This is a genomic window from Pseudomonas sp. LRP2-20 (assembly GCF_024349685.1).
Lineage (GTDB): Bacteria > Pseudomonadota > Gammaproteobacteria > Pseudomonadales > Pseudomonadaceae > Aquipseudomonas.
This window is the reverse complement of sequence record NZ_AP025944.1, coordinates 1-112,037: the sequence shown is the minus strand read 5'-3', so window position 1 is coordinate 112,037 and position 112,037 is coordinate 1. Positions and strand designations below refer to the sequence as shown.

The window sequence follows — 112,037 nt, the reverse complement described above, 5'->3', positions numbered from 1 at the left end:
TTCATGTACCGGCTTTCATCACACAAACATTTCAAATGCTTGCAGAGCGTGCCAAGCTGGCGCGAGCTTCGCAAAACAACTAAAGCTTGAGTAGGCACTGGATCAAAACACCCACCCCCGGGCCAGGCTTACGGCTTCATCCATTTTGGCTCCGCCACTGGAGCCCGATAACAAAGGGGGGCTCGACCATGCTGACCCTGCTCAACCTGCTCTCCGCCGTGGCCTTGCTGGTGTGGGGCACGCATATCGTCCGTACCGGCATCCTCAGGGTGTTCGGCTCCAACCTGCGCCGCGTGCTCAGCCAGAACATGAACCGCCGACCGCTGGCGTTCATTGCCGGTATCGTGGTCACTGCCGTGGTGCAGAGCAGCAACGCCACTGCCATGCTGGTCACGTCCTTCGTCGGCCAGGGCCTGATGGCCATGACCCCGGCGCTGGCGATCATGCTCGGCGCCGATGTCGGGACCGCGCTGATGGCCCGGGTACTGACCTTCGACCTGTCGTGGCTGTCGCCGCTGCTGGTGTTCCTCGGGGTGATCTTCTTCCTCTCGCGCAAGCAGACCCGTGTGGGCCAGCTGGGCCGCGTGGCAATCGGCCTGGGCTTGATCATCCTGGCCCTGCAGCTGATCGTGCAGGCCGCGGCGCCGATTACCCATGCGCAAGGGGTGAAGGTGCTGTTCGCCTCGCTGACTGGCGATATCCTGCTCGACGCTCTGGTTGGCGCACTGTTCGCCATGGTCTCGTATTCCAGCCTGGCTGCCGTGCTACTCACCGCCACCCTGGCCGGCGCTGAGGTGATCAGCCTGCCGGTGGCCATCGGCCTGGTCGTCGGTGCCAACATCGGCAGCGGCCTGCTGGCCTTCATCAGCACCAGCATGCAGAACGCCGCCGGCCGCCGCGTGGCCCTGGGTAGCCTGCTGTACAAGCTGATCGGCCTGCTGCTGATCATCCCTGTGCTGCACCCACTGGTGGAGTGGATGGACAGCCTGAGCTTCAGCCCGCAGGAGCTGGTGATCGGTTTCCACCTGCTCTACAACACGCTGCGCTGCCTGATCATGCTGCCGACGGTCAAACCCATGGGCCGCCTGTGCAACACGCTGTTGCCCGAACGCGAAACCACCAATGGCCAGATCCGCCCGCGCCATCTCGATGCCTCGGCGTTGACCACGCCCAGCCTGGCCCTGGCCAATGCCGCCCGGGAAACCCTGCGCCTGGGCGACATCGTCGACAGCCTGCTGGAAGCCATGCTTGGCGCCCTGCGCGGCACCCACACTGCCATGCCCCAGCAGGTACGGGCCTTGGGCGAAGATGCCGAAGCACTCTATAGCGCGATCAAGCTGTACCTGGCGCAGATGCCACGGGAAGACCTCAGCGATCAGGACAACCGGCGCTGGGCAGAAGTCATCGAGCTGGCGATCAACCTGAAGTTGGCTTGCGACCTGATCGAACGCATGCTGCGCAAGGTGCAGCAGCAGAAAACCAGCCAGCGCCGGGAGTTTTCCCAGGTCGGCCTGGAAGAACTCACCGGGCTGCAGGAGCAGTTGCTGGCCAACCTGCGCCTGGGCCTGTCGGTATTCCTCAGCGCCGATCCGGAGAGCGCACGCCTGCTGCTGCGCGAAAAACGCCGTTTCCGCGCCCAGGAACGGCGCCTGGCGCATGCCCACGTCAGCCGTTTGCAGCGCAAGGTCGTGCAAAGTATCGAGACCAGTTCGCTACACTTGGAGCTGATTGCCGATATGAAGCGGTTGAACTCTTTGTTCTGCAGCAGTGCCTATGTGGTACTGGGTGGCTCGGACACCGGCGGGCTGCTGCTCGACAGCGTCCCGGAAGATGCCCACCTGTCCTGATCTCGCACACCTGGAGACCGTCGCTCGCCCATGCGTTGCCTGATGTTCGTTTGCCTGCTGATCTGCAGCCTGCCTTCATTTGCCCTCGACCGCTCGCGGGTCGAGGGTTACCTGTTGCCCAATGGCCTGCAGGTGATCCTGAAATCCGGTTACGAACGCGACCATGTGGCGATCCGCCTGGTGGTGGGGGTTGGCCTGGATGACTTTGGCTGCGAGCAGAAAGAATTGCCGCACCTGCTCGAACACCTGCTGTTCACCGGCATCGACGAGACCGGTGAAGGCGGCCTGGAGGAGCGCCTGCAGAGCCTGGGCGGCGAATGGAATGCCTATACCAGCAGCGCCGACACCACCTTCGTCATCGAGGCACCGGCACGCAACCAGCGCAAGGTCCTCGACCTGTTGCTGGCAATCGTCCGCGACACCCGCATCGACGCCAAGGCCCTGGCCACGGCCAAGCACATCATCGAACGCGAGGATGGCGGCCACTATGGCCACCTGCAGCGCTGGCTCGACCGCCAGGACATCGGCCACCCGGCCAGCGACCAGCTGGCCACCGAGCTGGGCCTGAAATGCCCTGAACGCTCCAACGTCGCGGACATGACCCTGGAGCAGGTGAAAACCCTGCGTGAGCACTGGTACGCCGCCAACAACATGACCCTGATCGTGGTGGGCGGCCTGGATCGCCTGTTGCCAGCCTATCTGGAACGCACCTTTGGTGAGCTGCCGGCCACCGAGCCAGAAGAGCGGCGCACCCTCGAAAGCATCAGCCAACAGGCCGAACAGCGCCGCGACCTGACCCGGGGCCTGCTGGGCGACAGCGTCAAGTTGCACTGGCTGTTCATCGAGCCGGTCCTGGACAGTGACCATCAGCAAACCCTCGACCTGCTGTCGCGCTACCTCGACTGGGCGATGTACGACCAGCTGCGCCTGCGCAATGGCCTGTCGTACGGGCCGTCCGTACAACGCGAGAGCTTTGGCGACAGCGGCATGCTCAGCCTCAATGCCGACCTTGAGCGCGAAGATGTCGACCAGGCTGTGAAGGTGATGCAGCAGCTGTTCGACCACCTGCGCAAGGAAGGCCTCGACCCGGATACCTTCGCCCGCATCAAGGATGCCGCCGTGGCCAAGGAAAGCTGGAGCACCCAGGGCAACAGTGCGCTGGCCGATTACTACTGGGGTGCGCTGAACGATTACAACAACGGTCGCTTTGCCGACCCGGCGCGCAAGTTGCGCCAGGTGACGCTGGAAGAGGCCAATGCGGCCTTGAAGGAATTGCTCAAGGATGAAGGTTACCTGCGGATCGAGAAGCCGTTCCTGGGGTATGACGAGCTTTATGGGCTGGTGGCCTTGCTGCTGGGGCTGATATTGGCGCTTGGGCTGTTGCGCTGGCGGCGACAGAAGCCGGAACGACCCAGTGGTGCTACACGGCAGTAGTGAATCGGCGGTATCCTTTTGCCAGTACCGGCCCTTTCGCGGCTAAACCCGCTCCCACAGGAACCGCACAGGTTTCATGATCAGTGCACGACCTGTGGGAGCGGGTTTACCCGCGAAGAGGCCGGCACAGCCACCTCAAACTCCTGTTGTAGACCCATGCCCCCAATACCCCATTTCGTCCAGCGCGTCATCGAGCTGCTCAAACGCTACCCCGGCGTCATTGCGCTCGGTGGTTTCCTCTCCGGCATCGGCAGCTTCATCCTGGTCGACCGCCAGGCCAGCCTGGCCAGCTGGATCGCCATCCTGATGCTGGTCAGCTGGGTCTGGCTGATGCTGGAAAACACCCTCACCGGCCTGTTCGCGCGCACCTTCAACCGCGAGATCCCCCAGCCGTTGCTGCGCTATGCGACACAGATGATCCACCAGGAAAGCCTGTTCTTCGTCTTGCCGTTCTTCTTCATCACCACCACCTGGAACAGCGGCCAGCTGGTGTTCACCGGCCTGCTTGGCGCCGCCGGGCTGATCTCGATCATCGATCCGCTCTACTACAAGTGGCTGGCGCCCCGGCGCTGGCTGTTCCTCGCGCTGCACACCCTGACGCTGTTCGCCGCGCTGCTCACCGCGCTGCCGATCATCCTGCACCTGACTACCGCACAGAGCTTCAAGCTGGCGTTGATCGCTGCCATGGCACTGTCGTTCCCAAGCCTGGTCAGCAGCTTCCCGGTCAATACCTGGCGCCGCGGCGTGGCACTGGTGGTGGTTACGCTGGCCGTGGGCGCTGGCGGCTGGCTGCTGCGCTCGTGGGTGCCACCGGCAACGCTGTGGATGACGGACGTGGCGGTGAGCACCGAAGTACTCAATCGCCAGCCCGGCGAATCCCTCGAAGAGATTGCCGCCAGCCGCATTCGCAGCAATGGCCTGTACGCCTATACCGCGATCAACGCACCGCGAGGCCTGGACGAGCGCATCTACCACGTGTGGCAGAAGGACGGCCAGGAGGTCGATCGCATTGCCCTGGACATCCACGGCGGGCGCAAGGAAGGCTACCGCGCCTGGACCCACAAGCAGAACTTCCCGCCCAACCCGGTGGGCAAGTGGCAGGTGCGGGTGCTGACCGAAGATGGCCAGGTGATCGGCGTGCTGCGCTTCAAGGTAGTGGACGACGCGCCTGCGCCGTGACGCCAGCGCAGGACAGCACATATTCAACAAACTGCTCCATGCCCGCTGCGCTATGATCAGCCTCTAGCCCAGTCGGATGCATGGAGCCTATGACCACCCCCAGCGCCACCCTGGACACCAGCTGCCAGCCGGCCTGCCTGCGGATCGCCGGTGACTGGACCCTGGCCCACTACGCCAGCCTCAAGCGCGACAGCGAGCGCCTGCGCACGCAGTATGGCGCCGACACCATTGCCGACCTCAGCCAGCTGGGCCGCCTGGACACTGCCGGTGCCTCGCTGCTGGCCGAGTTGCTCGGCTCCGAGCGCCTGTCGTACTGCACCAACGACCTGCCCGAAGCCAGCCGCGCCCTGCTCAAGAATGTCTACTGTTCGGTGCAGGACTACTGCATCCCGGTCAAGGAGCCGGAGCGCAACGTGCTGCTGGTGCTGCTGGAGCGCATCGGGCGCGCAGTCGGCACACTGTGGCAAGACACCATGCAGCTGCTCGGATTCCTCGGCCTGATCATCGAGACCCTGCTGCGCCGCCTGCTGCAGCCACACCGCTGGCGCGTCACCCCGGTCATCGCGCACATCGAGCAGACCGGGCTGGACGCGGCCCCCATCGTCGCCTTGCTGACTTTCCTGGTGGGCGCCGTGGTGGCCTTCCTCGGGGCCACGGTACTGGCCGATTTTGGCGCCACGGTCTTCACCGTCGACCTGGTGGCCTTCTCGTTCCTGCGCGAATTCGCCGTGCTGCTGACCGCCATCCTGATGGCCGGGCGCACCGCCAGCGCCTTCACCGCGCAGATCGGCTCGATGAAGGCCAATGAAGAGGTCGACGCCATCCGCACCCTGGGCCTCAACCCGATCGAGCTGCTGGTGGTGCCACGGGTACTGGCGCTGCTGATCTCACTGCCACTGCTGACCTTCGTCGCGATGATCTGCGGCATCGTCGGTGGTGCGGTGGTCTGCGCCCTGTCACTGGGCATTTCGCCGGCGATGTTCCTGTCGCTGCTGCAAACCGACATCGGCGTGCAGCACTTCCTCGTCGGCCTGGCCAAGGCGCCGATCTTTGCCTTCCTGATCGCCGCCATCGGCTGCCTCGAAGGCTTCAAGGTCAGTGGCAGCGCCGAATCGGTCGGCGCCCACACCACCTCCAGCGTGGTGCAATCGATTTTCGTGGTCATCGTGCTGGATGCGGTGGCGGCACTGTTCTGCATGGAGATGGGCTGGTGAATGGCCGGGAAGCGGTGATCGAAGCGCGGGGCATCTGCAATCGCTTCGGCAGCCAGGTGGTGCACAAGGACCTCGACCTGGACCTGTACCGCGGCGAAATCCTCGCGGTGGTCGGCGGTTCGGGTAGCGGCAAGTCGGTGTTGCTGCGCAGCATCATCGGCCTGCGGCGCCCCAACGAGGGGCAGGTCAAGGTATTCGGCGAAGACCTGGCCGGTTTGCGCGAGGAACAACGTTCGCTGGTCGAACGCCGTTTCGGCGTGCTGTTTCAGAAGGGCGCACTGTTTTCATCCCTGACCGTCACCGAAAACGTCGCCCTGCCGTTGATCGAGCATGCCGGCCTGTCGCGCGCCGATGCCGAGCACCTGGCCGGGGTCAAGCTGGCGCTGGCCGGCCTGCCGATTTCCGCCGCCGACAAATACCCCTCGTCGCTCTCCGGCGGCATGATCAAGCGCGCGGCCCTGGCTCGCGCCCTGGCGCTGGACCCGGACATCCTGTTCCTCGACGAGCCCACCGCCGGCCTCGACCCGATCGGCGCCGCTGCCTTCGACCAGTTGATCCTGACCTTGCGCGATGCCCTGGGCCTGAGCGTGTTCCTGATCACCCACGATCTCGACACCCTCTACACCATCACCGATCGCATCGCCGTGTTGTCACAGAAGAAGGTGCTGGTCGCCGGCCCCCTGGCCGAGGTCGAACAGACCAACGACCCCTGGATCCACGAATACTTTCACGGCCCACGCGGGCGCGCGGCCGAACACGCCGCCGCCAACGCCGGGCAGGAGCGCTGAACAATGGAAACCCGAGCTCATCACGTCCTGATTGGCCTGGTCACCGTCCTGGTGGTGGCTGGCGCCATGCTGTTCGGCCTGTGGCTGACCAAGTCCAGCGTCGACGACGCCTTCAAGGATTACGAAGTCATCTTCAACGAAGCCGTCTCGGGCCTGTCCCGTGGCAGCCCGGTGCAGTACAACGGCATCAAGGTCGGCGATGTCACCAGCCTGCGCCTGGACCCGAAAGACCCGCGCCGGGTGCTGGCCCGGGTGCGCCTGAGCGGCGACACCCCGGTCAAGGAAGACACCCAGGCCAAACTGACCCTGGCCGGGGTCACCGGCAACTCGTTCATCCAGCTAAGCGGCGGCACGCCGCACAGCCCGGAACTCAGGGGCAAGGACGGCAAGCTGCCGGTGATCGTCGCCTCACCCTCGCCGATCTCCCGCCTGCTCAACGACAGCAGCGACCTGGTAACCAACATCAACCTGTTGCTGCACAACGCCAACCAGATGTTCTCGGAAAGCAACATCGACCGCCTGAGTAACACCTTGGCCAACCTGGAGCAGACCACTGGCGCCTTCGCCAACCAGAAGGGCGGTATCAGCGACGCCATCGAGCAACTGGCCCAGGTCGGCAAGCAGGCCAACGCCACCCTGGCCGAAACCCAGGCGCTGATGCGCAACGCCAACGGCCTGCTTGGCACCCAGGGTAAACAGGCCATCGGCAATGCCGAGCAGGCCATGCAGTCGCTGGCGCAAAGCGCTGCGACCATCAACAACCTGCTGCAGGACAACCGCCAGTCCATCGATGACGGCGCCCAGGGGCTCAACCAGCTGACCCCGGCCATCCGCGAACTGCGCGAAACCCTCAACTCGCTCAAGGGCATATCCCGGCGCCTGGAGGCCGACCCGAGCGGCTACCTGCTGGGCCGCGACAACAACAAGGAGTTCCAGCCATGATCCCTTCGCTGCGCCTGCTGGCCCTGGCGGCCGCCCTGAGCCTGGCCGGCGCCTGCTCGATCCTGCCGCAGAGCGAACCTGTGGATATCTACCGCCTGCCGGTCAACCAGGCCAGCCACAGCAATACCCCGGTGGACTGGTCACTGCGCCTGAACAAGCCGCTGGCCAGCGAAGCACTGGCCGGGCCACGCATCGCCGTGATCCCCCAAGGGGATGTGATCAGCAGCTACAAGGGCGCCCGCTGGAGCGACCCAGTGCCTTTGCTGGTGCGCAACCGCCTGCTCGATGGCTTCCAGCGCGATGGCCAGGTGCAGCGGCTGAGCGCAGACGACAGCAACCTGCAAGCCGACTACGAGCTGAGTGGCGAGCTGCTGGCGTTCCAGAGCGAGTATCAGCCGGATGGCAAGGTGGAGGTGGTGATCCGCTTCGTCGCGCGCCTGGTGCAAGGCCGCAGCCAACGCATCCTAACCAGCACGCGCTTCGAAGTGCGCCAGCCGCTTGCCGACACCCGGGTGTCAACTGTGGTCGCCGGCTTCGGCGAGGCCAGCGATCTGCTGGCCGGGTTGGTGGTGGGCTGGACCGTGGCGCAAAGCGGCCAGGCTCAGGCTAAGGCTCAGGCAAAGAACCAGTAGCAGACGCAGATGGCCGCGATCACACCGGACAGCTCGGCCAGCAGGGCGCAGCCGACGGCGTGGCGCACCCGCTGGATGCCCACGGCGCCGAAATACACCGCCAGCACGTAGAAGGTGGTTTCGGTGCTGCCCTGGATGGTTGCCGCCACCAGGGCCGGGAAGCTGTCGACACCGTGGGTCTGCATGGTCTCGATCAGCATGGCCCGCGCGGCACTGCCAGAGAACGGCTTCACCAGCGCGGTGGGCAGGCCCTCGACGAAGCGGGTATCCAGGCCCATCCAGTTGACCGCGTGGCGAATGCCGTCCAGCGCCAGTTCCAGCGCCCCAGAGGCGCGCAGTACACCGACCGCCACCAGCATCGCCACCAGATACGGCAGCAGGCTCTTGGCCACGTCGAAGCCTTCCTTGGCGCCCTCCACAAAGGCTTCATACACCTGCACCCGCTTCAACGCACCGATCACCAGGAACAGGATGATCACCCCGAACAGCGTCAGGTTGCCGAGGATCGACGACAGGCTGGCGAGCGCAGCAGCCGACAAGGTGCCCAGGAAGGCCATGAAGCCGCCCAGCAGCAGCGCGCCGGGGATCAGGTAGGCGAGCACCACCGGGTCCCACAGGCGCAGGCGCTGCATCACTGCCACCGACAACAGGCCGACCAGGGTCGAGGCACTGGTGGCCAGCAGGATTGGCAGGAACACCAGGGTGGGGTCGGTGGCGCCTTGCTGAGCGCGGTACATGAAGATGGTCACCGGCAGCAGGGTCAGCGACGAGGCGTTCAGCACCAGGAACAGGATCTGCGCATTGCTGGCCGTGGTGCTGCTGGGGTTGAGCTCCTGCAGCGCGCGCATGGCCTTGAGGCCGATCGGCGTTGCAGCGTTATCCAGGCCCAGGCCATTGGCGGCGAAGTTCATGGTGATCAGGCCCAGGGCCGGGTGGCCAGGCGGCACCTCCGGCATCAGGCGGGCGAACAGCGGCCCCAGCACCTTGGCCAGCCATTCGACGATGCCCGCCTTTTCGGCGATCTTGAGGAAACCCAGCCACAGGGTGAGGGTACCGAACAGCAGGACCATGACCTCCACCGACAGCTTGGCCATGGCGAAGATGCTCTCGACCATCGCGGCGAAAATGCCAGCGTTGCCACCGACCAGCCATTGGGCCAGGGCAGAGACGGCCGCCACCAGGAAAAAGCCGAGCCAAAGGCCGTTGAGCATCCGTATGTTCTCCCTGAAAAATGCTCGAATGATAGCGTATCGGGCCTGTGACTGGAGAACTCTCGGCTGACGCTGAACCCTGTGGGAGCGGGCTTGCCCGCGAAGCAGACAACGCGGTGGATGGCACGGGCTTCGCCCGTGTTCGCGGGCAAGCCCGCTCCCACAGAGATCGCCGAACTGCCAGCAGACCGGATAAAACCACAGACAACAAAAAGCCCCGACGAGTCGGGGCTTTCAGGTTCAGCACATCAGGCTCAGCGCTTGGCAGCTTCGCCAATGACTGCTGCCTGCTGCTTGTCAGCCATCAGCGAGGCGTAGTACTGCTCGCCCTTGGCGGCGTCGTACATGCCTTCCCAACGCGCAATGACCAGGGCTGCGAGGGCGTTGCCGATCACGTTCAGGGCGGTACGCGCCATGTCCATGATGCGGTCGACACCGGCGATGAAGGCCAGGCCTTCCAGCGGGATGCCCACGCTGCCCAGGGTCGCCAGCAGTACCACGAAGGATACGCCCGGTACCCCGGCGATACCTTTGGAGGTGACCATCAGGGTCAGCACCAGCAGCAACTGCTGGCTCCAGGACAGGTCGATGCCGTACAGCTGGGCGATGAAGATGGCCGCGATGCTCTGGTACAGGGTCGAACCGTCGAGGTTGAACGAGTAGCCGGTCGGTACCACGAACGAGCAGATCGACTTCGGCGCACCGTACTTCTCCATCTTCTCGATCACGCGCGGCAGCACGGTTTCGGAGCTGGAAGTGGAGTAGGCGAGGATCAGCTCATCTTTCATGATGCGCATGATCTTGATCACCGAGAAGCCGAACAGGCGCGCGACCAGGCCCAGCACCATGAAGGCGAAGAAGGCGATGGCGAAGTACACCAGCAGCACCAGCTTGGCCAGCGGCAGCAGCGAGCTGAAACCGAAGTTGGCAACAGTCACGGCGATCAGCGCGAACACACCGATCGGGGCGTAGTTCATGATCATGTGGGTGACCTTGAACATGGTCTCCGACACGGCCTGGAAGGTACGCACCAGCGGCTCGCGCAGGTCGGCCTGCAGGCTCGACAGGCCAAGGCCGAACATGACCGAGAAGAAGATGATCGGCAGCATTTCACCACGCATCAGCGCCGCGAAGATGTTCGACGGGATCAGGTTGAGCAGGGTCTCGATGAACGCATGCTCATGCTGCACTTCAGCCGCGGTGGCCTGGTACTTGGAGATGTCGACGGTACCCAGGGTGCTCATGTCGATGCCGGCGCCCGGGTGGAACAGGTTGGCCAACACCAGGCCGACAACGATGGCGATGGTGGTCACCACCTCGAAGTAGAGGATGGTCTTCAGACCGATGCTGCCGAGTTTCTTCGCATCGCCAACCCCGGCGATACCCACGATCAGCGACGAAATCACGATCGGGACAACGATCATCTTGATCAGGCGAATGAAGATGTCACCGGCGGGCTGGAGGACGTTGCTGATCCACCAGGCCTTTTCCGCGCTGAAGTGGTTCAGCAGCGCGCCGACTGCAACGCCCAGGACCAGACCGATGACGATCTGCCAGGCGAGGCTCAGTTTTGCCTTCTTCATGTCTTTACCCTTTGTTGTAGTGGTCACGGGCACCGACCGGAAAAGCGCGTAACAAAGCCGTTGGCAACGTCACGGGGAGCTTTTGGCTTCCGTCCGGAGACCTCATGTAAGGACACCGCGAGCGAGCGACAGGGCGCTCGGGCCAGCGAAAAAGGCGGCAACTATTGCGACGGGGAAGGCTGAAATCTAATGCCGGAAACGCATACCCCATGCCGATACGGCATAGACATCGAAGTCAAAATACGCCGCACGTAAGTCATTGATTTATAACGTTCGGAAATCCGAACAAGACCAAACCGCCATATTTAGGCAGTTTTGGCGGTGTATTGGCAGGGATAAAAACGGCTTGTTCGACAATCCGAATGGCCGAAATGACACTTGCGCGGCACCCGTATTGAGCGAAAAAAATTTGATGTACGGTCAAGACAAAATGTGTCTCAAGAGAGAAATCCTGAAAGGATTTAGCAAAACGGCGGGATGGCGCCTCGGAAGCCAGGCCGGGTGCACGTGTTTTTCGACACGCCTGACCTGAAGCTTCCGATTCTGCCTTTGCCTGACCCGGCCCAGTGCTGGAGGTACTCCCTGTACCCCTAGGCCACTCCGATCCTGCAACAATCAGAACAGCCCGGCCCCCTGGTCATGCGCTACCCCTCCTCGGGGCGGCGCATCATAGAAGCGAGAAAGATAAAAAGGTTCCGCTTCCATCAGATGACAGCGCGCGACCGCTGGTCAGTACCACTTCGGATCGCGCTTGAGTTGCTCCTGCAACATCGCCTTCATGCCGTCGTCCGGATCACCCAGCCAGCGGTACTGCGCATGGCGGGTTGGCGACTTGTCACTCGGCAAGCCCTCGGGCACTTCCACCAGCATCCCGTAGGCGTCGTCCTTGTCCCAGCTGAACGCCACGATCAGGCGCTTGTAGGTGCAGTTCTGCGGCGACTCGCACAGCGGGCCGACCAGATATTTGTCGCCGTCTTCAGTCACGGCAGACATCTGCTCCTGGCCGCTGCCGCTCAGGTTGATCACCCAATCGGGCAAGCGTTCCTCGCCTTTGATCGTGTCTTGCCAGGTTTCCCGGTATTCAGGGTCCGAGCCGAGCAACTGCTCGACCCGGACCTGGCCATCATTGGCCGCCAGCACCGCTGCACTGCTGCCCAACATCAGGGCAGCAGCAGCCAGGGCTGTGGATAGCTTCCTGCTCATCGTCAACCTCGGCCACGTCCAAAGAAGAAGGAGGCTACGAACAGGACCAGGAAGACAATGAACAGGATCTTCGCGATACCCGTAGCGGCGCCAGCGATACCACCGAAGCCAAGCACAGCAGCGACAATGGCGATGATGAGGAAAGTGATAGCCCAACTCAGCATGATGCTTCTCCTTTCTTTTTTGAAATGGGTCCAGCCAGCGCCTCAGAACACCCAGCGCTGCTGGGGCACGACGTTGTCTACAGTGGCCGGCGAGGTATTGGCGGCAGGCTGCTGCCCGGCGGGTTCGGCCGCCTTGACCAAGGTATTGGCACGGGTCGCCTGGATCTGCGATATCAGCGCGGTTTGCGCCGCGACCTGATCAGCCAGTCGCGCGGTCTGCCAGCTGTAGTAGAAGAGGCCAGCGGCCAAGCTCAGCAGCACAGCCATCCCAAAGAACAGGAACTGGCGCACGGGGAGTGCGGCATTCAGCGAGCGGTGGACGGATTGGCGGTTCATGCCGGCTTCTCCTGCTGTAATTTTTTTGTTCAAACCTGAACAGGTAATTGCAGCCTGCATGCCAGCCCGGCAAATCAATAAAAATCTTTATAAATCAATAAGATACAATCAATGCGCATTGTCACTGAGGACGTATCCTGCACGATGCCCCTTCAGGCGTCGTGCGAATTGCACGATTCAGCCCTCGACCTTGGTTGCCACTTTGAGCAGATCGGCATCGACCCCCCGTACGCCGATGATCTGACGAGCGATATCCACGGCAATGGTCTTCTGCTCGCTGCTGACCACCTCGCCGGTCAGCCTGACCATGCCATGTTCACTGGCCACCTTGATATTCAGGCCGTCCAGATTGCGGCTGAAGCGGTAACTGGTCTGAATCTTGTCGACTACCCAGCTGTCGCTCGGCTGCGGCCCGCTCGCCGCGCCTGCAGGGTTCTCCCTTGCCTTGGCCATGGCTGCGCTATCCAGGCTGACCAGGTTGTTGACCAGGTGCACGCCGTCGGTGGTGCGTGCCACCACGCCCGCCAGCTCCTTGGCCTCGGCACTGTCGACCTTGCCACGCAGGGTGACCACGCCATCGCTGCTCTGCACTTCGATGGGCGCCTTTTCCGTGGCCCGGCTCCACAGCAGGCGCGCCCGGATCACGGCCGCCAAGGTCGCATCTTCCAGGCGCTGGGCGTAAGCACGCAGCTCCAGTGGGCGCTCGACCAGTTCGGCGTTGACCCGCAACTGGTTGTCGACCTGCTCGATGCCCCGTGTGGCCAGGGCTACATGTTCGGCCAGCTGCCGCTCGACATCGTTCTCGACCTCCCCGGAAAGGTGAGCCCGCTGGCCATCGACCTCGACTTTGATGCTGAATGGGTTAAGCATCGGGTTGAGGGCCAACGCGGTTTGCAGCGAACCCTCCAGGCGAGCTTCCTGAACAGGGTCTGCCGACGCTGGTGTGCAAACGGACAGCAGGGTGGCCGCCAACACGGCCATTCGGATGGCATGGGACACGGCTGTACCTCCTTTTAGTTGGCAAAAGCAGAAAATCATCGCAACCAATGTGCCAGCGCGCTGCTCTAAGGAAATCATCGAGATATCCGGCGTCACGGTAAGGCTTGGCCATTGGCTAGCATGCAAAGGACCGTTTCCTTCACAATTGACCGTGCAACTTGCCCGATTTTCCCCACACTAATTGAAGACCTACCCGAAGGAGCGCAGGAAATGGAATCAGCCCAGGACAACCAAGGCCGCATTCTGCTGGTGGATGACGAGTCCGCGATCCTGCGCACCTTCCGCTACTGCCTGGAAGACGAAGGCTACAGCGTGGCCACCGCCAACAGCGCCGCGCAGGCTGAGGCCTTGCTCCAGCGCCAGGTGTTCGACCTGTGTTTCCTCGACCTGCGCCTGGGCGAGGACAATGGCCTCGACGTACTGGCGCAAATGCGTATTCAGGCACCCTGGATGCGGGTGGTGATCGTCACCGCACATTCGGCGATCGACACCGCAGTCGATGCCATCCAGGCCGGTGCCGCCGATTACCTGGTCAAACCCTGCAGCCCCGACCAACTGCGCCTGGCCACCGCCAAGCAGCTGGAAGTCCGCCAGCTTTCGGCGCGCCTGGAAGCCCTCGAAGGCGAAGTGCGCAAGCCCAAGGACGGCCTCGACTCGCACAGCCCGGCGATGATGGCGGTGCTGGAAACCGCCCGCCAAGTGGCCACCACCGATGCCAACATCCTCATCCTCGGCGAATCGGGTACCGGCAAGGGCGAACTGGCCCGCGCCATCCACGGCTGGAGCAAGCGGGCGCGCAAGGCCTGCGTGACCATCAACTGCCCGTCGCTGAATGCCGAACTGATGGAGAGCGAACTGTTCGGCCATACCCGCGGGGCCTTTACCGGCGCCAGCGAAAGCACGCTGGGCCGGGTCAGCCAGGCGGACGGCGGTACGCTGTTTCTCGATGAAATCGGCGATTTCCCCCTGACCTTGCAGCCCAAGCTGCTGCGTTTCATCCAGGACAAGGAGTACGAGCGGGTCGGCGACCCGGTCACCCGACGCGCCGACGTGCGCATTCTCGCGGCGACCAACCTCAACCTGGACGACATGGTGCGCGAGAACCGCTTCCGTGAAGACCTGCTGTACCGCCTCAACGTCATTACCTTGCATCTGCCGCCGCTGCGCGAGCGCAGCGAGGACATCCTGACCCTGGCCGACCGCTTCCTGGCCCGCTTCGTCAAGGAATACTCCCGCCCGGCCCGTGGCTTCAGCGACGAAGCGCGCAGTGCGCTGCTCAACTACCGCTGGCCGGGTAACATCCGCGAACTGCGCAACGTCATCGAACGTGCCAGCATCATCTGCCCGCAGGAGCGCGTCGAAATCGTCCACCTCGGCATGGGCGAACAGCCCGCAGGCAATGCGCCCCGGGTAGGCGCGGCCATGAGCCTGGATGAACTGGAACGGGCGCACATCGGCGCGGTACTTGCCGCCAGCGACACCCTCGACCAGGCTGCCAAGACCCTCGGCATCGACGCCTCCACGCTCTACCGCAAACGCAAGCAGTACAACCTATGAGGCTGCCGATGAAGCTGCGCACGCGGCTCTTTCTCAGCATCTCTGCCCTGGTGACCGTGGCCCTGCTGGGCCTGTTGCTGGGCTTGGTGAGCGTGCTGCAGATGGCCACGGTGCAGCAGCAGTCGGTGCGCGAAACCACCCATGCGCTGGAAGTGGGCTTGAAACTGCGGCAGAACCTCGGCGAGCAACTGATATTGCTGCTGGACGAGGACACTGCCCCGGAAAACCTGCGAACCTTGCAGGACGACTTTCAGCAACTGCTCAACCAGGGCCTGACGCAAGGCGGCGAACGCACCGGTTTCAGCAAGGCCAGCAGCAACTACCAGGCCTTTCTGCAGGCTTACCGCGAAAGCTCGGCACCGGCCCGCAGCATGGGCATTGATCAACCACTGGGGGCAGCATTCAACCAGGTGCGCAGCGACCTGGTCGATTCGCACAAACAGGCCCTCGATTACATCACCCGCAGCGAAGAGCACACCCGTGACCGCGCCTTGCTGGTCAGCGGTGTGCTGGGCCTGATGGGGCTGGTGGTGCTGGTGCTCGGTTTCGTCACCGCGCACAATATCGCCCGCCGCTTCGGCCAGCCGATCGAAGCCCTGGCCAAGGCTGCCGACCAGCTCGGCCAGGGGGATTTCGAAATCACCCTGCCGGTCACCCAAGCCATCGAACTCAACCAGCTGACCCGCCGTTTCGGGCTGATGGCCGAGGCCCTGCGCAAGCACCAGGAAACCAATGTCGACGAACTGCTGGCTGGCCAGCAGCGCCTGCAGGCCGTACTCGACAGTATCGACGACGGCTTGCTGATCATCGACCGCCAAGGTCACCTGGAGCACCTCAACCCGGTTGCACAGCGGCAGCTGGGCTGGAACAACAGCCGCGTCGGCAGTGGCCTGGCCGAAGCCCTGCAGCGCCCGGAGCTGGAGCAACAGCTGCGCCAGGTGCTGCGGGGCGGCAGCCTGGATCGCCCACCGGACGACCTGAGCATCGAGGTCGATGAAGAATCCCGACTGCTGACCTACAGCCTGACCCCGGTCAGCCATCCGCAAGGGCCGATCCTGGGCGCGGTCATGGTGTTGCACGATGTCACCGAGCAACGCGCCTTCGAGCGCGTACGCAGCGAGTTCGTACTGCGTGCTTCCCATGAGCTGCGCACTCCGGTGACGGGCATGCACATGGCATTCGGCCTGTTGCGTGAACGGTTGAAGTTCCCGCCCGAGGCACGCGAGAACGATCTGCTGGAGACTATCAGCGAGGAAATGCAGCGCCTGACCCAACTGATCAACGACCTGCTCAATTTCTCGCGCTACCAGAGCGGCTTGCAGAAGCTTGAGCTTGCCCCATGCGCCATCGACGAACTGCTCGACAGGGCGCAAGCACGCTTCGGCGAGCAGGCTGCCAACAAGCAGATCGAGCTGATCAAAGCCCTGGAGCCACCGCTGCCACGTATCCAGGCCGACGTGGCGCAACTCGACCGGGTGCTGGACAACCTGCTGCACAACGCCATTCGCCATACCGCCAGCGGCGGGCGCATCCGCCTGCATGCACGGCGGCATGCGGAGCGGGTGATCATCAGTGTCGAGGATAATGGTGAAGGCATCGCCTACGGGCAGCAGGGGCGGATCTTCGAGCCGTTCGTACAGGTGGGGCGCAAGAAAGGTGGCGCCGGGTTGGGGCTGGCACTGTGCAAGGAGATCGTGCAGTTGCATGGCGGGCGCATGGGGGTGTTTTCCCGGCCAGGGCAGGGCACACAGTTCTACATGGCCTTGCCAGTCTGACCTTGTTCGCGCTCAAGGCTCATCATCAATCCTTGCCCGCCGCGGCTGCCGGCCGCGGGTCACGAGTTCGGCAAACTGCCGGGCATTGAGCGGGTGGGCGAACAACCAGCCCTGGCCATAATTCACCCCCTCGCTGTTGAGCAGCACCGCCTGCGCCTCGCACTCGATACCCTCGGCAATCACCCGCAAATGCAGGTCATGGGCCATGCGGATGATGTGCGGCGCCACGCCGCTGCTGGCGGCATCGTGCCCCAGTGCATCGATGAACGCCTTGTCGATCTTCAGGCAGTCCACCGGCAAGGTCTGCAGGTAGGCCAGGCTGCAATAGCCCGTGCCGAAATCGTCGATCAGCACCTGGTGCCCGACCGCACGCAGGGCTTGCAGGTTATCCCGCGCCACCACCACATCGATCAGGCCACGCTCGGTGACTTCAAAGGCAATCTGGCTGGCTGCCACACGGTGCAGCGCCAGCAGCCGCGCCGCCACCCGACCAATGCGCGGCACCATCACATCGCAGGCCGCCAGGTTGACCGATATATAAAGGTTGCGATGCGAGCGCAGCAGCTGGCCCAACTGCTCCAGCACGCGTTGCAGTACAAAATCGGTGATCTGCCGGATCTGCCCGGTGTTTTCCGCCAGGGGTATGAACAGGTCCGGGCTGGTCAGCGAACCGTCCGGGCGGCGCCAACGCACCAGGGCCTCGGCACCGACACAGCGGCGGCTGTCGAGTTCGATGATCGGCTGATACAACACCTGCAGCTCGCCCCGGCGCAGGGCATTCTGCAGTTCGGAACTCATCGAACGCCGCTGCAGGATCAACTGCAGCACCAGCCAGCCAATGCAGCAGGCTGCCAGCACACTGCCCGGGAACAATAGCCAGAGCATGCCGTTCATGCGCAACGGCAGACTGGCCCGCGGCGCGATCAGCACCAACTGATAGTCCGGCGACTTGGTCGGCATGCGATAGACCAACCGATCGCGGAGCTCGAACAGGGACTTCTGGCTGGGCGGTGGCCAGCCACTGGTCGGCGGCCAGGCCTGGGGCGGCCCCAGCACAGGGATTGCGCGGGTGCCGTTATCCAGCACCACCAGCAAGCTGCCGCCCGGTGGCAGGTCGACTACATCGGTCAGGTGCCCACGTGAAGTGGAGACCAGAAAATTACCCCGAGCGAGCATAAGGGCGGCGAGGTTTTCGTTGGGTTCAGTGGTGGTATTGAGCCAGTAGCTGTAGGTCGGGCCCTGGATATCCGGTGCTCGCGTTGGCACGAAGGCCCTTGCCCCACCCCGGTTGGAGCAAGCGACATTGGCATCGACATAGGCCGCTTCATAAATGAAGCGCGAACCCAGGCCGACCTGCTGCAACACCGAGATCATTGCCGGGCTGCAGCCGCGCAGCGACTGCGCCTGCAGTTCGTCGACGCCCTCGCGCAGTTGGCCGAACACCTGCTCCAGGCGGTCGAGAAAGCGCTCGCCCTGGGCGTTCATCTGTGCGCTCTCGCTTTCCTTCATCTGCTGCAGCGCGATACCGATGCTGGCGGTCAGCAATACTGCGGCGCTGGCCAATGCTGCCATGGAGGCCAGCATCCAGGGGCGGTAAAAAAATTGGCGCAACGCAGAAATCAGGGCAGACATGGGCAGCATCCAGTTGATTAACAAGGTATAGCAACTGGAATGAGAATCGGCTCTGCCGTTTGGCGCCCGAATGCAATTCGCCTTAGCGCATACGGTTGAGCACCGACAGCATGGCTGCGGTCTGCGCGTCCGGCATGCCATCGAAACGCTGCGGGCGGAAGTGCATCTGGAAGGCGGCGATGACGTGCCGCGTGTTCACATCGAGCTGCCCGGTCTGCTCGATGGCATAGCCAAAGCGCGCCAGCTCCTGCTGGTACCAGCCGATGGTCGGTGGGTTGACGTTGAAGTAAGCCTGCTGGCGGGCCACGGCATTGGGCTCGGGCCACACGCCGAGGCCTGCATCTGCAAGGCGCTTCCAGGGGAACAACGGGCCTGGGTCAAGCTTGCGCGATGGGGCAATGTCGCTGTGGCCGATGATGTGCCGCGGCTCGATGTTGTTGCGCTTGACGATGTCCTTGAGCAAAGCGATCAAGGACTGGATCTGCGCCTCGCTGTACGGGTACCAGACGCGGCCATTGGCCGTTTCGTCGAACCCGGGGTTGACGATTTCGATGCCGATAGAGCTGGAATTGAGCCAGGTGCGCCCCTGCCATTGGCTGTCACCGGCATGCCAGGCGCGGCGGTTCTCGTCGACCAGCTGGTAGACCGTGCCGGGGCCGTCGCCAATCAGGTAGTGGGCACTGACTTCGCCATGGGTGAGCAAGGCCAGCGAACGCTCCAGCGAGGCGTTGGTGTAGTGCAGGACAACGAACTGGATACGGTTGTCCTGGTTGGCAGAAGGGTGGCTGCGGTCGATGCGCAGGCCGGTCGAGCAACCGGCAAGAATGAGAAGCAAAAGCCCGGCAAAAAGCGTTTTCATGGCAGAGGAACACATTGGTAGGGTCAATGACGACAGCGCTACAGTATAACGTGCTCCTCCGGTTTCGGTGCTTCGACCACCGTTATGTCAACGGCTGCACATCACCAGGAACTCCAGCGAGTTGTCACCGCTCGCCCCCTGCTTGTCGACCAATTGGGTCATCACATCGACCTTCTCGGCCAATGGCTTGCCAATCACCTTCGCCTGCCCGTGCAATTGCCGCGCGTAAGTGCTGGCGTCTATCGGCGAAACACTGCAAAAGCCCGGGTCCTTATGCACGATTCGCGAGTTCAGCTTAAGCGCGTACCGGCTGAAGTAATTTTCCTTCGGCTGGTAATCGACTTCGGTTATCCACTGCGGCCACTGCCTGAGCACCTTGCCCTCTGCCGACACATGAGCCGTCAACAGCTCATCATTGGCAAAGGCGGCGCCCTGGAAAGTCACGCCCAAGGCGAGCATCACCAGCCCATTACTCATCTTCATCGTTCTACTCCGGTCTGATCGACTTCGCCGGCCTGACTATCAGGTAGGCGGGGCATCATTGTCAGAACCAGCCAGAGGTTGGATGGGGTATCTATTTACGCTGACAGCACGCGATTTCGGCCTTGGTCCTTGGCGCGGTACAACGCAGCATCGGCGCGCTTGAGCACCTGGTCGCCACGCTCGCCGGAACGGAAGGTACTCAAACCGATCGAGGTGGTGATGACCACACGTTCGCCCTTGAAATGGAACGGGCAGGCCTCGATCGCTGCACGCAGTACTTCGGCAACCTGGGCAGCGGCTGCCGGAGACGTCTGCGGTAGCAAGAGCACGAATTCTTCGCCGCCGAACCGGGCGATGAAATCACGCGGGCGCAGGCGTTTGCGCAACTGGTCGGCAACGATCTTCAGCACTTTGTCGCCGGCCAGGTGGCCATAGCTGTCGTTGATCCGCTTGAAGTGGTCCAGGTCAAGGATGGCCATGGCCAGGTGGCCGCCGTTTTCCTGCCAGTCGAGCATTTCGCGCTCCACCTGCTCGGTCCAGGCCGCGCGATTGGGCAACCCCGTCAGCGGGTCGATCAGCGCCTTCTGCCGCTGCTCTTCCAGGTGTTCGCGATAGCCAAGCGCTTCCTGCTCCATGCTGGCGACGCGCTCGGCCAGGCCCTGCAGGCGCCCGGCAAGCTCCTGCTCGCGGCGATCACGCTCGAGCTGGTGCTCGTCCATGGTGCCAAGCAGCCCTTCCAGACGGCTTTCCAGGATGTGCTTGAGGCTGTCCACATCCACTGCGCCCTGCACACTGCTTTGCAGGCCATCGACCTGTTCGCGCAGCTGGCTGTCCAGTTCACGCGCGGCGGAACTGTTGTCGGCATGGCCGGCACTGGCTTCGTGAAGATGGCTCTGGAAGCTGTCGAGGCGTTCGTTGAGTTGCTGCAGGTATGTCTCGAATTCGTGCTGCCCGCTGTCGGTGATCGCCAGCATGAGCACGGCCAGGTCATCGAGGACCGGGATCAGTTCATACCAGTTCAGCCCGCGTGCCACCCGCTCACGCATCTCAAGGGCCTGAGCCTTGTGGCGTTCCGGTAGGCTGAGGTCGTCCAGCAGGCCGATCAGCGTCTGTTCTATATGCGCAGCGACCTGGCTGTAGGGCGGCTCAACCGCATCGGGAAGGGAGTAGGGGCCGTCCTCACCGAACATTTCTTCGAGTGTCGCCAGCACCGGGGCCGCCAGTTGCTCTGGCTGCGCTTGCACGTCGCCAGGCTCGTCTGCCTGGATCTCGGGTTCGGCTGGGGCCACGACCTCTTGTTCAATCGCATGCGACTCTGCGAGCGCTTGCGCCTCGGCTGCATCAGGCGCCTCCTCAGGCAGCGGAGCAGGGGCTGCCGCCTCTAACGGTTGCAGCTCGTCCGCATCACGCGGCGGCAAGTCAACCAGCACAGGCCCATCCGGCTGCAGCTGAGCGGCGGCCGGGGCGATTTCCGACTGAGGCTGCGCTGCCTGTGCGCTCTCTGCCTGCGGCTCATTATCGCGGTTGCCGAACAGGCGCTGCAGGAAGCCCGGCCTGGCCTCGTCATCCGCCTTGCTCAAGGAGGAAAGGGCGCGGCCTTGCAGGCCACTGAGCTCACCCAGCAGGGGTGGCAGTTCACGTGACTGGGCGACACCACCATCGAGCTTCTTTGCCAGTTTTTTCAGCGGCCGGGCAACCTCACCGGGCAACGGCAAGCCCTGAAGCTGGGTAACCAACGCGTTCAGGGCATCACTGACCTGATTCATGCGGGTTTCCCGGCGCTGCTCGGAGTCCAGCACGGCCTTTTCCAGGCGCGGGATCAGCCCGGCGAGGCCGGCGTCCATGTTGTCGCTGCGGATGACCTCGCGCATTTCCTTCATGCACTGGTCGACGACCTTGTCGCTGCCTTCGGCCGCCAGGGTACTGCGCACCAGGCCACGGCGTAGCAGGTCGAGGCGCGCATTCCAGCGGCGCTCGAGCTTTTCCTGCTGTTCGATGCTTTTTAGGTATTTTTCTTTCCAGCGCTCGGCTTCTTCGGTCATGCCTGGATCCGCGACGGGTAATGCATCTGTGGGCTGTAATGACACGCTGTCGGCGCGCCCCGCGAACACTTGAGGGCTTGCCGCGCTTTAGCTGATTTAGCTCAAGACCGGCAGCGTATCCACAGTCAGTGCATCAGGCAATCGGATCTCTACCGCAACGGGAAGGTGGTCTGATATTGGCTGTGCCAGCACTTCGACCCGCTCCAGGGTCAGGCTCGGGCTGAGCAGGATGTGATCCAGACAGCGCTGCGGGCGCCAGCTGGGGAAGGTGGCTTCGACCTGGGGGGCGATCAGGCCCAGATCACGCAGGGGCGAGTGTTCAAGCAGGTCGCTGGCGTGGGTGTTCATGTCACCCATCAACACCTGATGGCGGTAACCACCAATCAGCTCTCGGATGTAGGCCAGTTGCAGAGCACGCGTCTTGGCCCCCAGGGCCAGGTGCATCATGACCACGATCAGCGCGTCTTCCCCCTCACCGAAACGCACCAGGATCGCACCACGGCCGGCGGGTCCAGGCAGCGGGTGATCTTCGAGCAGTTGCGGCTTGAGGCGGCTGAGCACGCCATTGCTGTGCTGAGCGAAACGCCCGAGGTTGCGATTGAGCTGCTGGTACCAGTAAGGGAAGGCTCCCAGCTGAGCCAGGTGCTCCACCTGGTTGACGTAGCCTGAGCGCAGGCTGCCGCCATCGGCCTCCTGCAGGGCCACCAGGTCGAAATCACTGAGCAGTTGCCCGATTTTCTGCAGGTTACCGGCCCGACCCGTGTGCGGCAGCAGGTGCTGCCAGCTGCGCGTCAGGTAATGCCGGTAGCGCTCGGTACTGATACCCACCTGGATGTTGAAGCTGAGCAGCCGCAGACGACCATCCTCGGGCAGGCCTGGGGCCTGCAAGTGATGCTCGTTGACCTGCGGCTGGTGCAGGCCAATGCCACGCGCGGTTCTGAAGCGGCGCATGGGGTACGCCGCTTACTTAGCGGCGCGCTCCTTGGCAATCAGCTGGTCGGCGACGTTCAGCACGCCTTCCGGCCCGCCAGCGGTACCCAGGTCGAAGCGGTACTTGCCGTTGACCACCATGCTCGGTACGCCGGTGATTTCGTACTTCTTCGCCAGTTCCTTGGCCTGGTTGACCTGGCCCTTGATGGCGAACGAGTTGAAGGTGGCGAGGAACTTGTCTTTGTCGACGCCCTGGGTGGCGAGGAAGTCGGCCATGTCTTGCGGGTCGGTCAGGCGCTTGCGCTGGTTCTGGATGGCGTCGAAGACAGCAGCATGAACCTTGTGCTCGACGCCCATGGCTTCGAGGGTCAGGAACATCTGGCCGTGAGCGTCCCACGGGCCACCGAACATGGCCGGTACGCGCTTGAAGTTGACGTCCTTGGGCAGCTTGTCGATCCACGGGTTGATGGTCGGCTCGAAGTGGTAGCAGTGGGGGCAGCCGTACCAGAACAGCTCGACCACTTCGATCTTGCCTGGCTGGGACACCGGAACAGGGTTGCTCAGCTCGATGTATTCCTTGCCGGCGGTGGCAGGCTCGGCGGCCTGGACGGCAGTCATACCGAAGACGCTGGCAGCGACCAGCGCAGCGCTGAGAATCAGTTTACGCATGCTTTACTCCTGAGCATTCATTGGTCGCCTCGACGCGACCTGTGCTGAGACCGGTGGCGAAGGGCCCGAGTTCTGTAGTGTAACGGCTGCGGACAGAAAAAAGGGCGGTCCGCGCCGCCCTTTCATCTTTAGCGTTGCAGCATTAACCGAATGTTAATGCAGGCCCTGGATGTAGCTGGCCAGTGCTTCGATCTCGTGATTGCTCAACTTGCCGGCGATGGTGCGCATGGTCATCGCATCGCCGTCGTTGGTGCGGTTGCCCTCACGGAAGTCGGTGAGCTGCTTGGTCACGTACTGCGAATGCTGGCCGCCCAGGTGCGGGAAGCCGGCGAGGGCGATACCCGCGCCGTTGGGCGAGTGGCAGCCGGTACAGGCCGGCATGCCTTTTTCCAGGTTGCCGCCATTGAACAGCGCGCGGCCGCGTTCGACCAGCTTGGGATCGGCGGCACCGACGCTGCCCTTCTGGCTGGAGAACCAGGCGGCGATGTCGGCCAGGTCCTGGTCACTGAAATTGGCCAGCATGCCGGTCATTTCCAGCACGGTGCGCTTGCCCGACTTGATGTCGTGCAGTTGTTTTTCCAGATAGCGCTGGCCCTGGCCGGCCAGTTTCGGGAAGTTCGGCGCCAGGCTGTTGCCGTCAGGGTTGTGGCAGGCGCCACAGACGGCCGTCTTGGCCTGGCCGGCGGCGGCATCGCCTTTGATGGGTTCCGCAGCAGTGGCCGCACCTGCGACACCCAGGGTCAACAGCAGACTCACGACTAGTTTGTTCATCAGCTAATCCAACACGGCTAAGGGTGAAATGTTATGTATCGGGACTGCCGCTCATCCAAAGGATGACCAAACGGTAGTCCTCGGCACTGCAGTCCATGCACAATCCACGCGGCGGCATAGCCTTGAAACCCTGGGTAACATGCACCACCAGTTGCTCCATGCCTTGCGCCAGCCTTGGCTCCCAAGCTGCCGGGTCACCCTTCTTGGGTGCCTGTGGCAACTGCCCGGCGTGACAGGCCGCACACGTGCGGTTGTACAACGCCTCGGGATCCTGTGTAGCCTGTGCGCTGAAAAACGGCAGGAACATACCGACAGCTAGCAGCCATTTCGCCATGCGAAACGACCTGACAGGGTTGGGGGACGCGCTGCGTTCTGATGCGCGAGCTATTGTTCGACACCCCATGCGCATTCCCCTTCGCTGGAAGAATGAGCACACAAAAACTGGGGCATTATATACTTCCGCCATCCAAACGGAAACGACACCGCTTGCCGGCCTAGGCTTTGGCAACACCCACATCGGATATCCCATGCAAGTCAAGAACCCCATCCTCGGCCTCTGCCAGAAAGCCAAATTCGCCCTCAGCGCTGCCAAGGTCGAACAATGCCCGGACGACCAGGGTTACGAGGTGGCTTTCGCCGGCCGTTCCAACGCCGGCAAATCCAGCGCCCTCAATACCCTGACTCATGCCAGCCTGGCGCGTACCTCGAAAACCCCAGGGCGCACCCAGCTGTTGAATTTCTTCAGTCTGGACGATGAACGGCGTTTGGTCGACCTGCCGGGCTACGGATATGCAAAAGTCCCGATTCCGCTCAAGCAGCACTGGCAGAAACACCTGGAGGCGTACCTCGGCAGCCGCGAGTGCCTGCGTGGGGTGATCCTGATGATGGACACGCGCCACCCGATGACCGATTTCGACAAGATGATGCTCGACTGGGCCAAGGCCAGCGGCATGCCGATGCACATCCTGCTGACCAAGGCCGACAAGCTGACCCACGGTGCGGGCAAGAACACCCTGCTCAAGGTCCAGTCGGAAATCCGCAAGGGCTGGGGTGATGGCGTGACCATCCAGCTGTTCTCGGCGCCCAAGCGCCTGGGCCTGGAAGAGGCCTACCGGGTGCTGGCGGACTGGATGGAACTGGAAGACAAGCCAGCTGTTTGATGACTGGCGTCACACACTGTGGGAGCGGGTTCACCCGCGAATGCGACGGCACATTCAACATCGCATTCGCGGGTGAACCCGCTCCCACAGAGGTTGCCTACAGGCCACAGGTCAAATTCCGGGCAAAAAAAACCCCGGACTTCGTATGGGGAGGGGGAAGTTCGGGGTTCAAGTCTGGACCGCTAGGGCGGGGTCCAGGTATCTGCCAACACTTAACACAACATAGGAGCATCGAAAGGCTTCACCAGCCATTCAGTTACTCTGAGTTCCGCTTCACCGGTTTAGTTCCGGAGCCCTCAAAACTATTTGCGATAGTTTCATGAAACTCCCGAACTAATGGCATCGAGCCATGCCAGGATCCGCGTCACTACGTCGCAGATCCTACACACCTTTCCCTGCCCAATCAGTGAGCTTCGTCCCAATTCAAACCAACACCTGCCTCGACCACCAGCGGAACATCCAGCTGTGCGGCGCTGCTCATGTGCGTGCGAATTTCATCTTTCACCTGCTCGACCAGGTCCGCACGCACTTCCAGCACCAGTTCGTCGTGCACTTGCAGGATCACGCGTGCGTCCAGGCCGCTGGCGCTCAGCCAGTTGTCGACGTTGACCATGGCGCGCTTGATGATGTCGGCGGCAGTGCCCTGCATCGGCGCGTTGATCGCCGTGCGCTCGGCACCCTTGCGCAAGGCCGGGTTCTTGGCGTTGATGTCCGGCAGGTACAGGCGGCGGCCAAACAGGGTTTCGACGAAACCTTGCTCCGCCGCCTGGGCGCGGGTGCGCTCCATGTAGGCCAGCACGCCGGGGTAGCGGGCGAAGTAGCGGTCGATGTAATCCTGCGACTGTTTGCGGTCGACGCCGATCTGCTTGGCCAGGCCGAACGCACTCATGCCGTAGATCAGGCCGAAGTTGATGGCCTTGGCGCTGCGGCGCTGGTCGGTGGTGACCTCTTCCAGCGCCACGCCGAACACTTCAGCGGCGGTGGCGCGGTGCACGTCCAGATCGTTGCGGAAGGCGTGCAGCAAGCCTTCGTCCTTGGCCAGGTGGGCCATGATGCGCAGTTCGATCTGCGAATAGTCCGCCGCCACCAGCTTGTAGCCGGGGCTGGCAACGAAGGCCTGGCGAATGCGCCGGCCTTCGGCGGTGCGGATCGGGATGTTCTGCAGGTTCGGGTCGCTGGACGACAGGCGCCCGGTGGCGGCCACGGCCTGCTGGTAGGAGGTGTGGATGCGCCCGGTGCGCGGGTTGATCTGCCCCGGCAGCTTGTCGGTGTAGGTGCTCTTGAGCTTGCTCAGGCTGCGGTACTGCATCAGCACCTCAGGCAGCGGATAACCTTGCTCGGCCAGCTCGTCGAGCACCGCTTCGGCGGTGGAAGGCTGGCCCTTGGCGGTCTTGCTCAACACTGGCATGCCCAGCTTGTCGTAGAGGATCGCCCCCAGCTGCTTGGGCGAGCCAAGGTTGAATTCCTCGCCGGCCAGCGCGTAGGCGCGCTGCTCCAGTTCGGCCATCTTCACGCCCAGCTCGCCGCTTTGCACCTGCAGCAACGCCGCATCGACCAATGCGCCCTGGCGCTCGATCTTGGCCAGTACCGGCACCAGCGGCATCTCGATGTCCATCAGCACCGGCTGCACGCTTGGCGTCTGCGCCAGGCGCGCCTGCAGCGCGTGGTGCAGGCGCAGGGTGATGTCGGCATCCTCGGCGGCGTAAGGGCCGGCCTTGTCCAGGTTGATCTGGTTGAAGGTCAGCTGCTTGGCACCCTTGCCGGCGATGTCCTCGAAGGCGATGGTGGTGTGGTCGAGGTATTTCAGCGCCAGGCTGTCCATGTCATGACGGGTGGCGGTGGAATTGAGCACGTACGACTCGAGCATGGTGTCGTAGGCCACGCCGCGCATCTCGATGGCGGGCGAGGTGTTGGCGAGGATGTTGATGTCGTACTTGGCGTTCTGCCCGACCTTGGCCTTGGCCGGGTCTTCCAGCAGCGGTTTCAACGCCAGCAGCACCGCCTCGCGGTCCAGCTGGGCCGGCGCGCCTTCGTAGTCGTGGGCCAGCGGTACATAGGCCGCTTCATGGGGCTCGACGGCGAACGACAGGCCAACCAGCTGCGCCTGCTGGGCGTCCAGGCTGGTGGTTTCGGTGTCGAAGGCGAACAGCGGCGCCTGGCGCAGCTTATCCAGCCAGGCGTCGAAGCGCGCCTGGTCGAGGATGGTCTCGTACTTGGGCTCGACCGTGGCGGCCGGCACTTCGACCGCGGCGACGGCATCGCCGACCTTGGCTGCATCGCGCTGCACGTCGGCGATCCAGCTCTTGAACTCCATCTCGGTGTACAGCGCCAGCAGCGCCTCGCGGTCAGGCTCGCCGCAGACCAGCGCTTCGACTTCCACCTCCAGCGGCACATCGCACTTGATGGTGGCCAGCTCATAGGACAGGAACGCCGCGTCGCGGTGCTCTTCAAGCTTGGCGGGCAGGGTCTTGGCACCCCGGATGGCCAGGGCCGGAACCTTGTCGAGGTTGGCGTACAGGTCGCTCAGGCCGCCGCCGATTCCGGTCAGCAGGCCAACAGCGGTTTTTTCACCGACACCCGGCACGCCCGGGATGTTGTCGACCTTGTCACCCATCAGGGCAAGGAAGTCGATGATGTGTTCCGGACCAACGCCGAACTTTTCGTGCACGCCGGCCACGTCCAGCACACTGCCGGTCATGGTGTTGACCAGTGTCACGTGGCCGTCCACCAGCTGCGCCATGTCCTTGTCGCCGGTCGAGATGATCACCGGCCGGCCCTGGGTCGCGCTGCTGCGGGCGAGGGTGCCGATCACGTCATCGGCCTCGACGCCTTCGACGCACAGCAAGGGGTAGCCCAGCGCCCGGACGCTGGCGTGCAGCGGCTCGACCTGCACGCGCAGGTCATCAGGCATGCTCGGGCGGTTGGCCTTGTACTCGGCGAACATGGCATCGCGGAAGGTCCCGCCCTTGGCGTCGAAGACCACGGCGAACAGGCTGTCGGGGTATTGCTTGCGCAGGCTCTTGAGCATGTTCAGCACACCCTTGACCGCGCCGGTCGGCATGCCTTTGGAAGTGGTCAGCGGCGGCAGCGCATGGAAGGCGCGGTAGAGGTAGGAGGAACCGTCCACCAGGACGAGGGGCGCTTGGCTCATGAGCAGAATCAACCTTTTCGGCGGGTCCGGAGCTAGAATAGCCGGATCAATGACGACAAAGGGACTAGGTTATCATGCGTACACTCAATCGCCTGTTACTGCTCGGCCTGTTGGCAACCATGCCGGTCGTCACCCTGGCGGCGGAAGACGCCCCCTCGGCCGATCCCGAGGTGACCATTCGCACGGAAGGCGATAAAACCATCCAGGAATACCGGCAGAACGGCTTCCTGTATGCGATCAAGATCACGCCGAAAAACGGCAAGCCGTATTTCCTGGTCCGCGCCGATGGCACTGATGCCAATTTCATTCGTTCCGACCAACCGGACATGCTGATCCCGTCCTGGAAGATCTTCGAGTGGTAATCTGACGCGCGCACCGTTCACATCAACCCGGCACTTCCCGGCGGAAGTGCCCGTATGGGCTTTTTTTCATCATGTCAGTCTTCACCCCCGTGACCCGGCCTGAGCTGGAAACCTTTCTGGCGCCGTACGAGCTGGGCCGTCTGCTCGACTTCCAGGGCATTGCCGCCGGTACCGAGAACAGCAACTTCTTCGTCAGCCTCGAACAGGGGGAGTTCGTCCTGACGCTGGTCGAACGCGGCCCGGTCGAGGACATGCCGTTCTTCATCGAACTGCTCGACGTGCTGCACGGCGCCGACATGCCGGTGCCCTACGCCCTGCGTGACCGTGACGGCAATGCCCTGCGCGAGCTGTGCGGCAAGCCGGCCTTGCTGCAGCCACGGCTGTCGGGCAAGCACATCAAGGCACCGAACGCCCAGCACTGCGCCCAGGTTGGCGAGCTGCTGGCGCACATTCACCTGGCCACCCGCGAACGCATCATCGAGCGCCGCACCGACCGCGGCCTGGACTGGATGCTGGCATCCGGTGCCGAACTGCTGCCGCGCCTGAGCGCCGAGCAGGCAAGCCTGTTGCAGCCTGCGCTGGACGAGATCACCGCGCACAAGGCGCAGATCCTGGCCTTGCCGCGGGCCAACCTGCATGCCGACCTGTTCCGCGACAACGTGATGTTCGAAGGGACCCACCTGACCGGTGTCATCGATTTCTACAACGCCTGTTCCGGGCCGATGCTGTATGACATCGCCATCACCGTGAACGACTGGTGCCTGGATGAGCACGGCGCGATCGATATGCCACGGGCCCAGGCGCTGCTGGCGGCCTATGCGGCGCTGCGGCCGTTTACCGCTGCCGAAGCCGAGCTGTGGCCGGAAATGTTGCGGGTAGGCTGCGTGCGCTTCTGGCTGTCGCGCCTGATTGCCGCAGAATCGTTTGCCGGGATGGATGTGATGATCCATGACCCGAGCGAGTTCGAGGTGCGCCTGGCGCAGCGCCAGCAAGTCGCCCTGCACCTTCCGTTCGCCCTCTGAGATCGAGCGCCGCCCGCGCGGCGCATCGCGAGCTGCGCTCGCTCCTACGTTTGTTTCGGGCCAATTATTCCTGTGGAATTTGCGCACGAACGCCCTGGCGCAAGGCGCGATATTGCGCCGTGCAAACAAGGCGGTCGCGCGCGCCTGCCGCAGGCGTTACTGGCCCGAAACAAGCGTAGGAGCGAGCGCAGCTCGCGATGCGCCGCGCGGGCGGCGCTCGATCTCGCAGGCGAAGAAAAACCCAAGGCTTACAACTGTTCCAGGCACCCAGCCAGGTCACCACCCAGCTTTTCGAGCAAACGCTCATAGCCCTTGGCATCCACCGGGTCGGCACCACCCAGGGCATCCAGCTCCGCCAGGCGAACCGGCAGCCCGGCCGTCAGTGTCTCGGCCAGGCGCGGCCGCAGCGGTGGCTCACTGAACACACAGGTCTTGCCCACTTCCTGCAGGCGCTTGCGCATCGCGGCCACATGCTGCGCGCCCGGCTGCACCTCGGACGCCACACTGAACACGCCAGTGTGCTGCAAACCATAGGCCGACTCGAAGTAGTCGAACGCCTCGTGGAACACGAAATAGGGCTTGCCGGCGATACCCGCCACACGCGCCTTGATCCGTGCATCGAGGGCATCCATGCGCTCGTCGAAGGCCTTCAGGTTGCTCTGGTAACGCGCGGCGTTGGCCGGGTCGGCCGTCGCCAGGTCAGCCGCCATCTTAGCCGCAATCACCCGGGCGTTGACCGACGACAGCCACAGGTGCGCATCCAGGCTGCCCGGGCGGTGATCATGGTCGTGGTCGTCCTGATCCGCCTCTTCATGGGAATGGCTGTCTTCGCCAAAGTGGCGCAGCTTCATGCCCGCCAGCGACTGCACGGCCACGGTCGGCTTGCTGCGGCTGCCCAGCACCCGGGGCAGGAAGTTCTCCATGTCCGGGCCGATCCAGTACAGCAGGTCGGCATCGCCGACCTTGCGCACATCGGAGGGGCGCAGGGCGTAGTGGTGCGGCGAAGCGCCAGGCGGCAACAACACGTCTGGGCTACCCACGCCATCCTGGATAGCGGCGGCAATCTGCTGCAGCGGTTTGATACTGGTCAGCACACGCACGTCGGCCTGTGCCGAGCAGGCGATGAAAGCGACAAAAAGCACAAGGAATCGGGACACGATGAATACTCGACTCGTCAGAAACAGGTAACATAATAACGTCTCCATCCAGAACCGTCGCTGCCCATGTCCATCACGCCGCTGGCTCACCGTCCCCACGATCATTCCCATTGCGTGCACAGCGCCTTGTCCGAAGCCGATGCCCTGTGCACGCGCCAGGGCCTGCGCCTGACCGCACTGCGCCGGCGTGTGCTGGAGCTGGTATGGCAGAGCCACAAGCCGCTGGGTGCCTATGACATCCTCGCCGTGCTCAGCGAGCAGGATGGCCGTCGCGCCGCGCCGCCGACCGTGTACCGCGCCCTGGACTTCCTCCTGGAAAACGGCCTGGTGCACCGCATCGCCTCGCTCAACGCCTTCATCGGCTGCAGCCACCCGGAGCACGCGCACCAGGGCCAGTTCCTGATCTGCCGTGCCTGCCATGTGGCCATCGAGCTGGAGCAGGACAGCATCAGCGACGCCATCATCAACAGCGCCAAGGGCGTCGGCTTCAGCGTCGAAACCCAGACAGTGGAAATCGTCGGCCTGTGCGCCAACTGCCGGAGCGCAGCATGAGCGACGCCCTGATCCGCCTTGAGCAGGTCGGTGTCAGCTTCGCCGGCGAGGCCGTGCTCGACAGCATCGACCTGTCGGTGGCGCCCGGCCAGATCGTCACCCTGATCGGCCCCAACGGCGCCGGCAAGACCACCCTGGTACGCGCCGTGCTGGGGCTGCTCAAGCCACACCGCGGCAAGGTCTGGCGCAAGCCGAAGCTGCGTATCGGTTACATGCCGCAAAAGATCCAGGTGGACGCCACGCTGCCGCTGTCGGTGCTGCGTTTCTTGCGCCTGGTGCCCGGCGTAGACCGTGCGGCTGCCTTGTCGGCATTGCAGGAAGTGGGCGCCGAACAGGTCATCGACAGCCCGATCCAGACCATTTCCGGCGGCGAGATGCAGCGCGTGCTGCTGGCCCGGGCGCTGCTGCGCGAGCCGCAGCTGCTGGTGCTCGACGAGCCGGTTCAAGGTGTCGACGTGGTCGGCCAGACCGAGCTGTACAACCTCATCACCCGCCTGCGCGACCGCCACGGCTGCGGCGTGCTGATGGTCTCCCACGACCTGCACCTGGTCATGAGCGCCACCGACCAGGTGGTCTGCCTGAACCGCCACGTGTGCTGCTCGGGCCACCCCGAGCAGGTCAGCAACGACCCGGCCTTTGTCGAGCTGTTCGGCCAGAACGCCCCAAGCCTGGCTGTCTACCACCATCATCACGACCACAGCCACGACCTGCACGGCTCGGTCGTCGCCCCTGGCGCCCATGTTCACGGAGAGCACTGCAAGCATGGCTGATTTTCTTCTCTACGCCTTGCTTGCGGGTCTTTCCCTGGCAGTGGTGGCGGGTCCGCTCGGCTCGTTCGTGGTGTGGCGGCGCATGGCCTACTTTGGCGACACCCTGTCCCACGCCGCGCTACTGGGCGTGGCCATGGGCTTCGTGCTGGATGTCAGCCCGGCCCTGGCGGTGACCGTGGGCTGCCTGCTGCTGGCGATCCTGCTGGTGACCTTGCAGCAACGCCAGCCACTGGCGTCCGATACCCTGCTCGGCATCCTTGCCCCCAGCACCCTGTCGCTGGGCCTGGTGGTGCTGAGTTTCATGCACGACGTGCGCATCGACCTGATGGCCTACCTGTTCGGCGACCTGCTGGCCATCAGCACCAGCGACCTGGCCTGGATCCTGGGCGGCAGCGCGCTGGTCCTGCTGCTGCTCGCCGCGCTGTGGCGGCCGTTGCTGGCGATCACCGTGCACGAGGAACTGGCCATGGTCGAAGGGCTGCCGGTGGCGGGCCTGCGCATGGCGCTGATGCTGCTGATCGCTGTGGTGATCGCCGTGGCCATGAAGATCGTCGGCGTGCTGCTGATCACCTCGCTGCTGATCATTCCCGCCGCTGCGGCACAGCGTCACGCCCGCTCGCCAGAGCAGATGGCAGCGGCCGCCACGCTGATCGGCATCACCTCGGTGTGCGGCGGTCTGGCCATGTCCTGGTTCAAGGACACCCCGGCCGGGCCATCGATCGTGGTCTGCGCGGCGGTGCTATTCTTGCTGAGCCTGGCCCTGCCAAAACGCTGAAAAACGGGGTGCACGCCGGTGCACCCTGCAACCTTTTAGCGGGTAAAGGGTCTGTAAGACTTATTTTCGAGCGTGCGCACCTGGGTGTAGACTTGCTCGCTTTTTGCGCAAATAGAGAGTCGCAGGAATGAAGCCGTTCGCATCCCGTTATCTGCTTGTTGCCGCGTTTTCCCTGTTCCTGGCAGCGTGTTCCAGCGCGCCGGTCGAGCAGGCCGATGCACCTGCCCAAGCCGATGCCTGGCAGCAGCTGCAACAGAGTATCGCCAGCAACGAGCTGGCCACCGCCGAAGACCAGTTGGCTGCCCTGCAGGCGCAGGCGCCTGATGACGCACGCCTGGAGCAAAACCAGCGCCAGTTGGCAGAGGCCTACCTGAAACGCAGCCAGATCGTGCTGCAAAAGGGCGACGTCAACGCTGCCGCCACCGCGCTGGCCCGGGCCCGGGCACTGATGCCCCAGGCACCGGCAGTGACCGGTGGCGATGCCGTGACCCAGGCGCGCAAGGCCGAGCTGGAGAAAGCAGAAGCGGCCTTGAAGGCAGCCGAAACCAAGCCCCAGCCACGGGTGATCGACCCGACGGCGCCGAGCACCGTGATTGCGTTGAAGACCACCGACATTCGGGCAATGCGTCGCCAGCTCGACGAGATTGCCAAGGACGTGGTCAATTACCAGTGCGAGGTGGTGTTCCAGGTGCCGCGTACCCAGGATGCACCTTGGTTGAAGAGCCTGCTGGAGAAGCGCGTGCACAAGCTCGACAGCGGGTTCAAGCTGAAGCAGAAGCATGAGATTCAGCGCTCGATGCCGGCCCAGGTGGTACTGGTCCCGCATCAGCGTTAAAGCTTTCGCGGGTAAACCCGCTCCCACAGGGATTACACAGGCCTTGAAGGCGATGCAGTACCTGTGGGAGCGGGTTCACCCGCGAAGAGGCCCTGTCAGGCGGGTACCGCCTCTGCGGCAGCCTCCCGCTCCCACACCCGATGCCCTTCAACTGCTTTGACAAAGGCATCGACCACCTTCTGCTCGTCCCCAAGCAGCAAACCCTTGTCTTCCTTGAGCCCCAGACTGTTCATCAAGTCCTTGGTCAGCACCATCGCCTTCAGATGCTTGTAGCCCTCCAGCAGAAAGTGCTTCGCCAGCCCACTGGAAGCCAAGGCCTTGTCCACCCCCTTGGGCACGACAATCCCGTCGAACATGATCGACGGCATCCCCTCCATCGATGCATCTACGGGTAACTGCTTGCCATCCGCCGTCTTGACTGGCGCCGAAGTAGGCCCCAGCAGCCTCGGCCGAGCGCTTTCGGCCTCCAGCGCCTTGACCAGCTTGTCGACGCTTGCGCCATCTACGCCATCGGCTACCAGCACCGCGATCTTGCGCCCCTTGATGCCGACCACGCCTGGGTGGTTCATCTGGCTCAAGGCCGGCGATTTCGCAAGCTGGCTACCCTTGACCTGCACCGTACCGGCCTTGGGAGCCGGCAAGCCGAGGTTGGCAGCGACGGCGGCGGCCAGTTTCAGGTCGATGTTGGCAAGGATCTCATTCACCTGGCGCGCGCGAATGTGCTCACGCTCCACCTTGCCCAGCTCGAAGCTGTAGGCCTTGATGATGTGCTGCTGCTCGGTCGGACTCATGCTCTGGAAGAACAGCCGCGCCTGGGAGAAGTGATCCCCGAATGACTCGCTGCGCTGGCGGATCTTGTGCGCGTCGATGCGTTCCTGGTAGCTCTCGAAGCCCCCATCCTGGGCAGCCGGTGGCGTTTCTTTCGGCCAGCCGCCATCGATCGAATTAGGCTCATAGGAAGCTCGCCCCTTGTGCACCACATGCTGATGCAGCGCATCGCGCTGATTGTTGTGGTTTGGCGCAACGGGCTGGTTGATCGGGATCTGGTGGAAATTCGGCCCACCAAGACGGCTGATCTGGGTGTCGGTGTAGGAGAACAGCCGTCCCTGCAGCAACGGGTCATTGGTGAAATCGATTCCCGGCACGATATGGCCTGGGCAGAAGGCAACCTGCTCCACCTCAGCGAAGAAGTTGTCCGGGTTACGGTTGAGCACCATCTTGCCCAGCGGCGTAACCGGCACCAGCTCTTCGGGAATGATCTTGGTCGGGTCGAGCAGGTCGAAGTCGAACTTGTGCTCATCCGCCTCGGGCACGATCTGCACGCCCAGTTCCCATTCCGGATAATCGCCCGTCTCGATGGCTTCCCACAGGTCCCGGCGCTGAAAATCGGTGTCTTTGCCTGCAAGTTTCTGAGCCTCGTCCCACAAAAGCGAGTGCACACCCTGGCGCGGCTTCCAGTGGAACTTGACGAAACTCGCCACGCCCTGGGCATTGATCAGGCGGAAGGTATGCACGCCGAAGCCTTCCATCATCCGCAGGCTGCGCGGGATGGCGCGGTCGGACATGGCCCAGATGACCATGTGGGCGGATTCAGGCACCAGCGAGACAAAATCCCAGAAGGTGTCGTGGGCCGAACCACCGGTGGGGATTTCATTATGCGGCTCCGGTTTCACTGCGTGCACGAAATCCGGGAATTTGATCGCGTCCTGAATGAAGAAGACTGGCATGTTGTTACCCACCAGGTCGAAATTGCCTTCATCCGTATAGAACTTCACGGCGAACCCACGCACGTCGCGCACCGTGTCGCCCGACCCGCGCGGGCCTTGCACGGTGGAAAACCGCACGAACACCGGGGTGATCTTCTCCGGGTCCTGCAGGAATCCCGCCTTGGTCAGCTCGGCGTGATTGCCGTAGCTCTGGAAGAAGCCATGCGCGCCGGTGCCGCGGGCATGAACGATACGTTCAGGGATGCGCTCGTGGTCAAAGTGGGTGATCTTCTCGCGCATGATGAAGTCTTCGAGCAGCGACGGTCCGCGCGGGCCGGCCTTGAGCGTGTTCTGGTTGTCGGCTATGCGCACGCCCTGGTTGGTCCGCAGGGCCTGGCCGGTGGCATCGCTGCGAGCCGCCTCCAGGGCCTGCAGTTTGCTGTTGGAGTTGGCCCGGTCGGGGGTGTCGGTACCGGCGAGCTGGCTCTGTTTCGGCGAATCCGGTTTCTTGCTGGGCATCACGGCTCTCCTTATCAGTCTTCAGGCGTGCCCCTGACGGGCTTGTTCAAGTAGTGACTGGAGGGCTTTGCCGAGCGTTCAATCAGAATTACCGGTTGTCGCGATATGCCCGAAGGATTGGTGCATTACGAAATAAATGCTAAGAACAGCTATGGGAAAAGGCTAAAATGCGCGACCCCAGCTAACCGCTGACCCAAATTTCATGCGCCCCACAAGGTTCGCTACGTGATCGAGTTCCAACAGGTACACAAGACCTACCGCGTCGCCGGTAGGGAAATCCCCGCACTGAATCCGACCAGCCTGACCATTGAAAATGGCCAGGTGTTCGGCCTGATCGGCCATTCCGGCGCCGGTAAAAGCACCATGCTGCGCCTGATCAACCGCCTCGAAGAGCCTTCCGGCGGCACGATCATCGTCGACGGCGAAGACGTCACCGCGTTCAACGCCAGCCAGCTGCGCGGCTTCCGTCAACAGGTCGGCATGATCTTCCAGCACTTCAACCTGCTGGCGTCCAAGACCGTCGCCGACAACGTTGCCCTGCCGCTGACCCTGGCCGGCGAGCTGTCGCGCAGCGAGATCGACCAGCGTGTCACCGAGCTGCTGGCCCGCGTCGGCCTGCAGGACCACGCGAAGAAGTACCCGGCCCAGCTTTCCGGCGGGCAGAAGCAGCGCGTCGGCATCGCCCGCGCGCTGTCAACCAACCCGAAGATCCTGCTGTGCGACGAAGCCACCAGCGCCCTCGACCCACAGACCACCGCTTCGGTGCTGCAACTGCTGGCCGAGATCAACCGTGAGCTGAAGCTGACCATCGTGCTGATCACCCACGAAATGGACGTGATCCGCCGTGTCTGCGACCGCGTGGCGGTGATGGATGCCGGCCAGATCGTCGAGCAAGGCTCGGTGGCCGAGGTGTTCCTGCACCCGCAGCACCCAACCACCAAGCGTTTCGTTCAGGAAGACGAGCAGGTCGACGAAGGCGAGCAGCGCGACGACTTCGCCCACGTGCCAGGCCGTATCGTGCGCCTGACCTTCCAGGGCGACGCCACCTACGCGCCGCTGCTGGGTACCGTGGCCCGCGAAACCGGTGTGGACTACAGCATCCTCGCCGGGCGTATCGACCGCATCAAGGATGTCCCCTATGGCCAGCTCACCCTCGCCCTGATCGGCGGAGACATGGAAGCGGCATTCGCCCGCTTCAAGGCAGCTGATGTACATATGGAGGTACTGCGTTGATGGACGCCCTGAATTTCTTCGCCAATGTCGACTGGGCCGAGATCTGGCTGGCCACCGTCGATACCATGATCATGCTGTTCGGCTCGCTGTTCTTCACCGTGCTGCTCGGCCTACCGCTGGGGGTACTGCTGTTCCTCTGCGGGCCGAAGCAGATGTTCGAGCAGAAGGGCGTGTACGCACTGCTGTCGCTGGTGGTCAACATCCTGCGCTCGCTGCCGTTCATCATCCTGCTGATCGTGATGATCCCGTTCACCGTGTTGATCACCGGCACCTCGCTGGGTGTCGCTGGCGCCATCCCGCCGTTGGTGGTGGGTGCCACGCCGTTCTTCGCGCGCCTGGTGGAAACCGCCCTGCGCGAAGTGGACCGCGGCATCATCGAGGCCACCCAGTCGATGGGCGCCACCACCCGCCAGATCATCACCAGCGCGCTGCTGCCGGAGGCCCGCCCGGGCATCTTCGCGGCCATTACCGTCACCGCCATCACCCTGGTGTCGTACACCGCCATGGCCGGTGTGGTCGGCGCTGGAGGCCTTGGCGACCTGGCCATCCGCTTTGGTTACCAGCGTTTCCAGACCGACGTGATGGTGGTCACCGTGGTGCTGTTGCTGGTGCTGGTTCAAGTCCTGCAGAGTGTGGGCGACAAACTGGTCGTGCATTTTTCCCGTAAGTAACCCCAATGGGGTCGGCCCGGCCGACCCGTTCGGGGGCCGTCGCGGCCCTCACAAGGAGTGATTCATGAAGAAGCTGCTTGCTGTCGCTGCCGCCGTCGCGGCCTTCTCGGCCCATGCCGGTGATCTGTCCGTCGCCGCCACCCCGGTGCCGCACGCCGAGATCCTCAACTTCATCAAACCGCAACTGGCGAAAGAGGGCGTCAACCTCAAGGTGAAGGAGTTCACCGACTACATCCAGCCGAACGTGCAAGTGGCGGAAAAGCGTCTGGATGCCAACTTCTTCCAGCACCAGCCGTACCTGGATGAGTTCAACAAGGCCAAGGGCACCCACCTGGTCAGCGTTGCCGGTGTGCACATCGAGCCGCTGGGCGTGTATTCGACCAAGATCAAGAAGCTCGACGAGCTGTCCTCCGGCGCCACCGTGGTCATCCCCAACGACGCCACCAACGGCGGCCGTGCCCTGCTGCTGCTGGACAAGGCCGGCGTGATCAAGCTCAAGGACAACACCAACATCCTGTCTACCGTGAAGGACGTTGCCGAAAACCCGAAAAGCGTGAAATTCCGTGAGCTGGAAGCGGCCACCATCCCGCGCGTGCTGACCCAGGTCGATGCCGCCCTGATCAACACCAACTACGCGTTGGAAGCCAAGCTGAACCCGGAGAAGGACGCGCTGGCCATCGAAGGCAGCGACTCGCCGTACGTGAACATCCTGGTTGCCCGCCCGGACAACAAGGATTCGGAAGACATGAAGAAACTGGCGGCTGCCCTGCACTCGCCTGAGGTGAAGCAGTTCATCGTCGAGAAGTACAAGGGCGCTGTGGTTCCGGCCTTCTAAGCCGTCACATCGCGCTGGACTCTTCGCGGGCAAGCCCGCTCCCACAGGATTACCGCTAGCCTCAGGCTTGTCGATATCACTGTGGGAGCGGGCTTGCCCGCGAAGCTTTTAAAGCCCCATCAATCCCGTTTAACCAGCCCGGGCAGTTGCGCCACCAGCTTCTGGTTGTTGAACGGCGCACGAATGAACCCACGCTGGCGCCCATCCGGCCCGACGATCGCCAGGTTGCCGCTGTGATCCACGGTATACCCCGGCTTGCTGGTATCCGCCGGAATGAACGGAATGCTCAAGGCATTGGCCAGCTTCTGGGTATCTTCGATCGACCCCGCCACCCCGACGAAATCCTTGTCGAAATAGCCCAGGTACTGCTTCAGCTGGTTCGGCGTATCGCGGTTCGGGTCCACGCTCACCAATACCACCTGCAGCCGGTCCACGGCCTCCTTGGGCAGCTCGCTCTTCACCTGGCGCAACTGGGCCAAGGTGGTCGGGCAGATGTCCGGGCAGTAGGTGTAGCCGAAGAACAGCAGCGACCATTTGCCCTTCAGGTCGTCCAGCTGTACTGGCTGGCCATCCTGGTTGGTCATGGTCACGTCAGCCACCGTGCGGCTCTGCGGCAACAGAATGATGCCAGCGTCGATCAGTTCGGTGGGGTTGAGCTGGCCACGGCCATTGAGCACCTTGTTGACGGTAAGGCCCAGGATCAGCGCGACCAGGGCGACGAGGATAAAGACGGTTTTCTGGGTTCGGGTCATAGATTCAGCAACAGGTAGTGGTCAACGAGCAATGCGATGAACAGCGCGAACAGGTAGCCGATGGAGTACTTGAAGGTGCCGATCGCCGCGTGCGGCCGGCTGCCACGGTACAACACCCAGGCCCATTGCAGGAAGCGCAGGCCCAGCGCCAGGGCGCATGCCAGGTACAACGGGCCGCTCATGTGGATGGCAAACGGCAGCAGGCTCACCGCCAGCAATATCAGGCTGTACAGCAGGATATGCAGCTTGGTGTAACGCTCGCCATGGGTGACCGGCAGCATCGGGATATCGGCTTTGGCGTACTCTTCCTTGCGGTGGATGGCCAGCGCCCAGAAGTGCGGTGGCGTCCAGGCGAAGATGATCAGTACCAGCAGCAGAGGCTCGGCGCTGACATGGCCGCTCACTGCAACCCAGCCCAGCAACGGCGGAGCGGCGCCAGCCAGGCCGCCAATGACGATGTTCTGCGGCGTGGCACGCTTGAGAAAGCCGGTATAGAGCACCGCGTAACCGAGCAACGAGGCCAGGGTCAGCCAGGCGGTGAGGGCGTTGGTGAACACCAGCAGCAAGGCCATGCCAAGCAGCGCCAGGGCCAGGGCGAACAGCAAGGCCGGCAACGGCTCGACCCGGCCCTGGGGCAACGGGCGTTTATGGGTACGTGCCATCAGGGCGTCGATGCGCCGGTCCACCACATGGTTGACCACGGCCGCGCTGCCCGCGCACAGGGCAATACCCAGGTTGCCGAACAGCAGCACGCTCCAGCCGACCCCGGCACGGGTCGCCAGGAACATCCCCGCCAGCGACGTGATCAGCATCAGCACCACCACCTTGGGCTTGGTCAGCTCCAGGTAATCGCGCCAGCCGGCACGCCGTGCGCTCAGAAGCGTCGCCACGAATCGTTCCTCATGTGATGGCTGATGCTCACCCCGGCCACGGGCCGCAGGCGCCAGCCATGGCCAACCCCGACACGCACCTTGTCGACCACGCGGATGCGATAGTTCACCAGCACCATGCTCAGCAGCAGCAGCGCCCCACCGGCGTTATGCGCCACCGCCACGGCCAATGGCAGGTGGAACAGCACATTGCTGATGCCCAGGCCGATCTGCAAGGCCAGCGCCAGCAACACCACCCGCGACAGACCAGTGAGGCCACAGCGGTGCAACTTCCAGCTGAGCATCAGCAGTACACAGGTCACCAGCAGCGCGCCCAGGCGATGGCTGATATGGATGGCCGTGCGCGCATCGCTGTCGAGCTGCCCTCCCAGGTAGTTGGGGCCAACGTGCTGAGTGAGGTGGAAGCCGTTGCTGAAGTCTGCCGCCGGCCACCATTGGCCATGGCAGGTGGGCAGGTCGATGCAGGCGACCGCCGCATAGTTGGCACTGACCCAGCCACCCAGGGCGATCTGGCCGATCACCACCAGCAACGCCAGCGCGGCGATCCGCCGTAGGCTGAGCGGCAATTTCGGCAAGGGCGCAAAGGCTCGGGATAGACGCAGGGACAGCAGGAACAGCAGGCTCAAGGTGGTGAAGCCGCCCAGCAGGTGCGCGGTGACCACTTGCGGCCACAGCTTGAGGGTAACGGTCCACATGCCAAACGCCGCCTGCGCCAGCACCACGCCCAGCAACAGCAAGGGTAGGCGATAAGGCTGGCCATCGCGGGCATGCAAGCGCAGTGCCTGCAAGGCGAGCAGGGCGATCACCACGGCGAGGGTGCCGGCGAAGTAGCGGTGGACCATCTCGGCCCAGCCCTTGGCTTCTTCCACCGGGTGGTCAGGGAAGTGCAGCTCGGCATGGGCCAGCTGCGCTTCGCTCTTGGGCACGCTGATGAAGCCATAGCAGCCAGGCCAGTCAGGGCAGCCGAGCCCGGCGTGGGTCAGGCGGGTGTAGGCACCGAGCAGGACGACCAGCAGTGCCAGCAGGGTGGCGAACACAGCTAAGCGGAATCCGGGTCTGGCCATGGCAGGCTCCTAGCCGATGTTGGACAGCTTGAGCAGGTGACGCAGGTCGTCGAGCACGTGCTTGCCGTTGACCTTGGCGTCGTAGCGCAGCACCAGGTTGCCATGCGGGTCGACAATCCACAGTTGCGGGCCGGGTTCGCCAACCTTCTGCAGGTAGCGCTGGGCATCCAGCGGGTAGCGTTGCAGCTGCGGATATTCACGCTCCAGCTGCGCCTGGTAGTCGCTGGCCAACGGCTGGGCGGTGGCCAAGGCGTGACTGGCACGGCTGGCGTCGCGGCCCAGGCCGACCTGGATCTGCCGCACCAGGTACACCAGGCGCTGGCAATCCTCGGCGCAGGCTGCCGGGGCGCTGACCAGCAGTTGCCAGCGTTGGTCCTCGCCAGCGATGCCGATATCGGCGCGGCTCTCGCCGTTGCCGATCATCGTGCCGTGGTAGCTGCGGCCCTCCGGCACCCAGAACTGGAGCTTGTACATGCAGGTGGCCAGGATCATCGGCCCGAGCACCACCAGCAAGATCAGCATCAGCTGCAAACGCCCGCGGGCTCTGGGTTTGCTACGATCAGGCAGGTCCAGTGGAGTGGCGGTGGCCATGCTGTTTCTCCTTGTTGTCGTGCCAGCCGAAATAGAGGTAGAGCAGCACCAGCGCCGTGGCCAGGGCGAACCACTGCACTGCGTAGCCGAGGTGTTTTTCCGGGCCCATGGCGACTATCGGCCAGTCCAGCCGATAAGCCGCCGGCCCCGGCTCCAGGCGTAATTCATGGGCAAAGCCTTCGCGATCCAGCTGCTGCCACACGTGCGCCGCGTCGACCGCAGTAAGCAGGTGCGGCCATTGCCCCCCGACCGGGTCGGGGTGCAGCTGGAAGGTGCTGCCCGGCGCCACATACACCGACGCGTTCAGCGCCAGAGCTTGGTCGGGCGTGTCGAAATGCACCGGCACGCGACGATCTGGCCACGCCAGCCAGCCACGGTTGACCAGCAGCCACAGGCCGCTAGCCTGGTCATGGAAGGGTTGCAACAGCTCGACACCGGCCTGGCCGTCACGCATGCGGTTGTCCAGCAGCAGGCTGTGCTCGGCGTCAAACTGGCCGTACAGATGCACCCGGCGGAAGGCGGCGTCCTGCGTCTGCAGCAGCTGCGTGGTAGCTAGCGGGGCCTCGACCTCACGCTCGGCATAGGTCGCCAGCAGCGCGCGCTTCTCTTCAGCCCGGCCGAGCTGCCAGCAGCCAAGCGCTATCAGCCCCGGCAGCAGCGCGAGCACCACCAGGGTCGGTATCCAGCCAGGGCGAAACGGCCTCACGGGCGCCTCGCTATACTTATCCACATCACCGCATCCCCCCGGAGAAGCGCCATGCTCAAGGCCGCGATTGTCCTGATGCTGTTGGCCACGGTTGCCAGCCTGTTCAGTGGCCTGGTGTTCCTGGTCAAGGACGATGAAAACTCGACCCGCCTGCTCAAGGCCCTGACCGTGCGGGTGACCCTGGCGGCCCTGACCGTGGGCCTGGTCGCCTGGGGCTTCATCAGTGGCCAGCTGGTGTCCCACGCCCCCTTTTGAAGTGACCCTCTAACCCTGTGGGAGCGGGCTTCAGAGCACATACACAAAGATGAACAGCCCCACCCACACCACATCGACGAAGTGCCAGTACCAGCTCGCCGCCTCGAAACCGAAGTGTTTGTCGGGGTTGAAGTGCCCGCGCAGGATGCGCACGAACATCACGATCAGGATGATCGTGCCCAAGGTCACGTGGGCCCCGTGGAAGCCGGTGAGCATGAAGAACGTCGCGCCATAGATGCCCGAGCCCAGGGTCAGCCCCAGCTTGGTGTAGGCCTCGTGGTACTCGTAGGCCTGCAGCGAGATGAAGCTGATACCCAGCAGGATGGTCAGCGCCATCCAGAATTTCAGCGGGCCACGGTGGTCACGGCGTAGGGCGTGGTGAGCGATGGTGATGGTCACGCTGGAGCTGACCAGCAAAATGGTGTTGATCAGCGGCAGGTGCCACGGGTTGATCACTTCCTTGGGCGGCGGGAACAGTTTCGGGTCCGGGGTGTGCAGCAACGGCCAGGCGAACTCGAAACTTGGCCACAGCATATGGGCGATACCCTTGTGCCCCTCGCCGCCCAGCCAGGGCCCGGCCAGCACGCGCACGTAGAACAGGGCGCCGAAGAAGGCCAGGAAGAACATCACTTCCGAGAAGATGAACCAGCTCATGCCCCAACGGAACGAACGGTCCAGCTGCGGGCTGTACAACCCGGCGCGGCTCTCGCGGACTACCGAACCGAACCAGCCGAACAGCATGTAGGCCAGGAACAGCGCGCCGACGAAGAAGATCAGTGGCCCGTGTGATGACGGGTGGCCGGCCTTGAGGTCGTTGAACCAGGTGCCCAGGCCGAACACCGTGATGAACATGCCGATGGTGGCGATGATCGGCCACTTGCTCTGCGCCGGTACGTAGTAGTGCTCGTGACTTGCCATTGCCGATCTCCTTCCCTTAGCGGGCGCCCTGGGCGTTCTGCACCGCGGCATGGGCGACCGGCGGATGACGCGCAGTGATGTCGAACAAGGTGTAGGCCAGTGTCAGGTGCTTCACGCTGGCCGGCAGGTCGCGGTCGACGATGAAGCGCACCGGCATCTCGATGCGTTCGCCGGGCTGCAGCACCTGCTGGGTAAAGCAGAAGCACTCGATCTTGTGGAAATACGCCGCGGCCTCGGCCGGGGTGATGCTGGGAATCGCTTGCGCACTCATCGGCCGGTCGGTCGGGTTGTGGGCGATGAAGATCATCTGGTTCACCGCTCCCGGGTTGACCTCGAGCTGGTCGGCGGTGGAGTAGAAGTCCCAGACCATGTCGCCAGCGTTGGTCGACATGAACTGCACCCTCACCGAACGCGATGGGTCGCTGACCTGGCTACCCTCGTACTGCCCGCCAGTCTTGCCGTTGATGCCGAACGCCTTGCACATCACGTCATAAATCGGCACCAGGGCGAAACCAAAGGCAAACATCACCACCGTCAGCATCAGCAGGCGCGTTACCAGCCGTTTGAGCGACAGGCCATTCATGGCAGCGCTCCTATTTCACTTCCGGTGGGGTCTGGAAGGTGTGGTAGGGCGCAGGCGAGGGAATAGACCACTCAAGCCCCTCGGCACCATCCCACGGCTTGGCAGGCGCTGGCGCGCCGCCCCGGATGCACTTGATGACGATGAACAGGAAGAATATCTGCGTGGCGCCGAACAGGAAGGCGCCGATCGACGACACCATGTTGAAGTCGGCGAACTGCAGGTTGTAGTCGGGAATACGCCGCGGCATCCCGGCCAAACCCACGAAGTGCATGGGGAAGAAGGCCATGTTCATGCCGACGAACGACAGCCAGAAATGCAGCTTGCCGAGGGTTTCGTCATACATGTGGCCGGTCCATTTCGGCAACCAGTAGTAGGCCGAGGCAAAGATGCCGAAGATCGCCCCGGGCACCAGCACATAGTGGAAATGCGCCACCACGAAGTAGGTGTCGTGGTACTGGAAGTCCGCCGGGGCGATGGCCAGCATCAGCCCGGAGAAGCCACCGATGGTGAACAGGATGACGAAGGCGATGGCGAACAGCATCGGCGTCTCGAAACTGAGCGAGCCTTCCCACATGGTGCTGACCCAGTTGAACACCTTGACCCCGGTGGGTACGGCGATGAGCATGGTGGCGTACATGAAGAACAGCTCGCCGACCACCGGGATGCCGACCACGAACATGTGGTGGGCCCAGACGATGAACGACAGGAAGGCAATGGCACCGGTGGCGTAAACCATCGAGGTGTAGCCAAACAGCGGCTTGCGCGAGAACGCCGGAATGATCGAGCTGACCGCACCAAAGGCCGGCAGGATCATGATGTACACCTCGGGGTGGCCGAAGAACCAGAACACATGCTGGAACAGCACCGGGTCTCCGCCACCGGCGGCACTGAAGAAGCTGGTGCCGAAGTGGATGTCCATCAGCATCATGGTCACCACCCCGGCCAGCACCGGCATCACCGCGATCAGCAGGAACGCGGTGATCAGCCAGGTCCAGACGAACAGCGGCATCTTCATCAGAGTCATGCCCGGGGCGCGCAGGTTGAGGATGGTGGCGATCACGTTGATCGCGCCCATGATCGAGCTGATGCCCATCAGGTGGATGGCGAAGATGAAGAAGGTGACGCTGGCCGGCGCATAGGTGGTCGACAGCGGGGCATAGAAGGTCCAGCCGAAGTTAGGCCCGCCGCCCGGGCTGAACAGGGTCGAGACCAGCAGCAGGAAGGCTGCCGGCAACAGCCAGAAGCTGAAGTTGTTCATCCGCGGCAGGGCCATGTCGGGTGCGCCGATCATCAGCGGGATCATCCAGTTGGCCAGGCCGACGAAGGCCGGCATCACCGCGCCGAACACCATGATCAGGCCGTGCATGGTGGTCATCTGGTTGAAGAACGCCGGCTCCACGATCTGCAGCCCGGGCTGGAACAGCTCGGCGCGGATCACCATGGCGAACGAGCCGCCAAGCAGGAACATCATGAAGGCGAACCACAGGTACATCGTGCCGATGTCCTTGTGGTTGGTGGTCAGCACCCAGCGCATCAGGCCCTTGGCCGGGCCGTGGGCGTGGTCATGGCCGTGGGCGTGGTCGTCGATCACTGCACTCATGTCCTGTCTCCTGCAATCCGCTGATTGCCGCGCAAAACCCGGTTCACTTGGCTTCTGCCTGCTTGAGCGCCAGCACGTCCTTCGGCGTGACCATGTCGCCCTTGTTGTTGCCCCAGGCGTTGCGCTCGTAGGTGACCACGGCGGCGATGTCGACTTCCGAGAGCTGCTTGCCGAATGCGGCCATTGCCGTGCCTGGGCGACCGTGGAACACCACGCCCAGATGTTCTTCCTTCGGCCCGGTGGCCACTTTCGACCCCTTGAGCGCCGGGAACATTGGCGGCAAGCCCTGGCCTTCGGCCTGGTGACAGGCCACGCAGGTGGTGTGGTAGACCTTGTCGCCACGCTCGACCAGCTCTTCGAGGGTCCAGTCCTTGCTGGTCAGTTCCTTGAGCTTGGCCGCCTCGGCCTTGCGTTCGCCGAGCCAGGTGTCGTAATCGGCCTTGGACTTGACCTCGACCACCACTGGCATGAAGCCGTGGTCCTTGCCGCACAGTTCGGTGCACTGGCCGCGGTAGATGCCGGGTTTCTCGATACGGGTCCAGGCTTCGTTGACGAAGCCGGGGATGGCGTCACGCTTGACCGCGAAGGCCGGCACCCACCAGGAATGGATGACATCGGCGGCGGTCACCAGGAAGCGCACCTTGGCACCTACCGGCAGCACCAGCGGCTGGTCGACCTCAAGCAGGTAGTGCTCGTCCTTGGGCGCCTTGTTGTGGATCTGGTCAGCAGGGGTGGCCAGGTTGCTGAAGAACTCCACATCCTGGCCAAGGTACTTGTAATGCCACTTCCACTGGTAGCCGGTGACCTGGATGTCGATGTCCGATTCACTGGCGTCGTAGATGTCGATCAGGGTCTTGGTGGCCGGAATGGCCATGGCCACCAGAATCAGGAAGGGGACGATGGTCCAGAGGATTTCCACCCAGGTGTGCTCGTGGAAATGCGCTGGCTGCTGGCCGGTGGAACGGCGATGGATGACCATGGACCAGAACATCGCACCGAATACCACGATGCCGATGATCACGCAGATCCAGAAGATCGTCATGTGCAGGTCGAACACGGCGTTGGAGACTTCCGTCGCCCCCGGGTGCATGTTCACAGTCCAGGCGGCGTTGGCCTGACCAAAAACCGACCACAACAGGAGGCCCATCCAGACATGTGGATGTCGCATCATTGCGGGTTCCCCTTCTCGTTCTTGTAGTCCCGGAGGCGTGGCCTGCGGCAAGAGGGAACGGCGGTCAAGACTGCCTGGCTTCGACGACCGAGCCCCTGCAAAAGCAGTCGGGCCTCATCAACGAATCACGTTCAACGGGAGTATAGACAGCGACCAACGGCACGCAACGGCACCGGTGAAATGAACTTCACGAAATCGGTAAAACGCTGCAAAGGCCCGAGCTTGATGGGTTATGGCAAAATAATGGCACCGCGATATGCCGAACTGCGCACACGTTTGCGCGGTTTATAACAAATGCGTCTTAGGTATTCTGTATACCGAGCTAATTTAGTGTCTTCCGTTTGAAACGTCTTGTCCCTGGAGTTGTCATGAACATCGCTGCTGTACGCGAGCAGATTAGCCAAGCCCACGATCACGAAGGCCGCACCGGCCAACTGAAAGAGCGTCTCGAGCTGCAACTGCCCCACCTGCACCCCTCGATCCAACTGCCTGAGCAGGACGCCCAGGGTACTTTGGCGCGCTTCGTCAGCGCTTATATCGATCAAGTTCCAGAGCTGCTGGAAGCCGCCCACGAGGTCGCCCGCGAAGCCGGTATCGAATCGCAGATCAAACCTGTGCTGAAAATTGCCGAGGCCTACTTCCTGCAGCCGCCGAGTGTGATGCAGGGGCATGTGGGGCTCGATTGCCTGCTGGATGAGGCCTACCTGGCGCACCGCCTGGTGGAGGAGGTCAACGACCTGTACATCCGCCACTTCCAGCAGCCGCTGATCCCGGTCGACACCACGGTGGCCAACCTGATCGCGCACCAGTTGATTGGCGAAACCTTCGCCAACCAGCTGGATGAAGTGGTGCACCACTCGGTGGATGAGATGCTGAACGATGAAAGCTTTGCCGCAGAGTCGGTGGAAGCCTATCGCGACACCCTCACCAGCCCCGAGACAGGCGAGGCATGGAAGCGCTGGCCGTGCCTGTCGCGCCAGCTGGGTGTGGAGCTGGGCCAGCCGGCCTGATTCCGCCTGACCGGGCCTTTTCGCGAGCAGACCCGCTCCCACAGGTGCAACGCGACTCCAGCAGGAGCGGGTTCACCCGCGAAGAGGCCCGGCCAGGCAACACCACTCTTCAGCTCAGGCCCCCACGCCAGCCGTGGTGCGCAGCCGCCCCTCGATCCGCCGCTTCAAGCGCCGCTGCTCGATCACCAGCCGCGCACCATTGGCCGCGTTGCTGCGGTGCCAGTCCTCAAGCAGTTCCAGGCACGAATGGTCGATATAGCTCAGGTTGCCCAACGGCACATGCAAAGTCGTCCCCGCCGGCACGGTATCGAGCACCTGGGTCAACGCCGGCACCTTCAGGAAAGTCGCCGCGCCACTGAGCCGCAGCTCCATATGGCCGTTTTTCTCCAGGCTCACCAGGTTGATCTTCAGCCGCGCCGCCTTGAACGCCAGCTTCAGCAAGGTCAGGGCAAAGCCTAACAGCACGCCGGTCAGCAGGTCGGTAAAGATGATCGCCAGCGCGGTAGCCGCGTAGGTGAACATCGGCATCCGCCCATAACGGCCCAACCCTCGAAACGCCTTGAAATCCACCAGTTTCACGCCGGTGAACACCAGCACCCCGGCCAGGCTCGCCACTGGAATTTGCTGCAGCACGCTGCTCAGCACCACCACGAACGCCAGTAACCACAGGCCATGCAGAATTGCCGAAGCGCGGGTTTGCGCGCCAGCCTGAACGTTGGCCGAACTGCGCACGATCACCCCGGTCATCGGCAATGCACCCAGCACACCACAGAGCATGTTGCCGATGCCCTGCGCCGACAGTTCACGGTCGAAGTCCGAGCGCTGGCCGCTGTGCATGCGGTCTACCGCCGCCGCCGACAACAGCGTCTCGGCACTGGCGATGAAGGCCAGGGCGAAGGCCGCCACCAGCAGGGTCGGGTCGGCCAACTGCATCAGGTCGTCCAAGCGGATCCAGTCGATCGCTTCGGAAAGGTCCGCCGGCACCTGCACCCGGTTCACCGGTAACGCCAGCCACATCGCAATGGCGGTCATCGCCGCTACGCCCAACAAGGCGCCCGGCACGAAGCGCAGCTTCTGTGGCCGCAGGCGTTCCCAACCCCACATGATGGCAATGGTGCCCAAGCCCAGCGCGCCAGCCATCCAGCCAGAACCTGCATGTTCAAGCGGCAGGGCCGCGGCCACGGTGGACGGGAATTCCAGCAGGTTCTGCATACCCGACGGCTGTGGCGCCGTGTCGAACATCACGTGCACCTGGGACAGCACGATCAGCACGCCGATACCGGCGAGCATGCCGTACACCACTGCCGGCGCCGTGACCCGGAACCAGCAACCCAGGCGCAAACGCCCGGCCAGCAACTGCAGGATGCCGGCGAGCAGCAGAATCGGCCCGAGCATCGCCATGCCGTGCTGGCGTACCAGCTCGAACACCAGTACCGCCAGGCCAGCTGCCGGGCCACTGACCTGCAGCGGCGAACCCGCCAGGAAGCCGACCACGATACCGCCGATGATGCCGGTGATCAGGCCCTTGGCCGGCGGCATGCCCGACGCGATCGCAATGCCCATGCACAACGGCAGGGCGACCAGGAACACCACCACCGACGCCAGCAACTCACGCGGCAGGGCCGCTTTCAACTGTGTCATGTTCACCATCGTTCTCCTTTCTCTGTCGCACGGCCATTCCTCTGGCCGTGGGCACGTTTGGTCCCTGACGAACGCGCAGGCGCAGGCCGCCAGCGAAATCGCCGGCAGGGCAGTCAGGGCATGTTCAAGGCAGCCGAAGGCCGCGCCACACCCGCGATGGGTGCAGCCGGCTATTCAAGGTTCAGCGTTGGACGGGTCGCTTAGTAGCGGCCTCTCGGAGTGGCGCTCGGGATCGGCTCGCCAGCAGCCAGGGGCAGGAAGCTGTCGCTGGCGGCGTCGTAGGCTTCGATCTTGCTGGTTTCGATGTCGTAGACCCAGCCGTGGATGTACAGCTCACCCGCTGCGAGGCGCGACGCCACCGATGGGTGCGTACGCAGGTGATGCAACTGGGCGATCACGTTTTCCTTGGTCAGCACTTGCATGGTTTCGTGCTCGCTGCCGCAGGAACAGTTGTTCTCGACCACGGTACGAGCCACTTCCGCATGGCGCAGCCAGGCGGAAACCGTTGGCATCTTGGTCAACGACTGCGGGTTGAGCACCGCACGCATGGCGCCACAGTCAGAGTGACCGCAGATGATGATGTGGTGCACCTTCAATGCCGACACGGCGTACTCGATGGCGCTGGACACGCCGCCGTTCATCTGGCCGTAAGGGGGTACCACGTTACCGACGTTACGGGTCACGAACAGGTCGCCCGGCGAGCTCTGGGTAATCAGTTCGGGAACAATGCGCGAGTCGGCACAGGTGATGAACATGGCGCGCGGGGTTTGCGCGGTGGCGAGCTTCTTGAACAGCTCTTGCTGCTCGGGGAAGACGTCATGGTGAAAGCGCAGGAAGCCGTCGACGATGTGCTTCAGGGCGGCATCGGCGCTCTCCGCGGGGGCTTGCGGAATGACCTTGGATGGGTCCTTGACGGGCATGATTCATCCTCTTGACGGTGTGTAGGTAAATCCATTTTACCGGTGAAAGATTCTGGCTATGCGCAGATTTAGATGACGCGCGAGAGCGATAGATCACAGTCTTCGCTGACCGGATTCCTACGCTAGCGGGGAAAACTTAACTGAAACTTAATTCGAAGGCTCTAGAACGGGTGTTCCAGATCGGATAGGCGGGAATTGAATAATAGCAAAAAAGCATCAACTGCCAAGAGCCATTAGCATAATTATCATCTCGGATTAGCTGAGCTGGGGATGGCCACTGTCATCAGAACAATGCCATCTGCCCACCCGGCGGGCAGAACGCCGAGCAGTCCAGAGACTGCGCCTCGCGCCCGGCAAAATCCAGGCGCTTCATGGCCTTGGCAAAACGCTGCGCCAACAACTCGGCAAAAATTCCTTCGCCACGCATTCGCGCACCAAAGCGGCTGTCATACAACTCGCCACCCCGGCTCTGGCGAATCAGGCTGAGCACATGGGCGGCCCGCTGCGGGTAATGGTCCTGCAGCCACTGTTCGAATAATGGCGCCACTTCCAAAGGCAGGCGCAGCATCATGTAGGCAGCGCTCTGCGCGCCCGCTTCCTTGGCAGCCTCCAGCAAACGTTCCAGCTCGCTGTCGTTGATCATCGGGATCATCGGTGAACACAGCACACCCACCGGCACACCGGCCTCGCGCAATACGCGAATGGCCCGCAACCTGGCATTGGGTGACGCCGCGCGCGGCTCAAGCACCCGCTTGAGGTCATCGTCCAGGGTAGTGAGGCTGATCATCACCCGGACCAGACGCTGGCTGGCCATTTCGGCCAGCAGGTCGAGGTCGCGCAATACCAGCGCGCCCTTGGTGACGATGGTCACCGGGTGCCGAAACCGCAGCAGCACTTCCAGTATCCGCCTTGTCAGTTGCTGCTCCCGCTCGATCGGCTGGTAAGGGTCGGTGTTGGAGCCCAGGTTGATGGGTGCACAGACGTAGCCCGGCTTGCTCAGCTGTTGCGCAAGCACTTCGGCTGCGTTGGTCTTGGCAATCAGCTTGGTCTCGAAATCCAAACCTGGAGACAGATCCCAGTAGGCATGCGAAGGGCGGGCATAGCAGTAGATGCAACCATGCTCGCAACCTCGGTAGGGATTGATCGAACGGTCGAAGGGGAGGTCGGGGGAAGTGTTGCGGCTGATGACCGATTTCGCCGTCTCGATGCGCACCTCGGTACCCTGGGTCTGGGGCACCTCCTGGTACCAGCCGTCGTCCTCCGCCACCGAATGGCTGGGTGCGAAGCGGTTATGCGGATTGTGAGCCGTACCACGGCCCTTTAACGCTGCTGGAGGTATCATCGCCAACCCCTGATACTGTATTCATATACAGTATCTGCATCCCTGCGATATGACCAGCCCCTCCGGTCAGGACACGCCGTGCCAGCGCAAATAGGCTTGCTGGTTGGGCGAGCGCCCGAGGAAAGTTTCCAGCCCCTCCCTCAGCGGGCGTGACGCACCCGGCTCGAACAGCGCCTCTTGCAATGCCTTGCCTGTGGCACGGTCCAGCAAGCCATTGGCTTCGAAGCGGGTAAACAGGTCGAATGCATGAACATCGGCCCATAGGTAGGCATAAAAACCTGCATCGTAACCAGTGACCAGGTGATCGAACGCATGGGCGGGCCGTTCGAAATCAGCCAACGGCCAATACCCACAACGCTCGCGCGCATCGGCCAGGCGCTGAGCCAGGCTTCTGCCGTCCAACGGCGTGTCGTGCAGGTCCAGATCGAAGAGTGCCAGGCTCAGGTCACGGCCGCTGTCACCGATGTCGGCTTGGCGATACTGCCCCAGGAAGCGTTCAGCCTCGGTCTGGCTCATGCCGCTGCCATCCCGGCGCGGCGTGGCAATGGAGGCCAGGTAGCGTGCATTCCACACCCAACGCTCGAACAACTTGCCGAAAAGCTCCACACCATCGGTACCCAGCTCGGTCACGTTGGACATGACATGGTTGCCGGTGCGTACCAACAGGTGATGCAAGGCGTGGCCGAACTCGTGATACAGCTTGCGCAGCGACAGGTGGTCCAACAGCGGCTCGGCGCCCGCCAGTGCAGCTGGAATATCACTGTTCACCACCACCACCGCTGCGTGATAGATACCCTCGGCATCCACCCGGCGGTTACGGACATAGTTGGTATACACCGCATCGGCCTGCTTGCTGGGGTGCTGAACGGCGTCCAGGTAGAAGAAACCAACACGGGCGTGATCCTGCCAAACCTCGAAGGTCTGCACGCTAGCGTCCCAGGTCGCCAGTGCCACGGGCCGCAGCTCAAGGGCAAAGAGTCGCTGCGCCAGGTCCACCAGGGCCGCCACTACGGTTTTCAGCGGGAAGTGCTCGCGGAACTCGGTGTCAGCCTGCACCTCGCCGCCACGGTTCTGTAGATAGCCAACATCCCAGGGTTCGACCTGTTGCAGGTGTTGAACCACTGCCTGTCGTTGAAGACCCGCACGCCATTGCTCCAGCGCAGGGCGCAGATCCTTTGCCAGTGCATACAGAAATTCGCGTACCTGACTGGCCGAGCCGGCGCTCTTGGCAAGCAGACTGAGGTCGAGGTGACTGGCGTAGCCCAACAAACGGGCTTTCTCGTCCAGCAGCTCTGCCAACCGCTGCAGGTGGGTACCGTTATCCAGTTCCGCGTCGCTACTTACACCGCGCAGGTGAAAGGCGCGATAAACCCTTTCGCGTAGCGGGCGATGCTGCGCCTGGTTTAGAACTGCCTCGGTGACTGCGGTTTCACAAGCAATGAGCCAGCCCTGTTCCCCAGCCGCTTTAGCCTGTGTCGCCAGCTCCTCGCGCAGCCTTTGCGGCAACCCCTGCAACTGCGCCTCGTTTGCAATCAGGAGCCCAGGCCGGCCTATATTGGCCAGAAAGGTTGCCCGCAGCGCGCCAATCTGAGCCTGCAACTGGGCAAGACGGGGTTTGTCCTGTTCTGCCAGCGCGGCGCCGCTTACAGCGAACTTGCCGAGGTGCCAGCGCAGGGTGGCACGCTTGGCGGCATCCAGATTCACGCCGTTGGCCGTGTTCGACAAGCGCTCATACAAGACCTGCAGCCGGCTGTTGCAGAACTTTTGGTCGAAGCGCGTTACCGTCTTGTCGAAATAGCTGCCGAATGCCTGCCCCCAGTCAGCGCCCTTGCCCACAAGTGGCAAACAAGCGTAAAGCACTGCCAGTAGCTGTGCGTCCAGGCCATCTACCGCCAGCACCAGGTCGTCCCAGGTAGGAAGGGCCTGCTGCTGCTCGATGATCCGCGCAATGCCTTGCTCATGCGCCTCTAGCACGTAATCGAAGGCGTCAACCATGTTTTCAAGGGTAATCGATGGATAGTCGACGGGAATTTGGCTGCTTTGCAGGAGAGGATTGGCCACGGTACTTCACCTTGCTCATGTCGAGGAGCAAGGGAGCATGCATGGCTGGCGAGCGGGAAATGGCCTGAGTATCTACTACCGGCGAGCAGCATGGGCATGCCTGCCTGGGCACATGGCCCAGGCAGGCAAGACGGCTTCATTCAGCCGGTTTCTTCAGCTTCGGGTTCGGGAAGAACTGCACGGTCTGGACCTTGGCCGGCGCCGCCTTCGGCGCCAGCTGGTTGACCCGCGTACCGAGCTCCTTGGGCACCGACAGGCCCTGCTCGTTGAGTGTGTCGGTGAAGCCACAGGCCACGCACTCGCGATGCGGCACGTCGTCTTCGCTCCACATCATCAGCTTGTCGGGCTCGCTGCACGCCGGGCACACCGCCCCGGCGATGAAGCGTTTCTTGGTCTTGTTCACAGCTACCTCGGTCATGCCGCAGCGTCCTCGGTCAGGCCACTGTGGCGCAGCAATGCATCAATGGAAGGCTCACGCCCACGGAAGTCCACGAACAGCTCCATGGGTTCACGCGAGCCGCCGCGGGCCAGGATCGCTTCGCGGAACGCACGGCCGGTCTCGGCATTCAGCACGCCCTCTTCCTCGAAGCGCGAGAAGGCGTCCGCCGACAGCACTTCAGCCCACTTGTAGCTGTAGTAGCCCGCCGCATAACCGCCAGCGAAGATATGCGCGAAGCTGTTGGGGAAGCGGTTGTACGCTGGCGGGCGCATCACCGACACCTCGTCACGCACACCTTCGAGCACCTGCAGCACACTGCGGCCATCGCCGTGGCTGGCGTGCAACTCGAAGTCGAACAGCGAGAACTCCAGCTGACGCACCATCATCATGCCGGACTGGAAGTTCTTCGCCGCCAGCATCTTGTCCAGCAGGTCCTGGGGCAGGGCTGCACCGGTTTCGTAATGGCCGGAGATCAGCGCCAGGCCTTCCGGCTCCCAGCACCAGTTTTCCATGAACTGGCTCGGCAGTTCGACCGCGTCCCAGGCCACACCGTTGATGCCGGAAACACCAGCGTGCTCGATGCGGGTCAGCATGTGGTGCAGACCGTGGCCGAACTCGTGGAACAGCGTGGTGACTTCATCGTGGGTCAGCAGCGCAGGCTTGCCAGGTGCGGCCGGGGTGAAGTTGCACACCAGGTTGGCGACCGGGCTCTGCAGCTCGCCGCCAGCCGTGCGCCGACGGTCGCGGGCGCCGTCCATCCAGGCACCGCCACGCTTGTTGGCGCGGGCGTAGAGGTCGAAGAAGAAGCGGCCGACGTGCTGGCCGTTTTCCTTGATCTCGAACAGGCGTACGTCCGGGTGCCAGCTGTCGAAGCCCTTGAGTTCGGCGATCTCGATGCCGTAAAGGCGCTGGACGATGCTGAACAGGCCGCTGAGTACCTTGTCGATCGGGAAATAAGCGCGCAGGGTTTCCTGCGACACGCTGTAACGCTGCTCGCGCAGCTTCTCGCCGAAATAACCGGCGTCCCAGCTGGCCAGCTCAGGGCAGCCTTGCTCGGCGGCGTAGGCCTTGAGCTGCTCCAGGTCCTGGGCGGCAAACGGCTTGGAGCGCTTGGCCAGGTCACGCAGGAAGTTCAGCACCTGGTCGCTGGACTCGGCCATCTTGGTCGCCAGGCTCAGCTCGGCGTAATTCTTGTAACCCAGCAGCCCGGCCAGTTCCTGGCGCAGGTCGAGGATCTGCTGCATCACCGGGCCGTTGTCGAACTGGCCGGCATTCGGGCCCTGGTCCGAGGCACGGGTACAGTAGGCGGCGTACAGCTCTTCGCGCAGGGCGCGATCGCTGGCGTAGGTCATCACCGCGTAGTAGCTGGGGAATTCCAGGGTGATCAGCCAGCCGTCGAGGCCCTTGGCCTGGGCGGCAGCGGCCATCTGCGCCTTGGCCGAATCGGTCAGGCCGGCCAGCGCGGCTTCGTCGGTGACGTGCTTGGTCCAGGCCTGGGTGGCGTCGAGCAGCTGGTTGGAAAAACGGCTGCCCAACTCGCTCAGCTTGCTCTGCACTTCGGCATAACGCTGCTGCTGGTCGGCCGGCAGGTCGATGCCCGACAGGCGGAAGTCACGCAGGGCGTGGTCGAGGATAGTCTTCTGCGCCACGTCGAAGCTGGCAGCCTCCGGGCTGTTGACCAGCGCCTGATAGGCGTCGAACAGCGCACGGTTCTGGCCCAGTTCGGTAGAGTAGGCGCTCAGCGCTGGCAGGCAGGACTCGTAAGCCTCGCGCAGTTCCTGGCTGTTGCACACCGCATTGAGGTGGCTGACCGGGCTCCAGGCGGCGCCCAGTCGGTCGTTCAGTTCGTCCATGGCCAGCACCAGGCCAGCCCAGGTAGGGTTGTTGCCCTGCTGTTCGAGGATCTCGGCAATGGCTTTACGGTTGTCGGCCAGGATCGTTTCGATCGCCGGCAACACGTGTTCGGCACGGATTTGCGAGAAGGGCGGCAGATCGTAGGACTGCAGAAGCGGGTTGTTCGCACTCACGGTTCGGATACCTTGGCAGGAGAAACACTGCCCCATCTTAATTACAATCGACGCCGACCGCAGCAGGCAGCCTGCCTATCGGCACAGATGAGAGACGCTATCATGGCCATCCGCAGCTTCCAGCAACACACTCCGAAAGTGGGACTTCGGGCTTTCGTCGACCGTTCGGCGGTGGTCCTGGGCGATGTGGAGATCGGTGAAGACAGCTCTGTCTGGCCACTGACGGTGATCCGCGGCGACATGCACCGCATCCGTATCGGCGCACGCACCAGCGTGCAGGACGGCAGCGTGCTGCACATCACCCACGCAGGGCCCTTCAACCCCGACGGTTTTCCGCTGATCATCGGTGACGAGGTGACCATCGGCCACAAGGTCATGCTGCATGGCTGCACCCTGGGCAACCGCATCCTGGTCGGCATGGGCAGCACCATCATGGATGGCGCCATTGTCGAAGACGAAGTGATCATCGGTGCCGGCAGCCTGGTGCCGCCCGGCAAACGCCTGGTCAGTGGCTACCTGTACATGGGCAGCCCGGTGAAACAGGTCAGGCTGCTCAGCGAACAGGAGCACGCCTTCTTCCCTTACAGCGCCAGCAACTACGTCAAGCTCAAGGACCAGCACCTGGCCGAAGGCTACGACCAAGCGCAATGAACCCGACTACCGAGACGAACATGCACCAGCAGAACATCCTCTTCGACCTCGACGGTACCTTGACCGACCCGCGCCTGGGCATCACCCGCTCGATCCAGTACGCCCTGGCCAAGCTGGGCATCGACGAGCCCGACCTGACCCGCCTCGAACACTTCATCGGCCCACCTCTGCTGCAGGCCTTCATGCAGTTCTACAGCTTCGATGAGGCCAAGGCGTGGCAAGCGGTGAACTTCTACCGGGAACGCTTCCGTGTCACCGGCCTGTATGAAAACCTGGTGTTCGAAGGGGTGCCAGCGCTGCTCGAAGCACTCAATGGCCAGGGCCGCACGCTGTACATCGCCACCTCAAAACCCTGGGAATTTGCCCGGGAAATTGCCAGGCACTTTGCTTTCGATCACCACTTCAAGGTGATTTACGGTAGCGAGCTGGATGGCACGCGGACCAACAAGGTCGAGCTGATCCGCCACCTGCTGGACGCGGAAGGGCTGGATCCGGCGCAGACGCTGATGATCGGCGACCGCAAGCATGACCTGATCGGTGCCCACAGCAATGGCTTGCAGGCGGTGGCGGTGGGGTACGGGTTTGGCAGCCAGGAAGAGTTGCAGGCCGAGGCGCCAGCCTTCCACTTCGCGACCGTGGCCGATATGCATCAGGCCTTTATCCAGGGCTGAGGGCCATGGGGCTGCTTTGCAGCCCAACGCCGGCAAGCGCGGCCCGCAAGGTTTTGTGCAAGCCTTCAGGTCGATGCAGTACCTGTGGGAGCCGCGCTTGCCGGCGATGGGCCGCAAAGCGGCCCCAAGGTTCACATCAACCGCTGCAACGCCGCCTTCCTGTCAGCAGCTGGCAATCTGCCAAGCTGCTCGACCCGCTCATAAAACCGCGCCCAGTCCCCATTCACCTCCCGGAACAGGGCCGCAAACGCCGGCACCCACTGGTCATAAAGCCCGAACGGCAACAGCTTGGCATTGCTCAATGGCGCATAGATCCAGGCGTCATAGCGTTTGTCCCCGTGCCACTGGCTGTCCCGCACCTGCTTGTATTCACCCCGCAAACGCTCGAACTCTGCCTGCTTGGCCACCCGCTTGTGCGCATCGTCCAGCGGCCCGGCATAGATCACCTGCAACCGCTCGCGGCTGGCCAGTACCAACCGGGTGAACTGGTCGCTCTGTTGCGACTGCTCCGCATCGATCGCTGCAAGCCCACGCGCTGCGCGCCATTGCCGCGTGCCCTCCTGCTCGACGAAGGTGGCAAATGACTCGTTGAACTCGGTGTCGTCCTGAACATAGAAACGCTGATGGGCCAGCTCATGGAAGATCAGCGTGGCCAGCCGCTCATCCCCCCAACCGACCATCGACGAGAGGATCGGGTCATCGAACCAGCCCAATGTCGAGTAGGCTTCAACACCGCTCACGTAAACGTCCAGGCCCTGCTGGCGCATCAACGCCGCAGCACCACGCGCAGCACCCTGGCGGTAATAGCCGCGGTAGGCGACGCAGCCAGCGACAGGGAAGCAGTGTGTCACTGGTTGCAGTGAAAGCTCCGGTGTGGCGAACACGTTCCACACCACATAGGGGCGTTGCAGATCGGCGTAGAGCCGGTAGCTGCGATTGTCAGGCAGCTTGAGCTGGTCGCTGGCGAACATCCGCGCTTCTTCGGCATGGGCGAGGCGGATGCGTAACTGCGGGCTGCTGGCCGGGTCGGCGATCACTTTGTCCACAGGTTGGCGTGCCCGCAACAGCTGCCATTGCCCCTCGGCCAACTGGCCGTAATACCCCACAGTGCTGCAACCGTTCAGCAGAAAGGCACCCAGCAGCGGAACCAAAGGCCTGAAAAGGCGGTCGAGTGGCCCAGGGCCTGAGCGCTTGAAAAGAACAAAGAGATCCATCTGGGGCTATCCATCTCGCTCATGGCCGATGCGCTCCAAGACTATCTCGCCAAGGGGGAGTTTCGCCATGCGTGCACTGTTGGTCATCGGCTCAATGCTGCTGGTTTCTGCCTGTTCGACCCTGCCGGACCCGGACCCGAACCTGGCCTGGGTAGACCTTACCCCCTACGGCGAAACCTCGCTGGACGCGAAACAGGTGGATGAGCGCGACTGGGCCGACAGCCGCTACTTCGAAGTGCAGCCCGGCAGCCACGAGCTGACCGTGCGCTACCAGTTTCCGGTGACGCCGAGCAACATCGGCCCGGTCGACGCGCCACTGTGGCGTGATTGCCAGGTCAAGCTGACCTTCAAGGACTTCAGCGCCGGCCAGCGCTACCAGTTGCAAGCCGGCAGCATCGGCTTCCGCCCTTGGATCAAACTCTACGACCACCAGCAAAAACTACTCAGTCAGGGCCTGCCAGCCGGTTGCCAACGCACCTGAACCGCACAAACGGCGCTATGCTTGTAACCCGTGTATCGCGAGTGGGAGTTTTGCCATGCGCCAGCCCATGATGCTGATCGCCCTCAGTGCACTGGGGGCTTGCGCCAGCCCCTTGCCACCTGTCGACCCCAGCAAGGCGTGGGTCGATCTCTACACCGTCACCCCTGGGCGCATACTGATGGCCGACCGCCTGGATGGCCAGCGCCTGGACGATGGCCGCTACTTCCAGATAACTCCTGGCAAGCATGAACTGGTGGTGCGGTTCGATTACGAAATCTATGCCGGCGGCATGCTCACCAGCCCCAAGGAACGCACCTGTTACCTGACCGTGCGCTTCGATGACTTCAAGGCTGGGGAACGCTATCGCCTGGAGGCGCGGGCGCCGGTGATGGACCCGCAGGTGCTGCTGTACGACGCCAGCCGCAATGTGGTGGTCAACGAGCCGAGCGACGTGTTCTGCATTCCGTAACAAGCACTGGGGCCGCAATGCGGCCCCAGTCATTCAACGATCGTTTTTCTGGTAGATGATCTTCTTCGTCCCGCCATCACAGGTGCCGACGATCATGTTCTGATCCTTGACCTCACTGTTGGGCACGATTTCCAGGGTATAGGACGTCACACCCTGGGCCTGGATCTTGGCTTCGATCTCAGCCTTGAGTTCTTCGCACGGTTTCACCGCCGCCAATGCAGAAGTGGCCACAAGCGAAGCCAGCACGGCGATTGCTACGCGAATCATGGAACGGCTCCTGAAATGGCAGCTGCGCTGCCGACGCTGTTTAGACTACAGCAAAGCGTCGCCGTTGCGCCGTCTAGCCCACCAATGCAGCGTCCAGGCTTATCTTGGCGTTGAGCACCTTCGACACCGGGCAACCGGCCTTGGCCTTGTTGGCGATTTCCAGGAACTGCGCCTCGCTGGCCCCCGGCACCTTGGCCTTGAGGATCAGGTGCACGGCGGTGATGGCAAAGCCGTCGGGTTGCTTGTCCAAGGTGACTTCGGCAATGGTATCGATGCGGTCCGCGGTGAGTCCTGCCTCACCGAGCATCATCGACAGCGCCATCGAGAAACAACCGGCATGGGCCGCACCGATCAACTCTTCCGGGTTGGTCCCCGGCGAGCCCTCGAAACGGGTGTTGAAGCCATAGGGGTTCTGTTTGAGTGCGCCGCTTTCGGTGGAAAGCAGGCCTTTGCCATCCTTCAGGCCACCTTGCCAGATCGCCGATGCTGTCTTTTTCATGATGCCTCCTGGTCATAGGGTTACTTACTTACCTACGTTTACGAGGTCATAGTCCTACGGCAAGTTCAGAGCAATCGCCTAACGAGCATTGAATACGGCGAATGTGCCCATACAGAGTCAACAAGGCCTCCGGGCCAACCACTCTTGCGGAGGCTCCAATGACGCAGTTGCGTGACCTGAAGATATCCACCCTCGACCTAGTGCCGGTGCGCGCCGATAAAGGCCCGGCGCAATCGCTGCACAATTCGCTGGACCTGGCCCGGCATGTCGAGCGATTTGGCTATAACCGCTTCTGGGTGGCTGAACACCACAACATGGACGGTATCGCCAGCTCGGCCACTTCGGTATTGATCGGCTATCTGGCAGGTGGCACTTCGACCATTCGCGTCGGTTCCGGCGGCATCATGCTGCCCAACCATGCGCCGTTGGTGATCGCCGAGCAGTTCGGCACATTGGCCAGCCTGTACCCCGGACGTATCGACCTGGGTCTGGGCCGTGCGCCAGGCTCTGACCAGATGACCGCCTACGCCCTGCGCCGCGACCGCGCAGGCAGCGCCGACGATTTCCCGGATGATGTCGAGGAACTGTCGCGCTACCTGGGCCCACGTACCGATGATCAAAAAGTGATCGCCGTTCCCGGCCACGACACCAACGTCCCCCTGTGGCTGCTCGGCTCAAGCCTGTTCAGCGCCCAGCTGGCCGGTATGCGCGGCATGCCGTACGCCTTTGCCTCGCATTTCGCGCCGCGCCTCATGCATGAGGCAATCCGCATCTATCGCGACCATTTCAAGCCGTCGACCACGCTGGACAAGCCCTATGTGATGCTGGGGATTCCGATGGTGGTGGCGGAAACCGACGAAAAGGCCGAATACCTGGCTACCTCAGTGTATCAGCGCATCCTGGCGCTGATTCGCGGCCAGAGCCTGATGCAAAAGCCCCCTGTACCGAGCATGGACGGCCTGTGGCTACCCCATGAACGCGATGCCGTTGGGAGTTTCCTGGGCCTGGCGATGATCGGCAGCCCGCAGAAGGTCAGGGCCAAGGTGGAGGTACTGCTGGCGCAGACCGGAGCGGATGAGCTGATCTTTACCTGCGATTTGTATGAACATGCAGACCGGATTCGGTCCTATGAGCTGATGGCGCAAGCCTTGAAGTCTGAGTGACCTTCTTCGCGGGTAAACCCGCTCCCACAGGGATAGCGTCGCCTTCAAGGCCTGTACAGTACCTGTGGGAGCGGCTTTAGCCGCGAAGAAGCCAACCCTTTACTTGCGGTTGTAGACGATTTTCTTCTTACCTGCCTCACAGGTGCCAACGTCTTTCCCTGCCACCTTTCCCTTGTCGACAATTTCCAGCTCGTAATTTTTTACACCCTTGGCATCCAGCTTCGCCTCGATCTCTGCCTTGAGCTCTTCGCACGGTTTGCCGGCCGCCATCGCACCGCCCGCCAGCACCATCAAGCCCACCGCCAGCACCAGTTTCTTCATCGATCGCATTCCTTGTACAGATGAGAAAAGACCAAAAGGGCGCCGCCAAGGCGCCCTCCGGAGTTATAACGCCATCACGCCGGGCTATTCCAGCCCGGGAATGTTTCAGCTGTTGGCGATGCGGAAACCAACCTTCAACGTAACCTGAAAGTGCGCCGCCTTGTTGTCGCGGATATGGCCACGGGTATCGACCACTTCGAACCATTCCAGGTGCTTGATGCTCTTGCCGGCTTCGGCCAAGGCATTGTTGATCGCCTCTTCGATGCTGGTGTGGGACGAACCCACCAGCTCGATCTTCTTGTAGGTGTGATGATCGGTCATGAGCGCTCTCCTTGGGTGACGGTCAGATTGAGCCTAGCAGCGCAGGCCTGGTTTACCTGCGAGCCATCGCCGTTCAGTAAAGTTCGATCGCACTTTCCCGCAGCCCGAGAGTCGCAATCCTTACAGTCCATACTGCAAAGGAGAGTCAACATGCACCGCAACTCGCTGCGTAAAACGTCCCTGGAAAGCATGGAAGCGGAGATCGAAAGCCTGCTGAAAAGCCTGGAGAACCTGAAGCACGATGCCTCCGAGGAAACCCAGAAGTCAGTAAAGGCGATGCGCAGCAACGCCGAAAGCGCGCTGCGCCATTCGCGCAGCCTTATCAGCGATGCCTATGAGGAAGTCAAAGAGCGCACCCGCCAGACCGGCATCGCCACCCGCGACTACGCCCAGGAGCACCCGTACACCACTGCTGGCGTTGCCATTGGCGCACTGGGCCTGCTGGCGGCGTACCTGCTGTGCAAGCGCAGCTAAGCGCTCTGCCTGGCCAGCTCGGCGCGTAGCCATTGCGCCAGTTGCTCGGCGCGCCCATCTGCGGCGCGCCGCGGCACCCACAGCGCCAGCGCGGCAGGGGTCGGTGAAAAGCCCCACGGCGCACTCAAGCGTCCCGCTCGCAGGTCGTCGGCAACCAGTGGTTGCGGGGCGATCGCCACCCCCAGGCCGGCAACCGCAGCCTCCAGCAAGTAATACAGATGCTCGAAGGCCTGGCCATACTGCAATGCATTCACCTCCAGCCCTTGTTCTGCCGCCCAGGTTGGCCAGGCCTGCGGGCGTGAGGTGGTATGCAGCAGGGCTTCGTCCAGCAGGGCCTTTGCGGGTGCCGCCTGCAAGCGGTCGAAGCCGGCGAAGTGCGGGCTCAGCACCGGGCCGATGCGCTCCTGCGCCAGCACGTGCACTTGCATGTCCGCAGGCCATGGCGGTTCGGCATACACCAGCAACGCATCCAGCCCGGGCCTGCGCGGGTCAAGGTCGCCTTCACCCGCCGACAAGTGCAGGCGCAGCTCAGGCAGGTCTGCCTTCAATCGCCCCAGGCGGGGAATGAACCAGCGCGCCAGCAGGCTGCCGGAACACCCCAGTACGAATGGCGCCTCGCTCACATCCCGGCTCAACTCGGCGCACACACTGCGCAGGCGGTCGAACGCCTCACCACTGGCGTCACGCAGGCGCATCCCGGCATCTGTGAGTTTGATGCCACGCCCGTCCTTGACGAACAGAGCCACACCCAGGTGCTCTTCAAGCACCTTGATCTGCCGGCTGACGGCACCATGGGTGACGTGCAGCGCTTCGGCCGCCTGGCTGACGCTGTTGAGCCTGGCAGTGGCCTCGAAGGCCCGCAGGGCGTTGAGGGGAGGGAGGTCGTGGGCCATGTTACCTGTGAGTTTTTCTGACAAGTTTGCGCAATCTTATCGGTTTTCAGCCGGGCTTGCCGTGGTTAGAGTAAAGCCCATCACTCATTCATTACGCCCTGGAGCGCCCCATGACCCAGTCCCAATACCGTCCCGGCCCCGACGCCAACGGCCTGTTCGGCTCGTTCGGCGGCCGCTACGTGGCCGAAACCCTGATGCCGCTGGTGCTGGATCTGGCCCGCGAATACGAAGCGGCCAAGGCCGACCCCAAGTTCCTCGAAGAACTGGCCTACTTCCAACGCGACTACATCGGCCGCCCAAACCCGCTGTATTTCGCCGAGCGCCTGACCGAGCACTGTGGCGGCGCGAAGATCTTCTTCAAGCGTGAAGAGCTCAACCACACCGGCGCGCACAAGGTGAACAACTGCATTGGCCAGGTGTTGCTGGCCAAGCGCATGGGCAAGAAACGCCTGATCGCCGAAACCGGCGCCGGCATGCACGGCGTGGCCACCGCCACAGTGGCTGCGCGCTTCGGCCTGCCTTGCGTGATCTACATGGGCGCCACCGATATCGAACGCCAGCAGGCCAACGTATTTCGCATGAAGCTGCTGGGCGCCGAGATCGTTCCGGTCACCGCGGGCACTGGCACGCTGAAAGACGCCATGAACGAGGCCCTGCGCGACTGGGTCACCAACGTCGACGACACCTTCTACCTGATCGGCACCGTGGCCGGCCCGCACCCGTACCCGGCGATGGTCCGCGACTTCCAGTCGATCATCGGCAAGGAAACCCGCGCCCAGCTGCAAGAGAAGGAAGGCCGCCTGCCAGACAGCCTGATCGCCTGCGTTGGCGGTGGCTCCAACGCCATGGGCCTGTTCCATGAGTTCCTCGAAGAGCCAAGCGTACAGATCATCGGCGTCGAAGCGGGCGGCCACGGCGTGCACACCGACAAGCACGCCGCCAGCCTGAACGGTGGTGTACCCGGCGTGCTGCACGGCAACCGCACCTACCTGCTGCAGGACGAAGACGGCCAGATCACCGACGCCCACTCGATTTCCGCCGGCCTCGACTACCCAGGTATCGGCCCGGAGCACGCCTACCTGCACGAAGTGAAGCGCGTCGAATACGTCAGCATCACCGACGACGAAGCACTGGATGCGTTCCACGCCACCTGCCGCCTGGAAGGCATCATTCCGGCCCTGGAAAGCTCCCACGCCCTGGCCGAAGCGATCAAACGCGCACCGAACCTGCCCAAGGACCACCTGATGGTGATCTGCCTGTCCGGCCGCGGCGACAAAGATATGCAAACCGTGATGAACCACATGGCAGCCCAGGAGAAACAGGCATGAGCCGTCTTGAACAACGCTTCGCCGAGCTGAAGGCCGAAGGCCGCTCCGCGCTGGTCACCTTCGTCACTGCTGGCGACCCGGGTTATGACGCTTCGCTGCAGATCCTCAAGGGCCTGCCGGCAGCCGGCGCCGATGTGATCGAGCTGGGCATGCCGTTCACCGACCCGATGGCCGACGGCGTGGCCATCCAGCTCGCCACCCTGCGCGCCCTGGAAGCTGGCCAGACCCTGGCCAAGACCCTGCAGATGGTTCGCGAATTCCGTGTGGATAACCACACCACGCCGATCGTGCTGATGGGTTACTACAACCCGATCCACCGCTTCGGTGTGGATAAGTTTGTCGCCGAAGCCAAGCAAGCCGGCGTCGATGGCCTGATCATCGTCGACCTGCCACCTGAGCACGACGCCGAGCTGGCCACCCCGGCCCAAGCCGCAGGCATCGACTTCATCCGCCTGACCACCCCGACCACCGACGATGCGCGCCTGCCGCGTGTACTGGAGCGCAGCTCCGGGTTCGTCTACTACGTGTCGGTAGCAGGCGTGACCGGTGCCGGCTCGGCGACTACCGAGCACGTGACCGAAGCGATTACCCGCCTGCGTCGGCATACCGACCTGCCGATCAGCGTTGGTTTCGGCATTCGTACCCCGGAGCAGGCTGCCGCAATCGCGCGCTTGGCCGATGGTGTGGTGGTAGGTTCGGCGCTGGTCGACAAGATCGCCCAGGCCAAGGATGCCGGTCAGGCAGTGAACGATGTATTGAGCCTGTGCTCGGCACTGGCTGAAGGCGTGCGCGGCGCCCGCCGCTGAACCGCATCGCCTGCTTCGCGGGTCAAGCCCGCTCCCACAGGTTCACTGCAGTCTTACAGATTGCAATCAACCTGTGGGAGCGGGCTTGACCCGCGAAGAGGCCGGCATAGGCTATCCACCGAAGATCGACAGATTCAAAGGCCGCACAGCCCCCATCCAGATCGCATGGTCCCGGTGATCTGCCAGCTCATCCCCGGTCAGCGGATGCAGAAACACCACCAAGCCTTTCCGATACAGCGCCAACCACGGCAACACCACTCCCACGAATTCCGGCTCGAATGCCAGCTGGCAGCTCCAGTCCGGGTGCGGCCCGACCGGTTTCTGGTGCATGCGCCCCATGGTCACGGGAAACAGCCGCGCCGCCTCCTCGCACAGCTCACGGGCCTGCTCGAGGGTGGATGCGTCGTAGTACACGTGGGCGTGGTAACCCTTGATCCTCTGCACGATAACTCCTGATTGCGGTCCAACCATCACCCCCACTTGCAAAGGGAGTGATGCGGTGAAAAATGCCGAAACCCCAGTGTTCAAACTGGTGTTGTTCGGGGCTGAAAGCAGCCTGGGCAATGCCCTGATGGTTGAGCTGCTGGCGCGCCAGCATGAGGTCATTGCGGTGGTCGACGACCTCAACCGCCATGCGCCGCGCCCGGGCCTGCATTTCAAGATAGGCGGGCTGGACGATGCCGACCAGGCGGAGCAGAGTGCGGCAGGGGGTTCGGCGGTGATCGCCCTGCTGGCCCCAGGTGATCTGACAGTGCAGGCGCGAATGAGCGAAGTACTGGTGGCCGGGCTTGCCCGCACGACTATACGCCGGCTGCTTTTGGTGGGCGATTTTGATGTGCTGGATGCGCCGGGCAAATACAGCGCTGCACAGCGAGAAAGCGCTGATAGGGTAGCCGATGTGCTGCAGCGCAGTGCATTGCGCTGGACGTTGATCAATGCGCCGGATGACTTCCCTGGGTTGGGCATGGAACATTTTCGCAGTATCGACGGCACCTTGGAGCCGGGCGTGAGCGAACCCCTGCGGCGGCTGGCCAGGATCGCGGCGGGAATGGTGGATATGCTGGAACTGGATTTGCACCGAGGCGAGCATCTGAACTTCGTGGTCTAGATCGTCGGGGCTGCTCCGCAGCCCATCGCCGGCAAGCCAGCTCCCACAAGGGCCCGCGTCTGCCTGACAGGTTATGGCATTTCTGTAGTGGCTGAGCCGGAGAAAAGCCCCTCATAGCAACGCATGCCGCTCAGGCCGACGCGGTCCCTGTGGGAGCTGGCTTGCCGGCGATGGGCCGCAAAGCGGCCCCAAGATCTTAAAGGCTGCGCTCTTGCTCGAGCCAATCCACGAACCGCTCGATCAATGCCCCACGCCGCTTGCGTGGTGGCAGCACCGCATAATACCCCCGCGCCGAGCGCAAACTGCCCTGCAGCGGCCGGCACAACAACCCTTGCTCCACCAGTCCATCCACCAGGTGCCCCCAGCCAATCGCCACCCCTTGGCCAGCAATCGCCGCCTGTATCAGCAGGGTGTAATTATCGAATCGCAACTGCCCAGGCGGCGGCGGGCTGGCCACGCCAAACCCGCGAAACACCCCCGCCCAGTCAAACCAGCGGCTGGCCTGCTCACCTCGCAAGTGAAGCAACGGCAATCGCTGCAAAGCCACGGCTGACAAGGGTTTGCCATGAGTCAGCCGCGGGCTGCAGACCGGGAAGACTTCCTCGTCGAACAACCAGCGGCTTTCGCCCTGGTGAAAGCGCCCATCGCCAAACAGCACCGCCACATCAATATCCGGGCGCAGCATCCCCTGGCTGCGCTCGCCGGTCACCAGGCTCACGTCCACCTGTGGATAAGCCTCATGAAAGCGCTGCAGCCGTGGCATCAACCAGAACGCCGCAAAAGCAAAGTCGGTGGCCACCTGCAACACCTCACGCTGGCCTCGCCCGCTGGCCAGGGCAATGCCGTCATCCATGGCCTGCAAAGCTTGATGCACCTGCTCGAACAGCAGCTGGCCCGCCTCGGTCAGCTCGATGCCGCGGTAGATGCGATCGAACAGGCGTGTGCCCAGCTGCGCCTCCAGGCGCTTCACCTGCTGGCTTACCGCCGGTTGCGTAGTGCCCAGTTCCAGCGCCGCTGCGGTAAAGCCACGCAAGCGGGCTGCGGCCTCGAACACACGCAAGGCATCCAGCGACAATTCGGCAAGGTGGTCAAACATAAGCTCAGCTAATCCCAGACATTGCCCGCCATGGGCTTTACCCATGTTATCCACAGTCGCATCTTGGTAGGCAAGCGGTTCGCATAATCCTCAACGATGGAAGCCACCATGACGCGCCCGAATATCCTGTTCATCATGGCCGACCAGATGGCCGCGCCCTTGCTGCCGATCTACGGCCCTTCGCCGATCCACATGCCACACCTGAGTCGCCTCGCCGAGCAGGCAGTGGTGTTCGACTCGGCCTATTGCAACAGCCCCCTGTGCGCACCATCACGCTTCACCCTGGTCAGCGGCCAGCTGCCAAGCCGTATCGGCGCCTACGACAACGCGGCCGATTTCCCCGCCGACGTGCCGACTTATGCACACTACCTGCGCCGCCTGGGCTACCGCACAGCACTGTCGGGCAAGATGCACTTCTGCGGCCCGGACCAGTTGCACGGCTATGAGGAGCGCTTGACCAGCGATATATACCCGGCCGACTACGGTTGGGCAGTGAACTGGGATGAACCCGACGTGCGCCCGAGCTGGTACCACAACATGTCTTCGGTGCTGCAGGCCGGGCCTTGCGTGCGTACCAACCAGCTGGATTTCGACGAAGAAGTGCTGTTCAAGGCGCGCCAGTACCTCTACGACCATGTGCGCGAGAACGATGGCCGGCCGTTCTGCCTGACCGTCTCCATGACTCACCCGCACGACCCGTACACCATCCCGAAACGCTACTGGGACCGCTACCAGGCTGTGGATATCCCCATGCCCCGCGCCGAACTCAGCCAGACCGAACTCGACCCCCACTCGCAACGCCTGCTCAAGGTCTACGACCTGTGGAACAAGCCTCTGCCTGTGGACAAGATCCGCGACGCCCGTCGCGCCTACTTCGGCGCCTGCAGCTATATCGATGACAACATCGGCCAGCTGCTGCACACCCTGGAAGAATGCAACCTGGCCGACGACACAGTGATCGTGTTCTCCGGTGACCACGGCGACATGCTTGGCGAGCGAGGGCTCTGGTACAAGATGCACTGGTTCGAGATGTCGGCTCGTGTCCCGTTGCTGGTGCACGCGCCCCAACGCTTCGCCGCAAGCCGAATCAGCGCCTCGGTATCGACCTGCGACTTGCTGCCGACCCTGGTCGAACTGGCCGGTGGCGCTGTGGATAACCATCTGCACCTGGACGGTCGCTCACTGCTCGGCCATCTGCAAGGGCAGGGCGGCCATGACGAGGTGATCGGCGAATACATGGCCGAAGGCACCGTCGGCCCGCTGATGATGATCCGCCGGGGGCCGTACAAATTCGTGTACAGCGAAGACGACCCCTGCCTACTCTATGACCTGAGCCGCGACCCGCATGAGCGGGAGAACCTCACCGGCAGCCCGGACCATCAGGCGCTGCTGCAGGCATTTGTCGATGAAGCACAGCAGCGCTGGGACATCTCCAGCCTGCGCCAGCACGTTCTGGCCAGCCAGCGCCGCCGCCGCCTGGTGGCCGAGGCGCTGGCCATCGGCAAGCTGAAAAGCTGGGACCACCAACCCTTGGTGGACGCCAGCCAACAGTACATGCGCAATCACATCGATCTCGACGACCTCGAGCGCAAGGCACGTTATCCACAGCCCGCACCCATGGCTTGAGAAGAGAGGCCGCCATGCACAAGTTCTCCACCGCCGTATTCGCCCTGGCTCTGCCTCTGGCTCTAGCCACCGCCACGGCCCATGCCGCCGACGGCGACGCACAATGCAGCACCGTGAAGATGGCCGACCCCGGCTGGAGCGACATCGCCTCGACCAACGCCGTGGCCCGGCTACTGCTGGAAAGCCTGGGCTACCAGGTGAAGATCGACAGCCTGGCGGTGCCGATCATCTACGGCGGCCTCAAGGACGGTCGGGTCGATGCCTTCCTTGGTAACTGGATGCCGGCGCAACAGGGCTTCCATGACAAGTTCATCGCCAATGGTGATGTGCAACAGCTGTCGCGCAATCTGGAAGGCACCGAGTTCACCCTGGCGGTACCAGACTACGTGTGGAATGCGGGGGTGAAAGACTTCGCCGACCTGCAAAAGCACGCCGATCAGTTCGACAAGAAACTTTACGGCATCGGCTCCGGCGCGCCAGCGAACCTGTCGCTGAAGGAAATCATCGGCAAGAACGAGTTCAACCTGAGCCAGTGGAAGCTGGTGGAGTCCAGCGAGCAGGCGATGCTGGCGCAGGTGGATCGGGCGGTGAAGAAACAACAGTTCATCACCTTCCTCGGCTGGACACCGCACCCGATGAACGTGAAGCTGAAAATGCACTACCTGACTGGCGGCGAGAAGTGGTTCGGCAGCAAGGGCGAGGTGTTCACCCTGACTCGCAAGGGTTATCCACAAGCCTGCCCGAATGCGGCGAGGCTGCTGGGGAACCTGAGTTTTACCCTGGACATGGAAAACACCATCATGGCCGAGGTTGTGGATAAGAAGATCAGCTTTGACGAAGCGGCCAAGGCTTGGGTGAAGCTGCATCCCGAGCGGCTGGAGGGGTGGTTGGCGGGGGTGACCACCAAAACCGATGGCAATGCCCTGGAAGCTGTCAAAGCCAAGCTCTGACAGGCAGACCTGCACATTTCAATTGTGGGAGCAACTGTCTTGCTCAATTTCTAGGATCTGGCGCGATCCCTGTGGGAGCGGGCTTGCCCGCGAACACGGGCGAAGCCCGTGCCATTCACCACGGTGTCGGCTTCGCGGGAAAGCCCGCTTCCTCAAGGGAACGACCTGACATTTTTGCCAGTTGTGCTGGAGTCAATGATACGGAAGATGTGAGGTATCAACTCCGCACAGGTATGCGCCATGCCTCTCCACACTGCACTCATGACCTTGGCCCTCTCAGGCATTTTGTCTTGCAGTGCCTTTGGAGAGACCAGCAATGAATGCGCAACCCGGGCAAAGGAACGCATTGCCCGGTTGCAAACACTGAAAGGCGAACAGCAGGCTTATACAGGCAAAAAGCAATCCGCCGAAAAGTTGGCTTACTACGACCACGAGATTCGCCTCGAAAAGGCCAACCTCCAGGCATATCAAGGGCAGGTCAGTTGCGCATCAGCTGGCGGCGAAGCTCAGCCATCACCGGTGCCGTATCCGGCCGTACCCCACGCCAGATAAAGAAAGCCTCAGCCGCCTGCTCAGCCAGCATCCCCAGCCCATCCAGCACCTTGGCCGCTCCCAGCTTCTCAGCCCACCGGCAGAATGGCGTCGGCTCCTTGCCATACATCATGTCGTAGCACACCGTGCGCCCCGCCTCGACCAGGCTGTCGGCAATCGGCGGCAACTCGCCGGCCAGGCTCGCGGAAGTGGCGTTGATGATCACGTCCACCGGCTCCTGCAACCAGGCAAACCCGCTGGCCACCACAGGCCCCAGTTCATCGAACTCCCGCGCCAGCTGCTCAGCCTTCTCCAGCGTACGGTTGGCAATCACCAGCGACTGCGGCTGATGCGCCAGGATCGGCTCCAGCACGCCGCGCACGGCGCCACCGGCCCCGAGGATGAGAATGCGCTTGCCGGCCAGTTCGACCCCGGCATTGACCGTCAGGTCGCGCACCAGGCCAGCACCGTCGGTGTTGTCGCCCTGCAGCGTGCCGTCAGCCAGCTTGCTCAGTGTGTTCACCGCACCCGCACGCTGGGCACGCGGCGTCAGGCTGTCGCACAGGCGGTAGGCTTCTTCCTTGAACGGTATGGTGACGTTGCCGCCACTGCCTTGCTTGAAGAAGCCGCGCGCGCAATCGCTGAATTCGTCCAGCGGCGCCAGCAGCGTGGCGTATTCCAGGTCCTGGCCGGTCTGTTCGGCGAACAGACGGTGGATCAGCGGCGACTTGCTGTGGCCGATGGGGTTACCGAAAACAACATACTGGTCCATGACAATTCCTTGTTTATCCACAGGCTTACTGGCCAAGCCAGTCGCGGTCCTGCAGAAAGTATTCGGTCAGGCGCGCTTCTTCGCTGCCGGGCGCAGCCTTCCAGTCATAGCCCCAGCGCACTTGCGGCGGCAGCGACATGAGGATCGACTCGGTGCGGCCACCGGACTGCAGGCCGAACAGGGTGCCACGGTCGTAGACCAGGTTGAACTCCACGTAGCGGCCGCGGCGGTATTCCTGGAACTCGCGCTGCTGCGGGGTGAAGGGGGTGTTCTTGCGGCGCTGGACGATCGGCAGGTAAGCCTCGACGTAGGCATCGCCGATGGCACGCAGGAAGGCGAAGCAGGTGTCGAAGTCCCACTCGTTCAGGTCATCGAAGAACAGGCCGCCGATGCCACGCGGCTCACCGCGGTGCTTGAGGTGGAAGTAGCGGTCGCACCAGGCCTTGTAGCGTGGGTACACGTCGGCGCCGAACGGCGCGCAGGCCTGCTCGGCCACGCGGTGCCAGTGGATGCAGTCTTCTTCATTGCCGTAGTACGGAGTCAGGTCGAAGCCGCCGCCGAACCACCAGACCGCTTCTTCACCTTCCTTTTCGGCGATGAAGAAACGAACGTTGGCGTGGGACGTGGGCACATGCGGGTTGTGCGGGTGGATCACCAGCGACACGCCCAAGGCCTCGAAGCCACGGCCCGCCAGTTCGGGGCGGTGGGCGCTGGCCGACGGCGGCAGGCCGGCGCCGAACACGTGGGAGAAGTTGACTCCACCTTTCTCGATCAGCTTGCCGTCGCCGATGACCCGCGTGCGGCCCCCGCCACCGGCTTCGCGCACCCAGGCGTCCTCGACGAAGCGGGCGCCGCCGTCTTCAGCTTCGAGGGCAGAGCAGATGCGGTCTTGCAGGTCGAGCAGGTAGGCTTTCACGGCCTCGGTGCGGCTAGTCATCGGGTCACCAGGAACGGGCAGGGAAGAATTCGCCGCGTAGCATACCACCGCCGGCGCGCGCGCCGCAGTTGACGGCGATCAAGCAAAGGCGTCCGATAGAAGGCCTTTTCCCGATCCCGACAACAGGAGTGCGAGATGGCCAAGCGTATCCAGTTCAGCCAGCATGGCGGCCCGGAAGTGCTGCAGCTTGTGGAATTCGACCCCGCCCCACCTGGGCCGCAGCAGGTGCGCGTGCGTAACCATGCGATCGGCCTGAACTTCATCGACACCTACTTCCGCAGCGGGCTGTACGCGCCGCCGTCCCTGCCTTCGGGTCTGGGCACCGAGGCGGCGGGCGTGGTCGAAGCCGTGGGCGAGGGCGTGACCCGGCTCAAGGTCGGCGATCGCGTGGCCCATGCCGGCGGCCCCCTGGGCGCTTACAGCGAGGTACATACGCTGCCGGAAGCCAACCTGGTCAAGCTACCTGACTACATCAGTTTTGAGCAGGCGGCAGCGGTGATGCTCAAGGGGCTGACCGTGCAGTACCTGCTGAAACAGACCTATGAGGTGAAACCGGGTGAGGTGATCCTGTTCCACGCCGCAGCGGGTGGTGTGGGTTCCCTGGCGTGTCAGTGGGCCAAGGCGCTTGGCGCCAAGCTGATCGGTACCGTGAGCTCCGCCCAGAAGGCCGAGCGGGCCAAGGCGTTGGGGGCGTGGGCGACCATCGACTACAGCCGCGAGGACGTGGCCAAGCGGGTGCTGGAACTGACCGATGGCAAGAAGTGCCCGGTGGTGTATGACGGTGTCGGTGCCGACACCTGGCTCACCTCGTTGGACTGCCTGCAGCCGCGTGGGTTGATGGTGAGCTTCGGCAATGCTTCGGGGGCGGTGAGCGGGGTGAACCTGGGGATCCTGTCGCAGAAGGGTTCGCTGTATGTCACCCGGCCGACGCTGGCGACCTATGCCAACAATGCCGAGAACACCCAGGCCATGGCCGATGACCTGTTCGCGATAATTGGCAGTGGCAAGCTGGTTGTGGATATCCAGCAGCGGTACCCGTTGGGTGAGGCGGCCAAGGCCCAGGCGGAGTTGTCGGCGCGCAGGACGGTGGGGTCTACCGTTCTGCTGCCTTGAGCCTGGCTGGAGATCGCAGCATGGCCGCCAGGTGCTCGCCTTGAGGTTTGCAGCAGCTGTGAGATCGAGCGCCGCCCGCGCGGCGCATCGCGAGCTGCGCTCGCTCCTACGTTTGTTTCGGGCCAGTTTCGCCAGTGCCAGGCTCGCGCGACCGCCTTGTAGGTACGACGCAATATCGAGTCAGGCACCAAGGCGTTCGCGCGCAAATCGCATAGGACTGACTGGCTGGAAACAAACGTAGGAGCGAGCGCAGCTCGCGATGCGCCGCGCGGGCGGCGCTCGATCTCGCAGGCGCTGCAAACCTAATGGCAGGCACCTGTCAGCCCTCACACCTTCTTTTTCAGGTTCTTCAGCCGTTTTGCGGTCCAATCGCCAGCGGCATCAGCCCGGGCGAACGACTTCACCGGTCGCCAGGTTACGAATCACACTCGGATTCTTCCGTCCGCCCAGCGCCCCACCGAGCACCAGGTCCAGCTGGCCATGGAAGTACTGTTCCACCCGCAACCGGGTCTTCGCCGCCGGGCGCCCGCCCGGGTTGCACGAGGTGGAAATCAGCGGCCCCACCAGCGCGCACAGCTCACGTACCAGCGGATGGTCGCTGACGCGCAGCGCCACGGTGTCATGCTGCCCGGTCACCCACTCGGGCAACAGGTCCTGGTGCGGTACCAACCAGGTGTTCGGACCTGGCCAGGTGGCGCTCATGCGGTCGATCCAGTCCTCGGGAAAGTCCTCGAACAGAAAGTCGAACTGGCGGATGTTGTCGGCGACCAGGATCAGGCCTTTATCCACAGGCCGCGACTTCAGCGCCAGCAGGCGATACACCGCGTCCTCGTTCCACGGGTCGCAGCCCAGGCCCCAGACCGCTTCCGTCGGGTAGGCGATCACTGCGCCCGCCCGGATCTCACGTGCGGCTTGTTGCACACGAAAACTGCTCACCATTTGTGTCTCTCCGCCTTTTTAACCTTGCTTGCGCGCAGTGTACTTAGCCGGCGCGGGCAAACCAACGCCCGGCGACATTGCTGACCCGGCCTTCCAGCTCCAGTTCCGTCAGCTGCGCCAGCACCTCGGCCAGCGGCCGGTCGCTGAAGTGGGCCAGGTTCTCGCTAGTCTGTGGTGCGGCATGTAGCAGGGCAAGCAGCGGATGCGCCGGTTTTTCCACGATCGCGGGCGGCAGGTTCTGCCAACCGCGCAGGCTTTCCAGGATCTGCTCCACGCTTTCCACCAGCAATGCACCATCGCGGATCAGTTGATGGCAGCCCTTGGCCGCCGGATGGTGGATCGAACCGGGAATCGCGTACACCTCGCGGCCCTGCTCGGCCGCCAGGCGGGCGGTAATCAACGAGCCGCTGGCAAGGCTGGCCTCGACCACCAGCACCCCGAGCGACAGGCCGCTGATGATGCGGTTGCGCCGCGGGAAGTTGCCCGGCAGCGGCCCGGCGTCGAGCGGATACTCGGACACCAGTGCGCCACCTCGGTCGACCATCATCCGGGCAAGGTCACAGTGGCGCTGTGGATAAAGTTTTTGCAAGCCTGTGCCAAGCACACCTACGGTGCCCCCTCCGACCTCCAGCGCCGCCCGATGAGCGGCACCATCGATGCCCAGGGCGAGCCCGCTGGTGATGGTGAAACCGGCCTGCGCCAGGGAGCGGGAAAATGCCCTGGCCGTGTCGAGTGCCGGAGGTGTGGCACGCCTGCTGCCCACAATCGCCAGCTGAGGTCGGTCAAGCAGTGCCGGGTTGCCAGCAACGAAAAGCAGCGGGGGGGCATCGTCGATTTCCCCCAGCAGTGCCGGGTAGTCAGGGCCGTCCCACATCAGCAAATGCTGGTCAGGGCCCTCTAGCCAGGCCATTGCGGCCAGCGCGCCGTCGCGCACTTCGGCGCTGCGCCGGGCATCGATACTGGCCTGCCCTATGCCCAACGCACGCCAGGCCGAGCCCGGCGCACTGAGCGCGGAAGAAGCACTGCCAAAGGCCTCCAGCAAGGTACGAAAGCGTCGCAATCCCGTCTCGGGCAGGCGGTGCAGACGTAATCGCGCTTCCAGTTCGGAAGGTGGACAAGGCGACGAATGGTAACTGGGCATGGGGATCATCCTTGATCGAAACAGGGCCATCTACGTGGCACAACCTGTGGATAACTCTGTGAGTAACACTTTGAAAAGCTGTCCATTGATTGGGGGCTATCACGCCCATAGACACCCTAGACGAGCTTGCCAGGTGCCGAAATCCCCGTTTCCCTTTATTATGTGTGCTCAGTTTTCAACCGACCGCACAGTGACTGCCTGACCTTATGGCCATCTTGAACATTCTCGAATTCCCGGACCCGCGCCTGCGCACCATCGCCAAACCGGTGACGGTGTTCGACGACGCCTTGCGTCAGCTGATCGACGACATGTTTGAAACCATGTACGAAGCCCCCGGCATCGGCCTGGCCGCCACCCAGGTCAATGTGCACCTGCAGGTGGTGGTCATGGACCTCAGCGAAGACCGCAGCGAACCGCGCGTCTTCATCAACCCGACTGTCGAAGAACTGACCCACGACATGGGCCAGTACCAGGAAGGCTGCCTGTCGGTCCCGGGCTTCTACGAGAACGTCGACCGCCCACTGCGTGTGCGGGTCAAGGCCCAGGACCGCGACGGCAAGCCGTATGAGCTGGAATGCGAAGGCCTGCTGGCTGTGTGCGTGCAGCACGAGTTCGATCACCTCAACGGCAAGCTGTTCGTCGACTACCTGTCGCAGCTCAAGCGCGACCGGATCAAGAAGAAGCTGGAAAAGCAGCACCGCCAGCAAGCCTGATCCCCACCTTCCAGAAGGCTTGCTCCGGCAAGCCTTTTTCTTTTTTGAAGCGAGAACTCCATGCGCATCGTCTTTGCAGGCACTCCAGAGTTTGCCGCCGAACACCTCAAGGCCCTGCTCGACAGCCCGTACGAGATCGTGGCCGTCTACACCCAGCCTGACCGCCCTGCCGGTCGTGGCCAGAAGCTCATGCCCAGTGCAGTCAAGGCACTGGCCGTGGCCCATGACATCCCGGTGTTCCAGCCACCGACCCTGCGCAATGCCGAAGCACAGGCTGAACTGGCTGCGCTCAAGCCAGACCTGATGGTGGTGGTCGCCTACGGCCTGATCCTGCCCCAGGTGGTGCTCGACATCCCCCGCCTGGGCTGCATCAACAGCCACGCCTCGCTGCTGCCTCGCTGGCGCGGTGCGGCGCCGATCCAGCGCGCCGTGGAAGCGGGCGATGCCGAGAGCGGCGTGACCGTGATGCGCATGGAAGCCGGCCTGGATACCGGGCCGATGCTGCTCAAAGTGGTCACCCCGATCAGCGCCGACGACACCGGCGGCAGCCTGCACGACCGCCTCGCCGAAATGGGCCCGCCTGCTGTAGTCCAGGCCATCGCCGGTCTGGCTGACGGTTCGCTGCAAGGTGAAGTTCAGGACGATGCCCTGGCCACCTACGCACACAAGCTGAACAAGGACGAAGCCCGCATCGACTGGAGCCGCCCGGCCATCGAGCTGGAACGCCTGATCCGCGCCTTCAACCCTTGGCCGGTGTGCCACAGCACGCTCGACGGCGAGAGCGTCAAGGTACTGGCCGCCAACTTGTCCACAGGCAGAGGCGCGCCGGGTGAAATCCTCTCCGCCAGCAAGGATGGCCTGGTAGTCGCCTGCGGTGACCAGGCCCTGAGCCTGACCCGCCTGCAATTGCCCGGTGGCAAGGCGCTTAACTTCAGCGACCTGTTCAACAGCCGCCGCGAGAAATTCGCCGCCGGCAAGGTACTGGGCCAATGAACCCGCGCCTCGCCGCCGCCCGCGCCCTTGCCGCTGTCCTCAGCGGCAAGGCCTCGCTGAACAGCTCACTGCCGGCACAGCTGGACAAGGTCGAAGAACGCGACCGCGGCCTGACCCAGGACCTGGCATTCGGCACCGCGCGCTGGCAGCCCCGCCTCGACCTGCTGGCCGCTCAGCTGCTGCAGAAGCCATTCAAGGCCGCCGACGCCGATGTGCAGGCGCTGCTGCTGGTCGGCCTGTACCAGCTGTTCTACACCCGCATCCCGGCCCACGCCGCCATCGGCGAGACCGTTGGCTGTGCCGACAAGCTGAAGAAGCCTTGGGCCAAGGGCCTGCTCAATGCCGTATTGCGCCGCGCCCAACGTGAAGGCGAGGAACTGCTGGCCGGCATGGAGCGCGACCCGGTAGTGCGCACCGCGCACCCGCGCTGGCTGCAGAAGTCGCTGAAAGCTTTCTGGCCGGAGCAGTGGGAAGCCATCTGCGCTGCCAACAACGCCCACCCGCCGATGATCTTGCGCGTCAACCGCCGCCACCATAGCCGTGACGCCTACCTGGCGCTGCTGGCCGAGGCGGGCGTTGCCGCCAGCGCCTGCCAGTACAGCCGTGACGGCATCGTGCTGGCCGAAGCCTGCGACGTGCGCGGCCTGCCAGGCTTTGCCGAAGGCTGGGTGAGCGTGCAGGACGAAGCCGCGCAGCTGTCCGCCGACCTGCTGGAACTGGCACCCGGCCAGCGCGTGCTCGACGCTTGCTGCGCCCCGGGCGGCAAGACCTGCCATCTGCTCGAAGCCGAAGCTGGCCTGGGCCATGTAGTGGCCATCGACCTCGAAGCCAAGCGCCTGACCCGCGTGCGCGAGAACCTCGACCGCCTGCAGCTGGACGCCGAGCTGATCGCCTGCGATGCCCGCGACACTGCCAGCTGGTGGGACGGCAAGCCGTTCCAGCGCATCCTGCTCGATGCACCGTGCTCGGCCACCGGCGTGATCCGCCGCCACCCGGACATCAAGCTGACCCGTCAGGCCGACGACATCCCGGCCCTGGCCACGCTGCAAGGCGAACTGCTCGATGCCCTGTGGCCAACCCTGGAAGTGGGCGGCATGTTGCTGTACGCCACCTGCTCCAGCCTGCCGACCGAGAACACCGAAGTGATCGACGCCTTCCTCGCCCGCACCCCGGGCGCCCGTGAGCTGGACCTGGCCACCGCAGCCGGCCTGCGCCAGCCCCACGGCCGCCAGTTGCTGGCCCAGGAAGGCGGCCACGACGGGTTCTACTATGCCAAGCTGATCAAGATCGCCGCCTCGCGCGGATAAGAACAAAAGGTAGGGAGTAGCGGATGAAGATCATCATCCTCGGCGCAGGGCAGGTGGGCGGTACGCTGGCGGAACACCTGGCCAGCGAAGCCAACGACATCACCGTGGTCGACACCGATGGCGACCGCCTGCGCGACCTGGGCGACCGCCTGGACATCCGCACCGTGCAAGGCCGTGGCTCGCTGCCGACGGTGCTGCGCCAGGCCGGTGCCGACGACGCCGACATGCTGGTGGCGGTAACCAACAGTGACGAGACCAACATGGTCGCCTGCCAGGTGGCCTATTCGCTGTTCCACACCCCCACCAAGATTGCCCGGGTGCGTGAGTCGGCCTACCTGACCCGCGAAGAGCTGTTCGACAACGACCACATCCCGGTCGACGTGCTGATCAGCCCCGAGCAGGTGGTGACCAACTACATCAAGCGCCTGATCGAACACCCGGGCTCGCTGCAGGTGATCGACTTTGCCGAGGGCAAGGCCCAGCTGGTGGCGGTGAAGGCCTATTACGGCGGCCCGCTGGTGGGCCAGCAGCTGCGCCAGATCCGCGCGCACATGCCCAACGTCGATACCCGGGTGGCGGCGATCTTCCGCCGCGACCGGCCCATTACTCCGCGGGGCGACACGGTGATCGAAGCCGATGACGAAGTGTTCTTCATCGCCGCAAAGAAGGACATCCGCGCCGTGATGGGCGAGCTGCGCCGCATCGACGAGACCAACAAACGCATTGTCATCGCCGGAGGCGGGCAGATTGGCGAGCGTCTGGCCGAAGCCATCGAGAGCCGCTACCAGGTGAAGATCATCGAGATGAGCGCGGCACGCTGCAGGCACCTCTCCGATACCTTGGAAAGCACTGTGGTGCTGCAGGGCAGTGCCTCGGACAAGGACCTGATGCTCGAAGAGAACATCGCCGACGCCGACATCTTCCTGGCCCTGACCAACGACGACGAAGCCAACATCATGTCGTCGCTGCTGGCCAAGCGGCTGGGCGCGGGCAAGGTAATGACCATCATCAACAACCCGGCCTATGTCGACCTGGTTCAGGGCGGCGAAATCGACATCGCCATCAGCCCGCAGCTGGCCACCATCGGTACCTTGCTGGCGCACGTGCGGCGCGGCGATATCGTCAGTGTGCACTCGCTGCGCCGCGGCGCAGCCGAAGCCATCGAGGCGGTGGCGCACGGCGATTCGAAGTCGAGCAAGGTGGTCGGCAAGGCCGTCGAGCACATTGCCTTGCCACCGGGCACCACCATCGGCGCGATCATCCGCGACGAGGAAGTGCTGATCGCCCACGACGACACGGTGATCGAGTCGGGCGACCACGTCATCCTGTTCGTTGTGGATAAAAAGCACATTCGCGATGTGGAGAAGCTGTTCCACGTCGGCTTGAGTTTCTTCTAGGAGAAGAGGGCATGCGCGAATCGCTGGAGAAGATGCTGGCCAAGGGTGTGGATAACCCGCTGCTGCGGTTTGGCCTGGGCAAGGCCTGGCTCGATGAGGGCAATGGTGCGGAGGCGGCGGTGCACCTGGCACGGTGTGTGGAGCAGGATCCGAAGTATTCGGCGGCGTGGAAACTGCTGGGCAAGGCGTATCAGTTGGTCGGTGACCTGCCAGCGGCGCGCAAGGCCTGGGAGGACGGGATAGTTGCGGCGCAGGCCCATGGCGACAAGCAGGCCGAGAAAGAGATGACCGTGTTCCTGAAGAAGCTCAACAAGACATCAGGTTGACGCCCCCCCTGTGGGAGCGGGTTCACCCGCGAATGCGATGTTGGATTCAACGATGCATTCGCGGGTGAACCCGCTCCCACAGGGGACGGTGAAAGGCTTAGTACCAGCGCGGCTCGCCGGCCGGGCGCTTCTTGAAGCGCTTCATGCTCCACATGTACTGGCTCGGGTACTCGCGCACATAACGCTCGACCACCTTGCTCATGGCCGCTGCCGACACGTTCACGTCGGTGCTGTACATCTCTTCCGGCGCAGCTTCCAGGAACACCTTGAAACCCGAGCCGTCCGGCAGCCGCAGCGCATGCAGGAACACACCCACCGCCTTGCCACCGGCCAGCATGTTCGGCACGAACTTGCTGGTCAGCGCCTGGGTCCCGAGGAATGGCACGAACACACCCGCCGACTCGGCCGGCTCCGGGTCGGCAGGAATGCCCACCTGCCCGCCGCGACGCACTTCCTTGATCACGCTCAGGATGCCTTCCTTGGTCGAAGGCGCCACGCGGTTGCCCATCTGCACGCGCTGCTCGCGCAGCAGGTCATCCACTGCCTTGAGCTTCGGCGGGCGGTAGAAGATGATCGGTTTGCACTGGTTGCAGTAGAAGTGGTTGAGCACTTCCCAGTTGCCCAGGTGGCTGGTGATGCCGACCACGCCCTTGCCCGAGGCCAGGGCCTGCTCCAGCACTTCCAGGCCGTGCACTTCCTTGACCAGCTCCAGCGAACGCTGCGGTGGCCAGATCCAGGCACAGGCACTTTCGACAAAAGATTTGCCGATATCCTTCAGTGCACGGCCGACCAGCTGCTCACGCTCGACCGGGTCCATCTCCGGGAAGCACTTGGCCAGGTTGATGCGCACGACATTGCGCGAGCCATTGGGGATTTTCCACATCAACCAGCCGATACCGGCGCCGACGCGCTGCACAGCGCCCCAGGGCAGCTTGGCAAACAGACGCAGCACCCCGACCATCAGGGCGCCCTTGAACTTTTCCACAGGCAATTCCTTATTTCAGCAAGGCGCGCATTGTAACCCCTCAGCGCAACAAGGCGGCGTAGCGATCGCAATCGGTAGTGTGGTCCATGACCATGCCGGTGGCCTGCATGAAGGCGTAGCAGATGGTCGGGCCGACGAAGGTGAAACCGGCTTTCTGCAGGGCCTTGCTCATGGCCTTGGCCTCGTCGGTCACAGCGGGCACATCGCTGCGGCCCTGGAAGTGATTGATCTTCGGCTCCCCCCCCACGAACGACCACAACCACTCGGCTGGGTTATCCACAGCCAGCCAGGCCTGCGCGTTGCGCCGGGCAGCCTTGAGCTTGAGGCGATTGCGGATGATACCGGCATCGAGCATGAGCTCCTCGATACGTTCGTCGCTCATGGCAGCCAGTTTCACCGGATCGAAGCCGTGCATCACCTGGCGATAACGCTCGCGTTTACGCAAAACGGTGATCCATGAAAGCCCGGCCTGGAACCCTTCGAGCAAAAGCATCTCGAACAGCAACGCCGGGTCACGCTGTGGCGTTCCCCATTCCTGGTCGTGGTAGGCCTGGTACAACGGATCGTCGGTACACCAAAAGCAGCGTGGCATAAGGCTCCAATGAGTAGAGGGCGAGGCGAATCAGGTTATACTCCCGCTCTTTACATCCGCATCCCCAGATACAGGTGAATTTCGTGAGCCAGCCTACGCCAGCCGTGCGTACCTTCCAAGACCTGATCCTCGCCCTGCAAAACTACTGGGCAGCTCAAGGTTGTGTGGTGCTTCAGCCCTACGATATGGAAGTAGGCGCCGGCACTTTCCACACCGCTACATTCCTGCGCGCCGTGGGTCCAGAAACCTGGAACGCCGCCTATGTGCAGCCTAGCCGTCGCCCTGCCGACGGGCGGTATGGCGAAAACCCCAACCGCCTGCAGCACTACTACCAGTTCCAGGTGGTCCTGAAGCCGAACCCGGCCAACTTCCAGGAGCTGTACCTCGGCTCGCTGAAAGCCATCGGCCTCGACCCGCTGGTCCACGACATCCGCTTTGTCGAAGACAACTGGGAATCGCCGACCCTCGGCGCCTGGGGCCTGGGCTGGGAAATCTGGCTGAACGGCATGGAAGTCACCCAGTTCACCTACTTCCAGCAGGTAGGTGGCATCGAGTGCTACCCGGTCACCGGTGAAATCACCTACGGCCTGGAGCGCCTGGCCATGTACATCCAGGGCGTCGACTCGGTCTACGACCTGGTGTGGGCCGACGGCCCGTTCGGTAAGGTCACCTACGGCGACGTGTTCCACCAGAACGAGGTGGAGCAGTCGACCTACAACTTCGAACACGCCAACGTCGAGAAGCTGTTCGAACTGTTCGACTTCTACGAAAGCGAAGCCAACCGCCTGATCAAGCTGGAGCTGCCGCTGCCGACCTATGAAATGGTCCTGAAGGCCTCGCACACCTTCAACCTGCTGGACGCCCGTCGCGCCATCTCGGTAACCGAGCGCCAGCGTTACATCCTGCGCGTACGTACCCTGGCCCGGGACGTGGCGCAAAGCTATCTGCAAGCCCGCGCACGCCTGGGCTTCCCGATGGCCACCCCTGAACTGCGTGACGAAGTGTTGGCGAAGCTGGAGGCTGCACAATGAGTGCTCAAGATTTCCTGGTAGAACTGGGCACCGAAGAGCTGCCACCAAAAGCCCTGGCAAGTCTCGGCGACGCCTTCCTGGCCGGCATCGAGAAAGGCCTGCAGGCCGCTGGCCTGAACTACACCGGCAAGCAGGTCTACGCCGCGCCGCGTCGCCTGGCCGTGCTGATCCGCCAGCTGGACGTGCAGCAGCCTGACCGCAGCATCAACATCGACGGCCCGCCCATGCAGGCTGCTTTCAAAGACGGCGAGCCGACCCAGGCTGCCCTGGGCTTTGCCAAGAAATGCGGTGTGGAGCTGTCGGAAATCGACCAGAGCGGCGCCAAGCTGCGCTTCTCCCAGCACATCCCGGGCAAGGCCACCGCCAGCCTGCTGCCGACCATCATCGAGGATTCGCTCAACGACCTGCCGATCCCCAAGCGCATGCGCTGGGCCGCCAGCCGTGAAGAGTTCGTGCGCCCGACCCAGTGGCTGGTGATGCTGCTGGGCGACCAGGTGGTCGACTGCACCATCCTGTCGCAGAAGGCCGGCCGTGAATCCCGTGGCCACCGCTTCCACCACCCGGAAAACGTGGTCATCACCACCCCGGCCAACTACGTCGAAGACCTGCGCAAAGCCTACGTGCTGGCCGACTTCGCCGAGCGCCGCGAACTGATCAGCAAGCGTACCGCCGAGCTGGCCATGCAGCAGGAAGGCAGCGCCATCGTGCCGCCGGCACTGCTGGACGAAGTGACCGCCCTGGTCGAATGGCCGGTGCCGCTGGTGTGCTCGTTCGAGGAGCGTTTCCTCGAAGTGCCGCAGGAAGCCCTGATCACAACCATGCAGGACAACCAGAAGTACTTCTGCCTGCTGGACAGCGAAGGCAAGCTGCTGCCGCGCTTCATCACCGTGGCCAACGTCGAGAGCCGTGACCCCAAGCAGATCGTGCTGGGTAACGAGAAAGTCGTGCGCCCGCGCCTGACCGACGCCGAGTTCTTCTTCAAGCAGGACAAGAAACAGCCGCTGGAAACCTTCAACGAGCGCCTGAAGAACGTGGTGTTCCAGGCTCAGCTGGGCACTGTCTACGACAAGGCCGAGCGCGTTTCCAAACTGGCTGCGTTCATCGCCCCGCTGATCGGCGGCAACGCCCAGCGCGCTGGCCGTGCCGGCCTGCTGTCGAAGTGCGACCTGGCCACCGAGATGGTCGGCGAATTCCCTGAAATGCAGGGTGTTGCCGGTTATTACTACGCGCTCAACGACGGTGAGCCGGAAGACGTCGCCCTGGCCCTGAACGAGCAGTACATGCCGCGCGGTGCTGGCGCCGAGCTGCCGCAGACCCTCACCGGTGCTGCCGTGGCCATCGCCGACAAGCTCGACACCCTGGTCGGCATCTTCGGCATCGGCATGCTGCCTACCGGCAGCAAGGACCCGTACGCCCTGCGCCGTGCCGCCCTGGGCGTGCTGCGCATCCTGATCGAGAAGCAGCTGGACCTGGACCTGAGCGCTGCGGTCGAGTTCGCGGTCAAGCAGTTCGGTGCCAAGGTCAAGGCCGCTGGCCTTGCCGAGCAGGTGCTGGAGTTCATCTTCGACCGCCTGCGTGCACGCTACGAAGACGAAGGCATCGACGTTGCCACCTACCTGTCGGTACGTGCCCTGAAGCCGGCTTCTGCCCTGGACTTCGACCAGCGCGTGCAGGCCGTGCAGGCCTTCCGCAAGCTGCCGGAAGCCGAAGCCCTGGCGGCAGTGAACAAGCGTGTGTCGAACCTGCTGAGCAAGGCCGAAGGCGCCATCGCCGACCAGGTCGAGCCGAAGTACTTCGACAACGCCAACGAGTTCTCCCTGTACTCGGCCATCCAGCAGGCCGACCAGGCCGTGCAACCGATGGCAGCTGCTCGCCAGTACAGCGAATCGCTGGCGCGCCTGGCGGCCCTGCGTGACCCGGTCGACGCCTTCTTCGAGGCGGTGATGGTCAACGCCGAAGACGCCAAGGTACGTGCCAACCGTTATGCCCTGCTCAGCCGCCTGCGCGGCCTGTTCCTGGGCGTGGCCGACATTTCGCTGCTGGGGTAAGCCTTGAAACTGCTGATTCTCGATCGTGACGGGGTGATCAACTACGACTCCGACGCCTACATCAAGACGCTGGAAGAGTGGATCCCGATCCCTGGCTCGGTCGAGGCCATCGCGCAGTTGAGCAAGGCGGGCTGGACGGTGGCCGTGGCCACCAACCAGTCCGGCATCGCCCGTGGCTACTACCCGCTGGCAACCCTCGAGGCCATGCACGCGCGCCTGCGCGCGCTGGTGGCCGAGCAGGGCGGCGAGGTGGGCCATATCGTGTATTGCCCGCATGGGCCGGATGAAGGCTGCGATTGCCGCAAGCCCAAGCCTGGCATGCTGCGGGCGATCGCCGAGCATTACCAGGTGGGCCTTGAAGGCGTCTGGTTCGTAGGCGACAGCAAAGGTGACCTGGAGGCCGCCCTGGCCGTCGGTGCACAACCCGTGTTGGTGAAAACCGGCAAGGGTGAGCGGACCCTGGAAAAAGGCGTCCCGGAAACTACACTGATTTTCGACGATCTGGCAGCTATCGCCAGAGAAATTATTTAAACAACAATGCGCCTTCGGGCGCATTTTCCCAGGCGGGCACGCCCCGCAACGGTACTTGCCACTATGTCGATCCTGCAGGCGATCAGAATCTTTCTTTTTTACCTGCTGCTGGGCACCAGTTCGCTGCTGTGGTGCTCGCTGAGCTTCTTCGTCGCGCCGTTCTTGTCGTTCCCCAAGCGCTACACGTTCATCAACGTGTACTGGTGCCGTTGCGCCCTGTTCCTGGTGCGCACCATCCTTGGCATCAACTACAAGGTCACCGGTGCCGAGAACGTTCCGGACGAGCCCTGCGTGATCCTGTCCAACCACCAGAGCACGTGGGAAACCTTCTTCCTTTCCCAGTATTTCTCGCCGCTGAGCCAGGTGCTCAAGCGCGAGCTGCTGTATGTGCCGTTCTTTGGTTGGGCCATGGCCATGCTGCGGCCGATCGCGATCAACCGCGACAACCCCAAGGAAGCCCTGCGCCAGGTGGCCAGCAAGGGTGACGAGTTGCTCAAGCAGAAAACCTGGGTGCTGATCTTCCCGGAAGGTACCCGGGTGCCGTTCGGAACCGTGGGCAAATTCTCCCGAGGCGGTACCGCGCTGGCCGTGAATGCCGGGCTGCCGGTGCTGCCGATTGCCCACAACGCAGGCAAGTTCTGGCCCAAGACGGGCTGGGGCAAGCGCTCGGGCACCATCGAGGTGGTGATCGGCAAGCCGATGTATGCCGAGGGTACCGGGCCACGGGCCATTGCCGAGCTCAATGACCGCGCTGCAGCGTGGAACGAAGCGACCCAGCGGGCCATGGGGTCGCTGCCGCCAGTGGATGAAAAACCGCAGGAGCAGATGGCCTGACCATCTGTGGATAACTTGTGAACAATTTGTTCTTGAAATACCTGGAATCGGCGCTAAGTGTATGAATTAGCTGTTTATTTCTATGTATGACGTTTTTCTGAAAAACGTGCATAAGTTTTTTCGAGGCATAAAAAAACCGGCTTTTACAGCCGGTTTTTTTATGCGTGAAACGTGGTAATCGGTGTTGGTCTTTTCGCGGGCAAGCCCGCTCCCACAAGGTTGGCGGTGAGCCCGGTGGGAGCGGGCTTGCCCGCGAAGAGGCCGACGCAGATCCTCAGACCTTGTCGATATCCACGTCCTTGGTTTCTTTCAGGCAGAAGATCCCCACCACCAGGCTGATACCGGTCACCAGCACCGGGTACCACAAGCCGTAGAAGATATCCCCGGTATACACCACCAGCGCGAACGACACGGTTGGCAGGAAGCCGCCGAACCAGCCGTTGCCGATGTGGTAGGGCAGCGACATCGAGGTGTAGCGGATGCGGGTCGGGAACAGCTCGACCATCACCGCTGCCAGCGGGCCGTAGGTCATGGTCGCGATCAGGATCATCGCCACGATCAGCACCACCACCATCACCTGATTGACCTGCCCTGGGTCAGCCTTGGCCGGGTAGCCCGCTTGCTCCACTGCCGCGCGCATGGCCGCTTCGTCGAAGCCGTTGATGGTCTTGTCGCCAATGTTCACGACCACATCGCTGCCGGCCACGCTCACCGAGCTGTACGGCAGGCCCTGCTTGACCAGGAAGGTCTTGACCTTGTCGCACGGGCTGTCGAAGCGTGCCTTGCCGACCGGGTCGAACTGGAAGGTGCAGCCCTGCGGATCAGCAGTGACCACGATTGGCGCCTGGCGGCTGGCCGCGTCGATCTGCGGGTTGGCATAGTGGCTCAGGGCCTTGAACATCGGGAAATACAGCACGGTGGCCAGCAGCAGGCCGAGCATCAGGATCGGCTTGCGCCCGATGCGGTCGGATAGCCAGCCGAAGAACACGAAGAACGGCGCGCCGATCACCACGCTGATGATCAGCAGGGTATTGGCCTGGGCTGGGTCCATCTTGAGCATCTGGGTCATGAAGAACAGCACGTAGAACTGCGCGGTATAGAAGGTAACCGCTTGCCCGGCGTTGATGCTGAACAGCGCAGTGAGCACGACTTTCAGGTTCGGCCAGGAGGTGAACGACTCGCGGATCGGCGACTTGCTGACCTTGCCCTGGGCCTTCATTTTCACGAACGCCGGCGACTCGTGCATGCTCATGCGGATCCAGGTAGAGATCGCCAGCAGGAAGATCGACAGCAGGAACGGCAGGCGCCAGCCCCAGGTTTCGAACTGGTCGCCACTGATGTAGCGGCTGCCCAGTACCACCAGCAATGACAGCAGCAGGCCCAGGGTAGCGGTGGACTGGATGAAGCCGGTGTGGAAGCCGCGCTTGCCGGGTGGCGCGTGCTCGGCCACGTAGGTGGCGGCACCGCCATATTCACCACCCAGCGCCAGCCCCTGGAGCATGCGCAGGACCACCAGAATGATCGGTGCCGCGATGCCGATGCTGGCGTAGGTCGGCAGCAGGCCGACGGCGAAGGTCGACAGGCCCATCAGCACGATGGTCACCAGGAAGGTGTACTTGCGCCCGATCATGTCGCCCAGGCGGCCGAATACCAGCGCACCGAACGGCCGCACCAGGAAGCCGGCGGCAAACGCCATGAGGGCGAAGATGAAGGCGGTGGTGTCGTTGACCCCGGCGAAGAACTGCTTGCTGATGACAGCGGCCAGCGCCCCATAGAGAAAAAAGTCATACCACTCGAACACCGTCCCGAGGGATGACGCGAAAATGATCTTGCGCTCTTCACGACGGCTGGAGGAACTGGCCGTTGCACCCTGCTCTTGGATGTAATCCGACATCGTTGCTGTCCTCGGCCCGCAGGCCACAGTGATTATTCTTGTTGTTCCACTGTCGGCAGCTTGTGACCGCGAGCTGCCGGTGTTGCACGCTCCCGGGTCAGGGGGTCGGTACCGCGTCTTCGTTCAGGTAGGTCTGGGTTGCGGCTCCTTTGAGGATCAGTTGCGCCGCCTTCTCGGCGATCATCAGGGTGGGGGAACAGGTATTGCCGGAGGTGATCTGCGGCATGATCGAGGCATCGGCCACGCGCAGCCCAGGAATGCCATGCACCCGCAGCTGGTTATCCACAACGTCCAGGTCGCCGTTGCCCATGCGGCAGGTGCCGACCGGGTGGAAGATGGTGGTGCCGATCTTGCCGGCCGCCTCGAACAGTTCTTGCTCGGTTTGCAGGGACGGGCCTGGCAAATATTCCTTGGGATCGAAAGCGGCGAGGGCAGGGGCCTGGACGATGTGCCGGGTCAGGCGGATGGCGTCGGCGGCAACGCGCAGGTCCTGAGGGTCGCTCAAGTAGTTGGGATCGATCTGCGGCGTACTGTTCATGTCCGCACTGCGGATATCGATACGCCCGCGGCTGGCCGGGCGCAAGTTGCACACCGAGGCGGTGAAGGCCGGAAACGAATGCAGCGGCTCGCCGAAGCGCTCCAGTGACAACGGCTGCACGTGATACTGCAGGTTCGGTGTGGCCTGCTCCGGGCTCGAGCGCACGAAGGCCCCCAACTGGCTCGGCGCCATGGCCAGCGGGCCACTGCGGTCGTAGAGATAGCGCAGGCCCATGCCCAGCTTGCCCCACAGGCTGTTGGCCATCTGGTTGAGGGTGCGGGTGTTGCGGATCTGGTAGATCAGCCGCAGTTGCAGGTGATCCTGCAGGTTGCCGCCGACGCCTGGCATGTCGTGGCGTACAGCAATGCCCAGGCTTTCGAGCAGCTTGCGCGGGCCGATGCCGGAACGCTGGAGAATGCCGGGCGACCCCACGGCACCGGCGCAAAGGATGATCTCGCGGCGCGCAGCAAACTCATGCCAGGCGCCTTGCCACAAAGCTTTAACCGCACGGGCACGGGTGTTGTTCAACAGCACCTGGTCTACCTGCACACCGGTCAGCACGGTGAGATTGGGGCGGTCCTTGATCGGCCGCAGAAAAGCCTTGGAGGCGTTCCAGCGCACGCCGCTGCGCTGATTGACCTGAAAGTATCCACAACCCTGGTTGTCGCCGGTGTTGAAGTCGTCGACCTTGCCGATGCCACTTTGCTCGGCGGCGTCGCGGAACGCATCGAGGATCGGCCAGCTGTAGCGCTGGCGTTCGACCCGCCATTCACCCTCGGCGCCATGGTGCTCGCTGGCACCGGCAAAGTGGTTCTCACTGGCCTTGAACAACGGCAGTACATCGTTCCAGGCCCAGCCTTGGTTGCCTTGTGCGGCCCAATGGTCGTAATCGGCGGCCTGGCCGCGCATGTAGATCATGCCGTTGATCGAAGAACAGCCGCCGAGCACCTTGCCCCGTGGATAGCCCAGCGCACGACCGCCCAGGCCAGGTTGCGCTTCGGTCTTGAAGCACCAGTCGGTACGCGGGTTGCCGATGCAATAGAGGTAACCGACGGGGATGTGAATCCAGGGATAGTTGTCGCGACCACCGGCTTCGAGCAGCAGCACGCGGCTGGAAGGGTCAGCGGACAAACGATTGGCCAGCAGGCAGCCGGCGGGACCGGCGCCTACGACCACGTAGTCGAAGGCAGAATCGGCTGATGGCATGTGCAACCTCGCGCCTGATTTTTATTCTTGTTCCGATCCATCTTAGTGAGTAATTTCGCCAAGGAAACACGAGATTTCACGCAGCCGCTGTGCGTTTTAGCACAGCGGTAAGTCTGTACCGGCGCTTCGCAGCTAAAGCCGCTCCCACAGGGATAGCGTTGTCTGTGGGAGCGGGTTTACCCGCGAAAGGGCCGGAACGAACAGCCACAAGGATCAGTATGTTCGACTGGAACGATCTGCGGTTTTTCCTCGAGTTGCAGCGCAGTGGCCGCCTGCTCAGCGCGGCCAAGCGCCTCAATACCACCCACAGCACGGTGGCCCGGCATATCGAAAGCATCGAGAAGAGCCTGGGCACGCCACTGTTCATTCAGCATGCCCAGGGCTATGAACTGACCCCGTCGGGCCAGGCGCTGCTCAAACATGCCGAAGCCATGGAGAATGTTGCCCTGCTGGCGCAGGAAGAAATCACCCAGGCCATCACCCCGCTGGGCAAGATTCGCCTGGGAGTCACCGAAGGCATCGGCATCATGTTCTTCACCCCGCGCATGAGCGAGCTGTTCGCCCGCTATCCGGGGCTGGAGGTGGAGCTGGTGGCCGTACCGCGCTTCGTCAGCATCCTCAACCGCGAAGCAGAAATCAGCATCCACCTGGAGCGGCCCAACGCCGACCTGCTGATCACCCGCAAGCTCACCGACTACCGCCTGGCGCTGTACGCCAGCCAGGACTACCTGGACCGGGCGCCGCCCCTGCGCAACCGCGAGGACCTGGCCCGGCACAGCTGGATCGGCTACGTCGATGACCTGCTGTTCAGCCAGGAACTGCTGTTTCTCAACAGCTTCTGCCGCGCACCGAACGTGGCCTTCCGCAGCACCAGCGTGATCGCCCAGCAAACCGCCGCCCGCGCCGGCCTGGGTATCGCCGTGCTGCCCAACTACATGGCCCGTCACGACCCGGCGCTGGTGCGCGTGCTGCCCAGCGAGACCATCCAGCGCAGCTACTGGATCTGCACCCGCCGCGAGTTGCACAAGTCGGTGCGCCTGCGGGTGGTGTGGGACTACCTGCTGGCGCTGTGCGCGGCGGAACAGGATGAGCTGCTAGCTGAATAGCGCCTTGCCAGCCAGCAGCAGGGCCGCCAGCCAACCAGCCACGGCAAACAGCTGCTGCAGCCGTGGGCCGGCGATCCTGGTTGCCAGTGGCCTGGCCAGCAGCAGGCCGATCACTGCACCGATGGCGAACGGCGCACCGATCCGCCAGTGCATCACACCGGCCAGGCTGGCGCTGACCACGCTTCCCGTGGAAACCAGGGCGATGACGGCCAGGGATGTCGAGACAATGCTCTTCATGCGCAGGTTGGTGTAGCGGTTCAAGGCGGGAATGATCACAAAACCACCGCCCACCCCCAGCAGGCCGGAGAGCAAGCCGGACATTACTCCGGTAAACGCCAGGGCGCGTGCGCAGGGCAGCGTCCAGCGCAAACGCCCCTGCAACGGGTTCAGCACGCAAGGCTCGATGTAGCGATGGGCTTCGCTGCCTTCGCCACGCAGCTCTTTGGCCGCCTTGCGCCAGATGCGCAGGCAGGCGTAGATCAGCACGCCAGCGAACACCAACGCCAAGGGTGTGTTGGGCAAACGGTGGGCCAGCATCAGGCCGAACGGCGCCGCGGCGATGCCGATCAGTGCGATGAACAGGGCGGCGCGATAACGCACCAGCCCTTCGCGCAAACCGAGTACCGCGCCCACCGCCGCGGCAAGCCCTACGGCAAGCAGGCCGATGGGCGCCGCTTCGACCATCGACAGGCCAAGCCCGAACACCAGCAGCGGTACCGCCAGGATGCCACCACCGGCACCGGTCAGCGCCAGCACCGCACCGATGATCGCACCGAGGCCAGCGCCCAGCAGTTGATGTTCGATCACTGTGCGCCCTCGGTGTCCAGCGGTTGCGGGCGCGCCAGCCACTCTCGGCCTTTGAGCATGCCCTGCCAATACAGCGGCGGCAGCACCCGTGCCTTCAGCAACCAGGCCAGGCGTGTCGGCTGGCGCCCATCGAGCAACCAGCGAGGGAAGCTCGGAGCGACCTTGCCGCCATAGGTGAACTCGGCCAGGACGATCTTGCCGCGCTCGACGGTCAGTGGGCAGGAGCCATAGCCGTCATATTGGGCCAGGCTAGGGAGGCGGCCCAGCGCCACCAGCACATTGTTGGCCACCACCGGCGCCTGCTTGCGCGCAGCCGCGGCAGTCTTGGCATTGCTGGTGTTGGCCACATCGCCCAGCGCGTGGATGTTGCCGAACTGACGATGGCGCAAGGTATGCGGGTCGACATCGACCCAACCCGCTGCATCGGCCAACGGGCTTTGGCGGATGAAGTCCGGGGCAACCTGCGGCGGCACCACATGCAACATGTCGAAGGCTTCGGTACGGGTTTCACTGCTACCGTCGCCTAGTGTACGCACGAAGGTGGCACGCTGGTTGGGCCCATCCACGGCCACCAGGCGATGGCTGTAGTTGAGGTCCACGCCGTACTTGTCGATGTAGGCCATCAAGGCGGGCACATAGTCGGGAACGCCGAACAGCACGGCACCGGCATTGAAGAAACTGGCCTTCACAGCGCCCAGCCGACCATTGCGCAGCCAATGGTCACAGGACAGGTACAGCGCCTTCTGCGGCGCGCCAGCGCACTTGATCGGCATCGGCGGCTGGGTGAACAGGGCGCGTCCCTGCTTGAGCTTTTGCACCAGCTCCCAGGTATAGGGCGCCAGGTCGTAGCGGTAGTTGGAGGTGACACCGTTGCGACCGAGGGTTTCGCTGAGCCCGTCGATGGCGTCCCAGTCGAGTTTCAGGCCAGGGCAGACCACCAGTTGTTCATAACTGATGGCACGGCCACCTTCGAGGGCGACCAGCTGGGCCGAGGGGTCGAAGCCCTGCACGCAGGCCTTTATCCAGCGCACACCCCGCGGGATAGCCGAGGCCAGGGTGCGGGCAGTGCTCGGCGCCGTGAACACACCTGCGCCGACCATGGTCCAGCCTGGCTGGTAGTAGTGCACGTCGGCAGGGTCGATCAGGGCGATGTCCAGCGAAGGGTCGCGGGCGATCAGGCTAGAGGCAGTGGCGATACCGGCAGCACCGGCACCGACGATGACCACCTTGTGGTGGTCGGCATTGGCAGGCATGGCAGTCAATCCTGGAATTTCTGGTAATAGGGCAGGGCAGTCAAAGCTTGTTCAGCGGGATCTTCAGGTAGCTCACGCCGTTTTCTTCAGGCTCCGGGAACTGGCCACTGCGCATGTTCACCTGCACCGATGGCAGGATGAGCACGGGCATGTCGAGGGTCTTGTCGCGGGCTTCGCGCATGGCCACGAAGCTGTCCTCGTCGATGCCTTGGTGGATGTGAATGTTGCTGGCGCGCTGCTCGGCCACCGTGGTGACGTACTGCATCTCGCGCCCGCCTGGCAGGTAGTCGTGGCACATGAACAGCTGGGTCCGGTCGGGGAAGGCGAGCAGACGACGGATCGAGCGGTACAGCGTGCGCGCATCGGCGCCGGGGAAGTCGCAGCGGGCAGTGCCGTAGTCAGGCATGAACAGCGTATCGCCGACGAACACCGCAGTCTCGCCAGCGTCCACAACCATATAGCTGAGGCACGCCGGCGTATGCCCCGGGGTATGCAGGGCGCGGGCATGCAGGTTGCCAATGCTGAAGCCTTCCTCATCTTCGAACAGCACATCGAACTGGCTACCATCCCGGGCAAAGCCGGGCTCGGCATTGAACAGCGTGCCGAAGACTTTCTGTACCTGGGTAATGTGCGCACCGATGGCCGTGTGGCCACCGAGCTTGCCCTTGAGGTAGGCCGCTGCCGAGAGGTGGTCGGCGTGCACATGGGTTTCCAGCACCCACTGCACCGTGGCTTTGAGCGCTTTCACACGATCGATCAAGCGATCCGCCGAGGCGGTGCAGGTGCGACCGGACTTGGGGTCGTAGTCCAGCACGCTGTCGATCAGTGCGCACTGACGGGTTTCACGATCCATGGCCAGGTAGCTGATGGTCGAGGTCGCCTTGTCGTAGAAGGCTTCCACGTGAAGGTTGTTGCCAATGATCATCACGTTCTCCAGATAATCCGCCTCGCCTTGTACCGGCGTAGGCAGTGGGAGGAGGTTTATCAAGATGCATGCCAGGCCATTTCCAGCGCCGCGGTCAATGAAACCGGCACGTCACCAATAGCTGTCAGCCATTCTGGCAGCGCCTTTGGCAGTCGACTGTCAGCCAATGGCAGTGTTTGGCAGTCCTTGTTACCCTGCGCCAGGTCATCCCATGGTGCTGTCATGTCTGAAACCCGCCCCCTCATCCTAGCTCTGGTTTCCTACCTTGAGCACGATGCCCTGCCGACCATCGTGCTGGACACCGACTACAACATCCTCGCGGCCAACGCGGCTTATCGCCGGCAGTTCGGTCGAGACGAGCAGGCCCCGCTGGGTGAAAAATGTCATCGGGTGTCGCACCACTACGCCGTCCCGTGTGACCAGGCCGGTGAGCACTGCCCGATGCGCAAGGCATGGGAGAGCAAAGTGCCCGAGCGCGTGCTGCACATTCATCACACGCCCCGTGGTCCCGAACATGTGGACGTGGAATTGCGGCCGATCCTCGATGAACAGGGCAGGGTGGTGGCCTTCGTCGAGCGGCTTACCAGCATCACCCTGGCGTCCGCGCAACCTCAAGAACAAGGGCTGGTCGGGCGAGCGCCGGCTTTCAAGACAGCCCTGGCCAGCCTGCAGCGTGCGGCACCCGCGCAGATTCCTGTACTGCTCCAGGGCGAATCGGGTACCGGCAAGGAGCTGTTCGCCCGCGCCATTCACATGGGTAGCCCACGGGCCAATGGCCCACTGGTCGTTGTCGACTGTACAGGCCTGACCGAGTCGCTGTTCGAGAGTGAGCTGTTCGGCTACGAGAAAGGCGCGTTCACCGGCGCCAACCAACGCAAGATAGGCCTGGCCGAAGCGGCCCATGGCGGCACACTGTTCCTCGACGAGATCGGCGAGGTGCCGTTGGCGATGCAGGTCAAATTGCTGCGCCTTATCGAGTCTGGCAGCTTCCGGCCTGTAGGCAGCTTGCGCACGGTGCATTCGGATTTTCGCCTGGTCTCGGCGACCCACAAACCGTTGAAGCAGATGGTGGCCGATGGCACTTTCCGTGAGGACCTTTACTACCGCATCAGCGGTTTCCCGATCCGCCTGCCCGCGTTACGCGAACGGGTAGAGGATCTGTCGTTGCTGGCCGAGAGCCTGTTGCAGCGCATGGCAGGCAAACCGTCAACGCAGCTCACCGACGCAGCCCTGAAGCAGCTCGGGATGCATCCCTTCCCGGGCAACATCCGCGAACTGCGCAACATTCTTGAAAGGGCACGGCTGTTTGCCGAAGACGGATTGATCCGGCCCGAGCACTTGCCGGAAGACGTTGGGCCGCAGATAGCAGCTGATGTTAACGGAGTTCGAAGACGAAAGGACCTACCGGAGCTGGCCCAGGCTCTCGAACAGTTCCAGGGTTCGCGCAGCGAGCTGGCGCGTCACCTTGGCCTGAGCGAACGCACCTTGTATCGCCGTCTGAAGGCGCTCGGCCTGCAGCAGTATCCTCGGACCTTTACCTGACCTTTACCTCGCACCTGACATTGAATGGGGAAAGTTGTGGTCAGATCAGTTAACCGCACCAGGCATACAGCAGTAACCGCCGGGCGTTAACAGGAACAGGATCCACACATGAAAAAAACCCTGACGGTATTTTGCGCGGCGCTCGTGCTCAGCACCCCCTTGGCCAGCTTTGCTCAACCAGGGCCTGATCATCATGACGACGGCCCTCCTCATCAGGGCAACCCGCACCCTGGCCAGCCACAGCGGTTCGATCACCATGACAACGGCCGGCGGCCGGCTTACCACAACCCGAACTTCCGACCAGAAGCGGGCATGCCGGTACCGCATCAACAATGGCATCGTGGCTACGTGATTGAACCCCGCTATCGCGCAGACCGCTACTGGGTCACCGACTGGCGTGCACGCCACCTGTATGCGCCCCCTCATGATCATCGCTGGTTGTATGTGAATGGGGACTATGTACTGGTGGCGATTGCCACAGGTGTGGTCGTCAGCGTCCTTTCCGGCTATTGATAGTGACAGAGACACAAAGGCCCGCATCAGCGGGCTTTTGCGTCTCTGCTATCAGCCGCTATGAGTTCCACGTGGAACATGGCCGCCTTCAAAGCACGACATGCGCGGTATCTGCGTTGATTTCCAGACAGGTGTCGAACCCCGAACACAACGCCGCAAAGCGTTGCAGGATCGACCTGGCCTGATCCCCCTCGGCTAGCCGTGGTCGCCCTCGACGGTGTATGGCTTCACCGAGCCCAAGGTGCACCGGATGCAGTTCGATGCCTGTCAGTGTGCGGCCATCGAAGGTGCAGATCGGCACAATGCTCTCCCAGAAGCGCGCATCGGACGGAAAGCTGCGTGTGCCGTTGTGAGTGCGCTGCAGGAACACCTTGGACGGGGTCTGCTGCCGGTCCACGCGGAACTGGTCGTAGCTGTCCACAGGCAGACGTTCGACCAGCTCGTTCTGGCCAATGAAGTTGCCCAGGCTGTAGAAGATGGGTTTTCCCCGGTATATCTCCATGCCCCGCAGCAAGTGTGGGCCATGGCCCACGACGATATCGACGCCCGCGTCGATCAGCTTGCGCGCCACCGGCTGGATGAATTCGGCAGGCACTTCGAGGTCCCATTCACCCTCTGGGTTGTAGCCCAGTTCGTGGGCATGCAGGCTGACCATCACAATGTCAGAGGTCAGCCGTGCTTCCTCGACCCAACGCAAAATACCATCCAGGTCTTTCTTGCGGGCGAGCGTGCGCAGTCGGGTACTGGCACCTTCGCGGAACAGCAACGGGGTGAATGGGCCGAACACCTGCAGCGATGGGTCGGGCAACGGATGCGCGAACCCCAGTTCCACCGCTCCCTGGTACAGGCGATCCAGCCCCAGGTCCGCAATCAGCTGGCGCACCTGGGCCATCTGCTCGGTGCTGACTTCATGCAGGGTGTCGTAACCCAACGGATTGAGGCCCGGGCGACCAGGCATGTCGCGGCCCTGGTCGCTGGCTTCCTGGCCCTTGCCGTAGGTCGAGCTGCAGGCCAGCAAGGCAACGGTACCCGCAGGTTTGCTGCAGTACACCGGACGGCGGGCTTCCTCAAGGTTACGCCCGGTGCCAGCGAACAGCAGTTCGCGTTTGCGCAACTGTTCGTGGGCCGCATGAAGGCCGCTGATGCCGTAGTCCAGGCTGTGGTTGTTGGCGGTAGAGAACAGGTCGAAGCCACCGTCGACCAGTTCGTCGAGCACCCAGGCCGGGGCACCGAAATGCGAACCACCGCTTTCCAGTACCGGGTCACCGGCAAAATCGTTGGGCAACACTTCAAGGTTGGTGAAGCTCACGTCTGCGGCGCGGATCAGGTCGAACAACGGGCTCAAGGTCTGGTCATCCCGGCTGTGCAGGCGGCGCTGCAGGATACTGTCGCCAGTCAGGGCAATCTTCATGGTCTACCTCGGAAGGGGTGGAATCCGTCGGACTATAGGCCAACCCTGCAAGCCATCAGATTGAATACCGTTCATCTCCATAGCCACCGGTTATCGATACCGGCCCACCCTCTCATTTGGCTATGGGCATCACTTTTTTTCAGAAGCCGCCGCTGTGACTCGCTGCTTACCATGCAACCGCCCCGCCCATCGGGATGGCTTTCTCATGAACAGCAAGTTCAAGGCGCAGAGCACTATGAAAAAAACAATAACCGGCGTCGCGGTCCTGAGGCCTCAGGCCCTTCCGCTGGCAGTCAGCCTGGCACTCGCGGCAACCAGCGCGCAGGCCGTGCCGTTCAACATCGGGGAAATCGAGGGGCGCTTCGACTCCAGCCTGTCCATCGGCGCCAGTTGGGCCATGGACAGTCCGGACCGCGCCTTCATCGGCAGCCGCAACGGAGGGACGGCATCAACCCAGACCTCCGACGACGGCCGCCTGAACTTCAAGAAAGGCGAGACCTTCTCGAAGATCTTCAAAGGCGTGCACGACCTTGAACTCAAGTACGGCGACACTGGCGTGTTCGTGCGTGGCAAGTACTGGTATGACTTCGAGCTCAAGGACGAAAGCCGCCCGCTCTATGACATCGACGACAACCACCGCGACACCGCCGCCAAGGCGTCGGGCGCCGAGTTGCTGGATGCCTTCGTCTACCACAACTACACCCTCGACGACCTGCCTGGCACCGTGCGCGCCGGCCGCCAGGTGGTTAGCTGGGGCGAAAGCACGTTCATCCAGAATGGCATCAACAGCATCAACCCGGTCGACGTCTCGGCCTTGCGCCGCCCAGGCTCCGAGGTCAAGGAAGCGCTGATCCCGGTCAACATGCTGTATTTCAACCAGGGCCTGACCGACAACCTGTCGGTCGAAGCCTTCTACCAGTTGCAATGGGAAAAGACCGTCGCCGACAACTGCGGCACCTTCTTCAGCAGCGATGTGGTGGCCAAGGGCTGTGACATCAACATGGCAATCAACGGCAGCGATTTCGACCGCGACATCGACGGCACCGGAGTGCTTGGCGGTTACGGTTATGTACCACGGCTGTCGGACAAGGACCCACGCAACAGTGGCCAGTTCGGTGTGGCCCTGCGCTGGATGGTGCCTGAACTCAATGACACCGAGTTCGGCTTGTACGCCATGAACTATCACAGCCGTACCCCGACCAGCGCCTGGACGGTGGGCCGTGGTGCCCTGGCTGACCCGGTGGGTGGATTGGTCGGGCAGGGCGGTGCCAGTACCGCACGCTACTACCTGGAATACCCGGAAGACATTCGCCTGTACGGGCTGAGCTTCAGCACGACAGTGGGCGCCACCGCCGTGGCCGGTGAGATCAGTTATCGGCCGAACATGCCGCTGTCACTGAACGCCAGCGACGTGTCGGCCGCAGCTACCCTCGGCGCCGCGGCCACCAACCCGCGGGTCAATGCTGGCTTGCCGATCTTCCAGACCGGTTTCGCCAGTTCCGCCTACGGCTCGCTGATCAACGGCTATGTGCGCAAGCCCTTCACCCAGGCGCAGGTCACCTTGACCCGAACCATCGACCAGCTGACGTTCATCGGTGCTGACCGGCTGACGCTGGTGGGTGAGGTCGGCTATAGCCATATCGCCGACCTGGGCTCGACCGACGGTTCGGACCTGCGCTTTGGTCGCAGCAGCGTGTTTGGCAACGGTGAGCTATCCACAGCTGGCAGCGCGTCGTTGCTCGGAGGCATCTCCGGCAACAACCTGTGCCGCCAGATAGCCAACTCCGCCAATCCGGACCAATGCACCAGCAAGGGCTTCTACACCGCCGACTCCTGGGGCTACCGGCTGCGCGCCGTACTCGAATACGCCGACTTGATCGGCGGTGTAGTGCTGCGCCCGAACCTGTCCTTCGCCCACGACGTCGAGGGCTTCGGCCCGACCTTCAACGAAGGCGACAAGTCGGTCAGCATCGGCCTGGATGCCGAATACCTGACCCGCTACAACCTCGCCATCAGTTACACCGATTACTTCGGCGGTGACTTCAACACCAACACCGACCGCGACTTCCTCGCCGTCAGCCTGGGCGTGAGTTTCTGACGTCCCTTTATTCCAGGAGGTAGACCATGATTCGCAAAGCCTTGATCCGCTGCAGTTGCCTGGCCCTGAGCCTGTTGGCCAGCCAGGTGATGGCCGCGGTATCCGAACAGGAAGCCGCTCGCCTGGGAAGCGATCTGACCCCGATCGGTGCCGAGAAGGCCGGAAACGCCGACGGCAGTATCCCAGCCTGGACCGGCGGTTTGCCGGCCAGTACCGGTGCAGTCGACGCCGGCGGCTTTATCCCCAACCCCTACGCCAATGAAAAACCTCTGTTCGTCATCACCGCGCAAAACGCCGAACAGTACAAAGCGCGCCTGACGCCTGGCCAGCTGGCGATGTTCAAACGCTTCCCGGACACCTATCGCATCCCGGTGTACACCACTCACCGCAGCGTCACGCTGCCACCCACCGTGTTCGCGGCGGTCAAGGAAAACGCCACCCGCACCACCCTCGCCGAAGGCGGTAACGGCCTGCAGAATTTCAAGATGTCGATTCCGTTCCCCATTCCCCAGTCCGGCCTGGAAGTTATCTGGAACCACATCACCCGCTATCGGGGCGACTCGATCCTGCGCAATACCGCACAGATGAACCCGCAGGAAAACGGCACCTACACCATCAGCATGATGAAGGAGCAATTCGCCTTCCCGTTCGGGCTGAAGGATTACGACCCGCAAAAGATGGCCAACATCCTGTTCTACTTCCGCCAGGAAATTCTTTCGCCACCGCGGCGGGCTGGCAGCGTGATGCTGGTGCTGGAAACCCTCGACCAGGTCGCCGAGCCGCGCATGGCCTGGATGTACAACGCCGGTCAGCGTCGGGTACGCCGTGCGCCGCAGGTGGGGTACGACAGCCCAGGCGCCGAAGGGATGCGCACCTACGACGACTTCGACATGTTCAATGGGGCGCCCGATCGATACGACTGGAAGCTGGTGGGCAAGAAAGAGCTCTACATCCCATATAACAGCTACGCCCTGGATTCGCCGAAGCTCAAATACGACGACATCATTCGCCCGGGCCACCTCAACCCGGACCATACCCGTTATGAACTGCACCGCGTGTGGCATGTGGTCGCCACTCTCAAGCCAGGTCAGCGGCATATCTACAGCAAGCGCGACCTGTACATCGACGAAGACAGCTGGCAGGTCGCCGAAGCCGATGCCTATGACGGTCGCGGCAACCTGTGGCGGGTTTCCGAAGGGCATGCACGATTCTTCTACGACCAACAGTTCCCCTGGCTGACCGCAGAAACTCACTACGATGTCACCAATGGCCGCTACACCGTTTCAGGCCTGCGCAACGAAGAACAAAAGGGCAGCTACGACTTCTCGCAGAACGCATCGAGCAAGGAGTTCACCCCGAACGCCTTGCGCGCGACCGGGATTCGCTGACAGCCGGCGCCCACGGGATCGCAATCCTGCCCGTGGGCGCAGGCTCGTTTTTATGCTCTAGTTCGCATCCCCTCAGGTTCAGGTGTGTGCCCATGAAGTTGCATCAACTGCGCGCAATCGTCGCGATCTGCGAAAGTGGCAGTATCCAGGAGGCTTCACGGATACTGCATATTTCCCAGCCGGCCCTGTCCAAGAGCATCAAGGAACTGGAGTCGGAACTGGGCGTGCCCCTGTTGGTGCGATCCAACCGTGGCATCACCGCCACGCCCTATGGCGAACACCTGGTACGCCGTGCGCGGCTGGTCGTGGAGGAGGTGCGCCGGGCGCGGGATGAGATCGAAACGCTCAAGGGCACCATGGACGGCAAGGTGACCATTGGCGTGTCGCCTGTCACGCCCAGCCAGCAGTTCGCCAGTTGCATCCTCAGCTACCGCAAGCGCTACCCGAAGGTACAGTTGCAGATCCTTGAGCTGCGCCCGGCCAAGCTGCTGGAAGGTTTGCGGGAAGGTCAACTGGACCTGGCCCTGACGTCACACCCACCTTCACGCAGTGTCGAAGGTTTCGAGTGGCATGAACTGTACGCTCAACCCACTACCTTGGCCGTGCGCAAAGGCCATCCACAGTCGAAAGCCCGCTCACTGAGCGAGTTGCTCGAGCTTGAATGGCTGCTGCCCGATGCGCTGGACATTTCACTGGCCGGGCGCATGTTTGAGGATTACGGCGTCAGGCCACCAGAACGCACCATGGTCTGCGCGTCCGTCGTGCTGTACGCGGAACTCGCCGCCACCACCGATGCCGTGAGTATCTGGTCGCGTCGGGTGTTCGACTTGCCCGTCGTGTCTGGCAACCTCGACATGCTACCGATTGCAGAACGCGTGCCCGGCACCGACATCTCGCTGGTTTGCCGACCTGCAGAACTGATGACCCGGGAAACCCAGATGCTCGTCGACGACATCATCTACGCCTTCAAGAACCCATCATCACTTCGTTCTCCGCTCCATAACCAACCCTGATAAGCATGCCGAGAGATCATTATTCAGCGATCAGCGGCTGCGGCATCCTGCCTGCATGAACCCTGGAGTAACCCCGTATGCCGTTCTCCCACCGTAGTCTCGTGCTGGTGATGCTGATGGCTGTGATGATCATCAGCGTACTGGACAAGAGCATCTTCGCCTTCGCCGGCGCCCAGATCATCGAAGACTTGCAGCTGACGCCAGCTGAATTCGGCTTCATTGGCAGTGCGTTCTTCTTCCTCTACTCGATTTCCGGAGTGGCCGTAGGCTTCCTCGCCAACCGTTTTCCCAGCCGCTGGATCCTGGTTGGCATGTCACTGGTGTGGATGGTTTCACAACTGCTGGTCAGCGTCAGCAGCAGCTTCGCTGCACTGGTGCTCAGCCGCCTGCTGCTCGGTGCCGGTACCGGCCCCGGCACTGCCGTGACCCAACATGCCTGCTTCAAATGGTTCGGCCCCACCGAACGAGTGATGCCGGCATCGCTGATCCAGGTATCGATCATGCTCGGCGCCGTGCTGGCTGCAGTCAGCTTGCCCTTGCTGATTACCCAGGTTGGCTGGCGCATGGCCTATCTGGCGCTGGCGCTGATCGGGCTGTTGTGGATGCTGCTGTGGCTGGCCTTTGGGCGCGAAGGCACCCAGGTGGATGCGGTGACCGACGATGCCAGGCAACCCTTGCCAGGCTATCGCCGCTTGCTGCTGAACCGGACATTCCTCGGTATTACCTTGATTGGCTTCATGGGCTTCTTACCCAATGCGCTGGTCTACAGCTGGGTACCGGTTTACCTGCAAAAGGGCCTGGGCATGACGCCAATGCAGTCAGGTTATGTGGTCATGGTCGTTACCCTGGCGGTCATCCTGTGCAACCTCGGCGTGTCGGCAGTCTCGCAACGGGCACTCAAACGCGGAGCCAGCACACAGCGGGCCATGGTGGCATTGCCACTGGTCTGCTGCCTGATCGCCGGCTTCGCCTTCCTGCTGATCACCCAGGCCCATGGCCACCTGCTGGCGACGCTGGCGCTGTACGCGATGGGTGCGGTCCTTATCAACGTGTTGCCGACGTTCGCCAATACCATCGTCGCCTTCATTGCACCGGGCGTACGTCGGGGTTCGATGTTATCGATTCACATTGGCGGGGTGACCAGCGCCGGCATGCTCGCGCCTTGGCTGGTCGGCCAATGGGTCGCGGTTCGCGGCGGTGACATCGCACAGGGCTTCGAGTCCGCGTTGGCGCTGATCGGCACGGCCATCATCGTCTGCACGCTGATTGCCTTCTGGCTGATACGGCCAGAGCACACCCGTGAACATCTGCAAGCCGGCGATTCGTCCTTGCAGCCAGCGCTTCACACCAGCTGACATTCAGGCCGCGCGGCGGCCTGTTCCCCTCATCAATTCTTGCTGACCTCGGGCCGGCCGGCATGCGGCTGCCCGCTGGTTGACATATCCCATGGAACATCACGGAGCTGCGATGAAACCTGCTGCCTGCTTCTCACAGACTTATGCTCAAGCACGACAAAAATTCCTGGCGGCCTGTGCTGGGCTCGGTCTACCCGTCGAGTCTCAACTGCACCCGTTACGGGGCGCCGAAGGCGAGGAGCTGGCCATCGATGTGGCGCGCAGCGGCCCGCTCGATGCCCAGCATGTGATGCTGATCAGCAGCGGCTGCCATGGGGTTGAAGGCTTCTGCGGATCAGCAGTGCAGGTGGCGCTGTTGCAGGATGAAGCCTTCCAGCGCCAGGCCAGAGACGCCGGTTGCGCGGTGGTCTACCTGCATGCCGCCAACCCGTACGGGTTTTCCTGGCTGCGCCGCTGGACCCATGAAAACGTCGACTTGAACCGCAACTTTCAGGACTTCAGCCAGCCCAGCTCGCATAACCCCGACTATCCAGGGCTTCACGCGCTGTTGATTCCTCAGCGCTGGCCAGTGACCTTGCCCAACCGCCTGCGCCTGCTCTCACACCTGGTGAAGTTAGGACGCAAGCGTATGCAGAAGGCGATATCCAGCGGGCAGAACAGCCATCCCGACGGCCTGTTCTACATCGGCAACGCGCCAACCTGGAGCAACGAGGCGGTACGCGCGATCATCGGCCAGCACGCCAGCCGATGCCAACATCTTGTCTGGGTCGATATTCACACAGGGCTTGGACCCAAAGGGCATGGTGAACGCATCTACTCCGGGCCAGCCAACTCGCCGATGCTGGAACGGGCAAGGCGTTGGTGGGGGGAGGGCGTACGTTCTTCGCAAGAAGGGCAGTCGGTGTCAGTACCGCTGAGCGGGCTGATGGTGTACGGCGCAGTGGGTGAGTACACACCCTCGGCCTTCACCGCGTTGACGCTGGAGTTCGGGACCCTGCCGGGGCCACAGGTACTGGATGCCTTGCGTGCCGAGCAGTGGCTGCATAACAACCCAGGGGCCGGCGAACCCCGGCGCCAGCAAATCAAGCGGCAACTGCGCGACGCGTTCTATGTCGATGAACCCCAGTGGAAGGAGGATGTGTTGCGCCAGGCACGTGAAGTCGCGCGGCAGGCTATCAGCGGATTGAGCCAAGAAACATCCGGGGCACAATAACCCACACAAAAAAGCCCGCTTGCGCGGGCTTATATCTGTCGATCTCTGCAGATCAGAAGTCCAGGTTCGACACCGACAGCGCGTTGCTTTCGATGAAGTCACGGCGAGGCTCCACCGCATCACCCATCAGGGTGTTGAAGATCTGGTCGGCGGCAATCGCGTCTTCGATGGTGACCTTGAGCATGCGGCGGACGGTTGGGTCCATGGTGGTTTCCCACAGCTGCTCCGGGTTCATCTCGCCCAGCCCTTTGTATCGCTGGATGGTGTGACGCTTGGTGCTTTCGTTCATCAGCCAGTCGAGGGCTTCCTTGAACTCGGTGATCGCCTTGCGACGTTCACCGCGCTGAACGTAGGCGCCTTCACCCAGCAGGCTGGAAAGCCTGGCACCAATGTTGACCACCGTACGGTAGTCGTTGCTGCCGAAGAAATCGCGGTTGAAGGTGACGTAGCTGGCCAGGCCGTGGGAGGTAACTTCCACTTCCGGCAGCCAGACATTGCGCTCCTTGTCTTCGCGCAGGCTGGCCTTGTAGACCAGGCCCGACTTCTGGCTGTTGCTCAGGCGCTCCTGGAACTTCACCAGCCAGGCTTGCATAACAGCGTGGTCGCCCAGTTGCTCCAGGGTGACTTCCGGCAAGTAGATGAAGTGCTCGGTGATGTCTTCCGGGTACAGGCGCGACAGGCGCTTGAGGGTCTTCATCACGGAACGGAATTCGTTCACCAGGGTTTCCAGCTGTACGCCGGAAACGGCTGGCGCCGATTCGTCCAGGTGCAGGCTGGCATCTTCGAGGGCCGATTGGGTCATGTATTCTTCCATGGCCTCGTCGTCCTTGATGTACTGCTCCTGCTTGCCTTTCTTCACCTTGTACAGCGGCGGCTGGGCGATGTAGATGTAGCCGCGCTCGACCAGTTCCGGCAGCTGACGGAAGAAGAAGGTCAGCAGCAGGGTACGGATGTGCGAACCGTCGACGTCAGCATCGGTCATGATGATGATGTTGTGATAACGCAGCTTGTCGATGTTGTACTCTTCGCGGCCGATACCACAGCCCAGCGCGGTGATCAGCGTGCCCACTTCCTGGGACGAGATCATCTTGTCGAAGCGTGCTTTCTCGACGTTGAGGATTTTGCCCTTCAGCGGCAGGATCGCCTGGGTGCGACGGTTACGGCCTTGCTTGGCCGAGCCACCCGCGGAGTCACCCTCCACCAGGTACAGTTCGGAAAGGGCAGGGTCCTTCTCCTGGCAGTCCGCCAGTTTGCCCGGCAGGCCGGCGATATCCAGCGCACCTTTGCGGCGGGTCATTTCACGGGCTTTACGCGCCGCTTCACGGGCACGGGCAGCGTCGATCATTTTGCCGACCACGGCCTTGGCTTCGTTCGGGTTTTCCAGCAGGAAGTCGGCGAAGTACTTGTTCATCTCTTGTTCCACGGCGGTTTTCACCTCCGAGGAGACCAGCTTGTCCTTGGTCTGCGAGCTGAACTTCGGATCCGGCACTTTCACCGAAATGATCGCGGTCAGGCCTTCACGGGCATCGTCACCTGTAGTAGCGACCTTGTTCTTCTTGGCCAGGCCTTCCTGCTCGATGTAGCTGTTCAGGCTACGGGTGAGCGAGGAGCGGAAACCGACCAGGTGAGTACCGCCGTCACGCTGCGGAATGTTGTTGGTGAAGCACAGCAGGTTTTCGTTGAAGCTGTCGTTCCACTGCAGGGCAACCTCGACACCCACGCCATCGTCACGCTGGACGTTGAAGTGGAAGACCTGCGAGTTGATCGGGGTCTTGTTGGTGTTGAGGTATTCAACGAACGCGCGCAAGCCACCTTCGTACTTGAAGAACTCTTCCTTGCCCGAACGCTCGTCCTTCAGCAGGATGCCGACACCCGAGTTGAGGAACGACAGTTCGCGGATCCGCTTGGCCAGGATGTCCCAGCTGAAGTGGATGTTCTTGAAGGTTTCAGCCGAAGGCTTGAAGTGGATGTGGGTACCGGTGGTTTCGCTGTCACCGACAACCGCCATCGGCGCCTGTGGAACACCGTGAACGTAGGTCTGCTCCCAGATCTTGCCGCTACGGCGAACGGTCAGCACCAGCTTCTCGGACAGGGCGTTAACCACCGAAACACCTACACCGTGCAGACCGCCGGAAACTTTGTAGGAGTTGTCGTCGAATTTACCGCCAGCGTGCAGCACGGTCATGATGACCTCGGCTGCGGATACGCCTTCTTCTTTATGCACGTCGACCGGAATGCCGCGACCGTTGTCGCGCACACTGATGGATTCGTCCGTGTGGATGATGACTGTGATGTCATCGCAGTGACCGGCGAGGGCTTCGTCGATCGAGTTGTCGACCACTTCGAAGACCATGTGGTGCAGGCCGCTACCATCATCGGTGTCGCCAATGTACATGCCGGGACGCTTGCGTACGGCATCCAAACCTTTCAGCACCTTGATGCTGGAGGAGTCGTACGTTTGATTTTCGCTCATGCCTTCACTCCCGATGGTCGTGGGTCTGGGTGATACGGCCTTGTTCCACGTGGAACAAGGCAACTGGCGTTTCCGTCTGCCAGCCTTCCCTCAGTAATTCGTGATCTACACAGGTGATGAACACCTGGCAGCGTAATTCTTCAAGCAAGCGGCACAGCGCGCGGCGATGCTGGTCATCCAGCTCGGACGGCAGGTCGTCAACGAGATAAATACAGTGGCCGCGGCGAGCCTGGCTGACGAGATGGCCCTGGGCAATGCGCAGTGCGCACACCACCAGCTTTTGCTGACCACGCGACAGGATGTCAGCTGCGTTATTGGCAGCCAGACGAAGACGCAGATCTGCACGCTGCGGGCCAGCTTGGGTGTGGCCCATCTGCTGATCGCGAAGGAGAGAGGAGGCGAGTACTTCTTGCAGTTCCCGGTCCTTGTCCCAGCCTCGGTAGTAGCTCAGGGTCAACCCGTCCAGCTCGACCAGCTCGCTCAGGGTTTGCTCGAAGACGGGCTTCAAGGCCTTGATGTAGTTGCGACGGTATTCATCTATTTCCGCACTGGCCAGGCATAACTCCCGGTCCCAGGCGGCTTGCGAAGCTGGGTCAAGTGTACCATGCCGCAACCATGAGTTCCGCTGCCGCAGCGCCTTCTGCAGACGCTGCCAGGCGGGCAGGAATCGAGGTTCCACGTGGAACACACCCCAATCGAGGAACTGTCGGCGGATTTTCGGTGCGCCTTCGAGCAACCGAAAACTGTCCGGGTTGATCAGCTGCAGGGGCAACATTTCAGCCAGTTGAGCGGCGCTCTTGGCATTCTGCCCGTCGATGCGGATAGTGAATTCGCCCGCCCGCTCCCTTGAGACGCCCAGGTTGCTGGTGCCACCTTCAGCCAACTGGACTTCGCCAAACACGGTACAAGCAGGTTGTTCATACTGGATGACCGGGTTCAGCCGAGTACTGCGAAATGACCGGGCAAGGCCAAGCAGGTGCACGGCTTCGAGCACACTGGTCTTGCCGCTGCCGTTGGCGCCGTAAAGAATATTGATGCGAGGGGAAGGTGAGAGAGTCACCGGGTGCAGATTGCGCACCGCGGTGACCATGATACGTCGAAGGGACATTTCGCCTGCTACGAATTACAGACGCATTGGCATGACAACGTAGGAAGAATCGTCATTGCCAGCTTCCTGCAGCAGGGCACTGCTGTTGGAGTCGGACAGAATCAGACGAACTTGCTCGGTAGTCATAACGCCCAACACGTCCAACAGGTAGCTGACGTTGAAGCCGATCTCCAGCGAGCTACCTTCGTAGTCCACGCTGATCTCTTCTTCCGCTTCTTCCTGTTCAGGGTTGTTGGCCTGGATCTTCAATTGGCCGGCAGCCAGTTGCAGGCGAATACCACGGTACTTCTCGTTGGAGAGAATCGCAGTACGGCTGAACGCTTCACGCAGCGCCTGACGGTCACCGACTACCAGCTTGTCACCGCCCTTTGGCAGTACACGCTCATAGTCAGGGAACTTGCCATCGACCAGCTTGGACGTGAAGGTGAACTCACCGGTGGTCGCACGGATGTGGTGCTGACCAAGAACGATGCTGACCATGCCTTCCGGATCGGTCAGCAGGCGCGCCAGCTCAAGAATACCTTTACGTGGAACGATGACCTGATGGCGATCGTCCTGCTCGATCGGTGCGCTCATCGAGCACAGCGCCAGACGGTGACCGTCGGTGGAAACAGCGCGCAGGGTGTTGCGCGACACTTCCAGCAGCATGCCGTTGAGGTAGTAACGCACGTCCTGCTGGGCCATGGCGAAGCTGGTGCGCTCGATCAGGCGGCGCAGTTTGCTCTGCTCCAGGTTGCAGGTCAGCGACCCTGGGCCTTCTTCAACAGTGGGGAAATCGTTGGCAGGCAGGGTCGACAAGGTGAAGCGACTACGGCCGGCCTTGACCAACAGCTTCTGCTCGTCGACCTTGATATCGATCAGAACATCGTTCGGCAGGCTTTTGCAGATGTCCATCAGCTTGCGCGCCGGGACAGTGATCTCGCCTGGCTCGGCCGGCTCTTCCAGTTGCACGCGGCCAACCAGTTCGACTTCCAGGTCGGTACCGGTCAACGACAGCTGCTGGCCTTGCACGACCAGCAGGACGTTGGACAGCACCGGCAAGGTCTGACGGCGCTCGACGACACCGGCGACCAGTTGCAGGGGTTTCAACAGGGCTTCGCGTTGAATGGTGAAATGCATGGTCTAGTCCCTTGCCTTCAATTAGCTGCGCTGGCGACCATCACGTCGTCAGCGTCCGCAGCAGGTTCTTGTAGTCCTCGCGGATGTCCGCGTCGGATTCCTTCAATTCGTTGATCTTGCGGCAGGCGTGCAGCACGGTGGTGTGGTCGCGGCCGCCAAACATGTCGCCGATCTCCGGCAGACTGTGGTTGGTCAGTTCCTTCGACAGTGCCATGGCTACCTGACGCGGTCGCGCAACGGAGCGCGAACGGCGCTTGGACAACAGATCGGCAATCTTGATCTTGTAGTACTCGGCCACGGTGCGCTGGATGTTATCCACACTCACCAGCTTGTCCTGCAGCGCCAGCAGGTCCTTCAACGACTCGCGAATCAGCTCGATGGTGATGTCACGGCCCATGAAGTGCGAGTGAGCGATCACCCGCTTCAGGGCGCCTTCCAGTTCACGTACGTTGGAGCGGATACGCTGGGCAATGAAGAACGCCGCATCATGCGGCAGCTCGACCTTGGCCTGGTCGGCCTTCTTCATCAGGATCGCTACGCGCGTTTCCAGTTCCGGCGGCTCGACGGCTACCGTCAGGCCCCAGCCGAAGCGTGACTTCAGGCGCTCTTCCAGGCCTTCGATCTCCTTCGGGTAGCGGTCGCTGGTGAGAATCACCTGCTGACCCCCCTCAAGCAGGGCGTTGAAGGTGTGGAAAAACTCTTCCTGGGAACGCTCTTTACGGGCAAAGAACTGGATGTCGTCGATCAGCAGCGCATCGACCGAGCGGTAGAAGCGCTTGAATTCATTGATCGCGTTGAGTTGCAGCGCCTTGACCATGTCCGCGACGAAGCGCTCGGAATGCAGGTACACGACCTTGGCATTCGGGTTCTTCTTCAGCAGGTGGTTACCCACAGCATGCATCAGGTGGGTTTTACCCAGACCAACTCCGCCATAAAGGAACAGCGGGTTGTAACCATGCTTGGGGTTGTCGGCGACCTGCCAGGCCGCAGCGCGGGCCAGCTGGTTGGATTTACCTTCGACAAAGGTCTCGAAGGTAAATGTGCGGTTCAGGTAGCTGGTGTGCTTGAGCGCACCTTCTACCTGGACCGTGCGTTGCTCGGTGCGGTTGCCTGTGGCAGGCGCCGAAGCGCTGTCACCCATGCCATCGAAGCTGTCACGCGAAGCCGTTTCACCGATCTCGTTCACCTGCTCAGGCTCAGCCACTGGCGCTTGAACCGTTTCGGCAACAGCGGCCACGGCAGGCGCAGCGGCCTGTTGAGTCTGGCTGCTTGCGAGCGACGCAGCGACTGCTGCGCTGACAGGTGCATTGGGTGCAGCACGCGGAGCGGAGCTGCGACGGCTGCCTATCAACAAGGAAAGGGCTGGCGCCATGCCGCTGCCGTTTTCACCCAACAGTTCGAGCAGGCGGCCAAGGTACTTTTCATTCACCCAATCGAGAACGAAACGGTTAGGCGCATAGACGCGCAACTCGTCGCCTTCGGCTTCGACCTGTAGCGGACGGATCCAGGTGTTGAATTGCTGGGCAGGCAGTTCATCGCGCAGAAGCTCTACGCACTGCTGCCAAAGTTCCACTGACAC

At 62.8% G+C, this 112,037-nt stretch carries 105 protein-coding genes and 1 pseudogene; 50 read left to right on the top strand and 56 right to left on the bottom strand.

Annotation, left to right across the window (positions count from 1 at the left end; genetic code table 11):
- Positions 1-188: 188 nt before the first annotated feature.
- The 7 genes from OCX61_RS00530 (at position 189) to OCX61_RS00500 (ending at position 8,036) form a co-directional block, all read left to right on the top strand.
- Positions 189-1,847, top strand: coding sequence for a Na/Pi cotransporter family protein (locus OCX61_RS00530; RefSeq protein ID WP_261942192.1), 1,659 nt, complete (start codon positions 189-191; stop codon positions 1,845-1,847).
- A gap of 30 nt (positions 1,848-1,877) precedes the next feature.
- A complete protein-coding gene (locus OCX61_RS00525; protein WP_261942191.1) occupies positions 1,878-3,281 on the top strand; it encodes a M16 family metallopeptidase in 1,404 nt (467 codons plus the stop codon).
- Positions 3,282-3,437: 156 nt separating this feature from the next.
- Positions 3,438-4,460, top strand: coding sequence for a DUF5924 family protein (locus OCX61_RS00520; RefSeq protein ID WP_261942190.1), 1,023 nt, complete (start codon positions 3,438-3,440; stop codon positions 4,458-4,460).
- An 80-nt stretch (positions 4,461-4,540) separates the two neighbouring features.
- Complete coding sequence (locus OCX61_RS00515; RefSeq protein WP_261942189.1) at positions 4,541-5,674, top strand: ABC transporter permease; 1,134 nt, start codon at positions 4,541-4,543, stop codon at positions 5,672-5,674.
- Positions 5,671-6,462 (top strand): ABC transporter ATP-binding protein, encoded by a 792-nt coding sequence (locus tag OCX61_RS00510; RefSeq protein ID WP_261942188.1) that lies wholly within the window; start codon positions 5,671-5,673, stop codon positions 6,460-6,462. Before OCX61_RS00515 ends, OCX61_RS00510 begins: the two co-directional genes overlap by 4 nt.
- Positions 6,463-6,465: 3 nt before the next feature.
- A complete protein-coding gene (locus OCX61_RS00505; protein WP_085676638.1) occupies positions 6,466-7,404 on the top strand; it encodes an MlaD family protein in 939 nt (312 codons plus the stop codon).
- On the top strand, positions 7,401-8,036 hold the full coding sequence (locus tag OCX61_RS00500; RefSeq protein WP_085676637.1) for an ABC-type transport auxiliary lipoprotein family protein: 636 nt from the start codon (positions 7,401-7,403) through the stop codon (positions 8,034-8,036). Before OCX61_RS00505 ends, OCX61_RS00500 begins: the two co-directional genes overlap by 4 nt.
- Here OCX61_RS00500 and OCX61_RS00495 read toward each other — a convergent pair.
- The 6 genes from OCX61_RS00495 to OCX61_RS00470 form a co-directional block, all read right to left on the bottom strand.
- Entirely contained in the window at positions 8,018-9,247 is a 1,230-nt protein-coding gene (locus OCX61_RS00495; RefSeq protein ID WP_085676636.1) for a spore maturation protein, read from the bottom strand. The two genes, OCX61_RS00500 and OCX61_RS00495, sit on opposite strands and share 19 nt — an antisense overlap.
- Positions 9,248-9,501: 254 nt before the next feature.
- Positions 9,502-10,830: a glutamate/aspartate:proton symporter GltP gene (gene gltP / locus OCX61_RS00490; RefSeq protein ID WP_261942187.1), complete on the bottom strand. Its 1,329-nt coding sequence runs from the start codon at positions 10,828-10,830 to the stop codon at positions 9,502-9,504.
- Between the two features lie 729 nt (positions 10,831-11,559).
- Positions 11,560-12,033 carry an inhibitor of vertebrate lysozyme family protein gene (locus OCX61_RS00485; protein ID WP_085676634.1) on the bottom strand — a complete coding sequence of 158 codons (474 nt, stop codon included), beginning with the start codon at positions 12,031-12,033 and terminating at the stop codon, positions 11,560-11,562.
- A gap of 2 nt (positions 12,034-12,035) precedes the next feature.
- A complete protein-coding gene (locus OCX61_RS00480) occupies positions 12,036-12,197 on the bottom strand; it encodes a DUF1328 domain-containing protein (protein ID WP_003252966.1) in 162 nt (53 codons plus the stop codon).
- Between the two features lie 42 nt (positions 12,198-12,239).
- Complete coding sequence (locus OCX61_RS00475) at positions 12,240-12,533, bottom strand: hypothetical protein (protein ID WP_261942186.1); 294 nt, start codon at positions 12,531-12,533, stop codon at positions 12,240-12,242.
- A gap of 177 nt (positions 12,534-12,710) precedes the next feature.
- Entirely contained in the window at positions 12,711-13,514 is an 804-nt protein-coding gene (locus OCX61_RS00470; RefSeq protein WP_261944373.1) for a BON domain-containing protein, read from the bottom strand.
- A gap of 228 nt (positions 13,515-13,742) precedes the next feature.
- Here OCX61_RS00470 and algB point away from each other — a divergent pair, with 228 nt between their 5' ends.
- Together algB and OCX61_RS00460 are read left to right on the top strand one after the other, a co-directional pair.
- Entirely contained in the window at positions 13,743-15,089 is a 1,347-nt protein-coding gene (gene algB / locus OCX61_RS00465; RefSeq protein ID WP_261942185.1) for a sigma-54-dependent response regulator transcription factor AlgB, read from the top strand.
- The gene (locus OCX61_RS00460) at positions 15,086-16,864 is read left to right on the top strand and encodes a KinB sensor domain-containing domain (RefSeq protein ID WP_261942184.1); all 1,779 of its coding nucleotides are present in this window, start codon (positions 15,086-15,088) and stop codon (positions 16,862-16,864) included. The genes algB and OCX61_RS00460 overlap by 4 nt, the downstream gene beginning before the upstream one ends.
- Before the next feature lie 12 nt (positions 16,865-16,876).
- On the opposite strand, the gene OCX61_RS00455 is transcribed toward OCX61_RS00460, so the two are convergent.
- The 8 genes and pseudogenes from OCX61_RS00455 to OCX61_RS00420 all read right to left on the bottom strand — a co-directional run bounded on the left by OCX61_RS00455 (position 16,877) and on the right by OCX61_RS00420 (position 24,584).
- Entirely contained in the window at positions 16,877-18,496 is a 1,620-nt protein-coding gene (locus tag OCX61_RS00455; RefSeq protein WP_261942183.1) for an EAL domain-containing protein, read from the bottom strand.
- An 82-nt stretch (positions 18,497-18,578) separates the two neighbouring features.
- Positions 18,579-19,370, bottom strand: coding sequence for an N-acetylmuramoyl-L-alanine amidase (locus OCX61_RS00450; RefSeq protein WP_409260387.1), 792 nt, complete (start codon positions 19,368-19,370; stop codon positions 18,579-18,581).
- A gap of 72 nt (positions 19,371-19,442) precedes the next feature.
- Positions 19,443-19,838: a hypothetical protein gene (locus OCX61_RS00445; protein WP_261942181.1), complete on the bottom strand. Its 396-nt coding sequence runs from the start codon at positions 19,836-19,838 to the stop codon at positions 19,443-19,445.
- A 95-nt stretch (positions 19,839-19,933) separates the two neighbouring features.
- Positions 19,934-21,880 (bottom strand): diguanylate cyclase, encoded by a 1,947-nt coding sequence (locus OCX61_RS00440; protein ID WP_261942180.1) that lies wholly within the window; start codon positions 21,878-21,880, stop codon positions 19,934-19,936.
- A gap of 96 nt (positions 21,881-21,976) precedes the next feature.
- Positions 21,977-22,869: pseudogene (locus tag OCX61_RS00435) on the bottom strand (endonuclease/exonuclease/phosphatase family protein).
- Positions 22,844-23,479 (bottom strand): thiol:disulfide interchange protein DsbA, encoded by a 636-nt coding sequence (gene dsbA / locus OCX61_RS00430; protein WP_261942178.1) that lies wholly within the window; start codon positions 23,477-23,479, stop codon positions 22,844-22,846. Before dsbA ends, OCX61_RS00435 begins: the two are co-directional and overlap by 26 nt.
- 153 nt (positions 23,480-23,632) lie before the next feature.
- Positions 23,633-24,250 (bottom strand): c-type cytochrome, encoded by a 618-nt coding sequence (locus tag OCX61_RS00425; RefSeq protein WP_079230207.1) that lies wholly within the window; start codon positions 24,248-24,250, stop codon positions 23,633-23,635.
- A 31-nt stretch (positions 24,251-24,281) separates the two neighbouring features.
- Positions 24,282-24,584, bottom strand: coding sequence for a c-type cytochrome (locus tag OCX61_RS00420; protein WP_027917189.1), 303 nt, complete (start codon positions 24,582-24,584; stop codon positions 24,282-24,284).
- A gap of 193 nt (positions 24,585-24,777) precedes the next feature.
- Between OCX61_RS00420 and yihA the strand changes: the two genes are divergently transcribed.
- Positions 24,778-25,410, top strand: coding sequence for a ribosome biogenesis GTP-binding protein YihA/YsxC (gene yihA / locus OCX61_RS00415; protein ID WP_027917188.1), 633 nt, complete (start codon positions 24,778-24,780; stop codon positions 25,408-25,410).
- 403 nt (positions 25,411-25,813) lie between these two features.
- Here the strand turns inward: yihA and polA are convergent, their stop codons facing one another.
- Positions 25,814-28,561, bottom strand: coding sequence for a DNA polymerase I (polA, locus tag OCX61_RS00410; RefSeq protein WP_261942177.1), 2,748 nt, complete (start codon positions 28,559-28,561; stop codon positions 25,814-25,816).
- 74 nt (positions 28,562-28,635) lie between these two features.
- On the opposite strand from polA, the gene OCX61_RS00405 reads away from it, so the two are divergent.
- Both OCX61_RS00405 and OCX61_RS00400 read left to right on the top strand, forming a co-directional pair.
- On the top strand, positions 28,636-28,923 hold the full coding sequence (locus tag OCX61_RS00405; RefSeq protein ID WP_027917186.1) for a DUF2782 domain-containing protein: 288 nt from the start codon (positions 28,636-28,638) through the stop codon (positions 28,921-28,923).
- A gap of 71 nt (positions 28,924-28,994) precedes the next feature.
- Positions 28,995-29,945 carry a homoserine kinase gene (locus tag OCX61_RS00400; RefSeq protein ID WP_261942176.1) on the top strand — a complete coding sequence of 317 codons (951 nt, stop codon included), beginning with the start codon at positions 28,995-28,997 and terminating at the stop codon, positions 29,943-29,945.
- Positions 29,946-30,193: 248 nt separating this feature from the next.
- Here the strand turns inward: OCX61_RS00400 and OCX61_RS00395 are convergent, their stop codons facing one another.
- Positions 30,194-31,150: a zinc ABC transporter substrate-binding protein gene (locus tag OCX61_RS00395; protein ID WP_261942175.1), complete on the bottom strand. Its 957-nt coding sequence runs from the start codon at positions 31,148-31,150 to the stop codon at positions 30,194-30,196.
- Between the two features lie 18 nt (positions 31,151-31,168).
- On the opposite strand from OCX61_RS00395, the gene zur reads away from it, so the two are divergent.
- The 4 genes from zur to OCX61_RS00375 all read left to right on the top strand — a co-directional run bounded on the left by zur (position 31,169) and on the right by OCX61_RS00375 (position 34,034).
- The gene (gene zur / locus OCX61_RS00390; RefSeq protein WP_261942174.1) at positions 31,169-31,654 is read left to right on the top strand and encodes a zinc uptake transcriptional repressor Zur; all 486 of its coding nucleotides are present in this window, start codon (positions 31,169-31,171) and stop codon (positions 31,652-31,654) included.
- Positions 31,651-32,424 carry a zinc ABC transporter ATP-binding protein ZnuC gene (znuC, locus tag OCX61_RS00385; protein ID WP_085676619.1) on the top strand — a complete coding sequence of 258 codons (774 nt, stop codon included), beginning with the start codon at positions 31,651-31,653 and terminating at the stop codon, positions 32,422-32,424. The genes zur and znuC overlap by 4 nt, the downstream gene beginning before the upstream one ends.
- Positions 32,417-33,199: a zinc ABC transporter permease subunit ZnuB gene (gene znuB, locus OCX61_RS00380; RefSeq protein WP_261942173.1), complete on the top strand. Its 783-nt coding sequence runs from the start codon at positions 32,417-32,419 to the stop codon at positions 33,197-33,199. Before znuC ends, znuB begins: the two co-directional genes overlap by 8 nt.
- Before the next feature lie 127 nt (positions 33,200-33,326).
- Positions 33,327-34,034, top strand: a complete 708-nt coding sequence (locus OCX61_RS00375) for a PA5502 family lipoprotein (protein ID WP_261942172.1) — start codon at positions 33,327-33,329, stop codon at positions 34,032-34,034.
- Between the two features lie 95 nt (positions 34,035-34,129).
- On the opposite strand, the gene katE is transcribed toward OCX61_RS00375, so the two are convergent.
- A complete protein-coding gene (gene katE / locus OCX61_RS00370; protein ID WP_261942171.1) occupies positions 34,130-36,259 on the bottom strand; it encodes a catalase HPII in 2,130 nt (709 codons plus the stop codon).
- A gap of 225 nt (positions 36,260-36,484) precedes the next feature.
- Here katE and OCX61_RS00365 point away from each other — a divergent pair, with 225 nt between their 5' ends.
- The 3 genes from OCX61_RS00365 (at position 36,485) to OCX61_RS00355 (ending at position 38,998) form a co-directional block, all read left to right on the top strand.
- Positions 36,485-37,492: a methionine ABC transporter ATP-binding protein gene (locus OCX61_RS00365; protein WP_085676615.1), complete on the top strand. Its 1,008-nt coding sequence runs from the start codon at positions 36,485-36,487 to the stop codon at positions 37,490-37,492.
- Complete coding sequence (locus OCX61_RS00360; protein ID WP_010951513.1) at positions 37,492-38,163, top strand: methionine ABC transporter permease; 672 nt, start codon at positions 37,492-37,494, stop codon at positions 38,161-38,163. The genes OCX61_RS00365 and OCX61_RS00360 overlap by 1 nt, the downstream gene beginning before the upstream one ends.
- Positions 38,164-38,227: 64 nt before the next feature.
- Positions 38,228-38,998, top strand: coding sequence for a MetQ/NlpA family ABC transporter substrate-binding protein (locus OCX61_RS00355; protein ID WP_261942170.1), 771 nt, complete (start codon positions 38,228-38,230; stop codon positions 38,996-38,998).
- 119 nt (positions 38,999-39,117) lie between these two features.
- Here OCX61_RS00355 and OCX61_RS00350 read toward each other — a convergent pair whose 3' ends face one another.
- From OCX61_RS00350 to OCX61_RS00330, 5 genes are read right to left on the bottom strand one after another with little or no spacing between them, the layout of a single operon-like run.
- A complete protein-coding gene (locus OCX61_RS00350) occupies positions 39,118-39,750 on the bottom strand; it encodes an SCO family protein (protein ID WP_085676613.1) in 633 nt (210 codons plus the stop codon).
- Entirely contained in the window at positions 39,747-40,640 is an 894-nt protein-coding gene (gene cyoE, locus OCX61_RS00345) for a heme o synthase (RefSeq protein WP_261942169.1), read from the bottom strand. The genes OCX61_RS00350 and cyoE overlap by 4 nt, the downstream gene beginning before the upstream one ends.
- The gene (locus OCX61_RS00340) at positions 40,625-41,704 is read right to left on the bottom strand and encodes a COX15/CtaA family protein (RefSeq protein WP_261942168.1); all 1,080 of its coding nucleotides are present in this window, start codon (positions 41,702-41,704) and stop codon (positions 40,625-40,627) included. Before OCX61_RS00340 ends, cyoE begins: the two co-directional genes overlap by 16 nt.
- 9 nt (positions 41,705-41,713) lie before the next feature.
- Positions 41,714-42,295: a PA_0111/PP_0108 family redox-active disulfide protein gene (locus OCX61_RS00335; RefSeq protein ID WP_261942167.1), complete on the bottom strand. Its 582-nt coding sequence runs from the start codon at positions 42,293-42,295 to the stop codon at positions 41,714-41,716.
- On the bottom strand, positions 42,264-43,001 hold the full coding sequence (locus OCX61_RS00330) for an SURF1 family protein (protein ID WP_261942166.1): 738 nt from the start codon (positions 42,999-43,001) through the stop codon (positions 42,264-42,266). The genes OCX61_RS00335 and OCX61_RS00330 overlap by 32 nt, the downstream gene beginning before the upstream one ends.
- Before the next feature lie 51 nt (positions 43,002-43,052).
- On the opposite strand from OCX61_RS00330, the gene OCX61_RS00325 reads away from it, so the two are divergent.
- Positions 43,053-43,256 (top strand): twin transmembrane helix small protein, encoded by a 204-nt coding sequence (locus tag OCX61_RS00325; protein WP_054884381.1) that lies wholly within the window; start codon positions 43,053-43,055, stop codon positions 43,254-43,256.
- A gap of 30 nt (positions 43,257-43,286) precedes the next feature.
- Here OCX61_RS00325 and OCX61_RS00320 read toward each other — a convergent pair whose 3' ends face one another.
- Genes OCX61_RS00320 through coxB form a run of 4 tightly spaced genes read right to left on the bottom strand, consistent with a single transcriptional unit; the run spans position 43,287 to position 47,528 of the window.
- Positions 43,287-44,174, bottom strand: a complete 888-nt coding sequence (locus OCX61_RS00320; protein WP_261942165.1) for a cytochrome c oxidase subunit 3 — start codon at positions 44,172-44,174, stop codon at positions 43,287-43,289.
- 16 nt (positions 44,175-44,190) lie between these two features.
- Positions 44,191-44,757 (bottom strand): cytochrome c oxidase assembly protein, encoded by a 567-nt coding sequence (locus tag OCX61_RS00315; RefSeq protein WP_261942164.1) that lies wholly within the window; start codon positions 44,755-44,757, stop codon positions 44,191-44,193.
- Between the two features lie 10 nt (positions 44,758-44,767).
- Positions 44,768-46,357, bottom strand: a complete 1,590-nt coding sequence (gene ctaD, locus OCX61_RS00310; RefSeq protein ID WP_261942163.1) for a cytochrome c oxidase subunit I — start codon at positions 46,355-46,357, stop codon at positions 44,768-44,770.
- Positions 46,358-46,400: 43 nt separating this feature from the next.
- Positions 46,401-47,528 carry a cytochrome c oxidase subunit II gene (gene coxB, locus OCX61_RS00305; protein ID WP_261942162.1) on the bottom strand — a complete coding sequence of 376 codons (1,128 nt, stop codon included), beginning with the start codon at positions 47,526-47,528 and terminating at the stop codon, positions 46,401-46,403.
- A 368-nt stretch (positions 47,529-47,896) separates the two neighbouring features.
- Between coxB and OCX61_RS00300 the strand changes: the two genes are divergently transcribed.
- Positions 47,897-48,538 (top strand): hypothetical protein, encoded by a 642-nt coding sequence (locus tag OCX61_RS00300; protein WP_261942161.1) that lies wholly within the window; start codon positions 47,897-47,899, stop codon positions 48,536-48,538.
- A 114-nt stretch (positions 48,539-48,652) separates the two neighbouring features.
- Here OCX61_RS00300 and OCX61_RS00295 read toward each other — a convergent pair whose 3' ends face one another.
- From OCX61_RS00295 to prlC, 6 genes are all read right to left on the bottom strand, one after another.
- Positions 48,653-50,188, bottom strand: coding sequence for a SulP family inorganic anion transporter (locus OCX61_RS00295; RefSeq protein WP_261942160.1), 1,536 nt, complete (start codon positions 50,186-50,188; stop codon positions 48,653-48,655).
- A gap of 191 nt (positions 50,189-50,379) precedes the next feature.
- Complete coding sequence (locus OCX61_RS00290) at positions 50,380-51,099, bottom strand: carbonic anhydrase (RefSeq protein WP_085676604.1); 720 nt, start codon at positions 51,097-51,099, stop codon at positions 50,380-50,382.
- 283 nt (positions 51,100-51,382) lie between these two features.
- Positions 51,383-52,441 (bottom strand): PA0069 family radical SAM protein, encoded by a 1,059-nt coding sequence (locus OCX61_RS00285; RefSeq protein WP_261942159.1) that lies wholly within the window; start codon positions 52,439-52,441, stop codon positions 51,383-51,385.
- Between the two features lie 66 nt (positions 52,442-52,507).
- Positions 52,508-54,502, bottom strand: a complete 1,995-nt coding sequence (locus tag OCX61_RS00280; protein WP_261942158.1) for a M3 family metallopeptidase — start codon at positions 54,500-54,502, stop codon at positions 52,508-52,510.
- A gap of 136 nt (positions 54,503-54,638) precedes the next feature.
- On the bottom strand, positions 54,639-54,920 hold the full coding sequence (locus OCX61_RS00275; RefSeq protein ID WP_085676601.1) for a YheV family putative zinc ribbon protein: 282 nt from the start codon (positions 54,918-54,920) through the stop codon (positions 54,639-54,641).
- The gene (gene prlC / locus OCX61_RS00270; RefSeq protein WP_261942157.1) at positions 54,917-57,004 is read right to left on the bottom strand and encodes an oligopeptidase A; all 2,088 of its coding nucleotides are present in this window, start codon (positions 57,002-57,004) and stop codon (positions 54,917-54,919) included. The genes OCX61_RS00275 and prlC overlap by 4 nt, the downstream gene beginning before the upstream one ends.
- 66 nt (positions 57,005-57,070) lie before the next feature.
- Between prlC and OCX61_RS00265 the strand changes: the two genes are divergently transcribed.
- Both OCX61_RS00265 and OCX61_RS00260 read left to right on the top strand, forming a co-directional pair.
- Positions 57,071-57,619 (top strand): gamma carbonic anhydrase family protein, encoded by a 549-nt coding sequence (locus OCX61_RS00265; RefSeq protein WP_261942156.1) that lies wholly within the window; start codon positions 57,071-57,073, stop codon positions 57,617-57,619.
- Between the two features lie 20 nt (positions 57,620-57,639).
- Positions 57,640-58,290 carry an HAD family hydrolase gene (locus OCX61_RS00260; protein WP_261942155.1) on the top strand — a complete coding sequence of 217 codons (651 nt, stop codon included), beginning with the start codon at positions 57,640-57,642 and terminating at the stop codon, positions 58,288-58,290.
- Between the two features lie 131 nt (positions 58,291-58,421).
- On the opposite strand, the gene OCX61_RS00255 is transcribed toward OCX61_RS00260, so the two are convergent.
- A complete protein-coding gene (locus OCX61_RS00255; RefSeq protein WP_261942154.1) occupies positions 58,422-59,504 on the bottom strand; it encodes an aminopeptidase in 1,083 nt (360 codons plus the stop codon).
- Between the two features lie 67 nt (positions 59,505-59,571).
- On the opposite strand from OCX61_RS00255, the gene OCX61_RS00250 reads away from it, so the two are divergent.
- Together OCX61_RS00250 and OCX61_RS00245 are read left to right on the top strand one after the other, a co-directional pair.
- Positions 59,572-59,985: a PA0061/PA0062 family lipoprotein gene (locus OCX61_RS00250; protein WP_261942153.1), complete on the top strand. Its 414-nt coding sequence runs from the start codon at positions 59,572-59,574 to the stop codon at positions 59,983-59,985.
- A 55-nt stretch (positions 59,986-60,040) separates the two neighbouring features.
- Positions 60,041-60,454, top strand: coding sequence for a PA0061/PA0062 family lipoprotein (locus tag OCX61_RS00245; protein WP_261942152.1), 414 nt, complete (start codon positions 60,041-60,043; stop codon positions 60,452-60,454).
- 33 nt (positions 60,455-60,487) lie between these two features.
- Here OCX61_RS00245 and OCX61_RS00240 read toward each other — a convergent pair whose 3' ends face one another.
- Both OCX61_RS00240 and OCX61_RS00235 read right to left on the bottom strand, forming a co-directional pair.
- Entirely contained in the window at positions 60,488-60,721 is a 234-nt protein-coding gene (locus tag OCX61_RS00240; protein ID WP_027917153.1) for a DUF1161 domain-containing protein, read from the bottom strand.
- Positions 60,722-60,794: 73 nt separating this feature from the next.
- Positions 60,795-61,220, bottom strand: coding sequence for an OsmC family protein (locus OCX61_RS00235; RefSeq protein WP_060507803.1), 426 nt, complete (start codon positions 61,218-61,220; stop codon positions 60,795-60,797).
- A gap of 158 nt (positions 61,221-61,378) precedes the next feature.
- Between OCX61_RS00235 and OCX61_RS00230 the strand changes: the two genes are divergently transcribed.
- The gene (locus tag OCX61_RS00230; RefSeq protein ID WP_261942151.1) at positions 61,379-62,383 is read left to right on the top strand and encodes an LLM class flavin-dependent oxidoreductase; all 1,005 of its coding nucleotides are present in this window, start codon (positions 61,379-61,381) and stop codon (positions 62,381-62,383) included.
- 99 nt (positions 62,384-62,482) lie between these two features.
- Here the strand turns inward: OCX61_RS00230 and OCX61_RS00225 are convergent, their stop codons facing one another.
- Together OCX61_RS00225 and OCX61_RS00220 are read right to left on the bottom strand one after the other, a co-directional pair.
- Positions 62,483-62,704, bottom strand: a complete 222-nt coding sequence (locus OCX61_RS00225) for a DUF1161 domain-containing protein (protein ID WP_261942150.1) — start codon at positions 62,702-62,704, stop codon at positions 62,483-62,485.
- A gap of 105 nt (positions 62,705-62,809) precedes the next feature.
- Positions 62,810-63,025, bottom strand: a complete 216-nt coding sequence (locus tag OCX61_RS00220) for a dodecin (RefSeq protein ID WP_103448359.1) — start codon at positions 63,023-63,025, stop codon at positions 62,810-62,812.
- 150 nt (positions 63,026-63,175) lie between these two features.
- Here OCX61_RS00220 and OCX61_RS00215 point away from each other — a divergent pair, with 150 nt between their 5' ends.
- On the top strand, positions 63,176-63,499 hold the full coding sequence (locus OCX61_RS00215) for an ElaB/YgaM/YqjD family protein (protein WP_261942149.1): 324 nt from the start codon (positions 63,176-63,178) through the stop codon (positions 63,497-63,499).
- Here OCX61_RS00215 and OCX61_RS00210 read toward each other — a convergent pair.
- The gene (locus OCX61_RS00210; protein ID WP_261942148.1) at positions 63,496-64,392 is read right to left on the bottom strand and encodes a LysR family transcriptional regulator; all 897 of its coding nucleotides are present in this window, start codon (positions 64,390-64,392) and stop codon (positions 63,496-63,498) included. The two genes, OCX61_RS00215 and OCX61_RS00210, sit on opposite strands and share 4 nt — an antisense overlap.
- A 110-nt stretch (positions 64,393-64,502) precedes the next feature.
- Here OCX61_RS00210 and trpB point away from each other — a divergent pair, with 110 nt between their 5' ends.
- The gene (gene trpB, locus OCX61_RS00205) at positions 64,503-65,720 is read left to right on the top strand and encodes a tryptophan synthase subunit beta (RefSeq protein ID WP_085676592.1); all 1,218 of its coding nucleotides are present in this window, start codon (positions 64,503-64,505) and stop codon (positions 65,718-65,720) included.
- On the top strand, positions 65,717-66,526 hold the full coding sequence (trpA, locus tag OCX61_RS00200; protein ID WP_261942147.1) for a tryptophan synthase subunit alpha: 810 nt from the start codon (positions 65,717-65,719) through the stop codon (positions 66,524-66,526). Before trpB ends, trpA begins: the two co-directional genes overlap by 4 nt.
- A gap of 111 nt (positions 66,527-66,637) precedes the next feature.
- Here the strand turns inward: trpA and OCX61_RS00195 are convergent, their stop codons facing one another.
- A complete protein-coding gene (locus OCX61_RS00195) occupies positions 66,638-66,970 on the bottom strand; it encodes a DOPA 4,5-dioxygenase family protein (protein WP_167063790.1) in 333 nt (110 codons plus the stop codon).
- 55 nt (positions 66,971-67,025) lie between these two features.
- Here OCX61_RS00195 and OCX61_RS00190 point away from each other — a divergent pair, with 55 nt between their 5' ends.
- Complete coding sequence (locus OCX61_RS00190) at positions 67,026-67,634, top strand: NAD(P)-dependent oxidoreductase (protein WP_261944372.1); 609 nt, start codon at positions 67,026-67,028, stop codon at positions 67,632-67,634.
- A 196-nt stretch (positions 67,635-67,830) separates the two neighbouring features.
- On the opposite strand, the gene OCX61_RS00185 is transcribed toward OCX61_RS00190, so the two are convergent.
- A complete protein-coding gene (locus tag OCX61_RS00185; protein ID WP_261942146.1) occupies positions 67,831-68,730 on the bottom strand; it encodes a choline sulfate utilization transcriptional regulator in 900 nt (299 codons plus the stop codon).
- A gap of 108 nt (positions 68,731-68,838) precedes the next feature.
- Between OCX61_RS00185 and betC the strand changes: the two genes are divergently transcribed.
- Both betC and choX read left to right on the top strand, forming a co-directional pair.
- Positions 68,839-70,356, top strand: a complete 1,518-nt coding sequence (gene betC, locus OCX61_RS00180) for a choline-sulfatase (RefSeq protein WP_261942145.1) — start codon at positions 68,839-68,841, stop codon at positions 70,354-70,356.
- Positions 70,357-70,370: 14 nt separating this feature from the next.
- Entirely contained in the window at positions 70,371-71,306 is a 936-nt protein-coding gene (gene choX, locus OCX61_RS00175) for a choline ABC transporter substrate-binding protein (protein ID WP_261942144.1), read from the top strand.
- A 478-nt stretch (positions 71,307-71,784) separates the two neighbouring features.
- Here the strand turns inward: choX and aroE are convergent, their stop codons facing one another.
- Positions 71,785-72,609, bottom strand: a complete 825-nt coding sequence (aroE, locus tag OCX61_RS00170; RefSeq protein ID WP_261942143.1) for a shikimate dehydrogenase — start codon at positions 72,607-72,609, stop codon at positions 71,785-71,787.
- Between the two features lie 25 nt (positions 72,610-72,634).
- Positions 72,635-73,546 (bottom strand): oxygen-dependent coproporphyrinogen oxidase, encoded by a 912-nt coding sequence (gene hemF, locus OCX61_RS00165; RefSeq protein ID WP_110638928.1) that lies wholly within the window; start codon positions 73,544-73,546, stop codon positions 72,635-72,637.
- A gap of 135 nt (positions 73,547-73,681) precedes the next feature.
- Here hemF and OCX61_RS00160 point away from each other — a divergent pair, with 135 nt between their 5' ends.
- Positions 73,682-74,659 (top strand): NADPH:quinone reductase, encoded by a 978-nt coding sequence (locus OCX61_RS00160; protein WP_261942142.1) that lies wholly within the window; start codon positions 73,682-73,684, stop codon positions 74,657-74,659.
- A gap of 381 nt (positions 74,660-75,040) precedes the next feature.
- Here the strand turns inward: OCX61_RS00160 and tsaC are convergent, their stop codons facing one another.
- Positions 75,041-75,598 carry an L-threonylcarbamoyladenylate synthase type 1 TsaC gene (tsaC, locus tag OCX61_RS00155; RefSeq protein WP_261942141.1) on the bottom strand — a complete coding sequence of 186 codons (558 nt, stop codon included), beginning with the start codon at positions 75,596-75,598 and terminating at the stop codon, positions 75,041-75,043.
- A 43-nt stretch (positions 75,599-75,641) separates the two neighbouring features.
- Positions 75,642-76,739: a DNA-processing protein DprA gene (dprA, locus tag OCX61_RS00150; RefSeq protein WP_261942140.1), complete on the bottom strand. Its 1,098-nt coding sequence runs from the start codon at positions 76,737-76,739 to the stop codon at positions 75,642-75,644.
- 206 nt (positions 76,740-76,945) lie between these two features.
- Between dprA and def the strand changes: the two genes are divergently transcribed.
- From def to OCX61_RS00125, 5 genes are read left to right on the top strand one after another with little or no spacing between them, the layout of a single operon-like run.
- Positions 76,946-77,452, top strand: coding sequence for a peptide deformylase (def, locus tag OCX61_RS00145; protein ID WP_016712797.1), 507 nt, complete (start codon positions 76,946-76,948; stop codon positions 77,450-77,452).
- A 60-nt stretch (positions 77,453-77,512) separates the two neighbouring features.
- Complete coding sequence (gene fmt / locus OCX61_RS00140; RefSeq protein WP_261942139.1) at positions 77,513-78,445, top strand: methionyl-tRNA formyltransferase; 933 nt, start codon at positions 77,513-77,515, stop codon at positions 78,443-78,445.
- Complete coding sequence (gene rsmB, locus OCX61_RS00135) at positions 78,442-79,752, top strand: 16S rRNA (cytosine(967)-C(5))-methyltransferase RsmB (protein ID WP_261942138.1); 1,311 nt, start codon at positions 78,442-78,444, stop codon at positions 79,750-79,752. Before fmt ends, rsmB begins: the two co-directional genes overlap by 4 nt.
- Positions 79,753-79,775: 23 nt before the next feature.
- Complete coding sequence (gene trkA, locus OCX61_RS00130; protein WP_261942137.1) at positions 79,776-81,149, top strand: Trk system potassium transporter TrkA; 1,374 nt, start codon at positions 79,776-79,778, stop codon at positions 81,147-81,149.
- 11 nt (positions 81,150-81,160) lie between these two features.
- Positions 81,161-81,475 (top strand): tetratricopeptide repeat protein, encoded by a 315-nt coding sequence (locus OCX61_RS00125; protein WP_261942136.1) that lies wholly within the window; start codon positions 81,161-81,163, stop codon positions 81,473-81,475.
- Between the two features lie 97 nt (positions 81,476-81,572).
- Here the strand turns inward: OCX61_RS00125 and OCX61_RS00120 are convergent, their stop codons facing one another.
- Both OCX61_RS00120 and OCX61_RS00115 read right to left on the bottom strand, forming a co-directional pair.
- Positions 81,573-82,460: a lysophospholipid acyltransferase gene (locus tag OCX61_RS00120; protein WP_054884420.1), complete on the bottom strand. Its 888-nt coding sequence runs from the start codon at positions 82,458-82,460 to the stop codon at positions 81,573-81,575.
- 40 nt (positions 82,461-82,500) lie between these two features.
- The gene (locus OCX61_RS00115; RefSeq protein WP_261942135.1) at positions 82,501-83,052 is read right to left on the bottom strand and encodes a DNA-3-methyladenine glycosylase I; all 552 of its coding nucleotides are present in this window, start codon (positions 83,050-83,052) and stop codon (positions 82,501-82,503) included.
- A gap of 83 nt (positions 83,053-83,135) precedes the next feature.
- On the opposite strand from OCX61_RS00115, the gene glyQ reads away from it, so the two are divergent.
- The 4 genes from glyQ (at position 83,136) to OCX61_RS00095 (ending at position 87,496) form a co-directional block, all read left to right on the top strand.
- On the top strand, positions 83,136-84,083 hold the full coding sequence (glyQ, locus tag OCX61_RS00110; RefSeq protein ID WP_027592054.1) for a glycine--tRNA ligase subunit alpha: 948 nt from the start codon (positions 83,136-83,138) through the stop codon (positions 84,081-84,083).
- Positions 84,080-86,131 carry a glycine--tRNA ligase subunit beta gene (gene glyS, locus OCX61_RS00105; protein ID WP_261942134.1) on the top strand — a complete coding sequence of 684 codons (2,052 nt, stop codon included), beginning with the start codon at positions 84,080-84,082 and terminating at the stop codon, positions 86,129-86,131. Before glyQ ends, glyS begins: the two co-directional genes overlap by 4 nt.
- Before the next feature lie 3 nt (positions 86,132-86,134).
- Positions 86,135-86,662, top strand: coding sequence for a D-glycero-beta-D-manno-heptose 1,7-bisphosphate 7-phosphatase (gmhB, locus tag OCX61_RS00100; RefSeq protein ID WP_085676570.1), 528 nt, complete (start codon positions 86,135-86,137; stop codon positions 86,660-86,662).
- A 63-nt stretch (positions 86,663-86,725) separates the two neighbouring features.
- Positions 86,726-87,496 (top strand): lysophospholipid acyltransferase family protein, encoded by a 771-nt coding sequence (locus OCX61_RS00095; RefSeq protein WP_060507778.1) that lies wholly within the window; start codon positions 86,726-86,728, stop codon positions 87,494-87,496.
- Positions 87,497-87,770: 274 nt separating this feature from the next.
- On the opposite strand, the gene OCX61_RS00090 is transcribed toward OCX61_RS00095, so the two are convergent.
- Both OCX61_RS00090 and OCX61_RS00085 read right to left on the bottom strand, forming a co-directional pair.
- Positions 87,771-89,390 carry an MFS transporter gene (locus OCX61_RS00090; RefSeq protein ID WP_261942133.1) on the bottom strand — a complete coding sequence of 540 codons (1,620 nt, stop codon included), beginning with the start codon at positions 89,388-89,390 and terminating at the stop codon, positions 87,771-87,773.
- Positions 89,391-89,487: 97 nt separating this feature from the next.
- Positions 89,488-91,134, bottom strand: coding sequence for a GMC family oxidoreductase (locus OCX61_RS00085; RefSeq protein WP_261942132.1), 1,647 nt, complete (start codon positions 91,132-91,134; stop codon positions 89,488-89,490).
- 218 nt (positions 91,135-91,352) lie between these two features.
- Between OCX61_RS00085 and OCX61_RS00080 the strand changes: the two genes are divergently transcribed.
- Positions 91,353-92,240: a LysR family transcriptional regulator gene (locus tag OCX61_RS00080; protein ID WP_261942131.1), complete on the top strand. Its 888-nt coding sequence runs from the start codon at positions 91,353-91,355 to the stop codon at positions 92,238-92,240.
- Here OCX61_RS00080 and OCX61_RS00075 read toward each other — a convergent pair.
- The 3 genes from OCX61_RS00075 to OCX61_RS00065 are packed head-to-tail and all read right to left on the bottom strand — an operon-like array spanning position 92,229 to position 95,225.
- Positions 92,229-93,047, bottom strand: a complete 819-nt coding sequence (locus OCX61_RS00075) for a sulfite exporter TauE/SafE family protein (protein ID WP_261942130.1) — start codon at positions 93,045-93,047, stop codon at positions 92,229-92,231. The two genes, OCX61_RS00080 and OCX61_RS00075, sit on opposite strands and share 12 nt — an antisense overlap.
- Positions 93,044-94,300 (bottom strand): NAD(P)/FAD-dependent oxidoreductase, encoded by a 1,257-nt coding sequence (locus OCX61_RS00070; RefSeq protein WP_410011092.1) that lies wholly within the window; start codon positions 94,298-94,300, stop codon positions 93,044-93,046. Before OCX61_RS00070 ends, OCX61_RS00075 begins: the two co-directional genes overlap by 4 nt.
- Before the next feature lie 40 nt (positions 94,301-94,340).
- Positions 94,341-95,225 (bottom strand): MBL fold metallo-hydrolase, encoded by an 885-nt coding sequence (locus tag OCX61_RS00065; RefSeq protein WP_261944370.1) that lies wholly within the window; start codon positions 95,223-95,225, stop codon positions 94,341-94,343.
- 222 nt (positions 95,226-95,447) lie between these two features.
- Between OCX61_RS00065 and OCX61_RS00060 the strand changes: the two genes are divergently transcribed.
- Both OCX61_RS00060 and OCX61_RS00055 read left to right on the top strand, forming a co-directional pair.
- On the top strand, positions 95,448-96,767 hold the full coding sequence (locus OCX61_RS00060; RefSeq protein WP_261942129.1) for a sigma-54 interaction domain-containing protein: 1,320 nt from the start codon (positions 95,448-95,450) through the stop codon (positions 96,765-96,767).
- A 108-nt stretch (positions 96,768-96,875) separates the two neighbouring features.
- The gene (locus OCX61_RS00055; protein WP_261942128.1) at positions 96,876-97,280 is read left to right on the top strand and encodes an RcnB family protein; all 405 of its coding nucleotides are present in this window, start codon (positions 96,876-96,878) and stop codon (positions 97,278-97,280) included.
- Between the two features lie 88 nt (positions 97,281-97,368).
- Here the strand turns inward: OCX61_RS00055 and OCX61_RS00050 are convergent, their stop codons facing one another.
- On the bottom strand, positions 97,369-98,691 hold the full coding sequence (locus tag OCX61_RS00050; RefSeq protein WP_261942127.1) for a CapA family protein: 1,323 nt from the start codon (positions 98,689-98,691) through the stop codon (positions 97,369-97,371).
- A 235-nt stretch (positions 98,692-98,926) separates the two neighbouring features.
- On the opposite strand from OCX61_RS00050, the gene OCX61_RS00045 reads away from it, so the two are divergent.
- From OCX61_RS00045 to OCX61_RS00025, 5 genes are all read left to right on the top strand, one after another.
- On the top strand, positions 98,927-100,789 hold the full coding sequence (locus OCX61_RS00045) for a DUF1302 domain-containing protein (RefSeq protein WP_261942126.1): 1,863 nt from the start codon (positions 98,927-98,929) through the stop codon (positions 100,787-100,789).
- 26 nt (positions 100,790-100,815) lie between these two features.
- Positions 100,816-102,177: a DUF1329 domain-containing protein gene (locus OCX61_RS00040; protein WP_261942125.1), complete on the top strand. Its 1,362-nt coding sequence runs from the start codon at positions 100,816-100,818 to the stop codon at positions 102,175-102,177.
- Between the two features lie 92 nt (positions 102,178-102,269).
- A complete protein-coding gene (locus OCX61_RS00035; RefSeq protein ID WP_261942124.1) occupies positions 102,270-103,190 on the top strand; it encodes a LysR family transcriptional regulator in 921 nt (306 codons plus the stop codon).
- 77 nt (positions 103,191-103,267) lie between these two features.
- Complete coding sequence (locus OCX61_RS00030; RefSeq protein ID WP_261942123.1) at positions 103,268-104,545, top strand: MFS transporter; 1,278 nt, start codon at positions 103,268-103,270, stop codon at positions 104,543-104,545.
- Between the two features lie 112 nt (positions 104,546-104,657).
- Entirely contained in the window at positions 104,658-105,758 is a 1,101-nt protein-coding gene (locus OCX61_RS00025) for a M14 family metallopeptidase (protein WP_261942122.1), read from the top strand.
- A gap of 52 nt (positions 105,759-105,810) precedes the next feature.
- Here OCX61_RS00025 and gyrB read toward each other — a convergent pair whose 3' ends face one another.
- From gyrB to dnaA, 4 genes are read right to left on the bottom strand one after another with little or no spacing between them, the layout of a single operon-like run.
- Complete coding sequence (gene gyrB, locus OCX61_RS00020; protein WP_261942121.1) at positions 105,811-108,231, bottom strand: DNA topoisomerase (ATP-hydrolyzing) subunit B; 2,421 nt, start codon at positions 108,229-108,231, stop codon at positions 105,811-105,813.
- Positions 108,232-108,235: 4 nt separating this feature from the next.
- Positions 108,236-109,339, bottom strand: coding sequence for a DNA replication/repair protein RecF (gene recF, locus OCX61_RS00015; protein WP_060507769.1), 1,104 nt, complete (start codon positions 109,337-109,339; stop codon positions 108,236-108,238).
- Between the two features lie 15 nt (positions 109,340-109,354).
- Positions 109,355-110,458, bottom strand: coding sequence for a DNA polymerase III subunit beta (gene dnaN / locus OCX61_RS00010; protein WP_015268408.1), 1,104 nt, complete (start codon positions 110,456-110,458; stop codon positions 109,355-109,357).
- A 40-nt stretch (positions 110,459-110,498) separates the two neighbouring features.
- On the bottom strand, positions 110,499-112,037 hold the full coding sequence (dnaA, locus tag OCX61_RS00005; protein ID WP_261942120.1) for a chromosomal replication initiator protein DnaA: 1,539 nt from the start codon (positions 112,035-112,037) through the stop codon (positions 110,499-110,501).

What these genes read in the sequence shown, in the direction of transcription:
- OCX61_RS00530 (WP_261942192.1), top strand. Translation starts at nt 189, where the DNA reads ATGCTGACCCTGCTCAACCTGCTCTCCGCCGTGGCCTTGCTGGTGTGG.
- OCX61_RS00525 (WP_261942191.1), top strand. Translation starts at nt 1,878, where the DNA reads ATGCGTTGCCTGATGTTCGTTTGCCTGCTGATCTGCAGCCTGCCTTCA.
- OCX61_RS00520 (WP_261942190.1), top strand. Translation starts at nt 3,438, where the DNA reads ATGCCCCCAATACCCCATTTCGTCCAGCGCGTCATCGAGCTGCTCAAA.
- OCX61_RS00515 (WP_261942189.1), top strand. Translation starts at nt 4,541, where the DNA reads ATGGAGCCTATGACCACCCCCAGCGCCACCCTGGACACCAGCTGCCAG.
- OCX61_RS00505 (WP_085676638.1), top strand. Translation starts at nt 6,466, where the DNA reads ATGGAAACCCGAGCTCATCACGTCCTGATTGGCCTGGTCACCGTCCTG.
- OCX61_RS00500 (WP_085676637.1), top strand. Translation starts at nt 7,401, where the DNA reads ATGATCCCTTCGCTGCGCCTGCTGGCCCTGGCGGCCGCCCTGAGCCTG.
- OCX61_RS00495 (WP_085676636.1), bottom strand. Translation starts at nt 9,247, where the DNA reads ATGCTCAACGGCCTTTGGCTCGGCTTTTTCCTGGTGGCGGCCGTCTCT.
- gltP (WP_261942187.1), bottom strand. Translation starts at nt 10,830, where the DNA reads ATGAAGAAGGCAAAACTGAGCCTCGCCTGGCAGATCGTCATCGGTCTG.
- OCX61_RS00485 (WP_085676634.1), bottom strand. Translation starts at nt 12,033, where the DNA reads ATGAGCAGGAAGCTATCCACAGCCCTGGCTGCTGCTGCCCTGATGTTG.
- OCX61_RS00480 (WP_003252966.1), bottom strand. Translation starts at nt 12,197, where the DNA reads ATGCTGAGTTGGGCTATCACTTTCCTCATCATCGCCATTGTCGCTGCT.
- OCX61_RS00475 (WP_261942186.1), bottom strand. Translation starts at nt 12,533, where the DNA reads ATGAACCGCCAATCCGTCCACCGCTCGCTGAATGCCGCACTCCCCGTG.
- OCX61_RS00470 (WP_261944373.1), bottom strand. Translation starts at nt 13,514, where the DNA reads ATGGCCGTGTTGGCGGCCACCCTGCTGTCCGTTTGCACACCAGCGTCG.
- algB (WP_261942185.1), top strand. Translation starts at nt 13,743, where the DNA reads ATGGAATCAGCCCAGGACAACCAAGGCCGCATTCTGCTGGTGGATGAC.
- OCX61_RS00460 (WP_261942184.1), top strand. Translation starts at nt 15,086, where the DNA reads ATGAGGCTGCCGATGAAGCTGCGCACGCGGCTCTTTCTCAGCATCTCT.
- OCX61_RS00455 (WP_261942183.1), bottom strand. Translation starts at nt 18,496, where the DNA reads ATGTCTGCCCTGATTTCTGCGTTGCGCCAATTTTTTTACCGCCCCTGG.
- OCX61_RS00450 (WP_409260387.1), bottom strand. Translation starts at nt 19,370, where the DNA reads ATGTGTTCCTCTGCCATGAAAACGCTTTTTGCCGGGCTTTTGCTTCTC.
- OCX61_RS00445 (WP_261942181.1), bottom strand. Translation starts at nt 19,838, where the DNA reads ATGAAGATGAGTAATGGGCTGGTGATGCTCGCCTTGGGCGTGACTTTC.
- OCX61_RS00440 (WP_261942180.1), bottom strand. Translation starts at nt 21,880, where the DNA reads ATGACCGAAGAAGCCGAGCGCTGGAAAGAAAAATACCTAAAAAGCATC.
- dsbA (WP_261942178.1), bottom strand. Translation starts at nt 23,479, where the DNA reads ATGCGTAAACTGATTCTCAGCGCTGCGCTGGTCGCTGCCAGCGTCTTC.
- OCX61_RS00425 (WP_079230207.1), bottom strand. Translation starts at nt 24,250, where the DNA reads ATGAACAAACTAGTCGTGAGTCTGCTGTTGACCCTGGGTGTCGCAGGT.
- OCX61_RS00420 (WP_027917189.1), bottom strand. Translation starts at nt 24,584, where the DNA reads ATGGCGAAATGGCTGCTAGCTGTCGGTATGTTCCTGCCGTTTTTCAGC.
- yihA (WP_027917188.1), top strand. Translation starts at nt 24,778, where the DNA reads ATGCAAGTCAAGAACCCCATCCTCGGCCTCTGCCAGAAAGCCAAATTC.
- polA (WP_261942177.1), bottom strand. Translation starts at nt 28,561, where the DNA reads ATGAGCCAAGCGCCCCTCGTCCTGGTGGACGGTTCCTCCTACCTCTAC.
- OCX61_RS00405 (WP_027917186.1), top strand. Translation starts at nt 28,636, where the DNA reads ATGCGTACACTCAATCGCCTGTTACTGCTCGGCCTGTTGGCAACCATG.
- OCX61_RS00400 (WP_261942176.1), top strand. Translation starts at nt 28,995, where the DNA reads ATGTCAGTCTTCACCCCCGTGACCCGGCCTGAGCTGGAAACCTTTCTG.
- OCX61_RS00395 (WP_261942175.1), bottom strand. Translation starts at nt 31,150, where the DNA reads ATGGAGACGTTATTATGTTACCTGTTTCTGACGAGTCGAGTATTCATC.
- zur (WP_261942174.1), top strand. Translation starts at nt 31,169, where the DNA reads ATGTCCATCACGCCGCTGGCTCACCGTCCCCACGATCATTCCCATTGC.
- znuC (WP_085676619.1), top strand. Translation starts at nt 31,651, where the DNA reads ATGAGCGACGCCCTGATCCGCCTTGAGCAGGTCGGTGTCAGCTTCGCC.
- znuB (WP_261942173.1), top strand. Translation starts at nt 32,417, where the DNA reads ATGGCTGATTTTCTTCTCTACGCCTTGCTTGCGGGTCTTTCCCTGGCA.
- OCX61_RS00375 (WP_261942172.1), top strand. Translation starts at nt 33,327, where the DNA reads ATGAAGCCGTTCGCATCCCGTTATCTGCTTGTTGCCGCGTTTTCCCTG.
- katE (WP_261942171.1), bottom strand. Translation starts at nt 36,259, where the DNA reads ATGCCCAGCAAGAAACCGGATTCGCCGAAACAGAGCCAGCTCGCCGGT.
- OCX61_RS00360 (WP_010951513.1), top strand. Translation starts at nt 37,492, where the DNA reads ATGGACGCCCTGAATTTCTTCGCCAATGTCGACTGGGCCGAGATCTGG.
- OCX61_RS00355 (WP_261942170.1), top strand. Translation starts at nt 38,228, where the DNA reads ATGAAGAAGCTGCTTGCTGTCGCTGCCGCCGTCGCGGCCTTCTCGGCC.
- OCX61_RS00350 (WP_085676613.1), bottom strand. Translation starts at nt 39,750, where the DNA reads ATGACCCGAACCCAGAAAACCGTCTTTATCCTCGTCGCCCTGGTCGCG.
- OCX61_RS00340 (WP_261942168.1), bottom strand. Translation starts at nt 41,704, where the DNA reads ATGGCCAGACCCGGATTCCGCTTAGCTGTGTTCGCCACCCTGCTGGCA.
- OCX61_RS00335 (WP_261942167.1), bottom strand. Translation starts at nt 42,295, where the DNA reads ATGGCCACCGCCACTCCACTGGACCTGCCTGATCGTAGCAAACCCAGA.
- OCX61_RS00325 (WP_054884381.1), top strand. Translation starts at nt 43,053, where the DNA reads ATGCTCAAGGCCGCGATTGTCCTGATGCTGTTGGCCACGGTTGCCAGC.
- OCX61_RS00320 (WP_261942165.1), bottom strand. Translation starts at nt 44,174, where the DNA reads ATGGCAAGTCACGAGCACTACTACGTACCGGCGCAGAGCAAGTGGCCG.
- OCX61_RS00315 (WP_261942164.1), bottom strand. Translation starts at nt 44,757, where the DNA reads ATGAATGGCCTGTCGCTCAAACGGCTGGTAACGCGCCTGCTGATGCTG.
- ctaD (WP_261942163.1), bottom strand. Translation starts at nt 46,357, where the DNA reads ATGAGTGCAGTGATCGACGACCACGCCCACGGCCATGACCACGCCCAC.
- coxB (WP_261942162.1), bottom strand. Translation starts at nt 47,528, where the DNA reads ATGATGCGACATCCACATGTCTGGATGGGCCTCCTGTTGTGGTCGGTT.
- OCX61_RS00300 (WP_261942161.1), top strand. Translation starts at nt 47,897, where the DNA reads ATGAACATCGCTGCTGTACGCGAGCAGATTAGCCAAGCCCACGATCAC.
- OCX61_RS00295 (WP_261942160.1), bottom strand. Translation starts at nt 50,188, where the DNA reads ATGGTGAACATGACACAGTTGAAAGCGGCCCTGCCGCGTGAGTTGCTG.
- OCX61_RS00290 (WP_085676604.1), bottom strand. Translation starts at nt 51,099, where the DNA reads ATGCCCGTCAAGGACCCATCCAAGGTCATTCCGCAAGCCCCCGCGGAG.
- OCX61_RS00285 (WP_261942159.1), bottom strand. Translation starts at nt 52,441, where the DNA reads ATGATACCTCCAGCAGCGTTAAAGGGCCGTGGTACGGCTCACAATCCG.
- OCX61_RS00275 (WP_085676601.1), bottom strand. Translation starts at nt 54,920, where the DNA reads ATGACCGAGGTAGCTGTGAACAAGACCAAGAAACGCTTCATCGCCGGG.
- prlC (WP_261942157.1), bottom strand. Translation starts at nt 57,004, where the DNA reads ATGGGGCAGTGTTTCTCCTGCCAAGGTATCCGAACCGTGAGTGCGAAC.
- OCX61_RS00265 (WP_261942156.1), top strand. Translation starts at nt 57,071, where the DNA reads ATGGCCATCCGCAGCTTCCAGCAACACACTCCGAAAGTGGGACTTCGG.
- OCX61_RS00260 (WP_261942155.1), top strand. Translation starts at nt 57,640, where the DNA reads ATGCACCAGCAGAACATCCTCTTCGACCTCGACGGTACCTTGACCGAC.
- OCX61_RS00255 (WP_261942154.1), bottom strand. Translation starts at nt 59,504, where the DNA reads ATGGATCTCTTTGTTCTTTTCAAGCGCTCAGGCCCTGGGCCACTCGAC.
- OCX61_RS00250 (WP_261942153.1), top strand. Translation starts at nt 59,572, where the DNA reads ATGCGTGCACTGTTGGTCATCGGCTCAATGCTGCTGGTTTCTGCCTGT.
- OCX61_RS00245 (WP_261942152.1), top strand. Translation starts at nt 60,041, where the DNA reads ATGCGCCAGCCCATGATGCTGATCGCCCTCAGTGCACTGGGGGCTTGC.
- OCX61_RS00240 (WP_027917153.1), bottom strand. Translation starts at nt 60,721, where the DNA reads ATGATTCGCGTAGCAATCGCCGTGCTGGCTTCGCTTGTGGCCACTTCT.
- OCX61_RS00235 (WP_060507803.1), bottom strand. Translation starts at nt 61,220, where the DNA reads ATGAAAAAGACAGCATCGGCGATCTGGCAAGGTGGCCTGAAGGATGGC.
- OCX61_RS00230 (WP_261942151.1), top strand. Translation starts at nt 61,379, where the DNA reads ATGACGCAGTTGCGTGACCTGAAGATATCCACCCTCGACCTAGTGCCG.
- OCX61_RS00225 (WP_261942150.1), bottom strand. Translation starts at nt 62,704, where the DNA reads ATGAAGAAACTGGTGCTGGCGGTGGGCTTGATGGTGCTGGCGGGCGGT.
- OCX61_RS00220 (WP_103448359.1), bottom strand. Translation starts at nt 63,025, where the DNA reads ATGACCGATCATCACACCTACAAGAAGATCGAGCTGGTGGGTTCGTCC.
- OCX61_RS00215 (WP_261942149.1), top strand. Translation starts at nt 63,176, where the DNA reads ATGCACCGCAACTCGCTGCGTAAAACGTCCCTGGAAAGCATGGAAGCG.
- OCX61_RS00210 (WP_261942148.1), bottom strand. Translation starts at nt 64,392, where the DNA reads ATGGCCCACGACCTCCCTCCCCTCAACGCCCTGCGGGCCTTCGAGGCC.
- trpB (WP_085676592.1), top strand. Translation starts at nt 64,503, where the DNA reads ATGACCCAGTCCCAATACCGTCCCGGCCCCGACGCCAACGGCCTGTTC.
- trpA (WP_261942147.1), top strand. Translation starts at nt 65,717, where the DNA reads ATGAGCCGTCTTGAACAACGCTTCGCCGAGCTGAAGGCCGAAGGCCGC.
- OCX61_RS00185 (WP_261942146.1), bottom strand. Translation starts at nt 68,730, where the DNA reads ATGTTTGACCACCTTGCCGAATTGTCGCTGGATGCCTTGCGTGTGTTC.
- betC (WP_261942145.1), top strand. Translation starts at nt 68,839, where the DNA reads ATGACGCGCCCGAATATCCTGTTCATCATGGCCGACCAGATGGCCGCG.
- choX (WP_261942144.1), top strand. Translation starts at nt 70,371, where the DNA reads ATGCACAAGTTCTCCACCGCCGTATTCGCCCTGGCTCTGCCTCTGGCT.
- aroE (WP_261942143.1), bottom strand. Translation starts at nt 72,609, where the DNA reads ATGGACCAGTATGTTGTTTTCGGTAACCCCATCGGCCACAGCAAGTCG.
- hemF (WP_110638928.1), bottom strand. Translation starts at nt 73,546, where the DNA reads ATGACTAGCCGCACCGAGGCCGTGAAAGCCTACCTGCTCGACCTGCAA.
- OCX61_RS00160 (WP_261942142.1), top strand. Translation starts at nt 73,682, where the DNA reads ATGGCCAAGCGTATCCAGTTCAGCCAGCATGGCGGCCCGGAAGTGCTG.
- tsaC (WP_261942141.1), bottom strand. Translation starts at nt 75,598, where the DNA reads ATGGTGAGCAGTTTTCGTGTGCAACAAGCCGCACGTGAGATCCGGGCG.
- dprA (WP_261942140.1), bottom strand. Translation starts at nt 76,739, where the DNA reads ATGCCCAGTTACCATTCGTCGCCTTGTCCACCTTCCGAACTGGAAGCG.
- def (WP_016712797.1), top strand. Translation starts at nt 76,946, where the DNA reads ATGGCCATCTTGAACATTCTCGAATTCCCGGACCCGCGCCTGCGCACC.
- fmt (WP_261942139.1), top strand. Translation starts at nt 77,513, where the DNA reads ATGCGCATCGTCTTTGCAGGCACTCCAGAGTTTGCCGCCGAACACCTC.
- rsmB (WP_261942138.1), top strand. Translation starts at nt 78,442, where the DNA reads ATGAACCCGCGCCTCGCCGCCGCCCGCGCCCTTGCCGCTGTCCTCAGC.
- trkA (WP_261942137.1), top strand. Translation starts at nt 79,776, where the DNA reads ATGAAGATCATCATCCTCGGCGCAGGGCAGGTGGGCGGTACGCTGGCG.
- OCX61_RS00125 (WP_261942136.1), top strand. Translation starts at nt 81,161, where the DNA reads ATGCGCGAATCGCTGGAGAAGATGCTGGCCAAGGGTGTGGATAACCCG.
- OCX61_RS00115 (WP_261942135.1), bottom strand. Translation starts at nt 83,052, where the DNA reads ATGCCACGCTGCTTTTGGTGTACCGACGATCCGTTGTACCAGGCCTAC.
- glyS (WP_261942134.1), top strand. Translation starts at nt 84,080, where the DNA reads ATGAGTGCTCAAGATTTCCTGGTAGAACTGGGCACCGAAGAGCTGCCA.
- OCX61_RS00095 (WP_060507778.1), top strand. Translation starts at nt 86,726, where the DNA reads ATGTCGATCCTGCAGGCGATCAGAATCTTTCTTTTTTACCTGCTGCTG.
- OCX61_RS00090 (WP_261942133.1), bottom strand. Translation starts at nt 89,390, where the DNA reads ATGTCGGATTACATCCAAGAGCAGGGTGCAACGGCCAGTTCCTCCAGC.
- OCX61_RS00085 (WP_261942132.1), bottom strand. Translation starts at nt 91,134, where the DNA reads ATGCCATCAGCCGATTCTGCCTTCGACTACGTGGTCGTAGGCGCCGGT.
- OCX61_RS00080 (WP_261942131.1), top strand. Translation starts at nt 91,353, where the DNA reads ATGTTCGACTGGAACGATCTGCGGTTTTTCCTCGAGTTGCAGCGCAGT.
- OCX61_RS00070 (WP_410011092.1), bottom strand. Translation starts at nt 94,300, where the DNA reads ATGCCTGCCAATGCCGACCACCACAAGGTGGTCATCGTCGGTGCCGGT.
- OCX61_RS00065 (WP_261944370.1), bottom strand. Translation starts at nt 95,225, where the DNA reads ATGATCATTGGCAACAACCTTCACGTGGAAGCCTTCTACGACAAGGCG.
- OCX61_RS00060 (WP_261942129.1), top strand. Translation starts at nt 95,448, where the DNA reads ATGTCTGAAACCCGCCCCCTCATCCTAGCTCTGGTTTCCTACCTTGAG.
- OCX61_RS00055 (WP_261942128.1), top strand. Translation starts at nt 96,876, where the DNA reads ATGAAAAAAACCCTGACGGTATTTTGCGCGGCGCTCGTGCTCAGCACC.
- OCX61_RS00050 (WP_261942127.1), bottom strand. Translation starts at nt 98,691, where the DNA reads ATGAAGATTGCCCTGACTGGCGACAGTATCCTGCAGCGCCGCCTGCAC.
- OCX61_RS00045 (WP_261942126.1), top strand. Translation starts at nt 98,927, where the DNA reads ATGAAAAAAACAATAACCGGCGTCGCGGTCCTGAGGCCTCAGGCCCTT.
- OCX61_RS00040 (WP_261942125.1), top strand. Translation starts at nt 100,816, where the DNA reads ATGATTCGCAAAGCCTTGATCCGCTGCAGTTGCCTGGCCCTGAGCCTG.
- OCX61_RS00035 (WP_261942124.1), top strand. Translation starts at nt 102,270, where the DNA reads ATGAAGTTGCATCAACTGCGCGCAATCGTCGCGATCTGCGAAAGTGGC.
- OCX61_RS00030 (WP_261942123.1), top strand. Translation starts at nt 103,268, where the DNA reads ATGCCGTTCTCCCACCGTAGTCTCGTGCTGGTGATGCTGATGGCTGTG.
- OCX61_RS00025 (WP_261942122.1), top strand. Translation starts at nt 104,658, where the DNA reads ATGAAACCTGCTGCCTGCTTCTCACAGACTTATGCTCAAGCACGACAA.
- gyrB (WP_261942121.1), bottom strand. Translation starts at nt 108,231, where the DNA reads ATGAGCGAAAATCAAACGTACGACTCCTCCAGCATCAAGGTGCTGAAA.
- recF (WP_060507769.1), bottom strand. Translation starts at nt 109,339, where the DNA reads ATGTCCCTTCGACGTATCATGGTCACCGCGGTGCGCAATCTGCACCCG.
- dnaN (WP_015268408.1), bottom strand. Translation starts at nt 110,458, where the DNA reads ATGCATTTCACCATTCAACGCGAAGCCCTGTTGAAACCCCTGCAACTG.